Annotated in this window: 103 protein-coding genes, 1 tRNA gene and 2 pseudogenes (2 of these 106 cut by a window edge); 73 read left to right on the forward strand and 33 right to left on the reverse strand. The window is 60.7% G+C overall.

Annotated features, from left to right (window positions below; translation table 11 throughout):
• The 8 genes from Q0936_RS13445 to Q0936_RS13480 all read left to right on the forward strand — a co-directional run.
• Positions 1-212, forward strand: partial view of a molybdopterin-dependent oxidoreductase gene (locus Q0936_RS13445; RefSeq protein WP_299294479.1) — the final stretch only. It extends 298 nt beyond the left edge of the window; only the last 212 of its 510 coding nucleotides appear in the window; its start codon lies off the left edge, out of view; the stop codon is at positions 210-212.
• A 7-nt stretch (positions 213-219) separates the two neighbouring features.
• Positions 220-2,037 carry an ATP-binding protein gene (locus tag Q0936_RS13450; RefSeq protein ID WP_299294481.1) on the forward strand — a complete coding sequence of 606 codons (1,818 nt, stop codon included), beginning with the start codon at positions 220-222 and terminating at the stop codon, positions 2,035-2,037.
• A 308-nt stretch (positions 2,038-2,345) separates the two neighbouring features.
• Positions 2,346-2,858 carry a 50S ribosomal protein L10 gene (gene rplJ / locus Q0936_RS13455; RefSeq protein WP_299142494.1) on the forward strand — a complete coding sequence of 171 codons (513 nt, stop codon included), beginning with the start codon at positions 2,346-2,348 and terminating at the stop codon, positions 2,856-2,858.
• 69 nt (positions 2,859-2,927) lie between these two features.
• Positions 2,928-3,302: a 50S ribosomal protein L7/L12 gene (gene rplL / locus Q0936_RS13460; protein WP_299142491.1), complete on the forward strand. Its 375-nt coding sequence runs from the start codon at positions 2,928-2,930 to the stop codon at positions 3,300-3,302.
• A gap of 290 nt (positions 3,303-3,592) precedes the next feature.
• Positions 3,593-7,729, forward strand: a complete 4,137-nt coding sequence (gene rpoB / locus Q0936_RS13465) for a DNA-directed RNA polymerase subunit beta (protein ID WP_299142489.1) — start codon at positions 3,593-3,595, stop codon at positions 7,727-7,729.
• A gap of 77 nt (positions 7,730-7,806) precedes the next feature.
• Positions 7,807-12,051, forward strand: a complete 4,245-nt coding sequence (rpoC, locus tag Q0936_RS13470; protein ID WP_299378188.1) for a DNA-directed RNA polymerase subunit beta' — start codon at positions 7,807-7,809, stop codon at positions 12,049-12,051.
• Positions 12,052-12,347: 296 nt separating this feature from the next.
• On the forward strand, positions 12,348-13,118 hold the full coding sequence (locus Q0936_RS13475) for a hypothetical protein (RefSeq protein ID WP_299297549.1): 771 nt from the start codon (positions 12,348-12,350) through the stop codon (positions 13,116-13,118).
• Between the two features lie 38 nt (positions 13,119-13,156).
• The gene (locus tag Q0936_RS13480) at positions 13,157-14,029 is read left to right on the forward strand and encodes a DMT family transporter (RefSeq protein ID WP_299297550.1); all 873 of its coding nucleotides are present in this window, start codon (positions 13,157-13,159) and stop codon (positions 14,027-14,029) included.
• Here Q0936_RS13480 and Q0936_RS13485 read toward each other — a convergent pair.
• The gene (locus Q0936_RS13485) at positions 14,018-14,923 is read right to left on the reverse strand and encodes a putative rhamnosyl transferase (RefSeq protein WP_363323312.1); all 906 of its coding nucleotides are present in this window, start codon (positions 14,921-14,923) and stop codon (positions 14,018-14,020) included. The two genes, Q0936_RS13480 and Q0936_RS13485, sit on opposite strands and share 12 nt — an antisense overlap.
• A gap of 243 nt (positions 14,924-15,166) precedes the next feature.
• Here Q0936_RS13485 and rpsL point away from each other — a divergent pair, with 243 nt between their 5' ends.
• The 17 genes from rpsL to Q0936_RS13570 all read left to right on the forward strand — a co-directional run bounded on the left by rpsL (position 15,167) and on the right by Q0936_RS13570 (position 27,008).
• Positions 15,167-15,538, forward strand: coding sequence for a 30S ribosomal protein S12 (rpsL, locus tag Q0936_RS13490; protein ID WP_024809820.1), 372 nt, complete (start codon positions 15,167-15,169; stop codon positions 15,536-15,538).
• 12 nt (positions 15,539-15,550) lie between these two features.
• On the forward strand, positions 15,551-16,021 hold the full coding sequence (gene rpsG, locus Q0936_RS13495; RefSeq protein ID WP_299142475.1) for a 30S ribosomal protein S7: 471 nt from the start codon (positions 15,551-15,553) through the stop codon (positions 16,019-16,021).
• Between the two features lie 26 nt (positions 16,022-16,047).
• Positions 16,048-18,165 (forward strand): elongation factor G, encoded by a 2,118-nt coding sequence (gene fusA, locus Q0936_RS13500; RefSeq protein WP_299142472.1) that lies wholly within the window; start codon positions 16,048-16,050, stop codon positions 18,163-18,165.
• An 86-nt stretch (positions 18,166-18,251) separates the two neighbouring features.
• The gene (tuf, locus tag Q0936_RS13505) at positions 18,252-19,427 is read left to right on the forward strand and encodes an elongation factor Tu (RefSeq protein ID WP_299378182.1); all 1,176 of its coding nucleotides are present in this window, start codon (positions 18,252-18,254) and stop codon (positions 19,425-19,427) included.
• A 127-nt stretch (positions 19,428-19,554) separates the two neighbouring features.
• Positions 19,555-19,875 (forward strand): 30S ribosomal protein S10, encoded by a 321-nt coding sequence (gene rpsJ / locus Q0936_RS13510; protein ID WP_195819727.1) that lies wholly within the window; start codon positions 19,555-19,557, stop codon positions 19,873-19,875.
• A 13-nt stretch (positions 19,876-19,888) separates the two neighbouring features.
• Positions 19,889-20,614: a 50S ribosomal protein L3 gene (rplC, locus tag Q0936_RS13515; RefSeq protein WP_299142466.1), complete on the forward strand. Its 726-nt coding sequence runs from the start codon at positions 19,889-19,891 to the stop codon at positions 20,612-20,614.
• Positions 20,611-21,228 carry a 50S ribosomal protein L4 gene (gene rplD, locus Q0936_RS13520; RefSeq protein WP_299142463.1) on the forward strand — a complete coding sequence of 206 codons (618 nt, stop codon included), beginning with the start codon at positions 20,611-20,613 and terminating at the stop codon, positions 21,226-21,228. The genes rplC and rplD overlap by 4 nt, the downstream gene beginning before the upstream one ends.
• Entirely contained in the window at positions 21,225-21,521 is a 297-nt protein-coding gene (locus Q0936_RS13525; protein ID WP_299142461.1) for a 50S ribosomal protein L23, read from the forward strand. Before rplD ends, Q0936_RS13525 begins: the two co-directional genes overlap by 4 nt.
• Before the next feature lie 98 nt (positions 21,522-21,619).
• Complete coding sequence (locus Q0936_RS13530; RefSeq protein ID WP_299298546.1) at positions 21,620-22,303, forward strand: hypothetical protein; 684 nt, start codon at positions 21,620-21,622, stop codon at positions 22,301-22,303.
• Entirely contained in the window at positions 22,296-22,706 is a 411-nt protein-coding gene (locus tag Q0936_RS13535; RefSeq protein ID WP_299298549.1) for a hypothetical protein, read from the forward strand. Before Q0936_RS13530 ends, Q0936_RS13535 begins: the two co-directional genes overlap by 8 nt.
• Positions 22,707-23,116: 410 nt before the next feature.
• Positions 23,117-23,959, forward strand: a complete 843-nt coding sequence (rplB, locus tag Q0936_RS13540) for a 50S ribosomal protein L2 (RefSeq protein ID WP_299298552.1) — start codon at positions 23,117-23,119, stop codon at positions 23,957-23,959.
• A gap of 3 nt (positions 23,960-23,962) precedes the next feature.
• Complete coding sequence (gene rpsS / locus Q0936_RS13545) at positions 23,963-24,241, forward strand: 30S ribosomal protein S19 (RefSeq protein WP_299142453.1); 279 nt, start codon at positions 23,963-23,965, stop codon at positions 24,239-24,241.
• Complete coding sequence (rplV, locus tag Q0936_RS13550) at positions 24,238-24,618, forward strand: 50S ribosomal protein L22 (RefSeq protein WP_299210808.1); 381 nt, start codon at positions 24,238-24,240, stop codon at positions 24,616-24,618. The genes rpsS and rplV overlap by 4 nt, the downstream gene beginning before the upstream one ends.
• On the forward strand, positions 24,618-25,325 hold the full coding sequence (gene rpsC / locus Q0936_RS13555) for a 30S ribosomal protein S3 (protein WP_299142445.1): 708 nt from the start codon (positions 24,618-24,620) through the stop codon (positions 25,323-25,325). Before rplV ends, rpsC begins: the two co-directional genes overlap by 1 nt.
• A 14-nt stretch (positions 25,326-25,339) precedes the next feature.
• Entirely contained in the window at positions 25,340-25,753 is a 414-nt protein-coding gene (rplP, locus tag Q0936_RS13560; RefSeq protein ID WP_189371464.1) for a 50S ribosomal protein L16, read from the forward strand.
• Positions 25,754-25,912: 159 nt separating this feature from the next.
• Positions 25,913-26,338, forward strand: a complete 426-nt coding sequence (locus Q0936_RS13565) for a hypothetical protein (protein WP_299298555.1) — start codon at positions 25,913-25,915, stop codon at positions 26,336-26,338.
• Between the two features lie 463 nt (positions 26,339-26,801).
• Entirely contained in the window at positions 26,802-27,008 is a 207-nt protein-coding gene (locus Q0936_RS13570) for a hypothetical protein (RefSeq protein WP_299142437.1), read from the forward strand.
• 77 nt (positions 27,009-27,085) lie between these two features.
• Here Q0936_RS13570 and Q0936_RS13575 read toward each other — a convergent pair whose 3' ends face one another.
• Positions 27,086-27,943, reverse strand: coding sequence for a delta-class carbonic anhydrase (locus tag Q0936_RS13575; RefSeq protein ID WP_299298559.1), 858 nt, complete (start codon positions 27,941-27,943; stop codon positions 27,086-27,088).
• A gap of 113 nt (positions 27,944-28,056) precedes the next feature.
• Positions 28,057-28,677 (reverse strand): TIGR02466 family protein, encoded by a 621-nt coding sequence (locus Q0936_RS13580; RefSeq protein ID WP_299298562.1) that lies wholly within the window; start codon positions 28,675-28,677, stop codon positions 28,057-28,059.
• A 414-nt stretch (positions 28,678-29,091) separates the two neighbouring features.
• On the opposite strand from Q0936_RS13580, the gene rpmC reads away from it, so the two are divergent.
• The 11 genes from rpmC (at position 29,092) to rpmD (ending at position 33,371) form a co-directional block, all read left to right on the forward strand.
• Positions 29,092-29,292: a 50S ribosomal protein L29 gene (gene rpmC / locus Q0936_RS13585; RefSeq protein WP_076630311.1), complete on the forward strand. Its 201-nt coding sequence runs from the start codon at positions 29,092-29,094 to the stop codon at positions 29,290-29,292.
• 12 nt (positions 29,293-29,304) lie between these two features.
• Positions 29,305-29,535, forward strand: a complete 231-nt coding sequence (rpsQ, locus tag Q0936_RS13590) for a 30S ribosomal protein S17 (RefSeq protein ID WP_299142429.1) — start codon at positions 29,305-29,307, stop codon at positions 29,533-29,535.
• Positions 29,536-29,613: 78 nt separating this feature from the next.
• Positions 29,614-29,982 (forward strand): 50S ribosomal protein L14, encoded by a 369-nt coding sequence (gene rplN, locus Q0936_RS13595; RefSeq protein WP_025045929.1) that lies wholly within the window; start codon positions 29,614-29,616, stop codon positions 29,980-29,982.
• A gap of 1 nt (position 29,983) precedes the next feature.
• Positions 29,984-30,289 carry a 50S ribosomal protein L24 gene (rplX, locus tag Q0936_RS13600; RefSeq protein ID WP_299142427.1) on the forward strand — a complete coding sequence of 102 codons (306 nt, stop codon included), beginning with the start codon at positions 29,984-29,986 and terminating at the stop codon, positions 30,287-30,289.
• Positions 30,289-30,852 (forward strand): 50S ribosomal protein L5, encoded by a 564-nt coding sequence (rplE, locus tag Q0936_RS13605; protein ID WP_299142424.1) that lies wholly within the window; start codon positions 30,289-30,291, stop codon positions 30,850-30,852. Before rplX ends, rplE begins: the two co-directional genes overlap by 1 nt.
• A gap of 17 nt (positions 30,853-30,869) precedes the next feature.
• A complete protein-coding gene (rpsN, locus tag Q0936_RS13610) occupies positions 30,870-31,175 on the forward strand; it encodes a 30S ribosomal protein S14 (RefSeq protein WP_299142421.1) in 306 nt (101 codons plus the stop codon).
• A gap of 13 nt (positions 31,176-31,188) precedes the next feature.
• On the forward strand, positions 31,189-31,581 hold the full coding sequence (gene rpsH, locus Q0936_RS13615; protein ID WP_299142418.1) for a 30S ribosomal protein S8: 393 nt from the start codon (positions 31,189-31,191) through the stop codon (positions 31,579-31,581).
• A gap of 12 nt (positions 31,582-31,593) precedes the next feature.
• Entirely contained in the window at positions 31,594-32,127 is a 534-nt protein-coding gene (gene rplF, locus Q0936_RS13620) for a 50S ribosomal protein L6 (RefSeq protein WP_299142415.1), read from the forward strand.
• Positions 32,128-32,138: 11 nt separating this feature from the next.
• Positions 32,139-32,498: a 50S ribosomal protein L18 gene (rplR, locus tag Q0936_RS13625; protein ID WP_299298565.1), complete on the forward strand. Its 360-nt coding sequence runs from the start codon at positions 32,139-32,141 to the stop codon at positions 32,496-32,498.
• 100 nt (positions 32,499-32,598) lie between these two features.
• Entirely contained in the window at positions 32,599-33,177 is a 579-nt protein-coding gene (gene rpsE / locus Q0936_RS13630; RefSeq protein ID WP_299142410.1) for a 30S ribosomal protein S5, read from the forward strand.
• 5 nt (positions 33,178-33,182) lie between these two features.
• Complete coding sequence (gene rpmD, locus Q0936_RS13635; RefSeq protein WP_298844911.1) at positions 33,183-33,371, forward strand: 50S ribosomal protein L30; 189 nt, start codon at positions 33,183-33,185, stop codon at positions 33,369-33,371.
• A 408-nt stretch (positions 33,372-33,779) separates the two neighbouring features.
• Here the strand turns inward: rpmD and Q0936_RS13640 are convergent, their stop codons facing one another.
• Entirely contained in the window at positions 33,780-34,535 is a 756-nt protein-coding gene (locus tag Q0936_RS13640; RefSeq protein WP_299165103.1) for a VWA domain-containing protein, read from the reverse strand.
• An 83-nt stretch (positions 34,536-34,618) separates the two neighbouring features.
• Here Q0936_RS13640 and Q0936_RS13645 point away from each other — a divergent pair, with 83 nt between their 5' ends.
• Positions 34,619-35,263, forward strand: coding sequence for a 2-hydroxychromene-2-carboxylate isomerase (locus Q0936_RS13645; RefSeq protein ID WP_299298571.1), 645 nt, complete (start codon positions 34,619-34,621; stop codon positions 35,261-35,263).
• On the opposite strand, the gene Q0936_RS13650 is transcribed toward Q0936_RS13645, so the two are convergent.
• Both Q0936_RS13650 and Q0936_RS13655 read right to left on the reverse strand, forming a co-directional pair.
• Entirely contained in the window at positions 35,208-35,915 is a 708-nt protein-coding gene (locus Q0936_RS13650; RefSeq protein WP_299298574.1) for a hypothetical protein, read from the reverse strand. The genes Q0936_RS13645 and Q0936_RS13650 overlap by 56 nt on opposite strands.
• Positions 35,916-36,070: 155 nt before the next feature.
• Entirely contained in the window at positions 36,071-36,712 is a 642-nt protein-coding gene (locus tag Q0936_RS13655) for a hypothetical protein (protein WP_299298577.1), read from the reverse strand.
• A gap of 282 nt (positions 36,713-36,994) precedes the next feature.
• Here Q0936_RS13655 and rplO point away from each other — a divergent pair, with 282 nt between their 5' ends.
• The 17 genes from rplO (at position 36,995) to Q0936_RS13740 (ending at position 52,542) form a co-directional block, all read left to right on the forward strand.
• Complete coding sequence (gene rplO / locus Q0936_RS13660) at positions 36,995-37,465, forward strand: 50S ribosomal protein L15 (protein WP_299298580.1); 471 nt, start codon at positions 36,995-36,997, stop codon at positions 37,463-37,465.
• Between the two features lie 113 nt (positions 37,466-37,578).
• A complete protein-coding gene (gene secY / locus Q0936_RS13665; RefSeq protein WP_299142389.1) occupies positions 37,579-38,943 on the forward strand; it encodes a preprotein translocase subunit SecY in 1,365 nt (454 codons plus the stop codon).
• Positions 38,944-38,966: 23 nt separating this feature from the next.
• Positions 38,967-39,545, forward strand: a complete 579-nt coding sequence (locus Q0936_RS13670; protein ID WP_299142385.1) for an adenylate kinase — start codon at positions 38,967-38,969, stop codon at positions 39,543-39,545.
• Between the two features lie 183 nt (positions 39,546-39,728).
• Positions 39,729-40,097, forward strand: coding sequence for a 30S ribosomal protein S13 (gene rpsM, locus Q0936_RS13675; protein ID WP_299142381.1), 369 nt, complete (start codon positions 39,729-39,731; stop codon positions 40,095-40,097).
• Positions 40,098-40,109: 12 nt separating this feature from the next.
• Positions 40,110-40,502, forward strand: coding sequence for a 30S ribosomal protein S11 (gene rpsK, locus Q0936_RS13680; RefSeq protein WP_039688573.1), 393 nt, complete (start codon positions 40,110-40,112; stop codon positions 40,500-40,502).
• Between the two features lie 116 nt (positions 40,503-40,618).
• Entirely contained in the window at positions 40,619-41,635 is a 1,017-nt protein-coding gene (locus tag Q0936_RS13685; protein ID WP_299142373.1) for a DNA-directed RNA polymerase subunit alpha, read from the forward strand.
• A gap of 132 nt (positions 41,636-41,767) precedes the next feature.
• Entirely contained in the window at positions 41,768-42,187 is a 420-nt protein-coding gene (gene rplQ / locus Q0936_RS13690; RefSeq protein ID WP_299142368.1) for a 50S ribosomal protein L17, read from the forward strand.
• A gap of 115 nt (positions 42,188-42,302) precedes the next feature.
• Complete coding sequence (locus Q0936_RS13695) at positions 42,303-43,679, forward strand: trypsin-like peptidase domain-containing protein (RefSeq protein ID WP_299298583.1); 1,377 nt, start codon at positions 42,303-42,305, stop codon at positions 43,677-43,679.
• Between the two features lies 1 nt (position 43,680).
• Positions 43,681-44,988 (forward strand): replication-associated recombination protein A, encoded by a 1,308-nt coding sequence (locus Q0936_RS13700; RefSeq protein ID WP_299298586.1) that lies wholly within the window; start codon positions 43,681-43,683, stop codon positions 44,986-44,988.
• A gap of 54 nt (positions 44,989-45,042) precedes the next feature.
• Positions 45,043-45,423 (forward strand): fluoride efflux transporter CrcB, encoded by a 381-nt coding sequence (crcB, locus tag Q0936_RS13705; RefSeq protein WP_299298589.1) that lies wholly within the window; start codon positions 45,043-45,045, stop codon positions 45,421-45,423.
• Entirely contained in the window at positions 45,420-46,457 is a 1,038-nt protein-coding gene (locus Q0936_RS13710) for an RluA family pseudouridine synthase (protein WP_299142353.1), read from the forward strand. Before crcB ends, Q0936_RS13710 begins: the two co-directional genes overlap by 4 nt.
• Positions 46,457-47,110: an HAD-IA family hydrolase gene (locus Q0936_RS13715; protein WP_299298592.1), complete on the forward strand. Its 654-nt coding sequence runs from the start codon at positions 46,457-46,459 to the stop codon at positions 47,108-47,110. Before Q0936_RS13710 ends, Q0936_RS13715 begins: the two co-directional genes overlap by 1 nt.
• Before the next feature lie 4 nt (positions 47,111-47,114).
• Positions 47,115-47,828 (forward strand): ATP12 family protein, encoded by a 714-nt coding sequence (locus tag Q0936_RS13720; protein WP_299298595.1) that lies wholly within the window; start codon positions 47,115-47,117, stop codon positions 47,826-47,828.
• Positions 47,829-48,023: 195 nt separating this feature from the next.
• Positions 48,024-49,040: an amino acid ABC transporter substrate-binding protein gene (locus Q0936_RS13725; protein WP_299298598.1), complete on the forward strand. Its 1,017-nt coding sequence runs from the start codon at positions 48,024-48,026 to the stop codon at positions 49,038-49,040.
• Between the two features lie 168 nt (positions 49,041-49,208).
• The gene (locus Q0936_RS13730) at positions 49,209-50,423 is read left to right on the forward strand and encodes an ABC transporter permease subunit (protein ID WP_299142334.1); all 1,215 of its coding nucleotides are present in this window, start codon (positions 49,209-49,211) and stop codon (positions 50,421-50,423) included.
• A gap of 1 nt (position 50,424) precedes the next feature.
• Positions 50,425-51,759 carry an amino acid ABC transporter permease gene (locus Q0936_RS13735; RefSeq protein WP_299298601.1) on the forward strand — a complete coding sequence of 445 codons (1,335 nt, stop codon included), beginning with the start codon at positions 50,425-50,427 and terminating at the stop codon, positions 51,757-51,759.
• A 15-nt stretch (positions 51,760-51,774) separates the two neighbouring features.
• The gene (locus tag Q0936_RS13740) at positions 51,775-52,542 is read left to right on the forward strand and encodes an amino acid ABC transporter ATP-binding protein (protein ID WP_299142329.1); all 768 of its coding nucleotides are present in this window, start codon (positions 51,775-51,777) and stop codon (positions 52,540-52,542) included.
• A gap of 24 nt (positions 52,543-52,566) precedes the next feature.
• Here the strand turns inward: Q0936_RS13740 and Q0936_RS13745 are convergent, their stop codons facing one another.
• The 9 genes from Q0936_RS13745 to ttcA form a co-directional block, all read right to left on the reverse strand.
• Positions 52,567-53,061 carry a histidine phosphatase family protein gene (locus Q0936_RS13745; protein ID WP_299297368.1) on the reverse strand — a complete coding sequence of 165 codons (495 nt, stop codon included), beginning with the start codon at positions 53,059-53,061 and terminating at the stop codon, positions 52,567-52,569.
• The gene (locus Q0936_RS13750; protein ID WP_299297370.1) at positions 53,058-53,678 is read right to left on the reverse strand and encodes a ferredoxin; all 621 of its coding nucleotides are present in this window, start codon (positions 53,676-53,678) and stop codon (positions 53,058-53,060) included. Before Q0936_RS13750 ends, Q0936_RS13745 begins: the two co-directional genes overlap by 4 nt.
• Positions 53,675-54,469 (reverse strand): sterol desaturase family protein, encoded by a 795-nt coding sequence (locus Q0936_RS13755; protein ID WP_299297372.1) that lies wholly within the window; start codon positions 54,467-54,469, stop codon positions 53,675-53,677. The genes Q0936_RS13750 and Q0936_RS13755 overlap by 4 nt, the downstream gene beginning before the upstream one ends.
• A gap of 57 nt (positions 54,470-54,526) precedes the next feature.
• Positions 54,527-55,390 carry an acetylglutamate kinase gene (gene argB, locus Q0936_RS13760; protein ID WP_299378192.1) on the reverse strand — a complete coding sequence of 288 codons (864 nt, stop codon included), beginning with the start codon at positions 55,388-55,390 and terminating at the stop codon, positions 54,527-54,529.
• 124 nt (positions 55,391-55,514) lie between these two features.
• On the reverse strand, positions 55,515-56,168 hold the full coding sequence (gene yihA / locus Q0936_RS13765; RefSeq protein WP_299142317.1) for a ribosome biogenesis GTP-binding protein YihA/YsxC: 654 nt from the start codon (positions 56,166-56,168) through the stop codon (positions 55,515-55,517).
• Complete coding sequence (locus Q0936_RS13770) at positions 56,165-56,902, reverse strand: MOSC N-terminal beta barrel domain-containing protein (protein ID WP_299295115.1); 738 nt, start codon at positions 56,900-56,902, stop codon at positions 56,165-56,167. The genes yihA and Q0936_RS13770 overlap by 4 nt, the downstream gene beginning before the upstream one ends.
• Positions 56,902-58,704 (reverse strand): membrane protein insertase YidC, encoded by a 1,803-nt coding sequence (gene yidC, locus Q0936_RS13775; RefSeq protein WP_299295117.1) that lies wholly within the window; start codon positions 58,702-58,704, stop codon positions 56,902-56,904. Before yidC ends, Q0936_RS13770 begins: the two co-directional genes overlap by 1 nt.
• Before the next feature lie 167 nt (positions 58,705-58,871).
• Entirely contained in the window at positions 58,872-60,425 is a 1,554-nt protein-coding gene (locus Q0936_RS13780; RefSeq protein ID WP_299295119.1) for a bifunctional diguanylate cyclase/phosphodiesterase, read from the reverse strand.
• Positions 60,426-60,501: 76 nt separating this feature from the next.
• Positions 60,502-61,380 carry a tRNA 2-thiocytidine(32) synthetase TtcA gene (gene ttcA / locus Q0936_RS13785; RefSeq protein WP_299295121.1) on the reverse strand — a complete coding sequence of 293 codons (879 nt, stop codon included), beginning with the start codon at positions 61,378-61,380 and terminating at the stop codon, positions 60,502-60,504.
• Positions 61,381-61,521: 141 nt separating this feature from the next.
• On the opposite strand from ttcA, the gene Q0936_RS13790 reads away from it, so the two are divergent.
• Entirely contained in the window at positions 61,522-62,049 is a 528-nt protein-coding gene (locus Q0936_RS13790) for a DUF3833 domain-containing protein (RefSeq protein WP_299295124.1), read from the forward strand.
• Positions 62,050-62,059: 10 nt separating this feature from the next.
• Here the strand turns inward: Q0936_RS13790 and yidD are convergent, their stop codons facing one another.
• Genes yidD through rpmH form a run of 3 tightly spaced genes read right to left on the reverse strand, consistent with a single transcriptional unit; the run spans position 62,060 to position 62,849 of the window.
• A complete protein-coding gene (gene yidD / locus Q0936_RS13795) occupies positions 62,060-62,296 on the reverse strand; it encodes a membrane protein insertion efficiency factor YidD (RefSeq protein ID WP_299295126.1) in 237 nt (78 codons plus the stop codon).
• Positions 62,296-62,670, reverse strand: a complete 375-nt coding sequence (rnpA, locus tag Q0936_RS13800) for a ribonuclease P protein component (protein WP_299295128.1) — start codon at positions 62,668-62,670, stop codon at positions 62,296-62,298. The genes yidD and rnpA overlap by 1 nt, the downstream gene beginning before the upstream one ends.
• Positions 62,671-62,714: 44 nt before the next feature.
• Complete coding sequence (rpmH, locus tag Q0936_RS13805) at positions 62,715-62,849, reverse strand: 50S ribosomal protein L34 (protein ID WP_005980833.1); 135 nt, start codon at positions 62,847-62,849, stop codon at positions 62,715-62,717.
• A 320-nt stretch (positions 62,850-63,169) separates the two neighbouring features.
• On the opposite strand from rpmH, the gene Q0936_RS13810 reads away from it, so the two are divergent.
• The 4 genes from Q0936_RS13810 to Q0936_RS13825 all read left to right on the forward strand — a co-directional run bounded on the left by Q0936_RS13810 (position 63,170) and on the right by Q0936_RS13825 (position 66,882).
• Positions 63,170-63,916, forward strand: a complete 747-nt coding sequence (locus tag Q0936_RS13810; RefSeq protein WP_299295130.1) for a TVP38/TMEM64 family protein — start codon at positions 63,170-63,172, stop codon at positions 63,914-63,916.
• 6 nt (positions 63,917-63,922) lie between these two features.
• Entirely contained in the window at positions 63,923-65,341 is a 1,419-nt protein-coding gene (locus tag Q0936_RS13815) for an FAD-dependent oxidoreductase (RefSeq protein ID WP_299295133.1), read from the forward strand.
• Between the two features lie 12 nt (positions 65,342-65,353).
• Positions 65,354-66,736: a HAMP domain-containing sensor histidine kinase gene (locus Q0936_RS13820; RefSeq protein ID WP_299142293.1), complete on the forward strand. Its 1,383-nt coding sequence runs from the start codon at positions 65,354-65,356 to the stop codon at positions 66,734-66,736.
• Positions 66,737-66,805: 69 nt separating this feature from the next.
• Positions 66,806-66,882: transfer RNA gene (locus Q0936_RS13825), tRNA-Arg, on the forward strand.
• 1,179 nt (positions 66,883-68,061) lie between these two features.
• Here Q0936_RS13825 and Q0936_RS13830 read toward each other — a convergent pair.
• From Q0936_RS13830 to Q0936_RS13880, 12 genes and pseudogenes are all read right to left on the reverse strand, one after another.
• Positions 68,062-68,436: a hypothetical protein gene (locus tag Q0936_RS13830; RefSeq protein WP_299298808.1), complete on the reverse strand. Its 375-nt coding sequence runs from the start codon at positions 68,434-68,436 to the stop codon at positions 68,062-68,064.
• Positions 68,420-71,458: a hypothetical protein gene (locus Q0936_RS13835; RefSeq protein ID WP_366865027.1), complete on the reverse strand. Its 3,039-nt coding sequence runs from the start codon at positions 71,456-71,458 to the stop codon at positions 68,420-68,422. The genes Q0936_RS13830 and Q0936_RS13835 overlap by 17 nt, the downstream gene beginning before the upstream one ends.
• 39 nt (positions 71,459-71,497) lie before the next feature.
• Positions 71,498-72,328: pseudogene (locus Q0936_RS20380) on the reverse strand (hypothetical protein); the annotation flags it as partial.
• 269 nt (positions 72,329-72,597) lie between these two features.
• The gene (locus Q0936_RS13840; RefSeq protein WP_299295572.1) at positions 72,598-74,523 is read right to left on the reverse strand and encodes a hypothetical protein; all 1,926 of its coding nucleotides are present in this window, start codon (positions 74,521-74,523) and stop codon (positions 72,598-72,600) included.
• Positions 74,520-75,632, reverse strand: a complete 1,113-nt coding sequence (locus tag Q0936_RS13845; protein ID WP_299295570.1) for a VWA domain-containing protein — start codon at positions 75,630-75,632, stop codon at positions 74,520-74,522. Before Q0936_RS13845 ends, Q0936_RS13840 begins: the two co-directional genes overlap by 4 nt.
• The gene (locus tag Q0936_RS13850) at positions 75,629-78,016 is read right to left on the reverse strand and encodes a DUF5682 family protein (protein ID WP_299295568.1); all 2,388 of its coding nucleotides are present in this window, start codon (positions 78,014-78,016) and stop codon (positions 75,629-75,631) included. Before Q0936_RS13850 ends, Q0936_RS13845 begins: the two co-directional genes overlap by 4 nt.
• A complete protein-coding gene (locus tag Q0936_RS13855) occupies positions 78,009-79,100 on the reverse strand; it encodes an AAA family ATPase (RefSeq protein ID WP_299146425.1) in 1,092 nt (363 codons plus the stop codon). Before Q0936_RS13855 ends, Q0936_RS13850 begins: the two co-directional genes overlap by 8 nt.
• Positions 79,094-82,807 (reverse strand): DUF4132 domain-containing protein, encoded by a 3,714-nt coding sequence (locus Q0936_RS13860; RefSeq protein ID WP_299295566.1) that lies wholly within the window; start codon positions 82,805-82,807, stop codon positions 79,094-79,096. Before Q0936_RS13860 ends, Q0936_RS13855 begins: the two co-directional genes overlap by 7 nt.
• A gap of 33 nt (positions 82,808-82,840) precedes the next feature.
• A complete protein-coding gene (locus tag Q0936_RS13865; RefSeq protein ID WP_299295564.1) occupies positions 82,841-86,311 on the reverse strand; it encodes a DUF4132 domain-containing protein in 3,471 nt (1,156 codons plus the stop codon).
• Positions 86,312-86,853: 542 nt separating this feature from the next.
• Positions 86,854-87,987 (reverse strand): aldo/keto reductase, encoded by a 1,134-nt coding sequence (locus Q0936_RS13870; protein ID WP_299295562.1) that lies wholly within the window; start codon positions 87,985-87,987, stop codon positions 86,854-86,856.
• Positions 87,988-88,268: 281 nt separating this feature from the next.
• On the reverse strand, positions 88,269-89,171 hold the full coding sequence (locus Q0936_RS13875) for a LysR family transcriptional regulator (protein ID WP_299295560.1): 903 nt from the start codon (positions 89,169-89,171) through the stop codon (positions 88,269-88,271).
• A 197-nt stretch (positions 89,172-89,368) separates the two neighbouring features.
• Positions 89,369-89,788 (reverse strand): Rrf2 family transcriptional regulator, encoded by a 420-nt coding sequence (locus Q0936_RS13880; protein ID WP_299295558.1) that lies wholly within the window; start codon positions 89,786-89,788, stop codon positions 89,369-89,371.
• A gap of 80 nt (positions 89,789-89,868) precedes the next feature.
• Between Q0936_RS13880 and Q0936_RS13885 the strand changes: the two genes are divergently transcribed.
• From Q0936_RS13885 to Q0936_RS20385, 3 genes and pseudogenes are all read left to right on the forward strand, one after another.
• Positions 89,869-91,329 carry an MFS transporter gene (locus Q0936_RS13885; RefSeq protein ID WP_299295555.1) on the forward strand — a complete coding sequence of 487 codons (1,461 nt, stop codon included), beginning with the start codon at positions 89,869-89,871 and terminating at the stop codon, positions 91,327-91,329.
• A 386-nt stretch (positions 91,330-91,715) separates the two neighbouring features.
• Positions 91,716-92,216, forward strand: coding sequence for a DUF4432 family protein (locus Q0936_RS13890; protein ID WP_299295552.1), 501 nt, complete (start codon positions 91,716-91,718; stop codon positions 92,214-92,216).
• Positions 92,213-92,806 (forward strand): annotated as a pseudogene (locus Q0936_RS20385) (FAD-dependent oxidoreductase); the annotation flags it as partial. The gene Q0936_RS13890 and the pseudogene Q0936_RS20385, both read left to right, overlap by 4 nt.
• 114 nt (positions 92,807-92,920) lie before the next feature.
• Here Q0936_RS20385 and Q0936_RS20390 read toward each other — a convergent pair.
• Complete coding sequence (locus Q0936_RS20390) at positions 92,921-93,307, reverse strand: nuclear transport factor 2 family protein (protein ID WP_366524877.1); 387 nt, start codon at positions 93,305-93,307, stop codon at positions 92,921-92,923.
• 43 nt (positions 93,308-93,350) lie between these two features.
• The gene (locus tag Q0936_RS13900; protein WP_299295547.1) at positions 93,351-93,737 is read right to left on the reverse strand and encodes a DUF4440 domain-containing protein; all 387 of its coding nucleotides are present in this window, start codon (positions 93,735-93,737) and stop codon (positions 93,351-93,353) included.
• Between the two features lie 103 nt (positions 93,738-93,840).
• Between Q0936_RS13900 and Q0936_RS13905 the strand changes: the two genes are divergently transcribed.
• From Q0936_RS13905 to egtD, 3 genes are all read left to right on the forward strand, one after another.
• Entirely contained in the window at positions 93,841-94,737 is an 897-nt protein-coding gene (locus Q0936_RS13905; protein WP_299295544.1) for a LysR family transcriptional regulator, read from the forward strand.
• 356 nt (positions 94,738-95,093) lie between these two features.
• On the forward strand, positions 95,094-96,344 hold the full coding sequence (gene egtB / locus Q0936_RS13910) for an ergothioneine biosynthesis protein EgtB (protein ID WP_299295542.1): 1,251 nt from the start codon (positions 95,094-95,096) through the stop codon (positions 96,342-96,344).
• Position 96,345: 1 nt separating this feature from the next.
• Positions 96,346-97,290 (forward strand): L-histidine N(alpha)-methyltransferase, encoded by a 945-nt coding sequence (gene egtD, locus Q0936_RS13915; RefSeq protein WP_299295540.1) that lies wholly within the window; start codon positions 96,346-96,348, stop codon positions 97,288-97,290.
• A 63-nt stretch (positions 97,291-97,353) separates the two neighbouring features.
• Here egtD and Q0936_RS13920 read toward each other — a convergent pair whose 3' ends face one another.
• Positions 97,354-98,301 (reverse strand): formylglycine-generating enzyme family protein, encoded by a 948-nt coding sequence (locus Q0936_RS13920; RefSeq protein ID WP_299295538.1) that lies wholly within the window; start codon positions 98,299-98,301, stop codon positions 97,354-97,356.
• 172 nt (positions 98,302-98,473) lie between these two features.
• Between Q0936_RS13920 and Q0936_RS13925 the strand changes: the two genes are divergently transcribed.
• The 8 genes from Q0936_RS13925 to Q0936_RS13960 all read left to right on the forward strand — a co-directional run.
• Positions 98,474-99,157, forward strand: coding sequence for a 4'-phosphopantetheinyl transferase superfamily protein (locus Q0936_RS13925; RefSeq protein ID WP_299295535.1), 684 nt, complete (start codon positions 98,474-98,476; stop codon positions 99,155-99,157).
• A 267-nt stretch (positions 99,158-99,424) separates the two neighbouring features.
• Complete coding sequence (locus tag Q0936_RS13930; RefSeq protein ID WP_299146408.1) at positions 99,425-99,901, forward strand: DUF697 domain-containing protein; 477 nt, start codon at positions 99,425-99,427, stop codon at positions 99,899-99,901.
• Between the two features lie 18 nt (positions 99,902-99,919).
• Complete coding sequence (locus Q0936_RS13935; protein ID WP_299295533.1) at positions 99,920-100,090, forward strand: hypothetical protein; 171 nt, start codon at positions 99,920-99,922, stop codon at positions 100,088-100,090.
• Between the two features lie 39 nt (positions 100,091-100,129).
• On the forward strand, positions 100,130-101,815 hold the full coding sequence (locus Q0936_RS13940) for a cyclic peptide export ABC transporter (RefSeq protein WP_299295531.1): 1,686 nt from the start codon (positions 100,130-100,132) through the stop codon (positions 101,813-101,815).
• Positions 101,812-102,807: a prohibitin family protein gene (locus Q0936_RS13945; protein ID WP_299146406.1), complete on the forward strand. Its 996-nt coding sequence runs from the start codon at positions 101,812-101,814 to the stop codon at positions 102,805-102,807. Before Q0936_RS13940 ends, Q0936_RS13945 begins: the two co-directional genes overlap by 4 nt.
• 18 nt (positions 102,808-102,825) lie before the next feature.
• The gene (locus tag Q0936_RS13950) at positions 102,826-106,692 is read left to right on the forward strand and encodes an AMP-binding protein (RefSeq protein WP_299295529.1); all 3,867 of its coding nucleotides are present in this window, start codon (positions 102,826-102,828) and stop codon (positions 106,690-106,692) included.
• The gene (locus tag Q0936_RS13955) at positions 106,689-112,949 is read left to right on the forward strand and encodes an AMP-binding protein (protein ID WP_299295527.1); all 6,261 of its coding nucleotides are present in this window, start codon (positions 106,689-106,691) and stop codon (positions 112,947-112,949) included. The genes Q0936_RS13950 and Q0936_RS13955 overlap by 4 nt, the downstream gene beginning before the upstream one ends.
• Positions 112,950-112,963: 14 nt before the next feature.
• Positions 112,964-115,343, forward strand: partial view of a non-ribosomal peptide synthetase/type I polyketide synthase gene (locus Q0936_RS13960; RefSeq protein ID WP_299295525.1) — the beginning only. It continues 9,524 nt past the right edge of the window; only the first 2,380 of its 11,904 coding nucleotides appear in the window; the start codon lies at positions 112,964-112,966; the stop codon falls past the right edge of the window.

Below are 115,343 nucleotides of genomic sequence, written 5' to 3' on the forward strand. Positions count from 1 at the left end.
CCACCGCGATCAATGACTACTCTGTCGAAATTCCGGCGCAGCATGCACAGGCACACCGGGTCATTCTGGCGGTTGAACGCAACGGCGAACCGATGCGCATCCGGGACAAGGGGCCGATCTGGGTCATCTATCCAATGACCGAGGACGAGGCCAAGAAACGTTCCTTTGATCGCGAGATGATCTGGCAACTCGCCCGCATCCGGGTCGAGTGACAGGCGTATGTATTCCGCCTCCCCGATCAAGCGGAGCCTGATTGCCATTGGGCTGTGCATCGGCCTGCTTATTGTCTTTTTTGAGCACCGCAAGGCGGTGCAAGAGGCCGAGCGCCAGATGGTCTATTCGGCCTCCAATGCCTCATGGAAGATCAGCGAGCTGGTCTACGAGGCGCAGCGTTTCTTTACCACGCTGGCCAACCATGGTCAGGGCGAGGCAAGCCTATACGAAGTCCAAGTGCAATTCGAGGTCTTCTGGAGCCGCACGCAGCTGGTTGCAGAGACGGAATTTCCCGAACGCATTGCGCTGGACGAGGGGCTAAACCGCATCCTCGATTGGTTGGAACAACACGAAGGCGTCATATTCTCCGAAAACGAAGCCGTTGCTGGTCAACTGGCAGGCTTGCGCAGTTCGCTGGAACCCTTGGTCATCTCCATACGTCAAAACTGGGTGCGTGAGTTTAACGCCTCGCGCAACCGGGCCGTGACGGCCCGCAGCGGATCGGAAAGCCGCCAGAACGCCCGCCAGGAGTTTCTGATCGCCGTTCTGATCGCCTGCATCGTTCTGTACCTCGTGGTCGAGGTGTATCTCGGCACTTTGGCGCACCGGCGCGAGCAGGTGTTGCGGGCGGCTGCGGACGCGGCCAACCGCACCAAGTCCGATTTCATCGCCAGTGTCAGCCACGAGATACGCACACCCCTGAATGGGATCATCAGCATGGCGTCTCATCTGGGCGATCACCCGCTCAGTCCCGAGTTGCGCGAATGTGTGTCGATCATTGAAGATTCGGGTGGGTTGCTTCTGTCGACGATCAATGACGTTCTGGACCTTTCCAAGATTGAGGCAGGCGAGATGCCCATCGAATTTCGCCCCTTCGATCCCGGCCGCAGCCTGTCCCTTGCCCGCGATCTTTACCGCGACCAAGCGGGCGACAAGGGCCTGTCGCTTGATCTCGTCATTCAGGGCGATCCCTTGCCCCTGCTGATTGGCGATGAACGCCGCACGCGGCAGGTGTTGCACAACCTCGTTTCGAACGCCGTGAAATTCACCGAGCACGGTCATGTGCGGATCACTGCATCCCATGGTGTGTCCGCCGATGGCGCGGACCAGTTCGAAGTCTGCGTGTCCGACACCGGCCCCGGTATCGCAGCCACGGCCCAGGCGACCATTTTTGAACCATTTGGACAGGCGGATGCGTCAATCTCCCGCGACTTTGGCGGCACCGGTCTTGGGTTGGCGATCTCGCGTACCCTGTGCCGGGCCATGGGCGGTGAGCTGCGCGTGATGAGCACGCCGGGGCAGGGCGCTGAATTCACCGTCACCCTGCCATTTGTCCGCGCCTCCGCGGATGCTGTCCGCGAATGGACCGGATCAACGGCACAGCCCGCCGAGGAAACGCCGTTGCACGGGCGTGTGCTGATCGTTGACGACAACGCAACCAACCGCCTGATCCTGCGAAAACTGCTTGGCGGTCAGCGGCTCGATTTCTTTGAGGCGGCCAGCGGCCCGGAGGCGCTGGATTTCCTCAGCACCGAGGCTGTCGATCTGGTGCTGATGGACGTGCAAATGCCGGGTATGAATGGCATCGAAACCACCGCGCGCCTTGTCGAAGCGGCCGAGCTTGCCGGCAAAGCACCGCCACCCGTCATTGCCGTGACGGCAAACGTCATGCCCGAGCAGGTGGATGCCTATCACCGGGCCGGCATGACAAACGTCCTTCCCAAACCAGTGTCCAAGAACGCGTTGATCGCCAAGATGCGCGAAAGCCTGCCCGCCGCAAACGTCGGAGCCATTGCGCTCAAGCCACCTCAGGACGTGGCCTGAACCGACGGGGGACGCCCGCGCACAGGTGGCGTGGGGCCAATTCGGACTTGGCAATCAAGGGTTCACACACTAGTACACCGTCACGAGGGCTTTCGCGCGATTCGCGGCGGCCCTCAATTTCGTCCGAGACGGTGGGTGGTTGGGATATGCCAATCATAATTCCTGCCTGAGACGGGAAGAGACATTCCAGCCTGGCTCATGTGTTCCAGGCATTGGGCTGCGACGACCCGTTCGGACCCGATTGCCGCGCAACCGCGCGGTGAAAACGAGCCGGGGGGGTCCGCCCCTCCAAGTACTGGAGTAAAACTGTGGATAGAGCCCAGAAAGAGAAAGTGGTCGACGAACTCGGCCAGATCTTTGAAAGCTCTGGCGTCGTTGTGGTTGCCCACTACGCCGGTCTGACAGTTGCCGAAATGCAGGATCTGCGCGCGAAAGCGCGGGATGCGGATGCTGCCGTTCGTGTTGCCAAAAACAGGCTCGCCAAAATCGCCCTGGATGGGAAGCCCTGCGAAAGCATCGCCGACTATCTGACGGGTATGACCGTTCTGACCTTCTCCGAAGATCCTGTGGCTGCGGCCAAGGTCGCGGAAGACTTTGCCAAGGGCAACGACAAGTTCGTGATCCTTGGTGGGGCCATGGGTGAGAACGCTCTGGACCGGGCCGGTGTGACGGCTGTGTCGAAAATGCCTTCGCGCGAGGAGCTTATCAGCACCATCGCGGGCATGCTTGGCGCACCTGCATCGAACATCGCCGGGGCCATTGGCGCACCTGCAAGCAACATCGCATCCATTCTCTCGACCATCGAGGAAAAGGCGGCGTAAGGCACTGTCAAAGCGGCGTGGGGATACCTCGCGCGTTGGAACACACTTAAAACGGAAAGAGCTGATAAAATGGCTGATCTGAAAGCACTCGCGGAAAGCATCGTGGGCCTGACCCTGCTGGAAGCACAAGAACTGAAAACAATCCTCAAAGACGAGTACGGCATCGAGCCTGCAGCCGGTGGCGCAGTCATGATGGCGGGCCCTGCTGACGCCGGTGGCGCAGCCGAGGAAGAGAAAACAGAATTCGACGTCGTCCTGAAAAACGCAGGCGCATCGAAAATCAACGTGATCAAAGAAGTTCGCGGCATCACCGGTCTGGGCCTCAAAGAAGCCAAGGACCTGGTCGAAGCTGGCGGCAAGATCAAAGAAGGCGTCGACAAAGCCGAAGCCGAAGACATCAAGGGCAAGCTGGAAGCAGCTGGCGCCGAAGTCGAACTGGCCTAACTTGGCCTATACGGGGCGCTTTTTGTCATATGACAAAGCGGCTGGGGCACGCCACGTGCCTCAAACCCCTTGAAACCATTGGGCTGGATGCGCATATCGCGTGTCCAGCCCGACCCGTCTTGGCAAGGGCTTTCCTGAAAGTCTTTTCCAAGATGCGGTTTGCAAGGTCGGGAGGCCACCGGTGGGACGGTGGCCATGAATTGACCTGAAACCCATCGTCTCACGGGTGCAGCGTGCCGGGGCCCGACGGTACTGCAGTGTCCAGAGAAACGCTGAAAGGTGACACCAGTATGGCGCAAACGTTCCTTGGCCAGAAACGTCTTCGTAAATATTATGGCAAAATCCGCGAAGTTTTGGATATGCCAAACCTCATCGAGGTTCAAAAGTCTTCCTACGACCTGTTCCTGAATTCCGGCGACGCCGAGACCCCCACCGACGGTGAGGGGATCATGGGCGTGTTCCAATCGGTCTTCCCGATCAAGGATTTCAACGAAACGTCCATCCTCGAATACGTCAAATACGAGCTCGAGCGCCCGAAATATGACGTTGAGGAATGTCAGCAACGCGACATGACCTACAGCGCGCCGCTCAAGGTGACGCTGCGCCTGATCGTGTTCGATATCGACGAAGACACCGGCGCCAAGTCCGTGAAGGACATCAAAGAACAGGACGTGTTCATGGGCGACATGCCCCTGATGACACCGAACGGCACGTTCATCGTGAACGGCACCGAGCGTGTGATTGTGTCCCAGATGCACCGCTCGCCCGGTGTGTTCTTTGACCACGACAAGGGCAAGACCCACTCGTCCGGTAAACTGCTGTTCGCCTGCCGCATCATTCCCTACCGCGGCAGCTGGCTCGACTTTGAATTCGACGCCAAGGACATCGTCTTTGCCCGCATCGACCGTCGCCGCAAATTGCCTGTGACGACGCTGCTCTATGCGCTTGGTCTCGACCAAGAGGCGATCATGGACGCCTACTACAACACCGTGAATTTCACGCTGAAGAAGAACAAAGGCTGGGTCACGCCGTTCTTCCCCGAGCGTGTGCGCGGCACCCGTCCGACCTACGATCTGGTTGACGCCAAAACCGGCGAAGTCATAGCTGAGGCGGGCAAGAAAGTCACGCCCCGCGCGGTCAAGAAACTGATCGACGAGGGTGCGGTGACAGAGCTGTTGGTGCCCTTCGAGCACATCGTCGGCAAGTTCGTCGCCAAGGACATCATCAACGAAGAAAACGGCGCGATTTATGTCGAAGCCGGTGATGAACTGACGCTGGAATACGACAAGGACGGCGATCTGATCGGCGGCACAGCCAAAGAGCTGATCGACGCAGGCATCACCGAGATCCCCGTGCTCGACATCGACAACGTCAATGTCGGCCCGTACATGCGCAACACCATGGCGAACGACAAGAACATGAACCGCGAAACCGCGCTCATGGACATCTATCGCGTCATGCGTCCGGGCGAGCCGCCCACCGTTGATGCGGCGTCTGCCTTGTTCGACACGCTGTTCTTTGACAGCGAGCGTTATGACCTGTCCGCTGTTGGCCGTGTGAAAATGAACATGCGTTTGGCGCTCGACGCCGAAGACACCCAGCGCACCCTGCGCCGCGAAGACATCGTGGCCTGCATCAAGGCACTGGTGGAGCTGCGCGACGGCAAGGGCGACATCGACGACATCGACCACTTGGGCAACCGTCGTGTGCGCTCGGTCGGTGAGCTGATGGAAAACCAGTACCGCGTTGGCCTGCTCCGCATGGAGCGCGCGATCAAGGAGCGCATGTCGTCCGTCGAAATCGACACCGTCATGCCCCAGGATCTGATCAACGCGAAACCTGCCGCTGCAGCCGTGCGCGAGTTCTTTGGCTCGTCCCAGCTGTCGCAGTTCATGGACCAAACCAACCCGCTCTCCGAAGTGACGCACAAACGTCGTCTTTCGGCGCTTGGGCCGGGCGGTCTGACCCGCGAACGTGCCGGTTTTGAGGTGCGCGACGTGCACCCGACCCACTATGGCCGGATGTGTCCGATTGAAACGCCCGAAGGGCCGAACATTGGTCTGATCAACTCGCTCGCCACCTTTGCGCGCGTGAACAAATACGGCTTTATCGAAACACCCTACCGCGTTGTGAACGACGGTCAGGTGACCGACGAAGTGCACTACATGTCTGCGACCGAGGAAATGCGTCACACCGTGGCGCAGGCCAACGCCTCGCTGGATGTGGACGGTCGTTTCAACAACGAGATGGTCAACACCCGGAAATCCGGGGACTACACCCTGTCGCCGGTCGACTCGGTGGACCTGATCGACGTCAGCCCGAAACAGTTGGTGTCGGTTGCTGCCTCCCTGATCCCGTTCCTCGAAAACGACGACGCCAACCGCGCTCTGATGGGTTCGAACATGCAACGTCAGGCGGTTCCGCTTCTGCAAGCCGAGGCGCCGCTGGTCGGCACTGGCATCGAAGAAGTTGTGGCGCGCGACTCTGGTGCGGCCATCATGGCGAAACGTGCCGGTATCATCGACCAGGTGGACGCAACCCGGATCGTGATCCGTGCCACCCATGACCTCGAACTGGGCGACGCGGGCGTGGACATCTACCGCATGCGCAAATTCCAGCGTTCGAACCAGAACACCTGCATCAACCAGCGTCCGCTGGTGAAGGTGGGTGACACGGTTCAAAAGGGCGAAGTGATTGCCGACGGTCCGTCCACCGATATGGGTGAACTGGCCTTGGGCAAGAACGTGGTCGTCGCGTTCATGCCGTGGAATGGCTATAACTACGAAGACTCGATCCTGATCTCCGAGCGTGTGTCGCGCGATGACGTCTTTACCTCGATCCACATCGAGGAATTCGAAGTCGCCGCCCGTGACACCAAGCTGGGGCCAGAAGAGATCACCCGCGACATCCCCAACGTCGGTGAGGAAGCCCTGCGCAACCTCGACGAAGCGGGCATCGTTTACATCGGTGCGGACGTTGAGCCGGGCGATATCCTTGTGGGCAAGATCACACCGAAGGGCGAAAGCCCGATGACGCCGGAGGAAAAACTCTTGCGCGCCATCTTTGGTGAGAAAGCCTCGGACGTGCGCGATACTTCGCTGCGCGTCAAACCGGGTGACTTTGGCACGGTTGTTGAGGTGCGCGTCTTCAACCGCCACGGTGTGGAAAAAGATGAACGTGCCCTGCAGATCGAACGCGAGGAAGTTGAACGCCTCGCCCGTGACCGCGACGACGAGCTGACCATTCTGGACCGCAACATCTATGCCCGTCTGGGCGACATGCTGCTGGGCAAGGAAATCGCCAAAGGGCCGAAAGGCATCAAGGCGGGCGCAAATGTCGACGCTGACATGCTCGAAGCCTACCCGCGCTCCGCGTGGTGGCAGATTGCTCTGAAAGACGAGCAGTCCGCTCAGGTGGTCGAGGCCCTGAACGAGCAATACGAGGCGCAAAAGCGTGCCTTGGATGCCCGTTTCGAGGACAAGGTCGAAAAGGTCCGTCGTGGCGACGATCTGCCTCCGGGCGTGATGAAAATGGTCAAGGTGTTCGTCGCAGTGAAGCGCAAGCTGCAACCGGGCGACAAGATGGCCGGTCGTCACGGCAACAAGGGTGTGATTTCCAAAGTGGTGCCGATGGAGGACATGCCGTTCCTCGCGGATGGCACACCGGTCGATTTCTGTCTGAACCCGCTGGGTGTTCCGTCGCGTATGAACGTCGGTCAGATCCTCGAGACACACATGGGCTGGGCCGCGCGCGGTCTGGGCGTGAATGTCGACGAGGCGCTGCAAGAGTACAAACGCTCTGGCGATCTGACACCGGTGCGCGAAGCGATGAGCCTGGCCTACGGCGACGATGTCTATGCCGAGGGTCTGTCGCCCATGGACGAGGACCAGTTGATCGAGGCCGCAGGCAACGTCACACGCGGTGTTCCCATCGCCACGCCCGTCTTTGACGGTGCGAAAGAGGCGGATGTGAACAACGCGCTGGAACGTGCCGGTTTCTCGACCTCGGGTCAGTCGGTGCTGTTTGACGGCCGCACGGGTGAGCAGTTCAGCCGCCCCGTGACCGTGGGCATCAAGTACCTGCTCAAACTGCACCACCTTGTGGACGACAAAATCCACGCCCGTTCGACCGGTCCGTACTCGCTTGTTACGCAGCAGCCGCTGGGTGGTAAGGCACAGTTCGGTGGTCAGCGCTTTGGTGAGATGGAAGTCTGGGCTCTGGAAGCCTACGGCGCCGCCTACACCTTGCAAGAGATGCTGACAGTGAAGTCGGATGACGTGGCGGGCCGGACCAAGGTCTATGAGAGCATCGTCAAGGGCGAGGACAATTTCGAGGCCGGCGTGCCGGAATCGTTCAATGTTCTGGTCAAAGAGGTCCGCGGACTGGGCCTCAACATGGAACTCCTGGATGCGGAGGAAGATGAATAGCGGCGCATTGGTAAGGCGGGGTTAACCCCGCCCTACGGCTCCAATCTTCCCTCTGCTCCCCTTTCAAGGATTTGAAAATGAACCAGGAACTGACAAACAACCCGTTCAACCCGCTGACGCCGCCCAAGGTCTTTGACGAGATCAAGGTGTCGCTGGCGTCGCCTGAACGCATCCTCTCGTGGTCGTTTGGCGAGATCAAGAAGCCCGAGACCATCAACTACCGGACGTTCAAGCCTGAGCGTGATGGCCTGTTCTGCGCGCGTATCTTTGGCCCGATCAAGGATTACGAATGCCTGTGCGGCAAGTACAAGCGCATGAAATATCGCGGCGTTGTCTGCGAGAAATGCGGTGTCGAAGTCACACTGCAAAAGGTGCGCCGCGAGCGGATGGGCCACATCGAACTGGCGGCCCCCGTCGCGCACATCTGGTTCCTGAAATCGCTGCCGTCCCGCATCGGTCTGATGCTGGACATGACGCTGCGCGATCTGGAACGTGTGCTGTATTTCGAAAACTACGTCGTGACTGAGCCGGGTCTGACGGACCTCAGCTATGGCCAGATGCTGAGCGAAGAAGAGTACATGGACGCGCAGGACGCGTTCGGCATGGACGCCTTCACCGCCAACATCGGTGCCGAAGCCATCCGCGAGATGCTGTCCCAGATCGATCTCGAAGCCGAGGCCGAAACCCTGCGCGCGGACCTCAAGGAAGCGACGGGCGAGCTGAAGCCCAAGAAGATCATCAAGCGCCTCAAGGTCGTAGAATCCTTCCTGGAATCCGGCAACCGGCCTGAGTGGATGGTTCTGACCGTGATCCCCGTGATCCCGCCAGAACTGCGCCCGCTGGTGCCTCTGGATGGTGGCCGTTTCGCGACGTCCGACCTGAACGACCTGTACCGCCGCGTGATCAACCGGAACAACCGTCTCAAGCGTCTGATCGAACTGCGCGCACCTGACATCATCGTCCGCAACGAAAAGCGGATGTTGCAGGAATCCGTCGACGCATTGTTCGACAACGGCCGCCGTGGCCGCGTGATCACGGGTGCCAACAAGCGTCCGCTGAAATCGCTGTCGGACATGCTGAAAGGCAAGCAGGGTCGCTTCCGTCAGAACCTTTTGGGCAAACGCGTCGACTTCTCGGGCCGTTCGGTCATCGTGACCGGGCCGGAACTGAAGCTGCACCAATGCGGTCTGCCGAAAAAGATGGCGCTCGAACTGTTCAAGCCGTTCATCTACTCGCGGCTCGAGGCCAAAGGGCTGTCGAGCACCGTCAAGCAAGCCAAGAAGCTGGTGGAAAAAGAACGTCCTGAAGTTTGGGATATTCTGGATGAGGTCATCCGCGAACACCCCGTCATGCTGAACCGTGCGCCGACGCTGCACCGTTTGGGCATTCAGGCGTTTGAACCCGTCCTGATCGAAGGCAAGGCGATCCAGCTGCACCCGCTGGTCTGCTCGGCCTTTAACGCTGACTTTGACGGCGACCAGATGGCTGTGCACGTCCCGCTGAGCCTTGAGGCCCAGCTGGAAGCACGTGTTCTGATGATGTCCACGAACAACGTTCTGTCGCCCGCCAACGGCGCGCCGATCATCGTTCCGTCGCAGGATATGATCCTGGGTCTCTACTATGTGACCCTGGAACGCGAAGGCCTGAAGGGCGAAGGCATGGTCTTTGGCTCGATCGAGGAAGTGCAGCACGCGCTGGACGCCGACGTCGTGCACCTGCACACCAAGATCAAGGCGCGGATCCCGCAGATCAACGCCGAAGGCCTCGAAGTCATGGAACGCTTTGACACGACCCCCGGTCGTGTGCTGCTGGGCGCGCTCTTGCCGCTCAACAACAAGGCACCGTTTGAACTGGTGAACCGTCTTCTGCGGAAGAAGGAAGTGCAGCAGGTCATCGACACCGTCTACCGGTATTGCGGTCAGAAAGAGTCGGTTATCTTCTGTGACCAGATCATGACCATGGGTTTCCGTCACGCGTTCAAGGCGGGCATTTCGTTCGGCAAGGACGACATGCTGATCCCCGACTCCAAATGGCCAATCGTCGAAGAGACTCGCGACCAGGTGAAGGACTTCGAACAGCAGTACATGGACGGTCTGATCACCCAGGGTGAGAAGTACAACAAGGTGGTCGATGCCTGGTCGAAGTGTAACGACAAGGTCACCGACGCCATGATGGGCTCGATCTCGGCTGAAAAGCGGGATGCCGATGGCGCTGAGATGGAACCGAACTCGGTTTACATGATGGCGCACTCCGGTGCCCGTGGCTCCGTGACGCAGATGAAGCAGCTGGGCGGGATGCGCGGCCTGATGGCGAAGCCGAATGGCGACATCATCGAGACACCGATCATCTCGAACTTCAAGGAAGGTCTGACCGTTCTTGAATACTTCAACTCGACTCACGGCGCGCGGAAAGGTCTGTCGGACACCGCTCTGAAAACGGCGAACTCGGGTTATCTGACCCGTCGTCTGGTGGACGTCGCACAGGACTGCATCGTGCGTGACAACGACTGCGGCACCGAAAACGCCATCACTGCCGAAGCGGCGGTGAATGACGGTGAGGTGGTTGCATCGCTGGCCGAGCGTGTGCTGGGCCGTGTGGCGGCGGATGACGTTCTGCGCCCCGGCACGGACGAGGTGATCCTGGCGGCTGGCACGCTCATTGACGAGCGTATGTCGGATGCCATCGACGAGGCGGGCGTGCAGTCCATGCGCATCCGTTCGCCGCTGACCTGCGAAGCCGAAGAGGGTGTGTGCGCGACTTGCTATGGTCGTGACCTTGCCCGCGGGACCAAGGTGAACACCGGCGAAGCCGTCGGCATCATCGCGGCCCAGTCCATCGGTGAACCCGGCACACAGCTGACGATGCGGACATTCCACATCGGCGGCGTTGCGCAGGGTGGTCAGCAGTCCTTCCTCGAGGCGAGCCAAGAGGGCAAGATCGTCTTTGAAAACGCACAGACGTTGAAGAACGCTGTGGGTCAGGTTCTGGTCATGGGCCGGAACATGAAGATGATCATCCAGGACGAGAATGGCGACGAACGCGCGAGCCACAAACTGGGCTACGGCACGGCATTGTTCGTGACCGACGGTCAGGATGTGAAGCGTGGCGACAAGCTGTTCGAGTGGGACCCCTACACGCTGCCGATCATCGCGGAGAAGGCCGGTACGGCGAAATACGTCGACCTCGTGAGCGGCCTGGCCGTGCGCGACGAGACGGACGATGCCACCGGCATGACCCAGAAAATCGTGATCGACTGGCGGACCGCACCCAAGGGCAACGAGCTGAAGCCGGAAATCATCCTTGTGGGTGACAATGGTGAGCCCGTGCGCAACGATGCGGGCAACCCGATCACCTATGCGATGTCCGTGGATGCCGTTCTGTCGGTGGAAGATGGTCAAGAGGTCGCCGCAGGTGACGTTGTGGCCCGTATTCCGCGCGAAGGTGCCAAGACCAAGGACATCACCGGTGGTCTGCCCCGTGTGGCCGAGCTGTTCGAAGCGCGCCGTCCCAAGGATCACGCGATCATCGCGGAAATCGACGGGTATGTGCGCTTTGGCAAGGACTACAAAAACAAGCGCCGTATCGCGATTGAGCCCAGCGACGAGTCGATGAACAAGGTCGAGTACATGGTGCCCAAGGGCAAGCACATCCCGGTGGCCGAAGGCGACTTTGTCCAGAAGGGTGACTACATCATGGATGGCAACCCGGCCCCCCATGACATCCTTGCCATCATGGGCGTCGAGGCGCTTGCTGACTACATGATCAACGAGGTGCAGGAGGTCTACCGACTGCAGGGCGTGAAGATCAACGACAAGCACATCGAGGTCATCGTGCGTCAGATGCTCCAGAAATGGGAGATCGAGGACTCGGGCGACACCACGCTGCTCAAAGGCGAGCACGTGGACAAGCAAGAGTTCGACGCGGCCAACGAGAAGGCACTGTCGAAAGGTGGACGTCCCGCACAGGGTGGTCCGATCCTCTTGGGCATCACCAAGGCGTCGTTGCAGACGCGGTCGTTTATCTCGGCGGCGTCCTTCCAGGAAACCACCCGCGTTCTCACCGAGGCATCGGTGCAGGGCAAGAAAGACAAGCTGGTGGGTCTCAAGGAAAACGTCATCGTGGGCCGTCTGATCCCCGCCGGGACCGGTGGTGCGACGCAAGCTGTCCGCAAGATCGCGTCCGATCGCGACAACGTGGTCATCGAAGCGCGCCGCGAAGAGGCCGAAGCGGCGGCTGCACTGGCGGCGCCAACTGCGGACGACGTAGTGGGTGGCGACGTGTTCGACACCGTGATCGACCATTCCGAAGAGAGCCGCGACTGACGTCAGAGCTTTTGATCAAATCGAACAGAACCCCGCCGGAAACGGCGGGGTTTTTTCGTTTGCGCCGAAGTGTCCCCGCGGGGACAGCGCGTGCGCCGGGTTTACCGAAAAACAGGGCGTTCGCTTTTGTCCATCCCAATCAGTTGCTTGACCCAGCGGGCGCAGGGGCAACCGAACGGTAACGAAATCTGGCCACACTGACGCGCGATGGGGCGCGGTTTTCAGGAACGGTCATCGCCCTTGCGCCCACCCGGCCCATGCGGAACAGTGACGCAACACATCGCGAGGGGGCGGGAATGCGTGGTTTCTTGATTTTGCTTGTGGCGCTTGGGGTGACACTGGCCGGCGCGGCACAGGCACAGAGCGTTCCGGTCTATGACCCCTCCGCCCTGCCGATGCGGATGGTGCAGACGCGCGTGGATGCCTGCGGTGTCGCCTTGGGCGCTGATCCGGTGTGGCCGGCGAGCCCGGTGCGGGAAACGGCATCCGACGGCCAACCCGTGCGCGGCACGTCCTTTGAGCTTGGCCGAACGTACTGGAACGCGCAGGGCAATCCGGCGTCTGCCTTTGTGGTGCATCCCTATTTTTCCATGCACGTGACCTGCAAACCGACGACGCTGAGCGCATCGTCCGACGGCCTGTCCTTTTTCGCGGACCAGATGCACACCTCTTCGAAAAAGCGCGGATTGAAACCAAAGCGTTTAAAAAAGCTGACGGTGCAGGGGCTTGGCACTGTGTATGCCTTGCAGGAGGTGACGCGGGTGACCCGCGGTGAGGTGGCGCGCATCGGGTCGTCACTGGACATCGTCAGCTATTTTGCGCTGCATCGCGGCCAGTTGGTGACCATCCGGGTCACGGTGCAACGCGAGGTGCCGGACCTCTATGTGCGCAGTGTGCGCAAGGGCAAGGTCGTGTCGTTCACCCGTGACGATGGTCAAACGGTTGCGTTCAAGTTGGGCGCGAACGCCAAGGCCCATCTGAGCAGCGGTGCCATTGGGGTGAACCGCAAGCCCAGCGAGAACAACGCCCTGTTCAAGCGGATCGAGGGGTCGCTGGTCGGCTACTGACCTTGCGCGCCGTGCGAGGCCGGTGATACGGGCGGGACATGACCAAATCTGCGAACAGTGTCGGTGCGCTTTTGATGATGGCGTCGATGGCGTGTTTCACGCTGAACGACACGTTGATCAAGCTGACAGACGGGGCGGTGCCGCTGGCGCAGTTGCTGGTGATCCGGGGCGTGCTGTCATCGGTGTTGATCCTGATCCTGGCCCGTTGGCTGGGTGCGTTGCATTTTCGGATCGGGCGCGCCGATTGGGGGCTGATTGCCCTGCGGTCCGTGGCAGAGATCGGCGCGGCCTATTTCTTTATCACTGCATTGCTGAACATGCCGCTGGCGAATGTGACCGCCGTGTTGCAGGTGCTGCCGCTGACCGTGGCGGTGGGAGCGGCGCTGTTTTTCCGCGAGCCTTTGGGGTGGCGGCGGATGTCGGCCATTTTGCTGGGTTTTCTGGGCATGTTGCTGATTGTGCGACCGGGGGCAGAGGGGTTCAGCCTGTGGTCGGTCTATGCGCTGGCGGCGGTGGGCTGTGTCACCGTGCGTGATCTGGCGACGCGGCGGTTGGGGCCGGATGTGCCGTCGATGACGGTCACGCTGGTGGCATCGCTGGCGGTGACTGCGGCGGCGGGCCTTGGTGCCACTGCGACCGAGTGGGTGCCGGTGACGCCGCGCCTTGCCGCGCTGATCGGGGGCGCGTCCGTGTTCATCATTGGTGGCTATTTCTTTTCGGTGCGGGTGATGCGTGTAGGCGAGATCAGCTTTATCGCGCCGTTCCGGTACACGGGATTGGTTTGGGCGCTGGTGCTGGGGTTTGTGGTCTTTGGCGATTGGCCCAGCCCGCTGACGCTGGTTGGGGCAGGGATTGTGGTCGCGACGGGTCTGTTCACGCTCTACCGCGAGCGGCGTGTCTCACAGTGCTGAAAAGGCCGCGCGCACCGTATCTGTGTCGATGTTGAACCGGTCGCGCAGCGTTGCCTCGCCTGCGGCGTCCAGTGGCGTCAGCTTGTGCGGGCGGGCGGACGGGCCCTGGCGGGAGTCGTTATAGTCGTTGTGCCCGCGCAGCAGCATCGGCGGCGTGTCGGTGAGGGTCACACAGGTCATGCGTTCGCCCAGTTTGTGATGGGCAAAGTTCATAATGGTCTGGCGCATCCCCGGCTGGATCATCATGCCAAGGCCCGCCGTCTGGAACGGTGCGGCGGTTTCGGCGGCAGCGATCCCGTCCGCGCCGGGGCGCATGATAAAGCCACGGTTGAAGTCGATGGCCACCAGTTTTTCCCGTTTGGCCAATGGCGTGATGTCGCCCGCGACCCGGCGCAGGCGTTCCACGAAATCCACCGCCACGGCGTCGTCGTCATCCATGCGGAATTGCAGGCAGGGCAGGCCGTCGTCGAACCGGACGGAGTTGATCACCTGTTTCATGATGGGGCGGTGTTGCGCGGGCGGGTGCACTTGGACGATGGCTTGCGGCACATCGGCCAACAGCGCCTCGAGGCGGTCGCGGTAGACCTCGGGCAAGCTGTCCCCGATCACCACCGCAAGGGTAAAGAGCGGGTCGGTCTGGGCCTTGAGCGGCGGCAGCATGATGGTTTCGAAGGTGGCAAACCTTTCCTCCATCCGGGCAGGGGCGTAGAGGTAGTCGCACTTTTTCTGGAAGTCGTCGAAATCGACCTGAAAACCGCCGATGGCCGGGTAGGAAAAGCGGCACAGCCCGATGACCTGCATGGTGAAAAAGCCTTTGGATTTGCTGGCGGTGGTTGTGGTGACCATGCCCCAGCCGTGGGGGGCTGCGCAAGCGACGCGTGCTGTTGACAGCACCCCCGACTCCCCCTATACGCCCGCTATCTCGGGACCGGGTTTTGTACCGGAGACCGAAATCAGAACCGAAGTGGACACGATCCGGCCTTTGCATTGGCCCGATCCTCTGGAAACCCACCGCGTCGCCCCTGCCGGGAGCGATTGCGGTTTTTGCGCTTTCGTGGACGCACGGGAGTGAGGAATTGAAACCGCGGGGCCGCCCCGCATGACACATGTGTTGATGAGACGGGGAAAGAACCTGCAATGCCAACGATCCAACAGCTGATCCGCAAACCGCGGCAGCCCAAAGTAAAACGCTCCAAGTCGCTGCACCTTGAGGGGAACCCCCAAAAGCGCGGCGTGTGCACACGCGTATATACAACGACACCGAAGAAGCCGAACTCGGCCATGCGGAAGGTTGCCAAAGTGCGCCTGACCAATGGTTTCGAGGTCATCAGCTACATTCCGGGTGAGAGCCACAACCTGCAGGAACACTCGGTTGTTCTGATCCGTGGCGGCCGTGTCAAAGACCTTCCCGGTGTGCGTTACCACATCCTGCGCGGTGTTCTGGATACCCAGGGCGTCAAAGATCGTAAGCAACGCCGTTCGAAATACGGCGCCAAGCGCCCCAAATAAGGAGAGCAGCAGATGTCACGTCGTCACGCCGCCGAGAAACGCGAAGTCCTGCCCGACGCCAAGTATGGCGATAAGGTTCTGACCAAGTTCATGAACAACCTGATGGTCGATGGCAAGAAATCGACCGCCGAGCGCATCGTCTACAACGCGTTCGACCGGGTCGAAGCCAAGATCAAACGCGCGCCCGTGGAAGTGTTCCACGAAGCGCTGGACAACATCAAACCGTCCGTCGAAGTGCGTTCGCGCCGCGTCGGTGGTGCCACATACCAGGTGCCGGTTGAGGTGCGTCCCGAGCGCCGTGAGGCGCTGGCCATCCGCTGGTTGATCACTGCCAGCCGCGGCCGCAACGAAAACACGATGGAAGAACGCCTCGCAGGCGAGCTGCTCGACGCAGTTCAGTCCCGTGGCACCGCCGTGAAAAAGCGCGAAGACACACACAAGATGGCCGACGCCAACAAAGCGTTCAGCCATTACCGTTGGTAATCCAGACACCCTGAGGAAGCAGCCCCATGGCACGCGAATATCCGCTCGACCGCTACCGCAACTTTGGCATCATGGCGCACATTGATGCCGGCAAGACCACATGTTCGGAACGCATCCTGTACTACACAGGCAAGTCCCACAACATCGGTGAGGTGCACGATGGTGCGGCCACCATGGACTGGATGGAGCAAGAGCAGGAGCGTGGCATCACGATCACGTCGGCTGCGACCACCACGTTCTGGGAGCGCACCGAAGACGGCACCACTGCCGACACGCCCAAGCACCGGATGAACATCATCGACACGCCCGGCCACGTGGACTTCACCATTGAAGTCGAGCGTTCGCTGGCCGTTCTCGACGGTGCCGTTGCCGTTCTGGACGCCAACGCCGGTGTTGAGCCGCAGACTGAAACCGTGTGGCGTCAGGCTGACCGCTACAAGGTGCCGCGCATCGTCTTCGTCAACAAGATGGACAAGATCGGCGCCGACTTCTTCAACTGCGTGCACATGATCAAGGACCGCACAGGCGCCACGCCTGCGCCGATCCAGATCCCGATCGGTGCTGAGACCGAGCTGGAAGGCATGATCGACCTGGTCACCATGGAAGAGTGGGTCTGGGCCGGTGAAGACCTCGGTGCGACATGGGAAAAACGTCCCATCCGCGACAGCCTGAAGGACACCGCCGACGAGTGGCGTGCCAAGCTGGTCGAGACCGCCGTCGAAATGGACGACGACGCGATGATGGAATACCTCGAAGGCAACGAGCCCGACGAGGAAACCCTGCGCAAACTGATCCGTGCCGGCACTCTGGCGATTAAATTCATCCCCGTTCTGTGTGGCTCTGCCTTCAAGAACAAGGGTGTGCAGCCGCTGCTGAACGCCGTGATCGACTATCTGCCCAGCCCGCTGGACGTTGTCGACTACATGGGCTTCAAACCCGGTGACGAGACAGAGACACGCGACATCGCGCGCCGTGCTGACGACGACATGGCCTTTGCCGGTCTGGCGTTCAAAATCATGAACGACCCCTTCGTTGGCTCGCTGACCTTTACCCGCATCTACTCGGGCACGCTTGAAAAGGGTTCGACCCTGCTGAACGCGACCAAGGGCCGCAAAGAGCGTGTGGGCCGGATGATGATGATGCACTCGAACGACCGTGAGGAAATCACGGAAGCGTTCGCGGGCGACATCATTGCGCTGGCGGGTCTGAAAGACACCACCACGGGTGACACATTGTCCGCCGTGAACGACCCTGTTGTTCTGGAAACGATGAACTTCCCCGATCCGGTGATCGAGATCGCTGTTGAGCCCAAGACAAAAGCCGACCAAGAGAAAATGTCTCAGGGTCTGGCCCGTCTGGCCGCCGAAGATCCGTCCTTCCGCGTGGAAACTGACCTGGAATCCGGTCAGACCATCATGAAGGGCATGGGCGAACTGCACCTCGACATCCTGGTTGATCGCCTCAAGCGTGAGTTCAAGGTCGAAGCGAACATTGGTGCGCCGCAGGTGGCTTACCGCGAGACCATCGGTCACGAAGTCGAGCACACCTACACCCACAAGAAACAGTCGGGTGGTTCGGGTCAGTTCGCCGAGGTCAAGATGATCATCACGCCGACAGAGCCAGGCGAAGGCTATTCCTTCGAGAGCCGCATCGTTGGTGGTGCCGTTCCCAAGGAATATATCCCTGGCGTCGAAAAGGGCATTCAGTCGGTTATGGACTCCGGTCCGCTGGCGGGCTTCCCCGTGATCGACTTCAAGGTTGCCCTGATCGACGGTAAATTCCACGACGTTGACTCCAGCGTTCTGGCCTTTGAAATCGCGGCCCGCATGGGCATGCGCGAAGGCATGAAGAAAGCTGGCGCCAAGATGCTGGAACCGATCATGAAGGTCGAAGTTGTGACGCCCGAAGAGTACACCGGTGGCATCATCGGCGACCTCACATCGCGTCGCGGTCAGGTGCAGGGTCAGGACACGCGCGGCAACGCCATCGCGATCGACGCCTTTGTGCCGCTGGCCAACATGTTCGGCTACATCAACACCTTGCGTTCGATGTCGTCGGGTCGTGCGAACTTTACCATGCAGTTCGACCACTACGAGGCCGTGCCGCAGAACATCAGCGACGAAATCCAAGCGAAATTCGCCTAACCGGGATGGCGGGGTGAACCCCGCCCTACCCACCACCCGTAGGGCGGGGTTCACCCCGCCGCCCAAGTCAAAAGAGGAGCCATCACATGGCAAAGGAAAAGTTTGAGCGTAACAAGCCGCACGTTAACATTGGCACGATTGGCCACGTTGACCACGGCAAGACGACACTGACAGCGGCGATCACGAAGTACTTTGGCGACTTCCAGGCCTATGACCAGATTGACGGCGCGCCCGAAGAGAAAGCGCGTGGGATCACGATCTCGACGGCGCACGTGGAATACGAGACCGACGCGCGTCACTACGCCCACGTCGACTGCCCCGGCCACGCGGACTACGTCAAGAACATGATCACCGGTGCCGCCCAGATGGACGGCGCGATCCTGGTTGTGAACGCCGCCGACGGCCCGATGCCGCAAACGCGCGAGCACATCCTGCTGGGCCGCCAGGTTGGCATCCCGAAGATCGTCGTGTTCATGAACAAAGTGGACCAGGTCGACGACGAAGAGCTGCTGGAGCTGGTCGAAATGGAAGTGCGCGAGCTGCTGGACAGCTACGAGTACCCCGGCGACGACACGCCCATCATCGCGGGTTCCGCGCTGGCGGCGATGGAAGGTCGTGACGAAGCGATCGGCGAAGAGAAGATCAAAGAGCTGATGGCGGCTGTGGACGACTACATCCCGACGCCTGAGCGTGCTGTGGACCAGCCGTTCCTGATGCCGGTCGAGGACGTGTTCTCGATCTCCGGTCGTGGTACGGTTGTGACCGGTCGTGTCGAGCGTGGCGTGATCAACGTGGGCGACGAGATCGAAATCGTCGGCATCAAGGACACCCAGAAAACGACCTGCACGGGCGTTGAAATGTTCCGCAAGCTGCTGGACCGCGGTGAAGCGGGCGACAACATCGGCGCGCTGCTGCGTGGTATCGACCGTGAAGCGGTTGAGCGCGGCCAGGTGCTGTGCAAGCCCGGCTCCGTGAACCCACACACCAAGTTCGAAGCCGAAGCCTACATCCTGACCAAGGAAGAGGGTGGCCGTCACACGCCGTTCTTCGCCAACTACCGTCCGCAGTTCTACTTCCGTACGACGGACGTGACAGGCACGGTTGTTCTGGCCGAGGGCACGGAGATGGTGATGCCGGGTGACAACGTGTCGTTTGGCGTTGAGCTGATCGCCCCGATTGCGATGGAAAACGGTCTGCGCTTTGCGATCCGCGAAGGCGGCCGCACCGTCGGCGCCGGCGTCGTGTCGAAGATCACAGACTAAGTCTGGAACTCGCCGAAACGCTCTGGGTGCCCTGTTGGGGCACCCGCCAAAAAACAAGACGCGACGAGGGGTGTCGATGAGCGACGCTCCTCCTCTCCGTTCAAAGCCCGAATAAGGGAATACGAAAATGGCAGTCCAAAGCCAAAATATTCGCATTCGTCTGAAGGCGTTTGACTACCGTGTGCTGGATGCGTCCACGCAGGAAATCGTCAACACCGCCAAGCGGACAGGTGCCTCCGTGCGCGGTCCGATCCCGCTGCCGAACAAGATCGAAAAGTTCACCGTTCTGCGCGGCCCGCACGTCGACAAGAAATCCCGTGACCAGTTCGAGATCCGCACGCACAAGCGTCTGCTCGACATCGTTGATCCGACCCCCCAGACCGTGGACGCGCTGATGAAGCTCGACCTGGCCGCTGGTGTGGACGTCGAGATCAAGCTGCAATCGTAAGGAGGGTATGATTATGCGCTCTGGAATTCTCGCAAAGAAAGTCGGCATGACCCGGCTGTTCATGGAAGACGGCAAGCAGATCCCTGTGACCGTCCTTCAGTTGGACGGCCTGCAGGTTGTCGGCAACCGGACATCGGACAAAGACGGATACACCGCCGTCACTTTGGGCGCAGGCAGCCCCAAGGTGAAGCGCGTGAGCCAAGCCATGCGCGGCCACTTCGCCGCTCAAAAGGTTGAGCCCAAGCGCAAGCTGGTCGAATTCCGCGTGACCGAAGACAACCTGATCAGCGTGGGCGAGGAAATCTCGGCCGAGCACTTCCTGGAAGGTCAGAAAGTCGACGTCAGCGGCACCTCGATCGGTAAAGGTTTTGCCGGTGCCATGAAACGCCACAACTTTGGCGGTTTGCGTGCCTCGCACGGTGTTTCGATCTCCCACCGTTCGCATGGCTCGACCGGCCAGTGTCAGGACCCCGGCAAAGTCTTCAAAGGCAAGAAGATGGCTGGCCACATGGGTGCGGCCCGTGTGACCACACAGAACCTCGAAGTTGTGAAAACGGACGCAGATCGCGGCCTGATCATGATCAAAGGCGCGGTACCCGGCTCCAAAGGTGGCTGGGTGACTGTCAAAGACGCTGTGAAAAAGAAACTGCCCGATGGCGTGCCGTTCCCGGCCGCTCTGAAATCGGCGGCTGCTGCGGCTCCGGCTGAAGAAGCCCCCGCGGAAGGTGGTGAAGAATGAAACTTGACGTGATCAAACTGGACGGCGGCACTGCCGGTTCTGTCGAGCTGGACGAGGCGCTGTTTGGCCTCGAGCCGCGCGCCGACATCCTGCACCGTGTGGTCCGCTGGCAGCGTAACAACGCCCAGGCCGGCACCCACAAGGTCAAGACACGGTCCGAAGTGAAATACTCGACCAAGAAGATCTATCGCCAGAAAGGCACCGGCGGCGCACGCCACGGCGCGCGTTCTGCTCCGATCTTCCGCGGTGGTGGTATCTACAAAGGCCCGGTTGTCCGTTCGCACGGCCACGACCTGCCCAAGAAGTTCCGCAAGCTCGGTCTGCGCCACGCGTTGTCGGCCAAGATGGCCGCTGGTGAACTGGTGATCATCGAAGATGCGACAACTTCGGGAAAAACCGCCGCTCTGGCCAAGCAGGTCAAAGACCTGGGTTGGAAGCGTGCGCTGGTGATCGACGGGGCTTCGGTGAACGAAGACTTCCTGAAAGCATCGCGCAACATCGAAGGTCTGGATATCCTGCCGACGATGGGTGCAAACGTATATGACATCCTCAAGCGTGACACTCTGGTGATCACGAAGGCGGGTGTCGAAGCACTGGAGGCCCGTTTGAAATGAGCGCCAAGGCAGAACATTACGACGTGATCCGCAAGCCGATCATCACAGAGAAAGCTACCATGACGTCCGAGAACGGCGCGGTGGTGTTCGAAGTGGCGATGGACAGCAACAAGCCCATGATCAAAGAGGCCGTTGAGGCGCTCTTTGGTGTCAAGGTGAAGGCCGTGAACACGACCATCACCAAGGGCAAGGTCAAGCGCTTCCGCGGTCAGTTGGGCAAGCGCAAGGACGTCAAGAAGGCGTATGTGACGCTTGAAGAAGGCAACACGATCGACGTGAGCACTGGTCTTTAAGAGACTGAGATGACGTTAGAGAGTTAGGAGGCCCCGCAGTGTGAACTGTGGGGCTTTTTGTTTGGTATTGAGGGCTGCCGTCCGATATGAACGATTGCATGGCAATACAACCAAAAGATGCAAAGCTACTTTGGGGACGTGCAGCAGGACTATGTTCGAGGCCGGATTGTCGCCGCAAGTTAACCGCAGTTGGCGCAGAGGGCGTCACATTTCTCGTTGGCGAAATGGCGCATCAAATTGCTCAGAAGCCGGGTGGGCCGAGGGGCGTTCCTGGTGGTGGTAGTGATACATATGAGAACCTAATTTTGCTTTGTCCAACCCATCATACAGAGATTGACAAAGCACCCATCGAAACCTTCCCACATGAAATGCTAGCCAAATGGAAGACCGAACATGAATCTTGGGTGGATAGCTGGGGTAATGCGCCTTCGTTCGATGGAGTCGGGGAAATGGCGATCGCAATACATGAGAAGTTATTGGAGAACCGTGTGCATTGGGAAGCGTACGGTCCGCGTTCTGAAGGCGCGCAGAATAACCCGGCCTCAAATATATTTGTGATTTGGACAGCTAGAAAGCTAGACAGTATTATTCCCAACAACTCTGCGATTTCTCGAATACTTAAAAGTAACTGGAAGCTTCTCCCAAAGGAAGCACAGGACGCCGCGATACGTTTTCAGGTTCATGCCACGGCTTTTGAGCAACACCAGTATGAAAGGCTAGAGGAATACCCACTGTTCCCTCGGGACTTTTCAACAGTAATTGAAGGATTGCTAGATGAGTAACGGTTCAAATGATTTTGACGTGACATTTTCTCAGATCGTCTGGATTGAGAAGGTTTTAAGGAATCACAAAAACACTCTTGAGTTGCAACGTACAAATGACATACAGTTTGACCTTGAAAGATTAACCGGGGGCGTTTGCCAGCTAATTTGTATCAACGAGTATACATGTGGAGTGGGGCATGTTCTCGAAGTTCTGGATACCTTTCCAAACGCTAATATTATCTATATTGGTGGGAATTGGAACGGCTACACACTAGAAGCCAAAGAATATTGCCTTGAGGCAAAATTGGGCCTCTATAATTCCTCGGAGATTAACGGTGCACTATACCGAACAGATTTCTGGAATTACCATCGAAAAGATAAAAAAGGAAATCCAAGCTATCAGCTTAAGGCTGCCGAGTAAAAGCTCGGTCTATGGGTTTGGTTCATTCTTCCGTCTAGAGCCGTTTCGTGATATTGATCTATTGTTTGTCGTAGACGTTCCAGTTGACGATTTGCTGGCAACCAAAAGGCTCGTTGAACACTCGTGCGAACAGATACAGCAGACTTTGGGTGTTCAAATTGACCCATTGGTTCTTACGGTTCGAGAATATGGGGAGGAGCCGCTTCGTGATTTCCACCAACTCGTTGCGTTAAGCGTGGCTCCCCCTTGACCGCCCACCCCATCCTCCGTATCAGCACCCATCGGCACTGCCCCGGATTCGTCCGGGGCTTTGTCTTTGCACGTAAGAACACTTCAAGTCGGGCACCTACGGGGGCCTATAACCACGGCGGGGAAACCCGCCACATATAGCAAAACGGAAGACAGCAATCATGGCACTCAAGTCGTATAAGCCGACGACGCCGGGCCAGCGTGGGCTGGTACTGATCGACCGTTCGGAGCTTTGGAAAGGCCGCCCGGTCAAGTCCCTCACAGAGGGTCTGACCAAGAATGGCGGACGGAACAACACCGGACGGATCACGATGCGCCGCAAAGGCGGGGGCGCAAAGCGTCTCTATCGGATCGTCGATTTCAAGCGGAACAAGATGGATGTGACGGCCACGGTCGAACGCATCGAATATGACCCCAACCGGACCGCGTTCATCGCACTGGTCAAGTACGAAGACGGTGAGCAGGCCTATGTGCTGGCGCCGCAGCGTCTGGCCGTTGGCGACAGCATCGTGTCGTCCGCCAAGGCAGACATCAAGCCCGGCAACACCATGCCGTTCTCGGGCATGCCCATCGGGACAATCGTACACAACATCGAACTGAAGCCCGGCAAGGGTGGTCAGATCGCGCGTGCCGCCGGCACCTATGCCCAGTTCGTGGGCCGCGATGGTGGCTATGCCCAGATCCGCCTCAGCTCGGGCGAACTGCGCCTGGTGCGTCAGGAATGCAAGGCCACCGTCGGTGCCGTGTCGAACCCTGACAACTCCAACCAGAACTACGGTAAAGCGGGCCGCATGCGCCACAAGGGCATCCGCCCAAGCGTCCGTGGTGTCGTGATGAACCCGATCGATCACCCCCATGGTGGTGGTGAAGGCCGGACCTCTGGTGGTCGTCACCCGGTTTCCCCATGGGGCAAGCCAACCAAGGGTGCGCGCACACGCAACAAGAACAAAGCGTCGCAAAAGCTGATCATCCGCTCGCGTCACGCCAAGAAGAAGGGGCGCTAAGATATGTCTCGCTCTGTCTGGAAAGGCCCGTTTGTCGACAGCTATGTGCTGAAGAAAGCGGAAGCGTCGCGCGAAAGCGGTCGCAACGAAGTCATCAAGATCTGGTCCCGTCGGTCCACCATTCTGCCCCAGTTCGTGGGTCTGACCTTTGGTGTGTACAACGGCCAGAAGCATATTCCCGTGAACGTGTCCGAAGAGATGATCGGCCAGAAGTTCGGTGAATATTCGCCCACGCGGACCTACTATGGTCACGCCGCTGACAAGAAGGCGAAACGCAAATGAGCAAGGATAAGAATCCACGCCGCGTTGCGGACAATGAAGCGATGGCGAAGACACGCATGCTGCGCACGTCTCCGCAAAAGCTGAACCTGGTTGCCCAGATGATACGCGGCAAGAAAGTCGACAAGGCCCTCACGGACCTGACGTTCTCGAAAAAGCGCATCGCGCAGGACGTCAAGAAGTGCCTGCAATCGGCCATCGCCAATGCTGAAAACAACCACAACCTGGACGTTGACGAGCTGATCGTCGCCGAAGCCTGGGTTGGCAAGAACCTGACCATGAAGCGTGGGCGTCCTCGGGCGCGCGGCCGTTTCGGCAAGATCATGAAGCCGTTCGCTGAAATCACGATCAAAGTGCGTCAAGTCGAGGAGCAAGCCTGATGGGTAACAAAGTCAATCCGATTGGCATGCGCCTGCAGGTGAACCGCACCTGGGACAGCCGCTGGTATGCCGACACCAAGGATTACGGTGATCTTCTGCTCGAAGACATCAAGATCCGCGATTTCATCAAGGATGAGTGCAAGCAGGCCGGTGTGGCCCGCGTGATCATCGAACGTCCGCACAAAAAGTGCCGCGTCACGATCCACACAGCACGTCCCGGCGTCATCATCGGCAAGAAAGGTGCAGACATCGAAGGTCTGCGCAAGAAGCTGGCCAAGCTGACCGACAGTGAGCTGCACCTCAACATCGTTGAAGTGCGCAAGCCCGAGCTGGACGCAGCCCTGGTGGGTGAAAGCATTGCACAACAGCTGGAGCGCCGGGTGTCTTTCCGCCGCGCCATGAAACGTGCCGTGCAGAACGCCATGCGTATGGGTGCCCTGGGCATCCGCGTGAACGTCGCGGGCCGCCTTGGTGGTGCCGAGATCGCGCGGACCGAGTGGTATCGTGAGGGCCGCGTGCCCCTGCACACCCTGCGGGCCGACATCGATTACGCACACGTCGAGGCGACGACTGCCTATGGTATCATCGGGATCAAGACTTGGATCTTCAAAGGTGAAATCATGGAGCACGACCCCCAGGCGCGTGACCGTAAAGCACAAGAACTCCAGGATGGTCCTGCGCCCCGTGGCGCTGGTGGCCGTCGCTAAAGGAGGGCATTTAGATGCTTCAACCAAAGCGTACCAAGTTCCGTAAGCAGTTTAAGGGCTCGATCAAGGGCAAGGCAAAGGGCGGGTCTGACCTGAACTTTGGCACCTACGGCCTGAAGGCACTGCAGCCTGAGCGGGTCACCGCCCGTCAAATCGAAGCCGCGCGTCGTGCGATGACGCGTCACATGAAACGTCAGGGCCGGGTCTGGATCCGGATCTTCCCCGATGTGCCAGTGACCGCCAAGCCGATCGAAGTTCGGATGGGTAAAGGTAAGGGTTCGGTCGACCGTTGGGCGGCCAAAGTCAAACCCGGCCGCGTGATGTTCGAGATCGACGGTGTGAACGACGACATCGCGCGCGAAGCGCTGCGTCTGGCAGCGATGAAGCTGCCGATCAAGACACGCGTCGTCGTCAGGGAAGACTGGTAAACCGATTGCGCCCCATCGGGGCGCAATCCGTGCGCTGTGATTGTGCCTGAGGCACAATCGTAGCGGCACCCGGTAGACATTGAGAACCCCCGGCGCGAAAGCGTCGGGGGTTTTACTTTGCGTGACGGTTACTATCTGTTCTGAAACTTGGAGTGCAAATTGCTCAATTCGAATAAAAGCACACTGACAGTTCTGGGCTTAGTTGTTTTTGCCTTGGTTGCATTATTTGCCTTGGCTCCGAATTTAAAACTGTTGCGAATATCTAAAGACTTCGAAACGGGGGATGTTTCTCAAAACCTTCATCATTTTTTGGCGAAACACGGCTTCCGAAAATCGGTTCGCGACGAAGGAAATTGGATTTCTCTAGGTGAGCACACGCAATGGCCTTGGCTGGGGATGAGATTTCATGGGTATCTTGAGAGTTTTGAATGCAAAAATGACGATTGCCTTGTCTTTGGTGCCGACGGCTCAAAAGACAAATTGGGCGGTATGCTTTCCTATAGACATTACGTCCTTTGGTCTGAACGAGATGGAAAGCTCGTTGACCTAGTGGCGGAGCATGGCCAAGTGATCTTTCCGAAATGAATAGTGTTTTGTGAGGGCCAGCCGGGCTCCCAGCCCGGCCAGCGCCCGACCGCCTGGGCTCCGCCCGTTCAGGCCTGAAACCGTCCACTGGACGGTTTCCAAGACGGCCTTCACTCTCCCCCCCCGAAGGGCGAGCGCTATGTCGACATTTGCATTGAGTGGTTACGCGGGGCGTAACGGTAAGGGAGCTCTTAGTTCAGAGGCCCTCCAGGTCGGTCGGGCGCTGACCTGCTTCAGAGGTTTGTGCAAAGTGCATAGGCGCGGAATCAAGGCCGCAGGCCGCCGCGCTATCCATTGCCCGGAAGGTGATTTGGCTGCGCCAAAGCTGCCGAGAAGGGACAGGCCACCCCCGGGCCTGTCGATGGCGCGGCTCGGTGCTTTGAGGTTGGGGTGCCTTCAAAACGGTGGCTATTGCGTGCGGTATGTCTAAGCTGGTCCCGAACCCCCACAGCGAGGCCACCCCATGAAGCACGTCCCCAAGCCCACCACCGACGAAGACCTGATCAAGGCGTTCCTCGACAAGGGCGGGGAGGTCAAAAAGGGCAAGACCAAGCCGATGCCTGAAGGGTTGGGCCTGTCCAACAACCAGTGGGGCAACACGCTCACCCGCGAGGAAAAAGCCGCCAAGAAGGCGCTTGAAGAGGCGCGCAAGGGCGAGGTCAAAAAATAGACCCCACCTGCAATCGCTTCAAAAGGAAAAGCCAGCGACGCATCGCTGGCTTTGTTGCGTTTTGAGCCGGTGAACCCTTAGCTGTCGATGTTGGAAATCAGGTCCGGGTTGACCACCAGATTGCGGACGCCGTGCGCCTTGCGTTCGTCAAAGATGTTGGCCTTCATCCACTCCGCGACGGAGCCGATGTGGACCTTCTTGACCTCGGGCCGCACGGACCAGCTGACCTGGATCGGCGAGGCCTTTTCGTTGTAGTCGGGGCCGGTGGTCGAGCCGTCGTAGGTGATCGGCGCGCCGGTGTCCGACGGCAGGTTCACGGCCTGATGGTAGCCACCCACCACGTCCACTCGCGTCAGGTCCACGAAATCGGCGGCGGCGGCGTCATTGACCAGCACAAAGACCTGGGTTTCGACGCGTAGCTGCGGGTTGATGATCTGATCGGTCAGGCAGGCACCCAGGGTTGGACCGGGCGTGATCTGCGCCGAGGTGTGGACATAGTGCACCTCGATCGTGTCGCCGGGTTCCAGCGCACCTTTCTTGCCGGTGGGGCCAACAGGATAGTCGACGGGGGCCAGTTCTGCGTCCGTCAGCGTGCCGTCATAGGCAAAGCCGCTGTTGTACCCGGTGCCGTCGCCATTGCCGTTGTAGGTCGTAAAGTTGCCGCCCGAATGTTCGGCCCCTTCGTGGAAATGGATGTTGCACAGGTTCATCTCGGTATAGGCCGGTGCGGCGGCAAAGGCGCGGGCATTGTTCCCCGTCAGTGTGTTCAGGTCACGCGGCGATTGCGGACCATATCCCTTGCCAGCGGTTTCGGCGGCCAATGCGGCGCGTTGTGCGGCGATGACGTCGTCACCGACCGCGTGCCCGTCCGCAAGGACAAGCGCGCCAGAGCAGAAGAATGTTGCAACGCCGAGAGTGAGGCGGGAAATGGTCATGAAAGGGATCCTCCGATGGTATCACTGAATGGGCTGTTGCGTCTTGAAACCGTGCGCCCACGCTTTCCACTATAGCGAGTTTCAGATCAGTTCAAAGGCGGGGTCGATCACGTTCACTCCCATCCGTAGTTGAAGCTGACGGTGACGCGTTCGTCCTCGGCCATGTTCATCGGCACCTCGTGGCGCAGCCAGCTTTCCCACAGCAGCACGTCCCCCACAGAAGGGCGGGCATAATGGAATTGGCGCAAATCCTCGGGCGCGTCCTTGGTCCGGCCGGGGGCGGCCATCATCATCGGCAGGCGGGGGTCTTCGAGTTTCAGCGCGCTGGTGCCTTCGGGCATCGCCACATAGGTGGTGCCAGAGATCACCGAATGTGGGTGGATGTGGCCGGTGTGGATACCGCCTTCGGGCAGGATGTTGATCCAGATGCTGTCGAGCTTGAGCGCCTTGTCGCCCAGATCAAAGGCCAGATCGCGCGCGAATGCGGCGACATGGGCATCCAGAGCCTTGACCAGATCCGCAAAGATCGGAAAGCGCCAGGGCAGGTCGTCGAGGGACGCATAGGATGTATAGCCGGGATAGCCCTCGCGCTCGCACCAGTCGTGGCCTGCCTCGTCATCCTCTGCGATGGCATAGCAGTGCTGTTCCAGCTCGTCCGGATCGACCTTGGGGTCATGTTCGGAGAGGGGGGCGTGGTAAAGGCGGGTGGCGAAGAGGGATGTGATTTTGGTCATGTCGGTTCAATATCGCGGAACGCGATATTGAACCAGTGCGCGGCAGGGTATTTGCACAGCAAATGCCCGAGAGCGGCACCCGGTCGGGCGATACGCTGACGCGGAACGCGATATTGAACCAGTGCGCGGCAGGGTATTTGCACAGCAAATGCCCGAGAGCGGCACCCGGTCGGGCGGTACGCTGACGCGGAACGCGATATTGAACCAGTGCGCAGGTGGGATGGTATTGTGCAGCCGGACACGACATACATGTTGTGTATCAATCGGCGGCCCCAAACAGCCCTGTTTTTCTTTGCTGCAAGGGGGTTGCCATAGACCCATCCCCCCCATATACGGCCCCTCTATTCACCCACTCCACGGGAATCGGTGTCACGTCTTTGGCGGCACCCTCGTGATGTTGAAAGGAAAAAGGCGATGAACGCCCAGGAACTTCGGGATAAAACCCCGGACCAGCTGCGTGATGAGCTGGCAAATCTGAAGAAAGAAGCCTTCAACCTGCGTTTCCAGCAGGCCACAGGCCAACTTGAGAACCCGGCGCGTCTGCGCTCGGTCCGTCGTGATGCTGCACGTGTCAAGACGATCCTCAACGAACAAGCCGCCAAAGCGGCCGAATAAGGAGAGCACGAAATGCCCAAGCGTATCCTGTCTGGCGTCGTGACCTCCGACGCAAACGCACAAACAGTCACCGTGTCCGTCGAGCGCCGCTTTACGCACCCGGTTCTGAAAAAGACCATTCGTAAGTCCAAGAAATACCGGGCGCACGATGAAAAGAATGCCTTCAAGGTTGGTGACGCCGTTCGCATCATTGAATGCGCACCAAAATCGAAGACAAAACGCTGGGAAGTGCTGGAGGCGTAAGCCGCCGGCGCTTTCGCGCATTAATCGAAACCCTGGGGATCTGGCACGCATCGCCCCCCAAAGGTCGGGAGAAACCAAATGATCCAGATGCAAACCAACCTGGATGTTGCTGACAACAGCGGCGCGCGCCGTGTGCAGTGCATCAAGGTTCTGGGTGGTTCCAAGCGTAAATACGCATCCGTCGGCGACATCATTGTCGTCTCGGTCAAGGAAGCCATCCCACGTGGTCGCGTAAAGAAAGGTGACGTCCGCAAGGCCGTCGTCGTACGCACCGCCAAAGAAGTTCGTCGTGACGATGGCACCGCCATCCGCTTCGACCGCAACGCCGCAGTGATCCTGAACAACAACAACGAGCCCGTGGGTACACGTATCTTTGGCCCGGTTGTGCGCGAACTGCGTGGCAAGAACTTCATGAAAATCATCTCGCTGGCGCCGGAGGTGCTCTAAGATGGCTGCGAAACTGAAAAAAGGCGACAAGGTCGTCGTGCTGACCGGCAAGGACAAGGGCAAAGAGGGTACAATCTCTTCCGTTGATCCCAAGTCGAACAAGGCCGTGGTCGATGGCATCAACATCGCCATCCGCGCCACCCGTCAGACCCAACAAAGCCAGGGCGGCCGCATCCCCAAAGCGATGCCGGTTGATCTGAGCAACATCGCGCTGCTGGATGCCAATGGCAAACCCACACGCGTTGGTTTCAAAATGGACGGCGACAAGAAAGTCCGCTTTGCCAAGACAACAGGGGACGTGATCTGATGCTCGACACTGCAAACTACACCCCCCGCCTGAAAACGCAGTACGTGGACACCATCCGCGCCGCGATGAAGGAAGAGTTCGGCTACAAGAACGACATGCAGATCCCGCGTCTGGACAAGATCGTTCTGAACATCGGCTGTGGCGCCGAAGCCGTACGGGACAGCAAGAAAGCCAAATCGGCTCAGGAAGATCTGACGGCCATCGCCGGTCAGAAGGCCCTGACCACCAAGGCCAAGAAATCCATCGCCGGTTTCCGCGTTCGCGAAGACATGCCGCTGGGTGCCAAGGTGACGCTGCGCGGCGACCGCATGTACGAATTCCTGGACCGTCTGATCACCATCGCTCTGCCCCGCGTCCGCGACTTCCGCGGCGTTCCCGGCACATCGTTTGATGGCCGTGGCAACTATGCCATGGGCATGAAAGAGCACATCGTCTTCCCCGAGATTGACTTTGATAAAGTCGATGAGAACTGGGGGATGGACATCGTGATCACCACGACCGCCGACAATGATGCCGAAGCAAAAGCCTTGCTGAAGCATTTCAACATGCCCTTCAACTCGTAAGCGCAGAGGAAAAAGATATGGCTAAAAAATCCATGATCGCGCGCGAAGTGAAGCGCGAAAAGCTGGTGAAGAAGTACGCCGCCAAGCGTGCGGAGCTCAAAGCAATCATCAGCGACGAAACCAAACCGATGGAAGAGCGCTTTCGCGCCTCGCTGAAGCTGGCAAAACTGCCCCGCAACAGCAGCGCCGTGCGTCTTCACAACCGGTGCCAGCTGACGGGTCGCCCACACGCGTATTACCGCAAGCTGAAAATCAGCCGGATCGCCCTGCGCGAGCTTGGCAGCCAGGGTCAGATCCCCGGCATGGTCAAGTCGAGCTGGTAAGGGAGAGAGAGATATGAACGATCCTATCGCAGATATGCTCACCCGCATCCGCAACAGCCAGATGCGCGGCAAGTCCGTGGTCTCGACCCCTGCGTCGAAACTGCGTGTGCGCGTGCTCGAAGTGCTGGCGGACGAAGGTTACATCCGTGGTTTCGAAGAAATCACCGGTGAAAATGGCCACCCGGCCATCGAGATCAGCCTGAAATACTACGAAGGCGAACCTGTTATTCGTGAACTGAAGCGGGTCTCCAAGCCCGGTCGTCGCGTGTACATGGGCGTCAATGACATCCCGTCGGTCCGTCAGGGCCTGGGTGTGTCGATTGTCTCCACCTCCAAGGGTGTGATGTCGGATGCAAACGCACGTGCGGCCAATGTTGGCGGCGAAGTGCTCTGCACGATCTTCTAAGGAGAACAGCAGATGTCTCGTATTGGTAAAAAACCGGTCGATCTGCCCTCGGGTGTGTCCGCAGCCGTCTCCGGTCAGACGATCGAAGTGAAAGGCCCCAAAGGGGTCCGCAGCTTTACCGCCACGGATGACGTGACCCTCAAGGTCGAAGACAACGTCGTCACCATCGAGCCCCGCGGCAAGTCCAAGCGCGCGCGCCAGCAGTGGGGCATGTCCCGCACGCAGGTGCAGAACTGCGTGACCGGCGTGACCGAAGGCTTCAAGAAAGAGCTGGAAATCCAGGGTGTGGGTTACCGGGCCACGATGCAGGGCAATACGCTCAAGCTGAACCTCGGCTTGTCCCACGATGTGGATTTCACAGCGCCCGAAGGTGTGACCGTAACGGCGCCCAAGCAGACCGAGATTGTTGTCGAAGGCATCGACCAACAGCAGGTCGGCGAAGTGGCTGCAAAAATCCGCGAGTGGCGCAAGCCCGAGCCCTACAAGGGTAAAGGCATTCGTTACAAAGGTGAATTTATCTTCCGCAAGGAAGGTAAGAAGAAGTAAGGACCAGACAGATGGCAAACAGCAAACGGACCCTGTTCCTCAAGCGCCGCCTGCGCGTCCGGAACAAACTGCGCAAGGTCAACGCCGGGCGTCCACGCCTGAGCGTGCACCGTTCGAACAAGAACATCAGCGTTCAGCTGATCGACGATGTGAACGGCGTGACTTTGGCGGCAGCCTCGACCCTCGAAAAAGACCTGGGTGTGGTTGGCAAGAACAACATCGAAGCAGCCACCAAAGTGGGTGCAGCGATCGCAGAACGTGCCAAGAAGGCCGGCGTGGTCGAGGCATACTTCGACCGCGGTGGTTTCCTCTTTCATGGCAAGGTGAAGGCAGTTGCCGACGCCGCGCGTGAAGGCGGTCTCAAGATCTAAGACCCTGAGGGTGGCGTCCGCGCCACCCCGATGATCCGGGGGCATGTGCCCACCAGGATTGAGCAAACTGGCGCAAGCCACCTATTCAAAGGATGTTCTCATGGCAGAACGTGACAATAACCGCCGGGGCAACCGCCGCGACCGCGACGAGGCCCCCGAATTCGCAGACCGCCTGGTCGCGATCAACCGCGTCTCCAAGACCGTCAAGGGTGGTAAGCGCTTTGGCTTTGCCGCTCTGGTTGTCGTTGGCGACCAGAAGGGCCGCGTTGGTTTCGGCAAAGGTAAAGCGAAAGAGGTCCCCGAGGCCATTCGCAAAGCCACCGAGCAGGCCAAGCGCCAGATGATCCGCGTGCAACTGCGCGAAGGTCGGACCCTGCACCACGACATGGAAGGTCGCCACGGCGCCGGCAAAGTCGTCATGCGCACCGCCCCTGAGGGTACTGGTATCATCGCCGGTGGTCCGATGCGTGCCGTGTTCGAAATGCTGGGTGTGAAGGACGTTGTGTCCAAGTCCATCGGCTCGCAGAACCCCTACAACATGATCCGCGCCACAATCGACGGCCTCAAGAAAGAGCAGTCGCCCCGTGGTGTTGCGCAGCGTCGCGGCAAGAAAGTCGCCGACATCCTGCCCAAGCGTGACGAAGCGCCCGCCGCCGAAGCGGCCACCGAGGAGGCCTGAGACCCATGGCAAAAACGATCGTCATCAAGCAAATCGGCTCCCCCATCCGTCGCCCTGCAAAACAGCGCGCGACACTGATCGGTCTGGGCCTGAACAAGATGCACAAAACCCGTGAGTTGGAAGACACACCTTCCGTCCGCGGCATGATCAACTCGATCCCCCACATGGTCGAGATCATCGAAGAAAAGGGCTAAACGCCCCGGCTGTTGGGATTTTTGCCTGACACAGACTTTGACGCCCCGCCTTTTGGTGGGGCGTTTTTCGTTCTATTGTGTCCGATGATGAAAACCGTTCACGACCAAAGACTTTCCAAGTGTGGGTATTGCTGTGTCCTCCGCAGGATCTCAATAGGAGGTGCCGCGGTTTTTGGGATCTGGATGCTGATCAATATCACTCTCTTTGGTGGTCTGAGTGCGATCAATGGTCAAAGTGGAAGCGAGAATGGTATCTATTTGATTGGCGGCCATGGTCAATTTGCAGAGGTTTCGAAACTGCAATACTCGCGAATGCTCACCTCTGAAGTGTTTGCGATCTTCTGTTTCCTTACAGCGTTTGTTTGCGCCGGAATTCGCATCTTCTCTCCAAGCTGCAGAGCAGAGTAATCAAATCTGAATTCTGGCGTGTCGATCAGCCCCTCTATCGGCAGGCGTAGACGGCAATCCAATCAACGCACAGCCCAACGTCGTCCTCAACGCATCCGCCAACTCGTCCACCGTCTCGGTCGAAACATAAAGGCCACCGGTCCGGTCCGCCAAACACTTGGCCACCGTGTTGCCCGCGCCCACGTCGACCTGTTCGGGGTTGTCCCAGCTAAAGAAATCCACGACCACCTGAAACCCGATCACATGTACGGTCAGGTCGCGCGCCTCTTCCCTCAATGCCGATCCCAATGCGCAAGGCCGCCCGCCACAGGTCTCGTTGCCGTCCGTGACCAGCACCACAATCCCGGAGCGGTTCCGAAAATCCAGGGCATCGGCGGCCGATTGCACCGATGCGGCCAGCGCCGTCAGCCCCTTGGGTTGCAGGCCGTCGATCTCGGTGATGATGTCCACGGCTGCATCCGCGCGCGGACCAAACCGCAGGTCGATATTGGCGCATGTGTCCACGCTTTGACCCGGCCCATAAGTCAACAGGCCCACGCGTCGAAACGGCGTGATGTCGGGCAGGGCGTCCCGCAGGGCTTCACGGGCATCCACAAGGCGGGTCTTGCGCGAGATGTCGAAACTCAGCTCGCCCATCGACGATGACCCGTCAAAGACCAGCATCGCATCCCGCGCACAGCCGGTCGCGGCAAGGGTCGTTGGCACAAGGCTGGCGATCATCGCAGCGGCGGCAAGGGTTCGGGCGGCAGGTGTCATGGGCACAGACTGGCACCGACCGGCCAGCAAAAGCAACGGCGCATCGGTTGCCCACAACGGCAATGCGCCATAGCCTCGGGTGTATGACAGAGCTGATCTATTACTATTCCGCCCATTCGGCCTTTGCCTATCTGGGCTCTGCCCGGCTGATGGACCTGTGCGTGGCGCATGACCTCACTCTTGTCCACCGTCCCATTCCGCTATCCCCGGTGGTCGAGGCCCAAGGCAGCCTGCCATTTGCGGCGCGCACCCAGGGCCACGTGGACTACTTCTTTGGGCGCGAGATCGAACGCTGGGCAGAGTGGCGGGGCGTGCCTGTGGTGCCGTTTCGCCCGACCCATCACGACGCGGATTATGCTCTGGCCAGCCACCTGATCCTCGCCCTCGGTGATCGTGGTGCGGCGGTGGATGCGCTGGCCCACGCCGTGCTCGAGGCGCATTGGCGCGACGATGCGGATCTGTCGGATGCAGACACGCTGTCTGCGTTGGTGGCGCAGTTGGGTCACGACCCTGCCACGCTCTTTGCGCGCGCGGCACAGCCTGACATCGCGGCGCGCTATGCGCAGAATGCCAATGATGCGCTGGCGGCACAGGTCATGGGGTCGCCCACCTATGTCATGGGGTCCGAGATGTTTTACGGTCAGGACCGGCTCGAGATGCTGGAGCGGGCGGTTACGACCCCCTTTGAGCCGTCTCGCTGGGTGAACCCGCCCGTTCAAGCGACATGACCGACAGGGTCAGGTGGCGCCGCTCCGCGGTGTCAACTTCGGGGGTGTGGGCAGGCTGGCGCAGACGACCCAGCAGGATCGCCGCGATGATGCTGCCCGACATGCCCATCACATAGAGCGGATAGGCCAGCAGGACCCAGTCCAGCCGCCCCACCGCGAGGCTGGCCAACAGGGCAGACACGAAAAACGCGACCCACGTCGCCATGGTTTCAGAGGCGGGGTCCAGAAACGCCTTTTTGATCGTGAAGGCCGCACCCAGGCACGACATGCCGATGGTCACCATCAGTGAATAGGCGGCGGTTTCCATCTCGGCCCACAGCCAGATGCCCACGGCGGTGGCGGTCAGGACCTGACTGTCCTCGGTGCGAAACCGCATCCCGTCGCTCTTCCAGAATGTCAGCAAACAGATGACAACCGTGCCGCCCGCCTGGATCGCGGCAAAGCCCAGCGATCCGTCCGCACCCTCATAGGCCTGGCTTAGCAGGGACACGACGCTCAGCAGTGCCCAGATCAACCAGGAGGCCCGTTCAGGCCGCGTGCGGTTCAGCACGATGTCGCGGATATAGGGCCAGAACGCATAGACGCTCAGCCCCGCCGCCGCGAGGCCCGCACGTTCCAGCACGGCCGAGTTCTGAACGAGGTCCTGGATCAACGGGGGTCTCCGAAATGCCTGTGTCCAACTGCGCGAGTGCCCGGTTTTTGGGCGACTTATGACTTTGCCTTATACGCGATTTTTGCCGCCGCCCAGCAGTCTATTGTCATTTCGAGGCGGAAAATCACCATATTTTGTCCCCGCACATAGGGATTTCAACCAGAGCGGGGCACCTGCACCGTGCCATAGGCGGTGTGGGTGCGCGCGCCACGGCCCAGGATCATCGCAATCACGATGCCTCCGTTCAGGACCAGCAGGTACAGCGGATAGGCCAGCAGGACCCAATCGAGCCGCCCGACGGACACCACGGCTAGAGTCGCTGCCACCAGCGAACACATCCACATCGCCATGGTTTCGGATTGCGGATCGGCATAGGCCTTGCGGATGGTGACTGCGCCACCCAGCAGGGAAATCGTGATGGTGATCGCCAGCGCGTAAATGGCAGTGTCGGTAACCATCCACAGCGCCATGCCCACGGCCGCCGCCATCAGCACCCAGCCGTCGCCCGGCTTCAGGAACCGGCCCGACCCGCGTGCAATCGACAGCAGAAAGATCAGGATCGTGCCGCCCACCTGAATGCTGGCAAACCACAGCGACGTCGTCGCCCCTTCATAGACCTGCGAGCCAAGCGCGATGCTGCCCAGCACCGACCAGATCAGCCATGATGCGCGCTGCGGCTGCGTGCGCCCCGTAAGGGTATCCCGCGCATAGGGCAAAAAGGCCAGACAGCTCAGCAGGGCCGAGGCGATGCCCGCAAGGCGCAAGGCATCGCCCTCTTGAAAAAAGGCTTCAAGCAATTCGAAACTCCGAAAATGCGTGCCACCTCGGGGTGGCGGTATGGAATAGGTTGGCAGGTTGAAAATGCAGCACCTGCGCTGGTCTCTTGTATGACACCAATATGGAGGTTTTTGCGCCAAAGCGGAGTCCGGTTTTCCTTACCCCGTTGCGGGGGGTTGATCGGGCCATCGCCCCCGTCTATACGCCCCCGGTGGCGCAGTCCCTGCGTCAGAATCAAAATCAAGAAACGCCGTGGTTGGCCCATCACGCTTCGGGGGCCACATCCGGCAAGGAGAAGCGACATGAAACTGAATGAACTGCGCGACAATCCTGGCGCAACCAAACCCCGCAAACGCGTTGGCCGTGGTCCGGGCTCCGGCACCGGTAAAATGGGTGGCCGTGGTATCAAGGGTCAGAAATCCCGTTCGGGTGTGGCTATCAATGGCTACGAAGGCGGGCAAATGCCCCTCTACCAACGCCTGCCCAAGCGCGGGTTCAACAAACCCAACCGCAAATCCTATGCCGTTGTGAACCTGGGCCTGATCCAGAAATTCATCGACCTGGGCAAACTGGACGCCAAGGCGGCGATCACCGAGGATGCGCTGATTGCCTCCGGTCTGGTGCGTCGCAAGCTGGATGGCGTGCGTGTTCTGGCCAAGGGCGAGATCACAAGCAAAGTTGATCTGCAGGTGACGGGCGCGTCGAAATCCGCTGTGGAAGCAGTGGAAAAAGCCGGCGGTTCGCTGGCCGTTGCCACGGCGGCCGCCGAGTAAGCCTGTTTGACGCCTTGTGAGCGGCGCACATGCCGCTTACATAGGTCAGAGTTTTCCCCACGCCGCCCGCCGGAAAACGGCCAGGGCGGCGTTTTGCCAAAGGACACCACCCAATGGTATCAGCCGTCGAGAACATGGCCGCCAACACGAGCTGGAGCGCTCTGGGCAAGGCCACCGACCTGCGCAATCGCATCCTGTTCACGCTTGGTCTGCTGATCGTCTACCGTCTGGGGACATTCATCCCCGTGCCCGGTATCGACGGCGCCGCCCTGCGCGAGTTCATGGAAAGCGCGGGCCAGGGCATCGGCGGCATGGTGTCGATGTTCACCGGTGGCGCACTGGGCCGCATGGGCATCTTTGCCCTCGGCATCATGCCTTACATCTCGGCATCGATCATCGTGCAGCTTTTGACCTCGATGGTGCCCAAACTTGAGCAACTCAAGAAAGAGGGCGAACAGGGCCGCAAAAAGATCAACCAATACACCCGCTACGGCACCGTGGCGCTGGCGACCTTGCAGGCCTACGGGCTGGCGGTATCGCTTGAATCGGGTGATCTGGTGACGGATCCGGGCATGTTCTTCCGGATGTCCTGCCTGATCACGCTGGTCGGTGGCACCATGTTCCTGATGTGGCTGGGTGAGCAGATCACCGCACGCGGCATCGGCAACGGTATCTCGCTGATCATCTTTGTCGGCATCATCGCCGAAGTCCCCGCCGCCATCGCCCAGTTCTTTGCCTCTGGCCGGTCGGGCGCAATCAGCCCCGCGGTGATCATCGGCGTGCTGGTCATGGTGATCGCGACCATCATGTTTGTGGTGTTCATGGAACGCGCCCTGCGCAAGATCCACATCCAGTACCCCCGCCGTCAGGTGGGCATGAAGGTCTATGACGGTGGTTCCAGCCACTTGCCGGTCAAGGTCAACCCCGCAGGCGTGATCCCCGCGATCTTTGCCTCGTCGCTGCTCCTGTTGCCGGTCACAATCTCGACCTTCTCGGGCAACTCGACCAACCCGATCATGTCGTGGCTGCTGGCCAACTTTGGCCCCGGTCAGCCGCTTTACCTGCTGTTCTTCGTCGCGATGATCGTGTTCTTTGCCTATTTCTACACGTTCAACGTCAGCTTCAAACCCGATGACGTGGCCGACAACCTCAAGAACCAGAACGGCTTTGTTCCCGGTATCCGTCCGGGCAAGAAAACGTCCGAGTACCTCGAATATGTGGTCAACCGCGTGCTGGTGCTAGGCTCGGCCTATCTGGCGGCTGTGTGTCTGCTGCCGGAAATCCTGCGCGGCCAGTTTGCCATCCCGTTTTATTTTGGCGGTACGTCCGTTCTGATTGTGGTATCGGTGACCATGGACACGATCCAGCAAGTGCAAAGCCACCTGCTTGCCCACCAGTACGAGGGTCTGATCGAGAAATCGCAACTGCGCGGTAAAGGGTCAAAAGGCCGCCGCAAACGGAGCCCCGTACGCCGCTAAGGCCATCGGGGAGGGGACAGCTGATGAACATTATCCTCTTGGGCCCGCCGGGTGCGGGCAAGGGAACGCAGGCGCGTTTCCTCGTGGAAGAACGCGGCATGGTGCAACTGTCGACCGGCGACATGCTGCGGGCGGCCAAAGACAGCGGCACCGAGATGGGCCTGATCGTGGCTGACGTCATGGCCCGTGGTGCGCTGGTCACCGACGAGATCGTCATCGGCCTGATCCGCGAACAGCTTGAGACGGTCAAGGCCAACGGCTTCATCTTTGACGGCTTCCCCCGCACGCTGGCCCAGGCCGACGCGCTGAACGATCTGCTGGCCGAAAAAGGCGAAAGCCTGGACGGCGTGATCGAGTTGGAAGTCGACGACGAAGTGCTGGTTGAGCGGATCGTCGGTCGCGCCGCCGAAGCCGCCGCAGCAGGGCAGCCCGTGCGCGCGGACGACAACGCGGACGCGATGAAAATACGCCTGATGGAGTACTACAAAAAGACATCTCCGCTGATCGGCTATTACTACGCCAAGGGCCAGTTGACCAAGATCGACGGCCTGGGCGAGATCGCAGATGTGAAGGCAGCGATTTCGAAAACGCTGGGCGGTTGAGGGCAGGGGTTGACGCCCTTGTGATCAACGCCTATCTCACGCCATCTCTAACGAGAATCAAAGGCCGGAACGCGTCCGGCCGGATCACCTGATCAGCGGCAGGCCCGGGGGCAAAATCCTTGGGCCTTATGTTGTGAAAAAAGGGCCCGGAACTACGGGCTCGCAACGAAAAGGAAGCCTTACGTGGCACGTATTGCAGGGGTCAACATCCCCACAGCCAAGCGCGTTCCGATTGCTCTGACCTACATCACAGGCATCGGCACCACATCCGCTCAGAAAATCTGCGAAGCCGTCGGCATCGACGCGACACGCCGTGTGAACGAACTCAGCGACGCCGAAGTCCTGAAAATCCGCGAGCACATCGACGAGAACTTTACCGTCGAAGGTGACCTGCGTCGTGAGACACAGATGAACATCAAGCGTCTGATGGATCTGGGCTGCTACCGTGGCCTGCGCCACCGTCGTAACCTGCCCGTCCGCGGTCAGCGCACACACACCAACGCTCGCACCCGCAAAGGCCCCGCAAAGGCCATTGCCGGCAAGAAGAAATAAGGAGACGCACCAATGGCACGTGATACCCGCCGTGGGGGCAAGAAAAAGGTCTCCAAGAACATCGCTGCAGGCGTGGCGCATGTGAACTCTTCGTTCAACAACACCAAGATCCTGATCTCGGATGTGCAAGGCAACGCGATCAGCTGGTCGTCTGCTGGCACCATGGGCTTCAAAGGCTCGCGTAAATCGACACCCTATGCCGCCCAGATGGCTGCAGAGGATGCCGGTCGCAAGGCGCAGGATCACGGCGTGAAAACGCTGGAAGTCGAAGTGCAGGGCCCCGGTTCGGGCCGTGAATCGGCACTGCGCGCGCTGGCCGCTGTTGGGTTCAACATCACGTCGATCCGCGACGTGACACCGATCGCCCACAACGGCTGCCGTCCGCCCAAGCGCCGCCGCGTCTAAGCGACATCTAACCTACTTTGGGGCCGCGTTTCATCGCACGGCCCCAATCCGCTTTTTTGAAACCTCGGGCGCTTGCTCCTTTAGGACATGGGGAACAAGCAGGAATGGAGGGACGCATGATCCACAAGAACTGGGCAGAACTGATCAAGCCACAGCAGCTTGACGTCAAGCCGGGCAACGAACCCGCGCGCCAGGCCACTGTTGTGGCGGAACCGCTTGAGCGTGGCTTTGGCCTCACCATGGGCAACGCGCTGCGCCGCGTGCTGATGTCGTCGCTGCAAGGTGCCGCGATCACATCCGTACAGATCGACAACGTGCTGCACGAGTTTTCGTCCATCGCCGGTGTCCGTGAGGACGTGACCGACGTGATCCTGAACCTCAAGCAGGTGTCGCTGCGCATGGAGGTCGAAGGCCCCAAGCGTCTGTCGATTTCCGCCAAGGGTCCGGGCGTTGTGACGGCGGGTGACATCTCTGAGTCCGCTGGTATCGAGATTCTGAACCGCGATCTGGTCATCTGCCACCTCGACGACGGTGCAGACGTCTACATGGAACTGACGGTCAACACCGGCAAAGGCTATGTGTCCGCGGACAAGAACAAGCCCGAAGACGCGCCCATCGGCCTGATCCCGATCGACGCGATCTATTCGCCCGTCAAAAAAGTCAGCTATGACGTCCAACCCACCCGCGAGGGCCAGGTGCTGGACTATGACAAGCTGACCATGAAGGTCGAAACCGATGGCTCCATCACGCCGGACGACGCCGTGGCCTTTGCCGCGCGTATCCTGCAGGACCAGTTGGGCATCTTCGTCAACTTCGACGAGCCGGAGTCCGCTTCGCGTCAGGACGACGACGATGGTCTCGAGTTCAACCCGCTTCTGCTGAAGAAAGTGGACGAGCTGGAACTGTCCGTACGTTCGGCCAACTGCCTGAAGAACGACAACATCGTGTACATCGGCGATCTGATCCAGAAAACCGAAGCCGAAATGCTGCGCACGCCGAACTTTGGCCGCAAGTCCTTGAACGAGATCAAGGAAGTGCTGTCGGGCATGGGTCTGCACCTTGGCATGGACGTCGAAGACTGGCCGCCGGACAACATCGAAGATCTGGCCAAGAAGTTCGAAGACAACTTTTGAGCCCTAGGGTGGGCAGTATTGCCCACCTTACATCACGACCGGGTGGCGACACCCCAAGGAGAGCCTGAGACACGCATCAAAGGCCGGACAAAGCAAAACCGCCCGTAGAGGGCACGATTAGGAGATAGAAATATGCGTCACGCACGTGGTTACCGCCGCCTGAACCGGACACACGAACACCGCAAAGCGCTGTTCTCGAACATGGCAGGCTCGCTCATCGAACATGAGCAGATCAAGACAACCTTGCCCAAAGCCAAGGAACTGCGCCCCATCGTGGAAAAGCTGATCACGCTCGCCAAGCGCGGTGATCTGCACGCCCGCCGTCAGGCCGCGTCCAAGCTGAAGGAAGAGCAGTACGTTGCCAAACTCTTTGACATCCTCGGCCCCCGCTATGCCGAGCGTCAGGGTGGGTATGTGCGCGTGCTCAAGGCCGGTTTCCGTTATGGCGACATGGCGCCCATGGCGATCATCGAATTTGTGGACCGTGACCGCGACGCCAAAGGCGCTGCTGACAAGGCCCGCGTCGCTGCCGAGGACGCAGCCGAAGAATAAACCGACCCATCCTGTGGTTGGATCGAAAACCCTCGCCCATGTGGCGGGGGTTTTTGCGTTATAGCGGGTGGATGCGCTTGTATTGCGGGCGTGGGATTTGCATATTTTTGGAACAATGAAACACCTCTTTGCCTTTCTGATCTGTCTGTTGCCCTTGGGGGTGGTGGCCGAGACCCGCGTGCCGACAAGCGCGTCCGAGATTACCCTGAGTTTTGCGCCGCTTGTGCGCGAAACGGCCCCTGCGGTCGTCAACATCTATGTGAAGTTCGTCACCCAAGCGCGCAGTCGGACGCCGTTTTCGGACGATCCGTTTTTCGAGCGTTTCTTTGAAGGGTTCGGCACGCCGCAGCCACGGGTTCAGAACTCGCTTGGGTCGGGCGTGATCCTCAGTGCGGATGGCATTGTGGTGTCGAACTACCACGTGGTCGGTCAGGCCACGGACATTCGCATCGTGTTGAACGATGGGCGCGAGTATGAGGCGCGCGTGTTGCTCGGTGATCAAGAGAGCGATCTGGCCATTCTTCAGATTGAGGGCGCGGAGAGCCTGCCGTTCCTGCCCCTGCGCGACAGTGAGACGGTCGAGGTGGGGGAATTGACGCTCGCCATCGGCAACCCTTTTGGTGTGGGTCAGACCGTGTCGTCGGGCATTGTGTCGGGGCTCGCGCGGTCGGGTGGGTCCGGCGGGCGCGGCGCGGGCTATTTCATTCAGACTGATGCGCCGATCAACCCCGGCAATTCCGGCGGCGCGCTTGTGGATATGGGTGGCCGGCTCTTGGGTATCAACACGCGTATTCTCAGCCGGTCGGGTGGATCGAACGGAATTGGCTTTGCCATTCCCGCCGATCTGGTCGCGGCCTTTGTGCGGCAAGCGCGTGAAGGCAACGACCGTTTTGTGCGCCCCTGGGCCGGGGCTACGGGGCAAGCGGTGGACGCCGATCTGGCCGAGACGCTGGGCCGTGACCGTCCCGGTGGCATCATGCTGGCGGGTTTGCATCCGGCCAGTCCGTTGGTTGATGCGGGGTTCCAGGTTGGGGACGTTGTGCTGGATGTCGATGGTGCGACCGTGGGCAGTCCGGGCGAGATGCTCTACCGGATGAGCGTGGCCAGCAACGCGGACACCGCAGAGATGACGCGCCTGCGTGGCGGCACAGAAGAGACGGTGACCGTGCGGCTGATCCCGCCGCCAGAGGACCCGCCGCGCGGGGCCATCACATTGCCGGAGACGGCGAACCTGCCGGGGCTTTCGGTGTCGCGCATCAACCCGGCTGTGATTGCCGAGATGGGCCTGCCGCTGGGCGCGCAAGGGGTCGTTGTGACCGATCTAGGGTCGGTGGGACGGCGCGTGGGCCTGCGGGTGGGCGACATCCTGCAACGCATCGACCGGCGCGACATCGTCACACCGCAGGATGCCGCTGATGCGCTGCGCGAGGCGCGGCGCGGCACCACGGTGCGGGCGTTGCGCGGTGGTGGCCGCGTTGTGTTGCGGTTCTGAGGTGGCGGACCTTTTTGCCTCCGACGCGGCTGCGGTAGACACGGGCCCGCGCCCTCTGGCCGACCGCTTGCGCCCGAAAAAACTGTCTGAGGTCATTGGACAGCGTCAGGTGCTAGGGCCGGATGCGCCGCTGTCGGTGATGCTGTCGTCGGGTGCGCTGAGCAGCCTTGTGTTCTGGGGGCCGCCCGGTGTGGGCAAGACGACCATCGCGCGCCTGCTGGCCCATGAAACCGATCTGCACTTTGTCCAAATCAGCGCGATCTTTACCGGCGTGCCGGACCTGAAAAAGGTGTTCGAGGGGGCCAGGATCCGGCGCCAGAACGGGCAGGGCACGCTGCTGTTTGTGGACGAGATCCACCGTTTCAACAAGGCGCAACAGGACGGGTTCCTGCCGCATATGGAGGACGGCACGATACTGCTGGTCGGGGCCACGACCGAAAACCCCAGCTTTGAGCTGAACGCCGCTGTGCTCAGCCGGGCGCAGGTGCTGGTGCTCGAACGGCTCGATCTCGATGACCTCGAATTGCTGGCGCAACGGGCGGAACAGGAACTGGACAAACCCCTGCCCCTTGATCCCGGCGCGCGGGCCGCGCTGCTCGAGATGGCGGATGGCGACGGGCGCGCGCTGCTCAACCTGATCGAACAGGTGACTGCGTGGACGGTGGACAGTGCGCTGGATCGGGACGCTCTGGCCACACGGTTGATGCGCCGCGCCGCGCAATACGACAAATCGGGGGACGCGCATTACAACCTGATCTCGGCGCTGCACAAATCCGTGCGCGGGTCGGACCCTGACGCGTCGCTCTACTGGTTTGCACGGATGCTTGAGGGGGGCGAGGACCCGCGCTACCTCGCCCGTCGCATCACCCGTATGGCGGTCGAGGACATCGGCCTTGCCGATCCGCAGGCGCAGGCGGTGTGCCTGCAATCCTGGGCAACCTACGAACGCCTCGGCAGCCCAGAGGGCGAACTGGCGCTGGCGCAGGCGCTGGTCTACCTCGCCCTCGCGCCCAAATCGAACGCGGCCTACAACGCCTACAAGGGCGCGCGCCGCGCGGCCAAACAGACCGGATCGCACCCGCCGCCCAAACACATCCTGAACGCGCCCACTGCGTTGATGAAGGATCAGGGATACGGCAAGGACTACGCCTATGACCACGATGCCGAGGACGGGTTTTCCGGTGCCAACTACTTTCCCGACGGGATGGATCGGCCTGACCTCTACCAACCTGTCGAACGCGGTTTTGAGCGGGACCTGAAAAAGCGGCTCGACTATTTTGCGCGCCTGCGGACCAAGCGGAACAGCTAGGTACGCCACGGGCGCGACCTTGACTCTTTGCGCCCAACCGACGACAGACCGCGCATGATCTCAACCCTTTCCCTTGTGGCCCTCGGCGGGGCAATCGGCGCGTCTTTGCGCTGGCTGACGGGCGTCGCGGTGCTGCGCGCGCTGGGGTCGTCGGATTTCCCGCTGGCCATCATCACCGTCAACGTCATCGGGTCGTTCCTGATGGGGGTGTTCGTGGTGGCCGCCGCACAGCGCGGGCTGACCCACATGTCGCCCTTCGTGATGACGGGGCTCTTGGGCGGGTTCACCACGTTCAGCGCCTTCAGCCTCGAAACCATGACCCTGATCGAACGCGGCCACATGGGCCAGGCGGGCCTCTATATTCTGCTGTCGGTCGGGCTGTCGGTGGGCGCATTGGCGTTGGGTCTCATCCTTGCACGCGGAGTATTCGCATGAGCGGCGTTCAAACTGTCACCGTCGAAGAGGGCGAGGGCGACCAGCGTCTCGACCGCTGGATGAAGCGGCGGTTTCCGCAGGTCAGCCAGGGCATGATCGAAAAGATGTGCCGCAAGGGCGAATGCCGCGTCGATGGTGGCCGCGTCAAATCCTCGACCCGCGTCGAAGAGGGGCAACAGGTGCGCATCCCGCCACTGCCGGACCGCCCCGCGCCGGTGATCCAGAAAACGCGCGTGTCCGACAAGGACGCGCAGATGATCCGCGACTGCGTGATCTACAAGGACGATCAGGTCATCGCGATCAACAAACCCTCCGGCTTGCCGACGCAGGGTGGCTCGGGCCAGACCAAGCATGTCGACGGTCTGGCCGAGGCGTTGATGTTCGATCTGGACGAAAAACCGCGCCTCGTGCACCGGCTGGACAAGGATACGTCCGGTGTCCTGCTGCTGGCGCGGACGCGGCTTGCGGCGAAATCTCTGACGGCGGCCATGCGCCACCACGACACGCGCAAGATCTACTGGGCGCTCGTCGCCGGTGTGCCCACGCCATACTTGGGCGAGATTAAATACGGGCTGGTCAAGGCACCGGGCCGGGGCCGTGGTGGTGAAGGCGAAAAGATGATCGCCGTGCACCCGCGTGATGTCGACGGCACACCGGGGGCCAAACGGGCGCAGACGCTCTATGCCACGCTCTACCGTGTGGCCAGCCGCGCCGCATGGGTCGCGATGGAGCCGATCACGGGCCGCACCCACCAGTTGCGCGCGCATATGGCCGAGATCGGGCATCCCATCGCGGGCGACGGCAAATATGGCGGCTCTGGTCAGGAAAACCTCGGGGACGGGTGGGGCGCCAAGGTGGGCGGCATCATCTCGAACAAGTTGCACCTGCACGCCCGCATGATGCGCTTTGAACAGCCCGAAACCCGCCGCGTCATCACCGTGACCGCCCCTCTGCCGGATCACATGGCGTCCACATGGGACACCCTCGGCTGGACCGAGGATCTGGCCTCCGAAGACCCGTTCGAGAACATCTGATGCGTCTGATCGTGTTTGACGTCGACGGCACGCTGGTCGACAGCCAGGCCGACATCGTCGGCAGCATGGGCGACGCCTTTGCCGCGGCGGGCCTTGATGCCCCCGCCCGGACGGAGGTGCTGGGTATCGTCGGGCTGTCCCTGCCACAGGCGATGCACGTCCTGGCCCCGGACGCTGACAATGACCTGCTGGTCACACGTTACAAGCAGGCCTATGCCGACCGCCGCCAGCGTGACGGGGCAGGCCAAGGCTCACCGCTTTATCCCGGCGCGCGCGCGGCGATTGAACGGCTGCACGACCTGCCGGATGTGCTGCTTGGCCTCGCCACAGGCAAATCGAAACGCGGCCTTGATGCGCTGCTGGCCGCGCATGACCTCGAACGGTTCTTTGTCACGCGCCAGGTCGCCGATTTCCACCCGTCCAAACCGCACCCTGCCATGTTGCACACCGCCATGGCCGAGGCGGGCGTCGAGGCGGCGGATACGGTGATGGTAGGCGACACCACCTTTGACATGCAGATGGCAGAGGCGGCGGGCGTGGCCTTTTTCGGGGTGGACTGGGGTTATCACCCGGCCGCCAGGCTGACCTACGCCCACACCGTCCTGACCGATTTTTCCGACATTGATGCGGCACTGACCGCGCTGTGGGGCTGATGACATGACCGAATGGAAACAAAAACGCTTCTGGACCACCGCAACGGCGGCGGAAATCGACGGTGGCTGGCAGGTGCAACTGGATGGCCGCGCGGTGAAAACCCCGGCCAAGGCGCCGCTGATGCTACCGACCGCCGCATTGGCCCAGGCCGTGGCCGCCGAATGGGACGCGCAGGACGAGGTGGTGAACCCGCTCACAATGCCCTTCACCCGCAGCGCCAATGCCGCCATCGACAAGGTCGCGATCCAGCACGCAGAGGTGGCGGATATGCTGGCGGCTTACGGCGATGCCGACCTGCTGTGCTACCGCGCCGACAGCCCCGAAGGCCTCGTGGCCCGGCAATCGGCCACCTGGGATCCCTATCTCGACTGGGCGGCGGACACGCTGGGCGCCCGCTTGGCCCCGCGCACAGGCGTGATGCACGAATCACAGGACGCGGACGCGCTCGCAACTTTGGCAAAACAGGTCCACAGTTTCACCGAATTCGAATTGGCGGCCTTCCACGACCTCGTCAGCCTCTCTGGATCGCTGATCCTCGGTTTCGCCGCCGCCCAAGACCTGAACCCTGCGCCCACGATTTGGGCGGCATCGCGCGTCGATGAGGCATGGCAAATCGAACAATGGGGCGAGGATGAAGAGGCGCAAGAGGTGGAACAGATCAAGAAAGCCTCGTTTTTGCACGCAAAAGCCTTTTTTGATGCATCCAAACCGTTGTGAGAACAACCATCCGAACTGCATAATTATGCATCGTTTTTGGTGAGGTCACCCTTGACGTTTTGCGATGAATCCGGCCAGACTACGGCCCACTGGTTGGGGACAAACCCCACCGGGATCGCCTTCGGCGTGGCAGGTACACTCAGGCCACGCTGATCGAACCGCCAAAACATGGCGGAAAATCAGGAAGAGGTAACAATGAAAAAATCCGTATTCTTTGGCGCGCTGACCGTCGCCGGCCTGGCGGCCGGTGCTGCGGCTGCTGGCACGCTTGATGACGTGAAAGCACGCGGCAAACTGAACTGCGGCGTGACCACCGGTCTGGTCGGCTTTGCCGCACCCGACGCCAACGGTGAATGGAATGGCTTCGACGTTTCGGTCTGCCGCGCTGTTGCAGCGGCTGTACTGGGCGACGCATCGGCTGTTGAATTTGTCCCCACAACAGGCAAAACACGCTTCACCGCGCTGGCCTCGGGCGAAATCGACATGCTGGCCCGTAACACCACATGGACCTTCTCGCGCGATGTGGACCTCAAGTTCACCTTCGTTGGCGTGAACTACTATGACGGTCAGGGCTTCATGGTCCCCAAAGAGCTGGGCGTGTCCTCGGCCAAAGATCTGGACGGCGCGACCGTCTGCATCCAGACCGGCACCACAACCGAGCTGAACCTGGCGGACTTCTTCCGCTCGAACAACATCAGCTACGAGCCCGTGCCGATCGAAACAAACGCCGAAGCACAACAGCAGTACCTGGCTGGCGCATGCGACGTGTACACAACGGACGCCTCGGGTCTGGCCGCAACACGCGCCACATTCGAAGCACCCGGCGATCACACGCTGCTGCCCGAAATCATCTCCAAAGAGCCTCTGGGCCCGCTTGTCCGCCACGGCGACAACGAATGGGGTGACGTGGTTCGCTGGACTTTGAACGCGCTGATCACAGCCGAAGAGCTGGGTGTCACATCCGCGAACATCTCCGAGATGGCCGCAGGCACCAACAACCCAGAGATCAACCGTCTCCTGGGCACCGAAGGCACGCTGGGCGAGATGCTCGGCCTGGACGCTGACTGGGCGATGAAAGCCATCGCAGCCGGCGGCAACTACGGTGAGGTCTTCGAGAAGAACATCGGCGAATCCACTCCGATCGGTCTGGCCCGTGGCCTGAACGCTCAGTGGACCGAAGGCGGCCTGATCTACTCGCCGCCCTTCCGCTAAGATACCAAGCCGAGGGGCGCAGGTTCATCCCTGCGCCCCTTGCGCATTTAGGGGCACAAAGATCGCTGAAAACAGCGGCGCAGTTGCCCAAAGTGCAGCCAGCTTATGAAACCCGGCCCCGCGCAGTGACGCGAAAAAAACCAAGGCCGGCACACGGGGAACACCTCCATGACAATCATGACCGACCCTCCACAGGAGTCGTTCCGCCTGTCGATGCTTTTGAACGACACGCGCTACCGATCATATACATTTCAATTCATTGCACTGATTGTGCTGATCGCATCCGCCGCCTTCTTGATGAGCAACCTGTTCAGCAACTTGGCAGCCGCCGGTCTGAACATTTCCTATCAATTCTTGGGCTCGCCTGCGGGCTACGACATCAACCAGACGCTGATCGCGTACGACAGCCAGTCGACCAACGCGCGGGCCGCCCTCGTGGGCATCCTGAACACGCTGCTGGTCGCCTTTCTGGCCTGTGTGACGGCCACCATCTTTGGTGTGATCGCCGGGGTGCTGCGCCTGTCGAACAACTGGCTCGTGTCCAAGCTGATGTCGTTTTATGTCGAGATCTTCCGCAACATCCCGGTTCTGATCTGGATCATCATCATCTTCACCATCATGATCGCGGTGCTGCCGGGGCCAAGGGCCTTCCGGGGTGATGAACCGTCGGCCAGCATGGTGCTGAACGCCGTCGCCTTTACCAACCGTGGTGTCTATATCCCCGCGCCCGTGTGGGGGCCTGGATCGCTGGTGGTTGTGGCGACATTCATCCTGTCGGTGTTCGGCGTCTTTGCCTACCGCCGCTACGCAACCAAACTGCTCTATGACACGGGCCGCCTGCTGCCGATGGGCTGGCCCAGCCTCGCCATCCTGTTTGTGCCGACCCTGCTGATCTACTTCATCATGGGCATGCCCATTGGCCTCGACTATCCCGAACTCAAGGGCTTCAACTTTTCCGGCGGGATCAAGGTCGGTGGACCGCTGATCGCCCTGTGGTTCGCCCTGTCGATCTATACCGGTGCCTTCATCGCGGAAAACGTGCGTGCGGGCATTCAGGCGATCTCCAAGGGTCAGTCCGAAGCCGCCGGTGCGCTGGGTCTGCGTCAGGGCCGGATCATGAACCTCGTGGTGCTGCCGCAGGCGCTGCGGGTCATCATCCCGCCGCTCATCTCGCAATACCTCAACATCACCAAGAACTCATCGCTCGCCATTGCTGTGGGCTACGCGGACGTAACCGCAACACTGGGCGGGATCACCCTGAACCAGACGGGCCGCGCCATCGAATGTGTCCTGCTGTTGATGCTGTTCTATCTGACGATCTCGTTGTCCATCTCGGCCATCATGAACGTCTACAACAACTCCGTTAAGCTGAAGGAGCGCTGAGATGTCAGATACATCCGCTGCCTTTGTCCGCACCGAACAGGTGCCGCCATCACCCCCGCCCTCGTCGGCGACAGGGCCATACAAATGGGCCAAGGACAACCTGTTCTCGACGTGGCTCTATGGTCTTCTGACATTCGTGTCGTGCTATGTGATCTACGTGATCCTGGGCAACACGCTGCCATGGATCTTTGCCGGGGTTTGGAACACCTCCAGCCTGGCGGAATGCCGCGAGGTACTGGACGGCGTGTCGGGGGGCTGTTTCTCGGTCCTGACGGAACGCTGGAACCAGCTCTTGTTCGGGTTCAAGTACCCACAAGCGACAGAAGACACACCTCGTACGGTGCTTGGTCTGTTGCCAACCGTCGGGTACTGGCGCCCATCGCTGACGTTCCTGCTGTTCTTTGCAGCCGCCGCACCGGTCCTGTTCTATAAACTGCCGCGCAAGCTGCTGTTGTTCACAGCGATCTTCCCCTTTTTGGCCTACTACCTGATCTGGGGCGGCACCATCATGACGCCGATCCTGGCTCTGGTCGGGACCGTCGTGGGTTATTTCGTGTACCAACGCCTGGTCACGGGCAGCTTTGCCGCCGGTTTCTTTGGCGGGATCGCCGCAGCCTTTGTGGTCTGGATCATCGGGGGCATGCTGATCCCCGAAAACGCCAACGAAGGCGCAATGCTGCAAGCCGTGCCAAGCCGGGATCTGGGGGGCTTCATGCTCAACATGATGCTGGGCGTGGCCTGTGTGTCGCTGTCGGTGCCGCTGGGCATCGCGCTGGCGCTGGGTCGCCAGTCGGACATGCCGCTGATCAAGTGGATCTGTGTGATCTTCATTGAATTCATCCGTGGCGTGCCGCTCATCACCTTGCTGTTCGTGGCGTCGGTGATGCTGGCCTACTTCTTCCCGCCCGGCACAACGACTGACCTGTTCCTGCGCGTGGTGATCATGATCACGATGTTCTCGGCGGCCTATATCGCCGAAGTGATCCGGGGTGGCCTCGCCGCTCTGCCACGTGGCCAATACGAAGCCGCAGACAGCCTCGGCCTCGACTACCCGCAAGCGATGCGTCTGATCATCCTGCCCCAAGCGTTGAAAATCTCCATTCCGGGGATCGTGAACGTGGCGGTGGGCCTGTTCAAGGACACAACGCTGGTGTCGGTCATCTCGATGTTCGACCTTGTGGGTATGATCCGCGGTCCCATCCTCGCCTCGACCGAATGGAACGGGGTGTACTGGGAACTGCTGGGCTTTGCCGCGCTTCTCTTCTTTGTCGTCTGCTACGGCATCTCACAATACTCGCAGTGGCTGGAACGCCAGCTCGCGACCGATCACCGCTGATAAGGAGTGGCTGATATGACTACACAAACTGCAATGAACGTCTCATCCGAAGTCGCGATTTCCATCGACAAGATGAATAAGTGGTACGGCTCCTTTCACGTGCTGCGCGACATCGATCTGACCGTCTATCAGGGCGAGCGGATCGTGATCGCCGGGCCGTCTGGCTCTGGCAAATCCACGCTGATCCGCTGCATCAATGCTCTGGAAGAGCATCAGCAGGGATCGATCACCGTGGATGGCACGTTGCTGTCCTCGGACGTCAAGAACATCGACAAGATCCGGTCAGAGGTTGGCATGTGCTTTCAGCACTTCAACCTCTTCCCGCACCTGTCGATCCTCGAGAACTGCACGCTGGCCCCGATCTGGGTGCGCAAGACGCCCAAGAAAGAAGCCGAAGAGATCGCGATGCACTTCCTCGAAAAGGTGAAGATCCCCGATCAGGCCGACAAATATCCCGGCCAGTTGTCCGGTGGTCAGCAGCAACGTGTGGCGATTGCCCGCTCGCTCTGCATGCGCCCGCGCATCATGCTGTTTGACGAACCCACATCGGCGCTGGACCCCGAGATGATCAAAGAGGTTCTGGATACGATGGTCGAGCTGGCCGAAGAGGGCATGACCATGCTCTGCGTCACGCACGAGATGGGCTTTGCCCGTCAGGTGGCGAACCGCGTGATCTTTATGGACGAGGGCCAGATCGTCGAACAGAACGAGCCCGAAGAGTTCTTTAACAACCCGCAGAGCCCGCGGACGCAGTTGTTCCTGAGCCAGATCCTGGGGCATTGACGGACGGCGGGGTGAAACCCCGCCCTACCGTATCAGTTCTCGCGGTATCGCGAAATCCATCGGCTGGCCCTCGTGCCAGCCGATGTCGTTCCAGGTGTCTGTATCAAAACGGATGACACAGGTCGCACAGGTTGGATAGTCGGCAAAGCGTGGATGCGCTGGCGGTCTGGTGACCAGACGGTCTGCAAACTCCGCAATGCCGGGATTGTGGCCCAGCATGAGAACGCTCGCCGCCTCTTGGCCGCGCAGCACGGTCATCATGGCGTCAGGCCCCGCATGGTAGAGCGTCTTCGTGAACGTCACCGAGCAATCCAGCCCCAGCGCCTCGAACGTCTCGGCAGTGCGTGTGCTGTTGGAACTGACCGCGGCATCAGGCACGTGCCCTCGCGCGCGCAACCATGCGCCCATGGCGGCGGCCGAGGCCTGACCACGGCGGTTCAGCGGGCGGGCAATATCCGCCAGATGCGGATCATCCCAACTGGATTTCGCATGCCGCATCAGGATCAGGGTGCGGGTCATTTGTGAAAAGCGGCCATATGAAACGCAGATTGCTCCGCGGGCCGGTCAAAGGTCTGGCTGACCGGACAGACGCGCCGCACGACGCACCCCGCGCCCATGCAATCCGCGCCAGCGTCCGTGTCGAGATAGGATTTGCAGGCGGGCACGTCATATGGCGCGTCGGCGCTGAGTGCTCTGACGGGGCAGGCGGTGACGCAAGGGCGGTCCGCGCAGGTCACGCAAGGGGACGCACCGTTGTGCAGGTCGGCGGCAAAGGGCGTGTCGAACACCAGCGCCCCCCGGATCGAGATCATCAATCCGGCAGTGTCGTGGATCATCATGCCCGTGGGACTTTGCCAGAACCGGCCTGTGGCCAGCGCCCAGGCGATGAACGGCGCATAGGGTGGGCCGTCAGAGGGAAAGCTGGCCTGCGCACCCATCTCGGTGGCGAAGGTGCCGAGCACCCGTTTCGACCATCTGTCCACCGGATCGGCGGCACCATCGCCATGCTCGGCGCTGGCGGCAAACACGTCCCACCACCCGGCATCGGTGCCAATCAGCACGCGCGCGCCGTCCACTCCCATGATGAACAGACCGTGAGGCTTTAATCCGCTGCGCAGGTGCGCCAGAACGGTCATTTCCTGGCAAAGGGCAGGCCAAGCGACCAGCCCAGACGCGCGGGGCGGTCGTCTTGCCACTCCAGACCGATCTGCATGTCGTCATGCCCCTCGGCGGGCTGCGCGATATAGGTGCCAAACATGCGGTCCCAGATCGACAGCGAAAATCCGTAATTGCTGTCATGCTCGTGGCGGTGGACCGAATGGTGGACGCGGTGCATGTCAGGTGTCACCAGCACCCGCCGCACAATCGCGTCGAGCCACAGGGGCAGGCGGATGTTGGCGTGGTTGAACATCGCGGTGCCGTTCAGGATGATCTCGAACAGGATCACGGCCACGGCGGCGGGGCCAAGCAGATAGACCGCGCCAATCTTGATCAACATGGACAGCCCAATCTCGATCGGGTGAAAACGGATGGCGGTGGTCACGTCAATGTCCACATCCGCGTGGTGCACCTGGTGCAAACGCCACAACAGCGGCACCTTGTGGGTGATCAGATGCTGCGCCCAGATGATGAAATCGAGGATCAGGATGGCCAGCGCAACCTCGAGCCAGAGGGGCAGCGTCAGCGCGTTCAACAGGCCCCAGCCCTGATTGGAGGCATCCACGGCGGCACCCACGGCCAGCACAGGCAGGACAAAGGCCATGGCGCGCACAAAGAGCGTGTTGGCAACCGTCATGCCCCAATTGGTCAGCCAGCGTTTGGCGCGGCTTTGACTGCGGGTGCGGCGGGGCAACAGCGTCTCGGCCAGCGCAAACAGCGCAAACAGGCCCAGAAAGACGCCAAAGCGGATCAGAGTTTCGTTTTCCATGCCCCATACCTACCCTCCGCGACGGCTGGTGCAATGCGGTGGATAGACACGTTTGTGTCAGCGTGGGCGGATGATGGACCCGGCCCCGTGATCGGTGAACAGTTCGAGCAGGCAGGCGTTGGGCGCGCGCCCATCGAGGATGACAACCGCGCGCACGCCGCTGGCGATGGCATCGAGCGCGGTCTCGGTCTTGGGGATCATGCCACCGGCGATGGTGCCATCGGCGGTCATGTCGCGGATCTGGTCGGCGGTGATCTCGGTGACAACCTCGCCTTGCGCGTTCTTGACCCCGGACACATCCGTCAGCAACAGCAGGCGGTCGGCCTTGAGGGCGGCGGCAATGGCACCGGCGGCGGTGTCACCGTTGATGTTGAATGTTTCGCCTTGCTGGCCCGCGCCCAGCGGTGCAATCACCGGGATCATGGCGGTGTCAAAGAGGGTGTGCAGGATCTTGGGGTCCATCTGGGCCGGGGTGCCGACCAGGCCAAGTGCCGGGTCGGTCTGATCGCAGGTCATCAGGTTGGCGTCTTTGCCCGACAGCCCCACGGCCCGGCCACCGGCGCGGTTGATGGCCTGAACGATCCGCTTGTTGACGATGCCCGACAGCACCATTTCGACCACGTCCATGGTGGCCGCGTCGGTCACGCGCTTGCCGTTGACGAACTCGGACTGGATGTCGAGCCGACCCAGCATATCGTTGATCATCGGCCCGCCGCCATGCACCACAACCGGGTTCACGCCGACCTGACGCATCAGCACCACGTCATTGGCAAAGCTGGCCATGGCCTCGTCGGACCCCATGGCATGGCCGCCCAGCTTGATGACGACAGTCGCACCAGCGTAGCGCTGCATATAGGGCAGGGCCTGGGACAGGGTACGGGCGGTGGCGATCCAATCGCGGTTCATGTCTCTGGTCTGCATCTTTCTGAGGAGCCTTGAAGGGTTTCGCCGCTTATCCAGAATTGCGCGCTGTCGCGCAAGCCATGTCCGGCCCCCACCCTGGCCCTCCCCCCTGGGGAGGGGACGCACCTGCGCGGCTGATCTGCTATTCCAGCGTTGCGATGGTGGCACGCAGTGTGGCGATGCCGTCGCCCTTTTCGCTCGAGGTGAGGATCAGTTCGGGGAAGGCGGCGGGGTGTTTGGCAAGGGCCGCACGTGTTTGCGCCAAGACGGCGTCGCGGTCGCGGGCTTTGACTTTGTCGGTTTTGGTCAACACGCATTGGAATGTGACGGCGGCGCTGTCGAGTAGGCTGAGGATTTCCTCGTCGACCTTTTTGACGCCGTGGCGCGCGTCGATCAGCACAAAGGCGCGGCGTAGCGTCTGGCGGCCCGACAAGTATTGCTTCAACAGCTTTTGCCATTTGGCCACGATCGGCAGTGGCGCGTTGGCATAGCCATAGCCCGGCAAGTCGACGAGATAGTGGCTTTCCCCGGCGGTGAAATAGTTGATCTCTTGCGTGCGCCCCGGTGTGTTCGAGGCCCGCGCCAGTCCTTTGCGACCCGTGAGGGCGTTGATCAGCGACGATTTGCCGACATTCGAGCGCCCGGCAAAGCAGACTTCCATCCGGTCGGCGGGGGGCAAGCCGGACATGGCCACGACCCCTTTGACGAACTCGGTTTCGCCGGCAAAGAGCAGGCGGCCACGTTCGGCGGTCTGGGCGTCCGGGTCCTCGGCGATGGGAAAGGGCAGTTGGGTCATAGGGGCATCACCATATCGTCGGTTCGGACGGTGCCGCCGCGGATCACCTCGCAACGGACAGAGAAATACTGGTGGCCAAAGCTGTCCAGGGCGGCAAGCAGGTCGATGTCGCGTTGGCCCGTGTCGGGGTTGGCGGCGGTGGCCACGCAGCGGTCCGTGCGCTCGCGTGGGCGCAGGATGGCGTCGCCCACCTGAATGTCGCGGCCGATCCAGTCGAATTCGACCCATGGGGCCGCGCTGTCGAACCAGATGTTGCCACGCCAGCGGTGCAGCGACAGGGCCTGTTCCATCCGCTCTTCGACGGCGCGGTGCGAGGCGTGGTTGCACAGTGTGACCGAGGCAAAGTCGCTGTCGGTGTAGCCGCGTTCGGGCAGGCGGAACACCGTGGCGGGCAGGGCTCTGTTCTGGGGCACCAGTGGCATCGTCCAGTCCACCAGCGCCTGCGGGTCGGCATCAGGCTTTACGGTCAGGTCGGGCCGGTCGGGGTGCGACAGGGTCAAAAGGCCCGCATCCTCATCGAGGTGTGCGGTGATCGCCATCAGCGACGGCGCTTTGTTGGCGCGGCTGAAATTGGCGCAAGGCGCCCACGCGCCGGGTGCCGCACGGGCCGCGTCATGGGCGATGGCCCACACGCGGTCCCATGGCATGCTCTGGCCCGCAACAAGGTCCACCTGTGCGACACGTTCGCGCCCGTGGCTCTTGATCGGGTGACGCCAGAGCTGCGTGACTTGCATCACTTGCTGTCCGACGCAGACCGCTTCTTGAAGCTGCCCTTGATGTTGCCCAGCAGGTCCGGCTTGTAGCCCTGGCTGCGCATGATCAGGTACTGCTGCGTGAAGGTGATCACGTTGTTGGCAATCCAGTAGACCACGAGACCGCTGGCAAAGCTGCCCAGCATGAACATGAACACCCATGGCATCCAGGCAAAGATCATCTGTTGCGTGGGGTCAGTGGGGGCCGGGTTCAATTTCTGTTGCAGCCACATGGAAATACCCAGCAGCAGCGGCAGAATACCGATAAAGATCAGCGCAACAATCGAACCGGGTGTCGGCCCGTCAAAGGGCAGCAGCCCAAAGAGGTTCATGATCGACGTGGGGTCCGGCGCGCTGAGGTCGGCAAAGGGGCCGAACCAGGGCGCGTGGCGCAGTTCGATGGTGACAAAGATCACCTTGTAGAGCGAGAAGAAGATCGGGATCTGCAGCAGGATCGGCAAACAGCCCGCGGCGGGGTTCACCTTTTCCTTCTTGTACAGCTCCATCATGCCCTGTTGCAGCTTTTGCTTGTCGTCGCCCGCGCTCTCCTTGAGCTTTTCCATCTGCGGCTGAAGCTCTTTCATCTTGGCCATGGAGACGTAGGATTTGTAGGCCAGCGGGAACAGGACCGCCTTGATGATCAGCGTCAGGCCAATGATCGCCCAGCCCATGTTGCCGACCAGCGCGTTCAACTCGTGCAGCAGCCAGAAAATCGGCTTGGTCAGGAAAAAGAACCAACCCCAGTCGATGCTGTCGATGAATTTCTCGACCCCGTCGGACTGGTAGTTGCGGATGGTTTCCCACTCCTTTGCGCCGGCAAACACCTGGCTGGTGACTGTCGCGCTCTCGCCCGCTGCCAGTGTCTTGGTCTGTTGCTTGGCCGTCGTCTGGTAGATGTCGCGGTTCGCGTCATAGAATGTTTCGACCCGTGTGGCGCCTTCCTTGGGCGCGATCAGGACGGTCTGCCAGTAGTGGTCGCTGAACCCGGCCCAGCGCGCGTCCTGCCCGGCGTCGGTGTCGCGCTCGGCATAGCTGTCGAAATCGTTCCAGTCGGTTTCGAGGTACTCGCCCCCTGCGAATTGCACCGCACCTTCGTGCACAACCCAGATGCCAGTCACGTCTTGCGGCAGGCCGTGACGGGCCAGCACGCTGTAGGGGGCAAGGGCCACCTGCGCGCTGCCGGAGTTGGTGACGGTCTGGGTGACGGTGAACATATAGTCTTCGTCGATGGCGACCGTGCGTTCAAAGGCCAGGCCGGAACCGTTGTCCCAGCGCAGGGTCAGGGGTGTTTCCGGGGTCAGGGTCGCGCCTTCGGGGGCTTGCCAGATCGTGTTGGGGCCCGGCACGTCCTCGGGCGACAGGCCAGAACCCGCGGCCCAGCCATAGAGTGCGTAGTAGGCGTCTGCCTCGCCCACAGGGGACAGCATCCGCACGATGTCGCTGCCGGCCTCAAGCGAGACTTTGTAGTCGCGCAGGGACAGGTCGTCGATGCGGCCACCCAACAGAGACACCGAACCGGTCAGGCGGGGTGTTTCGAGCGGGATGCGCGCGGCCTCGGTTGTGGGGGCCGTTTCGTCTGTTGCGGTGGCGGTTGCGGTGGCCGCGTCCGCCGTGGATGGCACAGTTGCCTCACCGCCGGCGGTGGGGGCTGTCAGTTCGGATTGGGTGATGTCCGCACCGGGCTGTGTCTCGGGCTCCGGCGGGGGAAAGAGGACAAACCACACAAGGATCACGAGGAAACTGAGTGCCGTTGCAAGAATGAGGTTCTTGTTCTGATCGTCCATCTGGGACTGCCACCTGCTGTCTGAAACGTTCGCACGGGTTCAACAGAGTGCGGGGCCAAAGGTCAAGCGGATTCGCCTGAATTCAAGGGCACTGCGATGGATTGAGGTGGCAGGTGGCTGTTGAGCGTGGCCCGGCTGGTGAGCCGACGGTGCGCTGCCTGTGCTGGTCAGCCGCGTTTGGCCTTGCGGGTTGGGATTGTGGGCGCCTCTTGCAGCTTGGCCTCGTGGGTTCGGACCCAATCCAGTGTTTTCTCAAAGGGCATCGGACGTGCGATGCCGAACCCTTGCACGAAATCACATCCCAACTGCGCCAGCAAAGCGTGTTCGCCCACGGTTTCTACCCCTTCGGCGAGGGTTTCGACATCCAGCCGTTCGGCCATTGTAAGGACGGCACTGATCATCCGTTGTTGATCGGGGTCGCGGTCCGCCTTCATGACGAAAGACCGGTCAATCTTGATCCGCCCCACACCGAACCTACGGATCGACGAGATCGAGGCGTTGCCGGTGCCAAAGTCATCCAGATCGATGCGGCAGCCCAATTCGGACAGCGCGTTGATGTTGCGCGTGATCGTGTCGTCCGAAGTGTCGGTGACCACGGTTTCCAGTATTTCGACGGCTAGCCGATCGGGCGTCAGGTCGAAACGGTCAAGCTCCCAACGGATCTTGTCGACGAGGCGGGGATTGTTCAATTCGGACCCGCTGAAGTTCACGCCGACATGGGGGATGTGCAGGCCCGCGGAATCCCAGGCCTTGAGCGCGGTGAATGCATGGTAAATCATGACTTCGGCCAGGCGTTCCAGCAATCCGGCATCTTCGATGGCGGGCAGAAATTCGGCGGGCGAGATCGCACCGCGATCCGAGTGAATCCATCTGGCCAGCGCCTCGAATCCCGTCACTTTTCCGGTGTCGGTCGAGATCTGGGGCTGGAACCACGGCTGGATCTGGCCGCGTTCGAGGGCGGCGGCGACCTCGTCGCGCAGGTTGGCGCGGGTTTTCAGGCGGGAATGCAGTTCGGTGGAATAGGCGCGGACGGATGTGGGTCCACGGCGCTGGGCCTCGTGCAGGGCTGCGATGCTGCCGTTGATCCAATCGCGCCCCGTGTCGCGCGGCGCGCGCGCCAGCAGGCAGAACCCGATGCTGGACGACATGTAGACCGAGGTGCCGTCGATGGCGATTGGCTCCTCGATAGCTTGCTGGATGCGGCCGCTGAGTTGGATACAGCTTTCGAGATCGAGGTGGCGCACCTGTTCGAGGCAGACGCCGAAACGGCAATCCCCAATGCGGCTGACAGTGTCCTGTTCGCGTGCGGCGGCCATGATACGGTCGCCCACGGCCTTGAGCACACGGTCCACGGCGCCGGGTTCAAACCGATCCTTGAGCAGAGAAAATTCATCCAGTTCGATGGCAAAGATGGCGCTGGTCATCGTCGCGCCGCGCAGCTCGTCCCGCAGGGCATCGGCATGGGCGGTAAACGCGTCAGAGCCGACCAAGCCACCGTTCTGTTGCCCGCGCGCGGCATTGGCAATCCACGCATCCATCCCACCCAGCAGCAGCCACGCCACAGGGGCCGCTACAGCGACGAGCATCAACGCCGCCTCACCCCCCAGCCAGAACCCGGCCAACGTCAGCGCCGGGACAAAGGCCAGCATCTGCGGACCGGACAATGCGGTTGCAAGCCGTTTTCGAAAAACGGCAAATGTCCGGGGCAAGCGAATGCGCATGTGACTTTCCTTCAGGTGACGCCCGCTTGGGTTCAGCAAGCAGCCCCTGTGGTAAAAGCCGTTGGTAAGCCGGTGTTTAACGCAGCGCCGGAATGTCGTCCGGATTTGCCTCAATTTTTTCCGATCTCAGGGCAAGTCCGGCGAAATCAAAGAGTTTCGGGTCCAAAAGGTGCGAGGGTCGCGCGTTCATCAAAGCGCGAAACATCACTTGCCTGCGTCCGGGGCTGTTCGCTTCCCAGCCGTCGAGAATCTGTTTGACCTGTTGGCGTTGCAAACCGTCCTGGCTGCCGCAGAGATCGCAGGGGATGATCGGATAGTTCATCGCGCGGGCGAATTTCTCGCAATCGGCTTCGGCCACATGCGCGAGGGGGCGATAGACAAAGAGGTCGCCCTCTTCGTTCACCAGCTTGGGGGGCATTGTTGCCAACCTGCCGCCGTGGAACAGGTTCATAAAGAACGTCTCGAGGATGTCGTCGCGGTGATGGCCCAGCACCACCGCAGAGCACCCTTCCTCGCGGGCGATGCGGTAGAGGTTGCCGCGGCGCAGGCGTGAACACAGCGCGCAGAACGTCCGCCCCTGGGGCACCTTGTCGACGACGATGGAGTATGTGTCCTGATATTCGATCCGGTGCGGCACCTGCATCCGTTCGAGAAAGGCGGGCAGCACGGTTGCGGGAAATCCGGGCTGGCCCTGATCGAGGTTGCAGGCCAGCAGGTCAACCGGCAAGAGGCCGCGCCATTGCAGCTCGTGCAGGACGGCGAGTAGGGTGTAGCTGTCCTTGCCGCCGGACAGGCAGACCAGCCATTTCTGGCGCGGACCATCGGGCGAAACCATGCCGTAGTGATCGACCGCCTCGCGGGTGGCGCGCACGATGCGTTTGCGCAACTTCTTGAATTCGGTGGTGCCGGGCGCGCCGGAAAAGAGCGGGTGGATGTCGTCGCTGTCGTCAAGCATGGCTGCGCCTCGCGGGGTGGTTTGAGCGCTGTATAGCACGGGGTCAGTGAACCAAAAGGGGGGCTGGTACGTAATCTTGACACCCGAGGCCCGACGGGCGTGGGTGCGAAAGCTGGACCTTTCGCATGCGAAAGGTTTGAAATGATTAACAAAATACTAATTGTGGTGATGATGTTGGCTCTGGCCGCCTGTACGGGCAAGCCGGGGGCGGATGATCCGTTGCTGTCCGAACAGCGCCTGAACCTCGAAGAATTCTTTGACGGGCAGGTCGTGGCCAAGGGCCAGTTTCAGGACGTGTTCGGCACAGTGCGCCGCCGGTTCGACGTGGAAATCAACGGCACGTGGGACGGAGAGACGCTGCGGCTGGTCGAGGATTTCGCCTATGCGGATGGCAGCACCGAGCAACGCATCTGGAGCCTGACCAAGACCGGGCCGGACAGTTGGACCGGCACCGCGCCGGGTGTGATCGGCGTGGCCACGGGAGAAGAGCGGGGCGACACGTTCAACTGGCGCTATACCATCGACCTGCCGGTGCCGGACGGCACGCTGCGGGTGACATTCGACGACTGGATGTGGCTGCTGTCTGAGGACCGCCTTCTGAACCGGGCCTATATGAAACGGGGCGGCGTGGACATCGGAGACGTCATCATCACCTTTGAAAAGCAGTGACGCGCGGCGGTCAGGGGTCGTCGCGTTCCGGCGGCACCGGGTCATAGCCGTGGCCCCCGAGGGGATGGCAACGCCCGATGCGGCGCGCGGCAAGCCATGATCCACGGATCGCGCCATGCTTTTCCAACGCTTCCATCGCGTAGGCGCTGCAGGTGGGCTGATAGCGGCAGTTGAAGCCAACCCAGGGCGAGAACACGAGGCGGTAGGCGCGCACCGGCAGGGACACGATCATGGCCAGCGGGCTCATCACGTCATCCGCCCCAGCGCGTCGCGCAGATCAGACACCAAAAGGTCAAAGGGGCGCGTGGCCGTCACATTCGCCCGTCCCACCAGCACATAGTCGGTCCCGACCGTTCCGTCATGGGGCAGGACAAGGCGGGCGATTTCGCGCAGGCGCCGCTTGGCGCGGTTGCGGGCCACGGCGTTGCCGACCTTTTTCGAGCAGGTATAGCCGATGCGCACATGGTCCGTGCCATTGCCCGCGCGGGCCTGAAGGATAAAGCCGGGCATCGCCACCCGCCGGGCACGGGACGCCCGCAGGAAATCGGCGCGTTTGGTCAGGACCTGCAAACGCAAAAGCCCCGCCGGTGGCGCATCAGGAGCAGCGGGTGTGCTGGTCACTGGAGCCTCCGGCGGGGTCAATCTTGCAAACCGTTTAGGCGCGCTTATGCGCTCAACGACTTCCGGCCGCGGGCGCGACGGGCGTTGAGGATCTTGCGGCCGGCCTTGGTCGCCATGCGGGCACGGAAACCGTGACGCCGTTTGCGCACGAGGTTCGAAGGTTGGTAAGTGCGTTTCATCGCAGTGGCTCCGGTATCTTTTGGCCTGTTGCCCGCGGATTCGGGACAAGGCAGTATTCGAAGCCCGTCCTCTAAAGGGGCAGGGGGGGCAAGTCAAACCCCAGAAGCCCGAAAAAGCCGCCGCCCTGCAACAAATCGCGTTCATGCCCTGTAGATATGTTTCAGTCAGGGTGCCGACAGGCTGTGGTTCTCACGAAATCGGCCAATTGTGTTCAAGGGACCGTGAGCGGGCCTGTTTCATAGCCCCTTTGGCGTGCATTTAGGGCACAACGCACCCAGAACCGGGTGACAAGATGGCAGATGACAACAAAGGAACAGGCATGTCCGATACCAGCCAATCCCAAAAGTGCGGCCCCCAGAAGTCTGGGTTCGTGCGGCACGTGCCGTTGCTGAGCATTGCTGTTGTCGCGGGCATCGGTGCCTTTGCGCTGCGCGACTATTTCAGTTTCCAGACACTGGCCGACAACCGCGAGGCGCTGCTGGCGTTCCGGGACAGCAACTATGTGGCGACGGCGGTGGTGTTCATGCTGGCCTATATGGTTGTGGTCGCCTTTTCCCTGCCGGGGGCGTCGATCATGACGCTGACAGGCGGGTTCCTGTTTGCCACGTTCCCCGGTGCGCTGTTCAACGTGGTCGGTGCGACCATGGGGGCGGTGGGCATCTTTATGGCGGCCCGTTGGGGGCTGGGCGCACGGCTGTCGGCCAAGATGGACACAAGCCAGGGCGCCATCAAGAAGATCAAGGAAGGCATCGACGAAAACCAGTGGTCCATGCTGTTCCTGATGCGGCTGGTGCCTGCGGTGCCGTTTTTCGTGGCCAATCTGGTGCCTGCGCTGGTGGGTGTGCCGCTGAGCCGTTATGCGATTTCGACCTTTCTGGGCATCATTCCAGGGGCCGTTGTCTATACCTCTGTGGGCGCGGGTCTGGGCGAGGTGTTTGACCGGGGCGAGACGCCTGATCTGGGCATCATCTTTGAACCTGCGATCCTGTTGCCTATTTTGGGTCTGTGTGCCCTCGCGGCACTGCCCATTGTACTCAAGGCCGTGCGCGGCAAAAAAGGTCTCTGAACCCCTATGAAACGTATCAAGACTGACATCCTGGTCATTGGCGCCGGGTCTGGTGGGCTGTCTGTGGCGGCTGGTGCTGTGCAGATGGGCGCACGTGTGACCCTGTTGGAAGGGCACAAGATGGGCGGCGATTGCCTGAACTATGGATGTGTGCCGTCCAAGGCGCTGATTGCCAGTGGCAAGGCGGCCCATGGTCAGGCGCACAGTTCCGTTTACGGTGTGGCCGATGCGGTGCCGCAGATCGACTATGCCGGGGCCAAGGATCACGTGCGCAGCGTCATTGCGCAGATCGAGCCGGTGGATAGCGTGGAGCGGTTCGAGGGCTTGGGCGTCGAGGTCATTCAGGCGTTCGGGCAGTTTATCTCGGACACCGAGGTGCAGGCGGGTGACACGGTCATCACTGCGCGCCGGATTGTCATCGCGACCGGGTCCAGCCCGCTGGTGCCACCCATCGCGGGCATCGACACGGTGCCGTACCTGACCAACGAGACGCTGTGGGACCTGCGCGAGCGGCCCGAGCATCTGGTGGTCATCGGCGGCGGCCCCATCGGCATGGAGATGGCGCAGGCCCATGTGCGGCTGGGGTCCAAGGTGACGGTGATCGAGGGCGACAAAGCGCTGGGCAAGGACGACCCGGAGGCGGCAGCGGTTGTGCTGGAGAACCTGCGCGCCGAGGGCATCGAGATCCTGGAGCAGGCCAAGGCCGCCCGGATCGAAGGCAAGGCGGGGGCCATCACGGTCCACACCGAAGACGGGCGGGTGGTGCATGGCACGCATTTGCTGGTCGCGGTGGGGCGCACGTCGAACACAGACAAGCTGAACCTTGAGGCGGCGGGGATCGAAACCACCCGCACGGGCATCAAGGTCGATGACAGCCTCAAGACGACCAACCGCCGGGTCTATGCCATCGGCGATGTGGCGGGCGGGCTGCAATTCACCCATGTGGCGGGCTATCATGCGGGTGTGATCATCCGCTCGATGCTCTTTGCGCTGCCGTCCAAGGCCAAGACGTCACACATCCCGTGGGCGACATACACCGACCCGGAACTGGCGCAGGTGGGCCTGACCGAGGCGCAGGCGCGCGATGCCCATGGGGACAAGCTGGAGGTCGTGCGGTTCCATTTCGAGCACAACGACCGGGCCATCGCCGAACGCAAGACCAAGGGCCTGATCAAGGTTATGGTGATCAAGGGCCGCCCTGTGGGGGCCACCATCGCGGGCCATCAGGCGGGCGAGTTGATCAACCTGTGGGCGCTGGTGTTGGCCAACAACATGAAGATGAGCCAGGTCGCCGCCATGGTGTCGCCTTACCCAACCATCGGTGAGGTCAACAAACGCGCCGCCGGGGCCTATTTCACCCCCAGATTGTTCGAAAGTGATCTGGTCAAGCGGGTGGTTGGGCTTGTGCAGCGCCTCATTCCCTGACCACATAGTACGATGTTGAACTCACTTTCCGGCCGCTTTCTGATCCTGACCACGATCTTTGTGATGTTGGCCGAGATCCTGATTTTTGTCCCCTCCATCGCGCGGTACCGCGAGGAATACCTGCTGACCCGTCTGGAACGGTCGCAAATCGCGTCGCTGGCCCTGTTGGCCGATGACATGATCGACAGCGCGCTCGAAGAAGAGCTGCTTGAAAATGCGGGCGTGTTCAACGTGGTGCTGCGCCGTGACGAGGTGCGGCAACTGATGCTGGCCACACCCATGCCGCAACCCATCGATGCGACGTTCGACCTGCGCGAGGGGACGGCGATGGTGCTGATCCGCGACGCGATGATGCGGTTGATTGAGCCCGAGAACAAGGTGATCCGCGTGATTGGCGCGCCGGTCCGCGAGGCCGGGTTGCTGATCGAAGTCACGATGGAGACCGCGCCCATGCGCGCGGCGATGATCGACTACGGTGTGCGTATTCTGGTGCTATCGGCGGTGATTTCGGTGTTCACCGCGATGCTGCTGTTCTTTGTTGTTCGGGCGATCATCGTCAAGCCGATCCGCGGCGTTGTGGGTCACATGCAGCACTACGCCGCCGCCCCCGAAGACGTGCGCCGCGTGATCACGCCCAGTGCCGGTGTGACCGAGCTGCGGGAGGCCGAAGAGGCGTTGCGCAGCCTGCAGACAGAGCTGATTTCGGCGCTGCGCCAAAAGGACCGGCTGGCGCAGCTTGGCTCTGCGGTGTCCAAGATCAGCCACGACTTGCGCAATATCCTGACCTCGGCCCAACTGTTCACGGACCGGATCGAGATGTCCGAAGACCCGCTGGTGCGACGCATGGCGCCCAAGCTGGTGGGGTCGATCACCCGCGCGGTGCATCTGTGCGAAAGCACGCTGGCCTTTGGCAAGGCCGAAGAGCCCAGCCCGACGCTGACCATGCTGACGCTCGACGATCTGGTGGCGGATGTGCTGGACAGCGAACGGCTGGCGGTCGGGGATCACGACCTGTCGCTGAGCGAGAGCATTCCGCCCCTGTTCACCCTGCGTGCCGACAGCGAGCAGCTGTTTCGCGTGATTTCAAACCTGGTGCGCAACGCGCGTCAGGCGATTGTTGCGAACGGCCAGCCCGGCGAGATCAGCGTGTCCGCCTATGAGGACGACGACACCTGGTGGATCGAGATCGCGGACACCGGGCCGGGCCTGCCGCCAAAAGCGCAAGAGCACCTGTTTACGCCGTTTCAGGGGGGCGTGAGCAAGGGCGGCACGGGTCTGGGCCTTGCCATTGCCCAAGAGCTGATCCGCGGCCATGGCGGCGCGCTGGAGCTGGACCGGACAGGGCCGGGTGGCACGGTTTTTTCGATCCGTCTGCCGAAAGGTGACGGTATTTGAGGATGGACCCGGTTTTCCCGGATTACCCCCTTGCATTGCCCCGAACACAGGACTAAACCGCCCGCCAGTGGACCGATAGCTCAGCTGGATAGAGTACCTGACTACGAATCAGGGGGTCGGGGGTTCGAATCCTCCTCGGTCCGCCACTACCTAAATTGCGAAGCGAGACGTAGATCTTCCTATCGCGCCAAGCTCTTACCCGTTTTGACACTCTGCGCCTCCACCCTGGCGGCGCATGGCGTTTGGCTTGTCCAAATCTCCTGAGCCTGCGGCTTGTATTTGAGATCGGCCTGACAGAATGTGTTGGGACGGCGGGAAACGGACCTTCGCTGCAATTGCATCGATTGTTGAAAGTTGCGGTAAAGCCGGCGTTCTTCTTGAGTTGTTCGACTGTAACCCAGTCTTCAGGCTCTATGTCAGTTCCGGAGTCGAACGTTCTTTGAAACTGCAAAATCGAAATTGATACATCAAGGCACTTGGATTGGAGAGTGAGCTCCCGGAGAGGTAATGGCCCGCGACTGAACAACCAGATCCCTTTTTTGGTGCTCCAACGCTTCTTCGGAAAGAAACCCCTTGCTTGAACCGTTGATCTCGGATGCCGCCAATTCAGGCGAGGCCATACCGGACTGGACAAAGATACCACATTCGGGCTGCACTATGCGTCTCATTCCGCGACGCAGTGACAATGCATGAGTGTCAGTCGTGAAACAGAGACAGTCGCTCAACTTGATGTCGGGCGCGCTGTTGTATGGTGGACGTTTCCGGGTGCCGATCGTGATCGACGACTTCAGCCGGGAAGGTTGCTGCATCACGGACCCTATCCACTGGTGTGGATTTTGTTGGGCTAAGTCCTGTAACCCCAAGAAGGAGATCGACTTTTGAGTTCGGCTCCGTTGAGTGGTCAAAGTGGTGATCAAGGACACCAAGTTCAGCACGGGCATTGCAGCCGTGAGCCGTAGGTACGGCAATTGTGACCGCTTGCAGCTTGGAGTAACGCGCATGCATTTGCTTTCAGGTTATTTGCGCCAAAGAACCATTGAGCCCGTTAGGTGTCTTGATGGTAGTAAATGCAATTTAGGGCTGAATTCGACACAATATGAAAGCGCTCAACGAACAGAAATTCAAAGCGCAAACCGCAAGGGTTGCTCACGAACTGGTATTGGTAATACCAGTGAACCTCGGGGAATAGATCTTCATAGTGTCGCGACAAGTTTTGCGTGTGGCGCAAACAACCAAGTTAAATCAAAGATAAGAACGAATGGCGCCGACGTGTATAGGCGTGGCTTCAGTTGAGATGGAATAGGCTCAGAACATATCAGGGTGTTCTATTTCACTCCGCCGAGTTCCCGGATCATCAAGTCGACAGCGGCGTCTGTTGACGTGTGAGCCAAGTCTACCGACGCGCCTGAGGGAAACGTAAGGTGTGCGGAACCGTCGGCCTCTGCCAACTTTTCCTTTAGGGCTTCGAGCGTACGTTTGATTTCGCGCCTTTCGAGACGGTCTTTGATCTCAAGTGTTGCCAATATTGCACCGGGGACGGTCAGAACCAAAGTTGCGGCGACCAATATCGTTGCCGGGTCACGGGTCTGGATGGTCGGCGGGGTATTGCGTGTGGCGGTCGGCGCGACCGTGGCCAATGCCCCCATCAGCGCGCGGGCCTCTGGATCTACAGACTGCGCGCATTCAAGCGTCAGGGTCATCGTGGTCTCCGAACAACTCGCGTAGTTGGTCAACGTGCGCGAGGCCTTGTTTGTAGTTCAGGGTCTCAAAGGACTGCGCTGTGACGTCCAGGACTCTATGGGCAAGTGATTTTGCTCCGCCTGCCGCCAGGATTTGCGCAAGTAGCACGCCTATCGCACCGATGGCATCACTGCGTTGCAACTGCATGGCGCCGCGAAAGGCCTCATCCAGTTCTTCAACAATGGTTTGGAACTCGCTAGATTCGTGATCACTACGTTCAAGCCGTATCTTGGCGCAAGAGAATTTGATGTGCACTATGCTGTCCAGATCGCCCATTGCCTCAACGGCTGCCAAGCGCGATAGATGTAGGGCGAGAGCACCATCTAGATCGCCGCGCCTCTGCAGGATATTTGCGACTTTACCCTTTGTGATGCCTATTTCGCGTTTGTCGCTAAGGTCTTCAAAGACCGGGAGCAGTTCAGTCTGGAGAATATGTAACGCACCGTCGAGATCGCCGCGTGTCAGCAGGATGTCCGCGATTTTGCCCTTTGTGATTGCTTCCTCTCTTTTGTTGCCAAGGTCTTCAAAGACCGGGAGTTGTTCCTTTTTTCGAATGTGCAACGCAGCGTCGAGATCGCCGCGCGTCTGCAGGATGTCTGCGATTTTGCCCTTTGTGATGGCTATCGATCGTTTGTCACCGAGTGCCTCATAGACCGGGAGCTGTTCCGTTTGTCGAATGTGCAACGCAGCGTCCAGATCGCCGCGCGTCTGCAGGATGTCTGCGATTTGGCCTTTTGTGATAGCGATCGATCGTTTGTCGTCGAGTGCCTCATAGACCGGGAGTTCTTCTGTTCCACGGATGTGCAACGCAGCGTCCAGATCGCCGCGCGTCTGCAGGATGTCTGCGATTTGGCCTTTTGTGATAGCGATCAAGCGTTTGTCGTCGAGTGCCTCATAGACCGGGAGTTCTTCTGTTTCACGGATGTGCAATGCGCCATCAAGATCGCCGTGGCGCATAAGTCGATCTGCATAAAGCCCTTTGATCTGCGCCATCGGACCGTCTTCGATATCTTGTCGCCCCAGCGCTGCATCGAGCAGTTGATCCTGAAACGTCACAGCAGCAACCTGATCGGCCGCATTGATGCTGTGGCCCAGAAACTGTGCAGAAGGGGGATGATCAAGCCTTGTGAGTTTGGCAAACACCGGTTCGGCCAGAGCAACTGCTGCGGGTGGTTTTTGGGATAAAATAAAAAGAAAGATAATCGCGGCGGTGGCCGCTGCATCAAGGACAGCACTGTTTGGGACCGGTGCTTTGAGCGCATGAACGGTTGTCTCTACCGCGCGCATGTCAAATGGGAAGTCGCCGTCGCTGTCTTGCCAGGCGGAGGTCAGCGCGGGGAGTGCTGCCTCTGCAATGGCGGCCTCTGTCGCGGTATCTGGAGTTTCTGCAAGCGGCCGTGCCAGCGGGTTGATCGCGATATGTTGGACCTTTGGCATGCTTGCCCATCCCGCTTGCTGACCATGGTCGTCCAGCAGCCCTAGCGCGAGAAGCGTGTCGATCGGGGTTTCGGGATCTGCGATATGGGCCGCTGCCATAGCGTCCGACAAGGCGGCGCGCGGAATGGGAACGCCGGGTGAGAAGGCGCTGGCGACAGACAGCGCAAGCCGTGTGGTCCCGTCGAGCACTTCTTCGTAGACCCCGAATGTCATCCGCGTGAAAAAGTCGCCCACGTCTTCGCCCTCGGGCGGTGTGTTCCCACTGGCAAGGAAAGCCTCGACCGTGGCGAGCGCGGTTTCAGCCTGGCTTGCTGCCCCCTTCAACAAAGGTTGCGTCAATACATCCTGCAAACCGGGGTTCCCGCCTGAAGCTGCCAAGATGCGGTGCACGAGGGCGTTGTCGATGTCTTGCGTTTGGGCCGTTTCGTTTTGCTCTGAGATGCGCGCCCGTTCGCGGGCTTGCCATTGCTTCATTCGTTCCCGGTCATTCATCGGCGTGAGCGGTAGGCGTTCGACAAAGGGGGTCGTCAGGTCCTGGCCCTGGGCATCGGGTATGGAGAAGTCATAGCGGCAGGTGACCATCAACCGCGAGGTCACGTCCGGTTGGGCAAAGGCCCGGAACACGGCTTGCAGGTCTGCAAGCAGATATGGCTTGGGCTCGACGACCGGTTTCTGCGCGGTTGGCGTTTCCAGCGAGTTCTCAAAGTCGTCCAGCACAAGGAATATCGGCTCTTTTTTGAAGGGTCCGGCCAGCAAGGATCGCAAAATTTCCTCGAATGTCTCTGGCGAGGTGTCCAGCGCGGTCTGCATTTCAGCGAGTTGGCTCTTGAGGCTCTTGGCCTCTGTGCTGCCAAAGGGCAGTGCATCCGCCATTTTGTCGGCGGTTTCCTTGAGCTGAGCAAAGATCACCTGTGAATTCGCGCTGCCCAGTTCCGGTTTGGGGCTGACCACCACAACAGTCCGGAAAGTCGTAAGGCGGCCGGCAATTCGTGCAGCGAGGCTGGATTTGCCCAGATTGCCAATTCCGTGCGCCAGCAGCGCTTGCCGTCCTTGGCGCAGTGTTGAAATGGCGCGTTGTATCATGCGCCGCCGCCCGACAAAGGTTTCGGGCCCGGCCACCTTGATCTTGTTTCTACTGTCGAGGAAGGCCGGTTCGGCCACGGGTGCCTCGCGTTGGTCAGATCCGGGGCTGCAGATGGGACCACCGCCCTCTGCACCGAGATACACTCTCGCCAGATGCCAGTGGCTTCCGTTTTCCGGATCCTGGCTCTGCGACTGCAGCAATTCCCTGCGCGCCATCGCAGCCGCAGTTGGGACTTCGCGGCCCTTGGACAAGGCACCGTAGAAACACGTCGCAAAGGCCGAGGCATCATGATCATAGACAGAGCCATCCCAGCCCAGAACGTTTGCCACACCGCGGACCAATTCGCGCACATAGGGCTCGGCTGTTTCAGCAATTGGCTCAAGCTGGTCGCCGCCCGCATCCCGCAGTTTTGCACTGCCGGTAAATCTCGTGGAACTGGCGCCGAACCCCTCGCGGCGCATACCTGTCGCGCCCCGCAGCAAATCTGATCCGCCACGTTGCGCGGTCCGGCAGGCAGACACAAACATCAAAGGTGGTAGCGTGCCGTGACATGCGCTGATCAAATCTGGGGCGGTGACTTCATGTCCCTCACCTGTTGCTGTTTCCAGCAACAAAACGGGTCGTTCAGCCCCCTCGCGCGTTCCGTTTGCGCCGATCGGTGCAATGATGTCTCCGTGGCAAGACAAGTGCAGCGCCTCGAAATCTCCGTCCCGGCCAGTCAACCTTGGTGCCAGAAACTCGAGCGCGCCACTTTCCTCGACCACCAGATGCGCGAGCGGCGGTTCGTCACGGTTGGGCTTGGTGGCGTTGATAATGGCCACCTCTTCGGCCTCATAGTCCAGCTCGGATTGGCCCTCAGGGGCTGCCGCCATGAACATCATGCGCAAATCGCCATATTTGGGCGTCCATTGAACGGTTGCTGGCATGACACGGCGTGACACGACAAACAGCTGCGTTGGATGCTGGGCCAAAAAGTTCTGGTCGTACAGAAGCTCCCATGGGGCCTCTAGCAATGCGCTGGCAAGGTCGGGGGCGCTGCCGTCGTCGGGAATGATTTGCAGGTGGCGTTCCGGGCTCTTCAACCAGTCGTTCAGTACATTGCCCGTGTTGAGCCAACCAAACATTTCGGCGCCGACCATCTGCAGGGTTCTTTGGTCATTTCTGACCGACGCGCTCGCATAGCGGTCTTTCCAGAGTTTCAACGCCTCAAGTGCAGAGAAATTCTTGGCCCCATTCGATGTTGCCAAAACCGGTTCGCCAAGTTGTGACAGTGTCTTGCCTTCGACCCGTCGACAAACGAGGCCACCATTCACTTGTACCAGCAAGTGCATTTCGCAAAAAATCCAATTTGAATTTCAACAACTCATTTAATCATCCAGCAAAAGTCCTGAATTCGTCAATGTTAACTTCTGTTTCGTCAAGCAAATGTCTGGCAAAGATATGGATCCACCAAATCTATCAGGGGGTTGGCGCGCCAATCGAGTATTGGAAAACTGTTCGCCAGCGTTGGCTGTTAACCTTTCGGGCGCAGTGAGAAGCCATGCTTGCCGTGTGTATGGGGCACCTGCGTCGCGGGTACATGCGCGGCGGGGGCCGATTTCTAGGCCGTCACCACGATCTGAGTTGTCAAATAGCTGACGCGCAATGCTTGTTCTGTCGTCGGCTGCTGTGTAAGGCCGCGCAGGGCGTCGGCCAAGAGTGCCAGTTGCAACGCATCGGCGCGCTCTGCCAAGCCATCCAGGGCGGGGGATTGACCAAAGCGGAGCACTTCGCCGGTGGCATCGAAAACCGCATGGCAAAGCTGTGTAACCGGAAGGGTAGGCCGCAGCGTCTGGTCTGTTGATCGGGATTTTACCTTGTCCTTGAGGAAAGACAGGGCGCGATCACCGAAGGCCGTCTTTTTCTCGGGTTGCTGATCCAGCGTGAGGTTGAGCGCGGCCAATGGATCACCGCGCGTCTTGTGCAGAACCGTCACCAAGGTCAGCTGTTGCGCGAGGTCGGCCACGGTCACTTCGCACAGCATGGCGTGAACGCTGGCCTTGTTGTGGTGCAGCCATTCGACGGTCTTGTGCTGATCGGCCGGGATGGTCAGCGCGATCGTGGCCTGGGTGTTGTCAGTGACGTGCAGCTCGTAACACTGATCAAGGTCGCGAAAATGCGCATCACCGATGCGGGCGGGCATCAACAACACTGGCACCGGCGCACCCGTGCCGCGCAACCCGGTGGGGGAGCGTTTGGCGATGTCGGCGCGCGCTGCGGCCCAGTTGTCAAACGCAGCACCGGTGGCGGCCATGTCCGGCATGGGGGCTTGCGTGACCTCGCCGTCATCCCAGGCAATCTGGTGGTCGTCGGATGCCCGGATGTGCCGCAAATGCAGCCGCTTGCCGATCAACTCGCGGGCAATACCGCCGCCCCACAACGGTGCATCATAGGCATTGCGCGGCGAAAAGCCGGGGTCCATACCGGCGGCGCGGGCCTGTCCGGTGGTGAACCAGGTCTCTTGTTCCGGGGCGTACCCGTAGATCCGCAAACCGCGCGCGCCGCTGGCCGCCGTCCATTGCACGGCGCTCAACAGGGTCAGATCAAGGTCGGGATGGGTCTGGTAACTGCGTCGCAGCGTTCCCGTGAGCTGCGTGTCCTCGGGGTGTTTTTCCAGTGCCTTGGTCAATGCAAAGGCACGGGATGCGTCGGCCAGAAACCGGTCTTCGCGGAAATGGATGTGGTGGGCGCGCTGTTGGCGTGATTGCTGTACCAAACCCCGCAAAAGGGCGGTCAGACGTGGGGCGGATTGCGCGCGGGCGGAAATCGACAGGTCGAACACAGTGTCCTCGGCCACCACAGCACCGCCATCAAAGACGCCGGTGACCAAGCCCACAATCGCGGTCTGGACCTTGTGCAGAAACGCGGGCGAAATCTGCGCCGCCTTGTCTGCGTCCTGCGTCACTTGATCAAGCTGCTGTGCGCCCGATTGATCGCGCACAACCAGCACTGCGGCTGCGGTGATCCGCCGTTTCGCCGTCTTGGCCCCTTTGAACACCGCCTCTGCCAAGCCCTGTCCGGCCAGAAAGACCACCGGAAATTCTACGTCAGGCAGTTGAACCGTCAGGTTTGCGCCGTCTTGGGTTACCGTCGCGCGCCCACTGATCCGCGCCAGATTGATCGCCTTGTCCCAATCGGCGCCTGCAAATTTTCGGACATCCGCCTCGTCCAGTGCCTGCAACGCGTCTGCAACGGATACCTCTGGGGCTGCATCCTCTGACGTCTCGGCGCGCAGTGCAAAGACAGCCAGCAGGATATGGCGGCAAATTCCAGTTGCGGGGCAGGTGCAGGTTGCTGCCGTCAAACCGCTGGCGGTGAGCGTGACGGCTTTGCCGTCCGCGGTGACGGTGGCGCTTGCGTCATCGCGGGTGGTCACGGTGGCCTTGCCCGCCTCAAAGTCGCGTTTCGCGCGGCGGACCACGCCCACAGATGCGAGAGCTGCAAGGGCCGTTTCGTCATGCACGGCGATCATCTCTGACAGGGTCATGTCATGATCTCGGCCAGCCAGGCGGCGAATTTGTCGGGGGTCATCGCCCCGACCTGCATGCCGATGTCAGCGGCCTTGCCCGCGACCATTGGATCGAAGTAGGGGGCCGCTTGTTCGTCCAGAGCAACCAGACCGATCATGCGCACGCGCGCCTCTGCCATGCGCGCAAGGGCGGCGTATAGCGCGCGCGGCGATGCGCCTTCGGCGAAATCGCTGATCAGGGCAAAGACCGTCCGGTCCGGGTCCGAGATGAAATCCTCGCAATAGCTAACGGCGCGCCCAATGTTCGTGCCGCCGCCCAATTGGACCGACAGCAACGTATCCAACGGGTCCGTCAGTCGGTCAGATACGTCAATGATCGAGGTATCAAACAAGACCATTTTCACGGTAACGCCCGGCAGACCGCAGAGGATTGCGGCCATGACGGCGGAGTGGATCACGCTGTCTGTCATCGACCCCGATTGGTCGACGCAAAGCACAACAGTCCATGGCAGGCGCCGCTTTTCGCGGCTGTTGAAGCGCAGGGTCTGGGCGATGATGCGGCGGGTGTCGGGATCGTAGGTCTTGAGGTTTTCGCGCAGCGTGTTGCGCCAGTCGAAATTTGCCGCTGACGGAATGTTGGAACGCCGGAACCTGTTGCGGCGTCCCGAAAACGCGCGCATCACGTCGTGCCGCAGCCGTTCGGTGATGTCGCGAATGATCCGGTCGGCCACGTCGCGCAGCTTGGCCTTGATTGCGGGGTCTGCGCGGTCATGGAAGCTGAGCAGGACCTTGAGCAGGTCCTGGTTCGGCTCAAGGCTGTCCAGCGTTTTGGGATCTTTGAGCAGATCGGTCAGCCCGTAGCGGTCGAGCGCGTGGCCTTGCAGGGTTTCAAACACCGATTGCGGAAAGAGCCCCTTGGCCTTGCCCAACCAGTTCAGCGCGTGCAACTGCGTGGGGTCCAGCGATCCGGCCCCGCGATCACGTTCCAGACCGCGCCCTTCGTATTCGCGCCCGTACAGAAAATCGAGCGACTGATCCATGGCGTTGTCCTGGCCCGCAAGGCCGCCCAGTTGTTGATTGGCATAGCGTCCAAGGGCCAGCCGCCAGCGTCGCGCGCCCTCGCTCATTGTGAGACCTCTCCGGTGATCCAGTTGGACAAGGCGTCCGTTTCCAGAGACGCGCGCAGTGCCTTTTCGATGCGCAGCCCATCGGCCAGATCGGCGTCTGACACCTGAGTGTTGTGGCGTATCAGACCGCTGGCCTGGACCCCCAGCAACCCGGCGAGTTCATGGGCGACACGGTCCGTTTCGCGTGGGTTCAGCCGGGTGAAGGCCAGACGCAGGTGTGGCAGCAGTTCGAGGAACATGTCCTCGTCGATGCCGCGAATGAACCTGTCCACAACTTCGAGCAGACCATCCGCGTGCCACAAGAGCGGCGGGCTGGTGTGCAAGATGCCGCGCAAGACGCCGATCCGATTGGAGGTATCAAGGCTGACCCCTGTCAGCCGGCCTTCCATGATCTGGGCCAGTTCTGCGGCAGGTCGTGTGCCCGCTTGCACACAGACCGCGAGAATTGCGCCCAGAATGACCGGGTTGGTGGTGGCCAGTGCGACCCGGTCCATCGCCGTGTCCAGCAGGCTGCGGTCAAGGCCAATCCCGTCGCAGTCGCGCAGGACTTCATTCATCATCCGCAGGGCGTCGAGGCGATCCTCGGTGTCTTCTTCGGATGTGTTGGGCAGGTCGTCGCAAAGATAGATCAGCCGCCCGTAGGCCGCCCCGACGACGCCGCGCAGGTCAAGCGTTTCGGGCGCGCCGAGAGGGCCGGAGGATTGCACAACAAACAGCAGGCGGCGCAGTGCCACGGTCACACTGGAAAATGTGCCATAGTTCTGGATGTCGCTGCCCAATTGCACCAGAAATCCATCAAGCTGCGCACCCAGACCCGCCAACAGGCTACGCACCAGCAGATCAACGAGCTGGGGCAGGTCACGCCCCTGTCCATTGGCGATCAGTGCGACGCGTTCGCGGTGCATGAAGGCCAGGCAGGCCGTCGGCAGTTCGTCCCCCAGAACCGCCTGATCGATCAGGTGCCCTTCGGTTTGCGGCGACCATGCATAGTGCCAGTGTTCAAACAGCAGCGCCGTTTGGGCGCCGCTCAGGTAATCCGGGCCGCCGGTGCATTGCGCAAAGGGTGATCCGATCAACCCCATCGCATGAAAGAAGCGGGAGGCCGCCAGATGGCTGTCTTTGCGCCGGATATCGAGCTTGCGGACCCGTTGTGCGCTGTCGCTCAGGTCCAGACGGTGGGCGCGGGCGCGGCGGCGCACATCCTCGACCAGCGGCGGCGACCCGGCCGAGGGTGGAACATCCCCCAGCCGGTCCCCGCACAGGAACGCCTGAAACCGGGTGGTCCAGATGTCTTGTGTGGCTGTTTCGCCTTTGATCAGGGCGGCGCGCACGCCGTCGATCAGGTCATGGCGCATCGCATGACTGCGCCCGCGCAGGGCCGCCAGGCCTTGGGCCATGCGCATCGCCTCGATCTGGGCGGGAACGGACAGGGCGTGGCCTTCGCCGCGCATTCTTGTTGCGAAACCGGTCAGCAGATCAATGCCAAGATCATGGTCACTGTCCGTATTGGCCCGGTCCCAAAGCGCATGATAGTAGCCAGGTTGCGGCAACCCGGCGGCATAGCCGTTCAGCGCATCCATGGCCTGAAACCCGTAGCGGATCAGATAGCTTTCGCAGGTGCCGTCGGGTTTGCGCGGGGCGGGCATGTTGTCCAGATCGCCGACGAGGGCAGGGGCGTGAAAACCGCCCACGACCACGACGACGGGGCCAGCGGCGGCCAGCGCCATTTTGACGGCACGCGCCATATGCGCCTCGCGCATCGTGTCGCCGGTGCTGTCGATCTGGGCGGCAGGCGTTGCGGCGCGGATGCCCGCGCAATAGACCCCCACATCCCCAAAAAAGCTGCGCCAGTCCGGCTGTGCGAGGCGGGTTTCAAACAGATGGTCCCAAAGCTCAAAGCCATCACGGCACCCGGTCGCTCGGGTCAGTGCATCCACGTAGTCGTTGGCGTTGAACCGCTCTTCGTTCAGCAGCGATTTGGGTTCGGTGCCATCCAACTGGCCCCACATGGCCTTGGTGGCTGCGGGGGCGTCGATGAATTTCAGGGATGCGCCGATTTCAGTCCCGGCCTGCATCGCCACGTATTCGGGGGAATGGGCGCAAAACGGATAATACCCGGCGACACGCCCCCGGTCGCCCGCGTCATCCAGCAAGGCCACAAGCGCCACAGGCGGTTTCGTGTCCGGGTCCAGCAGCAGTGGAATCTGTTCGGAAAAATCAGCGGGCGCCTCGATCAAAACCTGGCTTGGTTTGACCTCGGAAATCAGAGCACTCAGCGCCCAGGCACAGGCGGGCGAATGGTGCCGGATGGGCACCACGTAGAGGCCGCGATCCGCTTGAAACAGATCGCCGCGCAGTTGCGCAAGTGTTGCGCGATCAGTCACGCAGGCTTTCTTTGGCGGATTTGTAAAAGGCAGACCATGCGCGCGACCCGCGTGCGCGGGGGTGGGCGATTTGATCGACGTAGGCGCGCAGTTTGCGGGCGTCTTCGGGATCGTCCTTGAAGACCGTCCCGCCCAGTTGCCGGGCCACATGCCCCGCGGTGAGCGCACCGCCATCCAGATAGGCCGCCTCCAACACGGCGGCATGGGTGACATTCACCGCCTCGGCGGTCGACATCACACTGTTGGGGATCGCGACGCTGGCGCCATCGGCGGTTGTCCCGGTGCGCAGATCGCGAAAGACATCTACCACTAGATCAAGTACATCGGCAGGCACAGAGGGTGCTATCGGGCTGTCCGCCATCCGTTGCGCGACCTGCCGGTTGATCAGCTCTTTTTCAAACTGCGCATCCGCAATCGGCTTGACGGTTTCAAAGTTGAACCGGCGTTTGAGGGCGCTCGACATATCGTGCACACCGCGGTCGCGCAGGTTGGCCGTGCCGATCAGGTTGAAGCCGGGAATGGCGCGGCTTTCCACTTCTGGCCCCAATTCGGGGATGGCGATCGTCTTTTCGGACATCAGCGAAATGATCGCATCCTGCACCTCGGGTGCGCAGCGGGTCAGTTCTTCGATCCGGGCAATCTGGCCGTGGCGCATCGCGCTGAGGATGGGGGAGGCAACGAGGGCACGTTCGCTGGGCCCTTCGGCCAGCAGCAACGCATAGTTCCAGCCATACCGCAGGTGATCCTCGATGATGCCGGCAGAGCCCTGAACGACCAGTTTCGAGGTGCCGCTGATTGCGGCGGCCAGCAATTCCGACAACAGTGACTTTGCCGTGCCCGGCTCTCCGACCAGCATCAATCCCTGATGGCCCATCAGAGACACGATGCAGCGGGCGACCAAAGGATCGTCGCCAAAGAACTTTTGCTGCACATCCAGTGAGGCATCGCCCAGAATGAACCGGCGCACTGCGCGGGGCGACAGCCGCCAACCCTTGGGCTTGGGATCGGTGTCAGCGGCCAAAAGCCGTTCGATTTCATCACTGTAGCGGACCTCTGCGGGTGCGCGTTGTATGTCATCTACCATAGTACGTTCTTTTCCCAATCAGGATCAAAGCTGGCATTGGCCGCCATTGCGTGAAAGTCATTCCAGCATTCCGACAGCAAAACCGGGGGCACTTCGGACAGCTTTACCTTTTGTCCCGAACGCGTGCCGATTTTTTCGAATGCGAGTGACATCAGCGCTGCATTGCGGTTTTCCTCTGGCAGGTAGTTGCCCGAAAACGCAACGGTCGCCGTCAGTCCGGCGCCTTTGAAGGCCTTTTGATAGTCATAGAACCATCCACCATCCTCGGCCTGACCGCGCTCGTAACCCAGTTTGGTGGCCGTGCCGCGAAGGGCAAAGGTTTCGGTGACCCAGCCCTTGCGGTCCACGATCTCGACTGCGTCCTTTTGATCATCGGGCAAACGGATCAGGCTGCGGCCAAACTGGGTGAACAGCGGTTTGACTTCGTAGTCCTGCAAATGGGTCGCCCAATCCGTGGCCTCTTGGGCAGGCAGGGTGGCACCGTGGGCCAACTGGAGACCTGCAAAGCTGGTAATATCCACTTCTGTGTCCTGAGCGTCCGTGAATTCGCCCTCAATCGTTGGTCGGAACGTCGTCACGACGTTGCCGTCAGCATCGACCCCGTGCCAGACGACGCGGGCCAACAGGCGGCGCATGATCGGGTGATCCAACAGGTCGCGCCGCCAGTCGGCCTGCGCCCACACCCGCTGACCACACAGCGCCTCGTACAGGCGCGCGGTCTGCATGGTGACAACTTGCTTGAGCTCTTTCTTGGACGCGCTCAACTGCTTTTTCGCGGCCTTGGTGGCGTCATCGGTGCCGGAGGACAGCGCCTTGACCACCTTGCCCTCGGGATTGGTCAGCACAAAGGTCAGGTCATCGCCCAGTGTCGCGCGGTAGAGTTTTCCGTCAACGCCGCAGGGCAGGTCGACAAAACCGTCGTCATTCATGCCAGCGGTGGGGATGGTCCGATCTGCGAGTTCATCCAGGGACCAATTCATCGTGTCCGCCACGCGTTGCACCAGATCGCTTGCAAAGCTCTGCACGCCCTTTTGTTTCAGCCGGGTGGCTGCGGCGATCAGGACCTGTAGTGACACAGCATCACCTTTGTGGGCCAGCAGTTCGAGCAGTGAAGAGGCCTGAGAGGTGCGCGATCCGTGCTTGCGCAGATAGGCCCGCACACGGTCAGCGGCGATTTGCGGCGGCACGCGCGACGCCAGTGCCAGAATGCCCTTGGTTGCGGTGCCAGAGTTGAGATGTTGAGACTTTGCCTCGCTTTTCAGCATGGCGTAGATCTGGTCGCGCGTCATTTCGGGCGCCCATTGTTTGTAGGATTGGACCATGTGCGCGATGTTTTTGTCCGCATAGGCAATCGCGTCTGCATCCGAAGGCATCGCTGTGTCGTAGGTGATCCAGCTGTCAAAAACCCAACTGGAGAAACCCGCCGCACTGTCCGGGGACAGTTGATCAAGGTAGATCTCGAACAGGGCGTTGCCGCCGGGTTGTTTCAGCTTGAACGCGAGGTAGAGCCACCATCGCAACACGTCGGCGGGCGCTGTGTCACCGGATTTGAATTTGACCGGCGGCATGTGGTCGGTGGCGAGCCAGTCCAGTTTGTCAAACCTGGCCTTTTTCAGACCTGCCTCGGCCTCTTGGATCAGTGCGGTTGGGCCGACGTAGGTGTCCAGAGGTTCGCCCAAAGCCTCGAGCGCAGTCAGGATCGCGGCCTTGGCCAGCTCGCTCTTGTCTTTCTTCAATTGCGCCTTGAGGGGGTTGATCGCCTCTGTGTTTCCGCGTGCGCCAAGCCATTCGGCAGCGCCTTTGCGGATGACCTGACGGCTGTCTTTCAACAGGGTGATCAGGCGGTCTGTGACCTCTGGGACATCGGCCAACAACGCGCGCGCCTCTGCCTTGCCGGACTTGCGCTCGCCTGTGGCGATTTCCAGCAGGGGCACAAAGTACCGCATCGGCGTTTTCGGGAAAGAGCCCAGAAACCGGATCGCCATGATCTGGCTCAGTTTTTCCTCGGTGCTGGCGGACACGCCCATGGCAATGTCCATCACATCGAAATTGTCCGCGATGTAGGGCCATAGGCCCGCATCGGGCAGCGTTTCAGGCGCATCATAGGCGAGGCTGGCATATTCGGGCATCAATGCGCGCAGCAGATCGCCCTTGGCTGCGGGCCGCGTGCTGCGATTGCGCCATCCGCCGCCCGTGATCGGCACGCCCATCTCGGTCAACAGCGCGTCAAGGGCGCGCAGATCGGCATGACCGGAGCCGAGGTAGGTCTGAAAATACGTGCCGTACGGGCCATGAACGTGCATACTGAAAAATATGGGCAGATAAGGGTTTGACCGGAACAACAGACGCAACGCCTGTTTCTCGGCCAATTGCTTTAGCGTCTTGCTGGTCCAGCCGCCCGGATCCTCGAACAGGAACTGCGACGCGATTTGATCTGCGGTCTCGTCGGCGAGTGTTTCGACCAGGTGCGCCTCGAGCGTGTTGATGAAATTCGATTTGAGGACCAGCGATTGATGCAATTGCGGGTACTTTGCATTTTGGGCCCTGATCTTTTCATTCCGCTCGGCAATTGCGGCTTTGAGTGTTTTGCGATCCTCGGCTGTCAATGTTGGCGCTGGGCCATCTTGCAATGGCTGCAAGGGTGGGATGGTCACGCGGCTGCCGTCGATTGCAGTATAGCCGGTGGCATCATCGCCTGACTGGCCGTTGTTGCCTGCCATGTCGCCCGCAGAAAAGGTGTTTTCGATTGCGGCGATGATCCGAGCGGTTTTTTCGGTTTTCAGGTGGTCACGCAGGGCTTGTGTCGCAGCCGGGGTATCGAGGTTGGCCAAAACCTCGACCATGCCTGCGCGTACACCGACGGTGCCTTTGGCCAGTTGCTCGATGGCGTGTGGCACAACGGTATCGGCGGGCAGGTTGCGCAGGACAGACACGGCCGCTGCGCGGACGGATTTTGACGTATCACCGGCAGATGCGAGGACAATTTCGAGGAAGGGGGATTGCCCGGCAAGCGCCCATTTATGGAGCCCTTTGACAAAAGCCTCGCGACCTTGGGCAGGCGCCTTCGCCACACCTTTCAGAGCATCATCGGGGTGGGCGGCAACCAATGCGGCCATGTCTATGAGATCGCGGTATGCTTTGATGGTCGGGGTGCCGTATTCTGAGTTTTCCCAGAATAGCATTTCGAACAGGTGCGCCACCGTGCCGCCCAAGACGTGCACCAGTGGCACCAACCGGTCCTGCGTCAGGCCCTGCGGGGGCATTTCTCGTGCCTTGCCTTGCCACCGGACGTTCGGATCACAGGCTGCGACGGCCACTTCGGACAGGAGGACGCGCAGTGCGGCGGGTGTTTTGGGTGATCCCAGCAACGCAGGTGTCTGTCCCGTCGTTGCCGCGGCCAGAACCTGTGCATAGCGGGTCAAGAGATCCGCATCGAAGGGAGACAGATCGAGGAACAAGATCTGCCGCCGCAGATGAAAATCGGCCTTGGTGTCAAAATTGGCATAGCAGTCAGCGACCTGCAGCAACACACCGCCGCCCGTTTGTGTCAGTGTCGACAGGACAGTTTCGGGTGCGCCAGTCCATACATATTGCGCCGCCGCATCACCCATTCCGGGTTTCACAGAGTTGAGGCGGCGCAGGTCGTCGTTGATCAGTTTTTTGGTCGCGTCACCGAACGGGTTCAGCTTGCCAAGCAATGCTTTCATGTCTCTCCCGACCTGTTTGCTGCGCAAAACAAATTAGTACAGTCCCTTGCTGGCCCAATCTTCATCGAAGGCACCGGATTTCGCAATCTCGTGCAGGTCATTCCAGACCTCGGACAGCAGAAGCGGGGGCACTTTGGAGAGCGGTAGCGTGCGCCCGCCGCCCTGATCATTGATCTGCGTGAATTGCATGTATTTGATCGCCGCCGGAATGTCCTCTTCGCCGACATGGCTGCCGGTGAAATAGAGGTCGGCCCAAATCTCGCTGCTGCGGAATTCCTTGCGGTAAGCGTCAAAGCCGCCGCCGTCGCCCACGGGTGCGCGGTCAAAGCCCGCCTTTTTGGCTGCGGCGCGCAGTTTGAACGTCGTCATCATCCAGCCTTCGCGGTCCAGCAGGCGCGTGTCGTTCTTTTGCGCATCCGTCAGTGTGCGGACCGGTCGCGAGACTTGGGCAAAGAGCGGTTTGACCTCAAAGTCCCTGAGGTGATCCAGCCATGCCTGTCGCTCATCCTCGGACAGGTTGGCGGTATGGGCTACGTCGATCTTGCTGATGGCGGCCATGTCGACGTCATCGCCCGCCGCGTTCAGCACCTCGCCCTCTGGGGTGAGGCGCAGGCCACAGATCATATCACCCTTGGTGTCCAGACCGCGCCAGATCACGCGTTCGATCAACCGCTGCATGATCGGGTGGTGCGTCAGGTCGTCTTGCCACGTCTGGCGATCCCATATGCGGCCGCTGACCATCGCGTCATAGAGACGGGCCTGTTGTTGCGCCTGCGCGGTCTTGATCGTTTTTTTCGCGGCACTGAGCAGGGACTTGGCCTCTTTGGTGTTGGCGTCTGTCCCGGCGGGGATGGATTTGACCTCTTTGCCTTGGGGGTTGAACAATTTGACGGTCAGGTCGCTCGTCAACCGGGCAAGATAGGGTTTGGCGTCCTCGCCCACCTCGAGCAGCAGTGTGCCGTCATCCTCGAACCCGCCCGTGGGCACCGACCGATCCGCCAGTTCGTCGCGTGACCAGCCGCGGGCCTCTGCCAATTCGGCCACCAATTGCTCTGCCAATTCGCGCACCGAGCGTTGTTTGAAACGGGTGGCTGTTGCGACCAGGACCTGAACCGCATCCTGGCTGCCCATGCCATAGAGGGTCTCGACCATCGCCTTGGCCTGCGACACCCGTTTGCCGTGTTGTTTCAGATAGCGGGCGATCAGTGGCCCTGCGGTGGCGGGGGTTGCGCGGTGGGTCAGCGCAAGGATGCCCTTACTGTCCGCGCCGGAATTGGGGTAACCCGAGCTCATGTCGCGCAAAATCTGTTCTGTCATCTCTTCGAGCGAATAACCGGCCATCGCCATCCAGCTGCTTTTTGATGCCATGGTGCGCTTTGCGATTTCCTCGGCCTTGGCGCGGGCGGCAGCGCCGACGGGGCGGTCTGTGTCATAGGACATCCAGCAATTGAGAACCCAATCCGCCACTGCCGTGACGCTGTCAGGGGTCATTTGATCGAAATACAAACCGAAAAGCGGCGATCCCAGCGGGGATTTGAGTTTGAGCGCCAGACGCAGCCAGGCATCCAGCAGCACCGGATCAGCCGCCGAACCGTCCGCCCAACACAGCTGTGGCGCGGTCGACAGTGGCAACCAGTCCAGTTTCGCATTGGGCAGCTTGCCCACCAGGCCTTGGGCCTCTTTGATCAATGCGTCGCGGCCAAGATAGGGCGTCGTGTCACCCCCGAGGCGCGTCACGGCAGAGATCATGTCAGCGCGCGCCAGCTCCGATTTCTCGGTTTTCAGGCGCTTGATCAAGGCGAGCAGGGCCGTCTTGGCCCCCCGATCCGCGAGGAAACGCGCGGTGTTGGCGCGTACCGCCTGACGTTTGTCGGTCAGGTTCTTGATCAGTTGGTCATCAATACCAGGGACATCCGCCAATAGCTTTTGAGCCGGGATGCGCAGGCTGGCGCGATCATCGATGGCGACAAATACAAGCGGTTGAACCAGTTCAGCGGGCACGCTGGGGAAATCCGCAATCACGCCAAGCGCGCGCTGTGCGGCGTTTACGTCCGTGCCGCGCGGCGGGAGGGCCGCAATCAGGACCGGCAGATGATCTGCTGCGACTTGCCAAATGCCGGGCGTTATCGCACGACCGCCGTAGAGCCGCCGCGCCGAAATCACATGTGTCAGATAAGCGGACTTGAAGTTGGTTGGACGGCGGTCTTCGGCGGGTGTCGAGTTCTCAAAACCTACATTGTTTTGCTTTGCGATATTGACGAGTTGGGCAAAGGTCACGCGGCCATCTGACAGCGCGGCGTGGACGTGTTGCGACAACGGTTCGTTCCGTTGATCAAGGATGCTCGACAGGCTGTAGGCATTGCGGCACACCAGATCGATCACACGGCGCAACGGGATCTGGTCCAACACCGGTTCCACGATCGGATTGATCTGGTCCAAATATTTGTAAGAGACATAGGGCGTGTACCGGCGACCCAACGCGTTGTCCGGTGACACCGGGGTGTTCAGCGCCTTGAGCCATGCGTCACCGATGGGCGCCACAATGTCTTTCTTGGGTGGGTTGCTGTTGTTCCCTTTTTCTTTCCGATAGGCCAGTAGACGGTTGTATTTGTCCTCGGCGTCTTGGCGCATCTTCTCTTCCACGGGGTGAAATTTCGCGGCAAAGCTTGCGTCAAGAGGGCCGCTGCCATCGTCGACAACGTCCATTTCGGGCGGCAATGGGACATGCGTGCCGCTGGCATCCACATAGCCACCACCGGTGGCCGGGCTGTTGGTCACGGCGTCTGCCTGCGCTGTTGGCGCAGCGAGGAACAGATCCAGAGTTGTCAAAACAGATTGCGACTTTTCGGCCTTTTTGTGCGCGGCAAGGGCCTCTTGGGCGGCGGGGCTTGCGATTGCGCCAAGGGCCTCAACCGCAAAGAGCCGGGCGGTGGCCTTTTTCGCGGTCAGCATATCCATCGCGCGTGCGGTGACGTCGGCCTCGTCGTGTTGGGGCAACAAGGCGGCTGCATTCTTGCGCAAGGTGGCGGCGGTCTCGTGCCCTTGTTGAAAGAGGTAGGGCAGAAACGCAGGTTCTGCCGTGAACGGCATTGTCGCCCAACGCGAGAGCACGGTTGCACGGTCCTTTGCCCCGAGCCTGTCGAGGGCTGCGACAAAGATCTTGGTATCAAAGCTGTTGCGCAAACCATCAGGTTTGTCGCGATCCAGTTTTATGAGCCGCTGCGAATAGCGTTCGGTGGGAAGGCAAAACAGAATGATATCAATGTCATGCCCGCCCAGAATTTTCACTGCCTTGCGCAGATCGTCCCAGGAGGTTGGCGTTTGCTGTGCACTGTTATGGTTCACGCAGCACGCGGACAGCAAAACGCGGACAACATCGGGAATGGCGCTCATGTGTTCGCTGCCCTTGGGGATTTGCAGGCTAAAGCCCCATCCCATCACCAACCGCAGCTCTGCAAAGCGGGCCAGGACCTCTGGCTGGCCGCCAAGATCGAAGCAAAACACGTTCGTTGCGGTGACGGACGTCGGGTGCGTGCGTCCGGGGTGGAAGTTTCGGTTCGATATGCTTGCCTTTAAGTCGGCCAGAACCTGACGGTCATCGCCTGTTGCCAGGAAAACCTGGGCACGACGGGCAAATCCGCGTCCCAACGTGTTTAGAAAGGCATAGGGCTTTGCGTCGGTCGCGTCGGGTGGGTTTGCCCCCGCTGGGGATATGGCGTTTCCAAGGACCTTTTTAAGAATACGACTTAGCAAATTCTTCACTCCAAACAACTGTATGTAACACACGCACTTTCACGCAAAATTGGGCAGAAGTAGGGAGACTGCAAGCAATGATGGCCCTTTTCAGCAATTTGCTGCGAATTCGGCGTGGTCGTTGTGTGGTGTTTGGAGGGGCGTTAGAATTGAAACACTCATGTTTCCCGAACCGAGTGGCGCGGGCGATATTGCAAAGCGGATAGCAAAAGGCGCGCGCCTTTTGCCCCTTTGATCACCTGTGACAGGGGTTTGGCCCGCATGGCACCTTGCGATGTCATGCGGGTTTTCGGTCAGGCGTCCGGTGCTTCGACGTCAGACCAATTGGCGACGAGTTCGGGCGCGCGGCCGCCTTGCACTTGGATGCCGTCCAATGCGGTTCTGATGTCTGCCAGTTCATCGGCCGAAAAGCGCAGATTTGCGGCGGCGATGTTGTCGCGCAGATGGGGCATCTGTGTTGTACCGGGGATCGGAACGATGTTGTCGCCCTGCGCCAGCAACCATGCGAGCGCGATCTGGCCGGGCTTGGCGCTCTTTTGCGCGGCCCAGTCGCGGGCCAGGTCCACCACTGCCATGTTGGCTGCGCGGTTTTCGGGGTCCATGCGTGTGGTCATTGCGCGAAAATCGCCGGGTGCAAGGCTGGTTTCCATATCGATGGCACCCGTCAGGAACCCGTATCCCAGCGGGGAAAATGGCACAAAACCGATGCCCAGTTCAGCGCACAGGGGCAGGATGTCCGCCTCGCGTCCGCGCCACAGCATCGAATATTCGCTCTGCACAGCGCTGACTGGCAGGATGTCGTGCGCGCGGCGCAATGTTGCGGGGCCCATTTCGGACAGACCCCAGTGCAGCACTTTGCCCTCGTCCATCAGGTCCTGAACGACGCCCGCAACCTCTTCGATCGGGACGGTCGGGTCGACGCGGTGCTGGTACAGCAGGTCAATGCGATCCGTGCCAAGACGCTGCAGCGACCCTTCGACGGCGCGGCGAATGCGCTCTGGCTGGCTGGTGACGGTAAAGTCCCACACCCCGGTTTCGGGATCGACGCCAAAGCCGAATTTGGTGGTGACCTGAACGTCGTTGCGGAATGGTGCCATCGCCTCGCCGAGGATGCGTTCGCATGTGAAGGGTCCATAGACCTCGGCGCAGTCAAAGAACGTCACACCCTGTTCATAGGCGGATCGGATCAGGCGGATCATCTCGTCGCGGTCGGGCACAACTGTGTGGAACGTGCGGTGCATGTTCTGGACGCCAAGGCCAAGCTCGGACACCTCGAGATTGCCCAGCAGCCTGCGTCCGGACGCAACAGGACGCGGCGTTTGGGCGGCAACCTGAGATGCGCCGAGGGCGACAGTGGCAGCAGCGGCAGGGATACCGGCAAGAAAGGCACGGCGGTTGGGGTTGACGTCTCCCTTTGCGTTCGTCATGGGATAACTCCTTGGATTTTATGAATTAGGGTGATTTTTGAGTCAGTTGCCGGGCGTATAGCGGACAAAGTCGTTGCCGCGTTTCGCGGTGGCAAAGGAACTCATGCCGCCCGCGGCGGCATCGATGGTGTCGCGACAGCGGGCTGAGTGGCCCCGCACCCCGGTGCGGTGGCTGCAAAGGCGGTTTTGAAGGGGCGTTCCATTCTGTGTCTCCATCGGCGTGTGTTTCGATGGGCTCAACATGGCGATTGCTTGAGATAACTAAAAAGTCTTCTTAGGCATTAAAATAATGCTGTTTGGGTATCTGCTTTGAGTACCGTATCTGTCAGTAACAGGGTCAGACTGCCGGGCGATTTTTGCGTGAGAAACAGGAATTCGATTGGCACGGACAGACCTTTGACCGGGCGGAATTGAACGCGGCGGGGCGGGCGCTGCATGTTGGTGGTGTTCACAAAGGCGCAGCCCACGCCTGCGGACACAAGGCTGAGCATGGTTGTCTCGTCGACGGCCTCTTGCACGATCTGCGGGTCAAGGCCGATCCCTTTCAGCGCGCCGAACAGTTGGTCATGGTAGGCGGGTGCGACGGACCGAGGAAAGGCCACGATGGGCAGGCCGTCTATGTCCTCAAAGGACAATGGCCCGTCGTGGTCAAAGACAAGGTCCGTGGACGCGGCCAAAACGACGTTGTCGGTGCGCAGCGGATGCACGGCCAGCGCCTCGTTCGAGATGTTGTCCTGACGGTAGACAAAGGCCGCGTCGATCTCGCCCGCGATAAGGGCATTGATCTGATCCACCGAGCTCATCGGGCGGATGTCCAGCCGGATGGCGTCGTGTGCGCGTTTGAAATGGTTGAGGGTCAGCGGTACATGCCCCGACCATGATGCGGTTTCGAGCAGGCCGACTTTGAGGGTGCCTGCCTCTCCCTTCGAGATGCGCCGCGCGGTTTCGGCTGCGTCCTCAGTGTCCTGCAGTATGGCGCGCGCCCGCTCGGCAAAGACGCGCCCGGCATCGGTCAACACGACGCGGCGCCCTTGGCGCGAAAGCAGGTCAAAGCCCAATTCCGCCTCCAGATCCCTGATCTGACGCGAGACGGCGGGTTGGGCGATATTGAGCCGTTCGGCTGCATGGCTGATGCCGCCGTGATCAGCGACGGCCACGAAATAGCGCAGGTGACGCAGTTCCATACATGCCTCCGAAGTATCGGTTGAAAGGTAAGCTAGCACGGGAGGGTATGGCTGCAAGCGACGGCGTTCGGCGGCGCCGATGGGTCGGTATAGGGTACGGCGGTGGTTCGGTCGGAACCTATGTCATAGTGGGAATGCGGTTCCGGATCGAGGCGGTGCTGCGCCCGCGTCGACCCCGTACGCCTCGATTTGCAGGGTCACGCGTCCTTGTCCCACCCTTCGGCCAGTTGCTTGACCGTGATGGCATCCAGCGAGGCCCGAAACTGCAATTGAGCGGCGTGCAGGGCGTTGTCGGTGGCGGCATATGCCGCTCGGGCCAGCAGGCAGCTTGGGTTGTCGTCATCATTGCCGATGGCAAAGAGCTTGGGTGACCCGAGTGCCTCGTAAATGGCCAACAGCGTCACATCTGTCAGCGGTTTGGCCAGCGCCCAGCCGCCCCCATGCCCCTTTGTCGACGTCACGATCCCTGCCTCGCGCAGCCCCGACATCGTGCGCCGCACCACGGCAGAGTTCGTTTGCAGCATCTGTGCGATCTGTTCGGACGTTGCCGGGCGATCCATTCCGTTAAGGTGGAGCAGCGCGTGAAGCACGCGGGATAGGCGATTGTCCTGTCTCATCGTTGAGTACTTCTTTCTCACGTAACTTTTGAGCGCACAAGGTATTGACCTTCGCGATCTCTTGATACATTTGGTGATACATGACTATCACGACGAACACCAGTTTGCATCAAGACACGGGCCATGCGCGGCGCTGGGCGGCGCTTGCCGTTCTGTTCTTTGCCAGTTTCATGAACCTGATCGACGTCAGCATTGTGAATGTGGCCCTGCCGCAGATACAGGCCGAGACGGGTGCAACCCCGACACAGATCGAATGGGTGGCGGCGATTTACGTTCTGGCCCTTGCCGTTGGTCTTTTGCCGTTTGGGCGGTTTGGTGATGTTTTTGGCCGACGGCGGTTGTTCATTGGTGGATTGACCGGCTTTACCCTGTCCTCGGCGGTTTGCGGTCTTGCGCCGGATGTCGAGACATTGATCGCCGCGCGCGCGGTCAAGGGCGTGGCGGCCGCCATGATGGTGCCGCAGGTGTTGGCCATCGCGCATGTGATCTTTCCCGCAGGGGAAAAGCCGCGCGTCTTCGGGTTGTTTGGCACTGTTTCGAGCCTTGCGGTTGTTGCAGGCCCGATCGCAGGCGGTGCGTTGATTTCGGCTGATATCGGGGGACTGGGGTGGCGGTTGGCATTCCTGATCAACATCCCGCTTGGCGTTTTGGCGTTGGTCGGCGCGCGCCTCTTTGTGCCTGCCATGCAGGCCGACAGCGACGCACGGCCCGATTGGATCGGGACGGTTCTGTTCACTCTGTCTGCGACGTTGTTGGTTGTGCCCTTGATCGAAGGGCGTGCGCTTGGCTGGCCCTGGTGGTGCTTTGCCGCGTTGGGCGCGTCCGTTCCGGCGGCCTGTGCGTTCATCGCGTTTGAACACCGACGCAGTGCGCGTGGTCGGTCGGCATTGATGCCACCGAGCCTCTTGTCAAACGGCCCGTACCTGCAGCGGCTTGGGTTGGTGACGCTGTTTTTCAGCGGTGTGCCGGGGCTATTTCTGGTCCTCGCGATCTTTCTGCAATCGGGGTTTGGGTTGAGTGCGCTGCAAAGCGGTCTGGTCACGACACCATTCCCTGTGGGGGTCATGCTCGCCTCGACGACCACGGCACGGTTTGGCGACCGCCACCATTCAGTACGGATTGCGGGCGGCGCAGTGTTGCTGATGATCGGGATGATCGCGCTGCAATCGGTGATCAAATCCGTTGGAGAGGACCTGAACCCCTATGCTTTTGCGCTACCGCTGCTCATCTGTGGCTTTGGCATGGGGGCGGCGATCATGTCGTTGTTCCAGGTCACCATGTCCAGCGTTGCGCGTCAGGACGCAGGGACAGGATCAGGGGCCATGCAAGCGTTTCAGCAGATAGGTGCGGCCCTCGGCATCGCGGTGGCGGGTCAGATATTCTTTGGCCGTTTGGGCGACGGCGGCATGACCGCAGGTGAAACCGCCAACGCGCGGTTTGTCGAAGCTGCCGCAATGGCCACAAACTATTCCATCGCTGTCTTTGCGATACTGGCGGGTCTTGTGGGCGTTCGGGCGTGGAAACAGAGAAGGGACAGGTGATGACAATGCCAGAAGACCACGAAGACGCCGCTACATTCTGTGAGGGTCGTTATGCAAAACTGGCGTAGCCGACATCGGGCCACCCCTCTGCGAGTCTTGTGAGATCTAGTTGGCGAAACGGTGGTGGACGGCCATAGGTGTCGATGTTGCCCCGATCAGTGATCGATGCGGCGCGGCGGTCCGCCGATAAGGCCGGGGTCGGAGCGCGCGCATTTTTTGCGTGCCATGATCTCAATGCGTCTGTGCCGGACGGAGAGTTCAATCTGGTCACCGCAATTTCTCTGGTTTTTTGATCACGTTTGAGTTGGACCATGTCCTTGGCGGATATGAGGCAGATGTGCCGGAATAAAACTACGCCGGCCGACCAATCGCAGCTCATGGCATACATGGCCACGTCAGCATATTGCTTGCGCCTGACCGGTTACGGCGAAGGCTGTTTCCTGTGGGCTGAGGGGGGTGTCCGTCAATCTTCAGTCTTTGCCGAAGACCTTGAACTGATCCGCCGCATCGAGGTCGAGGTTGGCACAAACGATGTTCACCTAGTGGACGAGGTGCGTAAGCGTGGCTTCAATCGCACCCTGCATATGCTGTGTTACCACATCAACGTCGGCTATCCGGTGCTGGCCAAAGGCACGCGGTGTCTGGTCCCGATCGAAGACGTAGTTTGGGCCGCGCACGCCGATACCTTTACCGATCAGTGCGTCGGTTATGCCCGCCCGTCAGGCCCTGAGGATACAGTTCGCGAGCAGGTCTGGCTGTACGAGATGAAGGGCGATGGGGATGGGAATGTGGCCATCGCACTGGTCAATACGGCCACGCAGCAACAGCCTGATGATCCATTTCCCGTCCCTTCAGGTCAATTTTGTCCACTTTCGGGCCAAAGATGACAGCCGGGACTGTCATTGTGGGTGCCGGGCACTGCGGCGTCAGCGCGGCCCAAGGTGCGCAGATGGCAGGTTTAGAGGGGCCGATCACACTGATCGGGGACGAGGCTGAACTGCCTTACGAACGCCTGCCGCTGTGCGCGATTTTCCCTGATGACTGGTGCCACACGCACGACACTTCCCTCATGCGGGCAACCCATGTCACCAAGATCGATTGTACTCGCCAGACCGTAAAGCTGAGCGGTGGCGACACCTGTTCCTACACCAAGCCGTTGCTTGCGACGGGCGCGTCCGCGCGCCAGATACCGCCCGATACGATGCCGGGCGTGTACCTCCGCTATGTGAACACATATGCCGACGCGCAAAAATTGGCGCAGGAGGTGTCTGCTGGGGCAGGTGTGTTGATTGTCGGGGGTGGTTTCATCGGGTTGGAACTGGCCGCGAGCCTGTCGGCGCGCAACGCCTTTTTGCATGTGATCGAAGCCCAGGATCGCATACTGGCCCGCGCCGTGGCACCCGCCATCGCCCAGAAAACCCTGCATTTGCATTCAGAGCACGGCGTGACGATCCATATCGGAAGTGCCGTTAACGCGGTGGAGGATCGCGTTGCGTTCTTGTCGTCTCGGCAAAGCGTGTGGGCCGAACAAGTGACTGCCCGCCGCAACATGTGCGGCGGACGTCTTGTCAGACACGTGCAAGGCGTGTGCCTACACTGCGGAGGGTGGGCCATTGGGGCAATCGATCAGATAGCCCCAGCCGCCATTGTCCAATCGTCTCGCGACCTCGGTGGACTGCCCCTCGGCGATGACGGTCCCGTCCGGCACCACGGCGCGCCAGTTGGCGCGGATCAGGGCGATGTCACCCACGATGACCTCGGTGATGACATCGCTCTGGATTTCCGGTCGCAGTTCCATAAAGCCATCGAAAACGGCGCGGACACCGGGGTGGCCGATGGAGGGCGGTTGGTCAGGTGGAAAATACACCTGACAGTCCGGGTGGAACATCGACGTGATGCCGTCGAGGTCGCCCTGTTGCAAAAACGCGCTGACGCAATGGGCGATGTCGCGCGGTCGGTGTGCAATGCGGTCGGTCATGTTGTGTGATCTCTTTTTGTTGGAAACAGGCAATTGTTGTTGGTCAGGCAGGGCCGTTGTTGTCCATGTCGAGGATCATCTTCCAAGCGCCGGTCGCATCGCGTTTGTAGACCAGAACCAGCCGGCCTTGGGGTGTGCGGGTCTCACCGGTGTCACGCATCGTCATGGTGCCGTAGAACCGTCCCGACACAACTGCGACGTCGCCAAAAAACTGCAAGTCTTCGATATCGTAGCCGGAGGTGATCTCGGCGGTTGCAATGCGGGGGATGTATTTGTCGCGAATGGCCTGCACGCCGATGGTGGCAGGCTGACCTTCGTTCACGGTGACGGCGTTTGGGTCGCATGTTGCGACCATGGCGTCGATGTCGCCTGAATCTAGGCCGGTGTTCCAGGCGTTGATCACGTTTTGGATGTCTGCGCGTTCGGTCATCTGTGTGGTCCTTTGGGTTTGTTTGGCTTGTCCAGAACCTAAGGGCACAGTATTGTAAGATTAACCTCATCTCTACCTAACAGACTGATCGGAAAAGCGAACAATGCAATACGGCAACCTTGGGGACATGCGGGTCTTTGTCGAAGTTGCACGACGCGGCGGCTTTCGCGCGGCGGCCACCCATCTGAAGCAAGCGCCCGCATCGGTGAGCGAGGCCGTGCAGCGGTTCGAGGACCGGTTGGGCGTACGGTTGTTCGAACGGTCAACACGGTCTGTGGTGTTGACCGCGATGGGCGAGCGCCTTTTCCAGCGCAGCTTGCCTGCGATCACGGAATTGGACAGCGCGGTCCGCGAGTTGGACGCGGAAAAGGACACCGTCGCAGGCACATTGCGGCTGTCAGCCCCCTACAGCGCGGGCCCATTTTTCCTCGACGCGCTGCTGGCGCAGTTTGCCGCCGCGCATCCGGGTGTGGGGGTTGAGGTCATATATGACGACCAAAAAGTCGACCTTGTGACGTCGGGCATAGACGCGGCGATCCGGTCCGACACACTGTTGGAGCCCGAGACACACGCCGTGCCTGTTGGGCCGCCGCTGGCGATGACGGTTGTGGCGAGCCAGAGTTACCTTGAGCGGGCAGGGGTGCCGATGGAGCCTCAGGACATCCTGAACTACGACACGATCGGATACGCATTCGGCGGCAGTGGTCAGCGCGCGCCCTGGCGGCTTGATGGGCCTGACGGTGGGTTTGTGATCCAACCTGACCCGCGGATTGTGGCAAATGACATGCGCGCACTCATGCATCATGCGGCGGCTGGTTTGGGGCTGACCTATGTGTATCGGGACATCGCTGCGCCGTGGATCGAAAGCGGGCAAGTGGTCGAAGTTCTCGCGGGGCGATGCCAGACGCTGCCCCGCTATTCCGTCAATTACCGGAGCAAGAAACACATGACCCGCCGATTGCGGGCGTTCATTGATCTGGCAAAACAGGTGCGCGCCTGATCGCGGTGCAAGACCCTCGGTTGGCCGAAGTCACACAGCCAAATACCTGTTTCTATATCGCCAAATAGCGTGTCGCTGCCCGGTTGGTGCCAGCCGGGGCAAAGAATGCCTGCCCGGAATCGGACAAGTCCCTGAGGCGACGCCTGTGCATTCTTGTTACCGACCAGCAGCAGTTTCACACAGACCTCACGTGAAGTTCATCGCCTGCTCAACGGAGTGTGCACGTAGAGCGTGAAAGATCATGCTAACCGTCAATTCATAGCTTGTGGCTATGAGGACCCGTTTCGCTTTGCTGACCCCATCTGCGGCCTGGTTGCGTTGAACGCACGCCGCTTCTCTGTTGAGGAATACCCCGAATGAGCACTCAACCCCTGACCACCGACGACCCTTCCACCGTCGCGTCGACATTTGCGCGGACACGCGCGCGGACGACGTCGTTGGCTGCGCCATTGCTACCTGAGGATATGATGCTGCAATCCATGGAGGATGCCTCACCACCCAAGTGGCACCTCGCGCATACCACATGGTTTTTCGAGGAATTCATTCTGCGCAAGCGCGTGCCGGGCTACGTGTCGCCCGACGACCGTTTCGCGTTTCTTTTCAACAGCTACTACGTCAAGGCCGGGCCGCGACATGCGCGGGACAAGCGGGGTCTGATCAGCCGTCCGGATTGTGCCGCGGTGCAATCCTATCGCGCGCATGTGGATGAGGCGGTGGCGGACCTGTTGGACGCTGGGCGGGATGACACACCGGAAATCGCGGACTTGGTCACGCTGGGTTGTCACCATGAGATGCAGCATCAGGAACTGTTGGTCACAGACCTGTTGCACGCACTCTCATTCAACCCGTTGATGCCCGCCTACCGCGACCCCGAACCCTTGGGTGTCTTGCCTGCCGGACCGGATGGGTGGACCCGTCACGACGGGGGGCTGGTCGAGATCGGCCACGATGGTCGCGCGTTTGCCTATGATTGCGAGGGGCCTCGGCATCAGGTGTTTCTTGCGCCCTACGAAATTGCAGACCGGGCTGTCACAAACCGCGACTGGATCGCGTTCATGGAGGATGGCGGTTACGACGCCCCGGACCATTGGTTGATGGAAGGGCACGCAGTGGCCAGCCGCGAAGCCTGGGCGCATCCGCTGTATTGGTGGAAGCAGGACGACGTGTGGTGGTCCTTTGGGTTGCGTGGCGCACAACCTGTCGCGCTGGATGCACCTGTGGTGCATGTGAGCTATTACGAGGCCGACGCCTTTGCGCGCTGGGCAGGTGCGCGTCTGCCCACCGAGGCGGAGCATGAGCATGCGTTTGCGGAACGGCCCATCCAGGGCAACTTTCTGGATGGCGGACAGTTGCGCCCGCTGCCCGGCACCGGCGTCTGGGGCGATGTCTGGGAATGGACGGCATCGCCGTTCACACCCTATCCGGGCTTTCGCGCGCCCGAAGGGGCTTTGGGCGAGTACAACGGCAAGTTCATGGTGAACCAGATGGTGTTGCGCGGCGGCTCTTGTGCCACGGCCAGCGAACAGATGCGCGCTAGCTACCGGACGTTCTTTTACCCGCATCAGCGGTGGCAGATGATGGGTCTGCGCCTCGCAAGGGATGTGTGACATGGCCAAGGATTCTGTCGAACCAATCAACAGCGCATTGCTGGCCGACGCCTTGGCCGGGCTGGCGCAACCCCAGAAACAGCTGTCGCCCAAGTGGTTTTACGACACGCGCGGTTCGGAGCTGTTCGAAGAGATCACGCAGTTGGACGAATACTATCCAACCCGGACCGAGGCCGCGATTTTGGTCGCGCATGCGGACCAGTTGGCGCGTCTGGTGCCGCCCGGTGGCGTGTTGGTCGAACTGGGATCCGGCGCTTCGGTCAAAACCCGCACATTGCTCGATGCAGGCGGGCATTTTGGCGCATATGTCCCGATCGACATCGCCGAAGAGTTCCTGATGCACACCGCCCAGGATCTGCGCCGCAGGTACCCCGATTTGAACGTCGCACCGGTGATGGCTGATTTCACAAGTGCAATCACCTTGCCATCGACATTCGACGGCGTGCCCAAGACGGCGTTTTTCCCCGGATCGACCATTGGCAATCTGGCCCCACAGGCCGCCATTGATCTGTTGTCGCGCATGCATGATCTGGACGGGGTCGACACCTTTGTACTGGGTGTGGATCTGGTCAAGGACCGGGAGGAGCTGATCCGCGCCTATGACGACCGCGCAGGTGTCACAGCAGCGTTCAACCTCAACATTCTGGAGCGGCTGAACCGCGAAGCGGGCGCAGATTTCGGTCTGGAGGGGTTCGCACACGAAGCGCGATGGATCGAGGACCGCATCGAGATGCACCTTGTGTCCCGGCGCGCGCAGTCGGTTGCTCTGGGTGGTACAGTCATTCACTTCCAGGCCGGAGAGAGCATCCATACCGAAAGCTGTCGGAAATATACGCAGGACAGCCTGCGCGCCCTTGCAGATGCCGCAGGTTGGGTGGTGGATGACATGTTCGCCGACAGCGATTGGCGGTTCATGGTGGCCGTTTTGAAACGGAAGCCGGACTAGGCGCTGTCGCAAGACTGTTCCGGGGGCCAATGCCACGTCAAAGGCGGCGCATACATAGGCTTGTCATGCGTCGTCATAGACGAGCCTAAAGCCCTGATGTGACATGGTGCTGTCGGGGGATGTGCCGCTGCGGGCGGCGATGCGGTAACGGTAGCAATAGCTCGGGTGGCACAGAAAGGATCCGCCCTTGGTGATCTTGAACCCGGCCTTGCCGGCATGCGCCTGCTTGACCTGCCGCTTCAGTGATTTGACGCGAAACGTTTGCGACGTCCATTCCCAGACATTGCCGACCATGTTGTACAATCCGTAGCCATTGGGTGCGAATGACCTTGCCGGTGCAGTGCCGGTGTACCCGTCGCGCCCAAGGTCGTGGTCCGGGAACCGTCCCTGCCAGATGTTGCAGGGGAAGCTGTCGGTGTCGTTGGGTTCTGCGTCGCCCCATGGGAACCGGACATCGCCTTGACCACCGCGTGCGGCGTGTTCCCATTCTGCTTCGGTCGGCAGGCGGCCCCCGGCCCAAGTGGCAAAGGCATTTGCGTCATGCCAACTGATGTGGACGGCAGGGTGGTCCGGCGGTGCTGCGCCTTCAGAACCGGGTCCGTAAACAGCGCGCCAATTGGCCCCCGGTACCATACGCCACCATGGCGCGCCGGGGACTGGCGGCGCGTTGCGCGCGGCACCTGACAGAAAACCCTGAAACACGAATGAGTCGCCCAATCGTTCGGCTTCGGTCACGTGACCTGTTGCCTCGACAAACGCCGCGAAACGCGCGTTGGTCACGGTGGTGGTGTCGATGCGGAACGGTTTGATCCGTGTTTTGCGCAACGGGCTTTCCCCATCAAGCGCAAGCTCTGGACGGTTTGTACCGACCAGCCCTGTGCCGCCCGGAATTGGAACGGTGTCGGGATGTGCGGTTTCGCGACACGCACCGGTCTGTTTCGGTGAATGGGCGTCCACCCCCTTGCGGGCGGGCATACAGCACGATTTAGCTCCGGTTTGCTCTTCACTCATGCCCTTGCCCACAGTCATTTGCAGCAAACGGTATGGCACAAAATCGCGGGTGGGAAGGGTAGGCGGTGCGGCTTGAACGGAACGAGGGTTGAAAAGTCGCGCGTTGTTTTTGACGCTACAGGCTTGGTCCGTCGCCTTGTCAGGTATTGAGGGCCACTATAGGCATCAAACGATGTTCATCTCTGACGATTTCAATTTGGAACCGCCCCATGGTGCGGAGGTCTTTGCCGGGTGCCGTTTTGATGTCTCGGCGTTCGAGCCCGAGCTGTTTGATCAGATGAACATCATACGCCCGCCAGAGATTGCAGGCGCAGTCGGCAAAAGGCAGGCGGAATTCTTGGCAGGGCGCTATCTGGTGCAACGTGGGTTGGCGCAATTGGGTGTGCCGGAACAATCGGTCGGCACCGGCGCGCATCGGCAGCCGTTGTGGCCACCAGATGTGTCCGGGGCGATCACGCATGCGGACGGGGTTGCGGTGGTGCTGATGTCGTCGCAGCCAACAGCTTTGGTCGGTGTGGATGTCGAGACGGTTCTGGACGCGGACATGGCAGCAACAGTTGCGCCGCAAGTTCTCAGCAACAGCGAAAAAGAACTCCTACAGGCGGCAACCGGCAGCGCGCTTGAAACCCTGACAGCGGTATTCTCCGCCAAGGAAACGCTGTTCAAGGCCCTGTTTCCGTTGGTGGGCCGTTACTTTGGTTTCGAGGCAGCAGAATTAAACGCCCCGCCCGAGCAGCGCCGGATTTCACTGGCCCTGACGCAGGACCTGTCGCCCGGCGCCCCGCGTGGACGGGTGTTCGATATTGCTTGGCGGTTGCACGATGGCCAGGTGCTGACCTGGCTGGTTGAGTCCTAGCAAAAATCACTGACTCGGACCGGCGGCTGCATCAAAATCGGGCGTTGCTGCGCGGTGTTGTGCAAGCTCAACAGAACAAGGCGCGAAAGATCGTTGCCAGAACGTGCGGCATCGCGTACAACTTGTGTTAGATATTTAGAAGACCGCCAAGTTTTATTTGACCTGATCGCATTGTTTTAAATGCATTTTAACGAACCGGGTACCGTTTTTCAGCCCACCCAAGTTCTTGCCAGTATCCTGAAACCTGACTCAATGCATGAGGACGACATGACAGCCGCGACTGCCACTGACACCGTCAGCGAAACTTCCAAAAATTCCGCCGCCGCCAATGAAATTGTAACCAAGGCCGTCAAATGGTCTGCCGCCGCCGCCGTTGTGCCGCTGCCTTACGTTGACCTTGTGTCGCTTGGCGCAGTGCAGTTGAGCATGGTGCGCGATCTGGGCAAGCTCTATGGCGTCGACGCCAAAGATGACGCGATCAAATGCGCGATCTCTGCACTGCTTGGCACGCTTGGCCCCGCCGCACTGAGCGGCAGCCTGTTGGGTTCGTCCCTCAAACTGATCCCAGGTGGGGGTACGCTTTTGGGCAGTGCCGGTCTTGCTGCCGCGGGCAGTGCGGCGACCTACGCCATCGGTCAGGTGTTCATCTCGCATTTCGAAGAGGGCGGCACCGTCGAGAACCTCGATGCTGAATCCAAAGCGGATGACGTCAAAAGCGCGGTTGCCGCTGCCAAATCCAAATAAGCTCAGGGGGATAAAGGCATGATTACCTTGCCTCCGGTTCTGGCTTATGTCGCTTTGTGTGCTGTGGTTGGGTATTGGGGACGGAATTGGAACATCGGGTTCGCCGGGTGTTTCGTTCTATCCTTGCTGCTGACCCCGCTGCTCGTGGGCGTTTTCGTTCTGATTTCCGCGCCGCGCACTGAAACCTAGGTTTCATTCGCGCAGCACACGGGGAACAAGGCCAGACCAATGACCGGACAATTGACGGGCAATGTCATGCTGCGATTTTTATCGCGGCGTGGTGCCGATCACACGCGCAAGCCGCGGCTCAAATGGCCGCGCCTGCCGGACGAGGTTTCGTTCGGCACGTGGATGGCGATTGTCGTCCTGTCGGCCATGTGTGGCACGGGTGTTTTGTTCCTGTTGAACACCGAGGCGCGGTTGATCGAATATCATGGCTATTCGACGCTGGTCGCGGTGTTGTTCATTGTGCTGTTGGTGGTCTACCGCACCGCCCAAAGGCTGTTGATCAGCCGGGCAGGGCGCGGGATCGAGACGGCGTTGCACGAACGTCGGACAGAGATCACGGACAAGGTTTTGCACCTGTCATTGCGCGATATCGAGGATCTCGAAGCCGAGCAGGTGATGGACGGATTGTCCGTCCACTACGCCGCTCTCAGTCAGGCCGCAGTTCCCTTGATTGCGGGCGTCGAGGGGCTGGTTCTGCTGGTTTTCATGTACGGCTACCTTCTGTTCCTGTCCCCGGCTGCAGGCATCCTGACGCTGGTGATCGCGGTGGTCACGGCCTTTGGGTACTTTGCGCTGAACAAGGAGCTGGACAAGGCGCTCGAACAGGGTGCCGCATCGGACAGCATGCACCGCCGGTTTTCCGAGGCCGTTGTGCACGGCGCCAAAGAGCTGCGCCTGCACGCAGGCAAACGGGCAGCGCTCGAAGCGGACATGCAGGCCACATCACAGGAATTGTCGGATCGGCGTACCACGTCTGCCGTGCTGTTTTCTCAGGTGATTTCAACCGGGACCAGCGTGTCTTACCTGCTGGCTGGCGGTGTTGTCTTTGCCTTGCCGGTGCTGAACGGGGCCGGGCAGGATGACATTTCCCGCGTGGTCATGGCGGTTCTGTTTCTTCTTGGTCCCATCGGATCGGTGATCAACAGCGTGCATCACTATTCCATCGCCAAGTTTCGCCTTGGCGCGATTGATAGATTTGAGCAGGCGGTGGATGCCTGTCTGGAACATCAGCAAGACGAAGTTGATCTCGGGGACGCGCCGTTTGACAGCCTGTCGTTGCAAGGCGTGTCCTATGCGCACCGGCCGGATGCCAATGACACGGCCTTTGCTGTCCAAGATCTCGACTTTGCAGTCGGGCGGGGCGAGATCGTTTTCATCACAGGTGGCAATGGGTCGGGCAAGACAACGGCATTGCGGGTGCTGACCGGGCTGTACCCACGTGCGGATGGTGCCATGACGCTGAACGGCACAAACATCCCTCAAAGGCCGCCGCAGGCCTACCGGGATATCTTTTCCACCGTTTTTGCGGACTTCCATTTGTTTCCAAAGCCTTACGCGCTGGATGCCGATCAACAGGACGTTTTCCGCAAATGGCTGAGCGTTCTGGGCATGGATGGCAAGGTGTCCGAAGGGGCGGATATGCTGCCCGGCCACCTGTCCACCGGCCAACGCAAACGTCTCGCACTGGCACTGGCGCTGGCCGAAGACCGCCCCGTGCTGGTGTTGGACGAGTGGGCCGCCGATCAGGACCCTGCAACGCGTGAGATGTTCTACAAAACCCTGCTGCCAGACCTGAAAGCACAGGGCATGACAATCATCGCGGTTACACATGATGACCGCTATTTTGACTGCGCCGACCGTCGTTACCACATGACCGAAGGCCGCCTGGAAGCGTTGGCACCATGACCAAGAAACAGCACTCTCCCTTTGTCAGAGCGGTTCGAAGGCTCAGCCTGTCGCTGAGTTTCGTCATACTTGTCGTGCTCTTTTTGCTGGTCGTTCTATGGCAGTCCATCGTCTACACCACGCCGGTTGGTCATCAGAGTGTCCTTTGGCATCGACTGGCCACGTCCGATGGCAGCAATTCGGTTGGCCCTCTGGGCGAGGGGCTGCACCTGATCTGGCCATGGGACGAATTCTATACCTATGACCTGCGGCTACAGACGCATCACAACAATTATCAGGTGGTGTCCAATGACGGGCTGCACTTCGATATTTCGCTGACATTCCGGTGGCGCCTGATCGGCGAAAACATCGTGTCACTGAACGACAACATCGGTCCCGAATACGTTGAAAAGGTTCTGGTGCCTGAAATCGGATCGGTCACACGCGCCGTGATCGCACAATTCAATGCTGAAGCCTTGGTCACCGAGGGGCGGTCCGATGTGCAGTCCAAGATCTACGCGGGCGTCACGTCACCTGATCTGCCCAACGGTATTCTGGGGCGTCGGACGCCAGAGCCCGATGAACTGGGTCTGATCCTGTTGACGGATGTTCTGATCCGCCGCGTGGCGCTGCCGACGCAGATCAAGCAGGCCATCGAGAACAAGCTGGAGCAGGCACAAGTTGTCGAGGAATACGCATTCCGGGTCCAGCGCGAAGGGTTGGAAAAACAGCGCAAGGAGATTGAAGCCGAGGGCATCAGGAATTTCCAGAACACGATCGCGCCTGCAATTTCAGAGAGTTATCTGAAGTGGCGCGGCATCGAAGCAACGCTGCGACTGGCCGAATCCGAGAACGCCAAGATTGTCATTTTCGGCAACAGCGATGATGGGCTGCCCGTCATTCTCGACATGGAAACCCCGGATGATCCGCGGATGTTTGCACCGATTGAACCTCGTCCCGAACAGCCTGTGGATGAGGCCGCAACTGAGACGGAACCGAGCGACAAACCATAGAACCAGATTGGACGTGTGATGGGTGGGCACAAATCGTCAATTGCGAACGGATCAACGGATGCCGTGGTGTCGCGCGTGTTTGGCATTGCGGGCATTGTCGACTGTGATGTGACGGATGTGCCTGTGTCTGCGGGGGCGCTGCGCGTTCTGCGCGTTATGGGGCCAGGCGCGGTTGCGTTGGCCAAGTCGCCGCCTGAGGGTTTGTTGCGCCGGGATGGCGGAGAGGTTGACCTTATCTTGCCAGTCACGGATGTGCGCGATCCTTTGCCCGAGGATATGGCTCTGTGGACGGATGCGGCGCAAAATGATGCTCTGCGCGATTTGCAAACGGCGACAGGTGCGCGGGATGTCGCGCTGACGCTGGACTGGGATGCGGCACCTGTTGCGCGCATGCGCGTTGGGGTGGCTTCTAAACCCGATGCGCCACAACCGCCGTCGGACCGCGCCGCATTCGGGCGTAAGTTGTCTGATGTGCCTGCGCTCATCGAAGGTGCGCCTTACATCGCGCCAGATGATCATCCTCGGACTTTGGCGGATGCTGTGCATCGCCTTACCGCGTCGACCAAAGAGATTGTCGCATACCGGCCTGACGGTCGGGTCCATCGGGTCACCTACGCCACGCTTGTGGATCAGGCGCGCCGGGTTCAGGCGGGATTGGCGGCTGCGGGGCTGGGCAAGGGCGACATCGTTCTGTGTGACGTCACGGACGCCATTCAAAGCACGGCAATCGTCTGGGGCGCGACCCTCGGCGGCGTTGTGCCTGCGCTGATTTCAGTCCCTGAGGATCATGGTGACGGGCAGGCAGAAGCCTTTGGACGTATCGAAGCGGCCGCGCAGGTTTTGGGGCATCCGCCGATCATCCTTGACCAGGCGCAGATGTGCGATGAGCTGCGCGGGTTTAAGGTGCTCGATGCCACAGGCTTGGTGCAACATCCTACCGCCGCTGACCAACCCGTCGAAATTGACCCGGAAGACGACGCCGTCGTGTTGTTGACGTCGGGCAGCACGGGCGTGCCCAAAGGCGTGGTGCAATCCCATCGCGCCACCTTGGCAATGGTCGGGGCCGCCTTGCACCGTGGCGCGGGGATCGAAGCATCGCATACCGTGTTCAACTGGATGCCACGCGACCACGTGGGATCATATATGATTGCCACCATGGGTGCCTGCGTCCTGGGCGCTTCGCAGGTGCACGCCGATACCGGTTGGATCCTCGCCGATCCGACCCGTTGGCTTGATGCAATGTCTGAACACCACGCCGGGCTGACGTGGTCGCCGAATTTCTCCTTTGCCTTGATCACGCGTGCGGCGCTGGAACACCCCAAAGGCTGGGATCTTTCGGGATTGAAGGCCATTTTCAATGGCGGGGAAACCGTCACTGAGGACGTGCTGGACGCGTTCATAGACGCCATGAAACCCTTTGGTGTGTCAGGCTCCGGGGTCATGATCCCGTCGCTCGGCATGTCCGAGACGTGCTCTGCCGTGACACTGGGACGACTGGGGCGGGCCCATGGCCCATTCACGAGCCTTGGTGGTGCTGTGCCTGGCACGCAGTTGCGCGCGGTTGATCCTGAGGATGGCGTTTTGCGCGAGGGCGAGATTGGGCGCGTCCAAGTCGCAGGCCCCCAACTGATGAGCCGTTATCACGGGCTGGATACGGCCGCGATTTCGCCGGACGGGTGGTATGACACGGGCGATCTGGGCTTTATCGCCGACGGTGGGCTGTATCTCACCGGACGTCTCAAGGACACGGTCAACGTCAACGGAGCGACGTATTTCGCGCATGAAATAGAACAGGCTTTGGGTGATATTCCCGGTGTCGACGATGCGGCAACCGTTGTAACAGCGGTGGACCGGGCGAATGACGGCGAAGCATTGGCTGTGTTCTTTGCCCCTGCGGATGCCAGTGGGCGAGACAATGCAACAGTTCTGGCGCAATTGGCGGCCGTGCTGCGCGACAGGCTGGCGGCACGGTTGGCCCTGACCCCAGATCTTTTGATCCCCATAGACCCGGTGGACATCCCACGCACCAGCATCGGCAAGGTGGTGCGCCGTACCCTTCAGGACCGGGTCCGCGCCGGTGACTTTGATCGCCGTATCGCGCTGTTGGAACACGCGGCAGGCGCTACAGGCGTTGTGCCTTGCGCCGTCCACCGCAAAGTCTGGGTGCCATTCGCTTCTACTCCGTCATGCACCGCACCAAACTACCCAGCCTTAGTGTTCTGCGATGACCCGGCCGAAGCGGGTTTTCTGAGTGACATGCCAACGTCTTACATCGCGCCGCCGGACGGCGTGTGGCCCCAGCAAGATGTGCGCGGGGGTATGGTCATGTTCATTGCGCCGCGGCGCAATGCCCACGCTGCGTTAGTGCGGATTGCTGACCAGATTGCGAACCTGTCGCCAAATCATCGGCCCGCGCATGTTTTGGTCGTGACGCAGGGCGCGGTTTGTGTGGACCCGTCGGATGCCACCCAGCCGGAACACGCTCTATTACCGGGTCTTGTGCAATCGCTCGGCGTTCTTGCGCCCGACGTGCATTGGTCCTTGGCAGACATAAACAGGACGGACCGCGCTGGTCAGTCGACCGCCATTTCTGCGTCACGCGTGTGTCTGTCTGCCTTTCGGAACGGCTCTTGGGTCACGCCAAAATGGCAACGCGAGAGCCTAGGCACACAACCACCGAAACCGGGCCCGTGGTTGGTCACGGGTGGTTTGGGCGGTATTGGCCGTCAGGTCTGCGCAGACCTACAAAGCTGCGGTGCCGAACTGATCATCGTCGGACGTACGCCGGAAATCGGGCTGGACGAGACGCGATCGCAAGCATTGGCGAATTTCCGGGCATCAGGCCGGGTGCAATACGTGTCCTGCGATCTGGCAAAGGGGACCTTGGCCGACGTCTTGCCAAAGATCGAAGCCATTTTGGACCGCACTATCGCGGGTGTCATCCACTTGGCGGCATGTGTGCCGGATGAACAGGCGCCTCACGCCGTGGCTGGTGACTGGGACGCAGCCCAAGCCGCCTTGTCGGCTGTGTTTGCGTTGGGCATAGATCGACCAGACCTTCGGGTCGTGACGGTTGGGTCGATTGTCGGCCAGGTGGGCGGTCGGCTGCAGGCCTATGCGGCCCTGAATGCTGCGCTTGCAGAGGCATCCTTGGCCGCAGGCGGCGTGCACCACGTCCGGCTGGACCTTTCGTGTTGGGAAAATCGCGGCATGAGTGCGGGTCGGACCAGCGCGTCGTTGCTTCACGCGGATGGTTTGCTGCCGTTGCGTGATGCGACTGGCGTTGCGCTGATGCGGCATGCCATGTGCGCGCCCAGTGGCCATTTGATCGGCGGAATGGATGTGCGCCACCCTCGGCACGGTTGGCTGGAAGAAGCGGAAACCGCGCGGCCCGTTCTGGCACCGACCGCGTGGGTCGGCGGCAATACGTCCGCAGGTGCCGTGTCTTTGCGTGATGCACGCGGGGCGGATCATCTTGTTCCCCTGCATGTCCGCGAGACGCTGCCAAAAACCGCAAGCGGCGCGGTTGATCAGGCACAGCTGTTAGCCGGGTCGGCTGAACTGGACGACGCGGCGGATGACCCCGTGGCGCAGGTGGTGGCACTGGCCATGGCCGACACGCTCGACTTGGATCAAGCCTCTGTTTCGGCGGACTTCTTTGCCCTTGGTGGCACATCATTGTTGGCCGCACGTCTTGCGCAACAGTTGGCCGAACTGTTCTTTGTTGATCTGAGCATCGCGCATGTGTTCCGCGCGCCGCGCCCAGCACAACTGGCCAAAACCTTGCGCCGTCGTGAGGCAGAGCCGGGGCTCGTTGACGCCGCTGCCGGTGAAATTCTCAATGCCGTAAGCGCACCGGAAACCCAGACCGAGCCCGCGGAATGAGCAAGCTGGGGATCATAGACCGCACCGCATTGGCAAAGCGTTTGACACAACGCGGCTTTGGTTCAGCCCAAGACGAACCGCGTGAGCCGAGCGTTCCGCAAGACGCCACACCAACTGCCAACATGGCAGAGAAACGGTTCTGGACGCAGGAGCAGATGGACCCGACCCCGGGCTTGAACGCCTTGGGTGTTTGGCTGGATTTGAAGGTCCCGGTGACCCGGGCGGCGTTTGTTGCGGCATTGACCAAGGTGGTGCAGCGTCACGACGCCTTGCGTACCAAGTACACGGACCGCGATGGCGCGTTGCACCTTGATGTGGTGGACGATCTGCCACTGCCGCTCGGTGCGCCTTTGGGCGACACCGCGCCTGATGCCGTCCGTCAGGCTCTGTTCGACATGGGTTTGATCATGGCCCAGGACACGCCGTGGCAGGTTCGGCTGGCGGTGACGGGCCGGAATGGCACAGATGAAGTCGTCAATGGCGTCTTGATCGGCGTGCATCACGCCATCATGGACTGGGGCGGTTTGGCCGTCTTTGTGCAAGAACTCGATCAGGCGCTGGATGGTGCGGAAACACCGGCGTCGCCTGTGCATCCTCAGGGATTTGAACATAAATTTCAAAGGTCTCGAGCCGCCCATCGTGCCGAAGCCGAGGCCTACTGGCAGGCGCGCCTAGATGGGTGCCCCGCCGTTTTGTCCATCCCCGCAGCGCAAAGCGGGTCCGAACCGGCCCCCGGCTATCACACAAGAACCTTAACACTGGGCGCCGAACAGTCGCAGCGTCTGCGTGCACGGGCTGCGGCACTTGGTGCGACACCGTTTTCTCTTTTGCTGTCCGCCTATGGCTTGGTGCTGACCGGACTGTCCAGCACGCCAGAGGTGGTTTTCGGCACTGCCGTGTCGCATCGTGACCAACAAGGCGGAGAGTGCATCATCGCATGCCTGTCAGACCTCGTGCCGTTGCGGCTGGCCCTGGACAGTTCCGACACGGTGGACAGCACACTGCGCGGCGTTCACGGCCAGATGGCGCAGGATATCGAGCACGCGCATCTAGGCTTTGCCGACATTGTTGCCGCATCGGGTGTGGCGCGTCACCGGGACAAGGCCCCGCTGGTACAGGCGATATTCAATCTCTTGGAGCCTATGCCCGAGGGCCAGCACCTGACGGCGCAACCGGTTTACAGTCAGGTTGCCCGCGCGGACATCGCTTTGGACGCCCAAGATCACGGTGACCTTTCGCTGCGCCTTGAGTTGCGCGCCGCAATGTTCACGCCTGCGCTGGCGGACCAAATTGCGCGGTGTTTGGACAGTGCGGTTGCGCATGTTCTGGCGGATGGGTCGCAGCCGCTTGGTGCCGTTGCTTGGCCTGTGGCCCCACCTGACATACAGCCATCTCTGGCCCCGCCAAAGACCCATTTGGGGGAATGGTTGTTTGACCGCATGGCGGCGCAGCCGGGGCAAACCGTAAAGGACGGTGACCAAGTCACAACATTTGCGGAGATCTGCAAAAGTGCGGAGGCTTTGGCGGCGGCGCTGATCGATGCAGGCGTCGCACCGGGCGACGCAGTTGCCGTGCATCTGCCGCGCGGGATTGCCCAAGTGACAGCCACGCTTGCCTGTTTGCGTGCGGGTGGGGTCTTGGTGCTGATTGACCCCGATCACCCGGTTCAACGACGTGCAGATGTTGTCGCTCAGTCGCAGGCCCGTGTGATGATTGGCGAAGGCATCGATGCTGATCTGACATCGCTGGTCGATGTGATGGTTGCGCCCACTGCCAAGGGGGCAGGCGCATGTCCAACTGTGTGGCCGCACCGGGACCCGCAAGACATCGCGTACATCGTGTTCACCTCCGGTTCGACCGGGCGACCCAAGGGGGCATGCGGGACCCATCAGGGCCTGTTGAACCGTCTGATCTGGATGGAGGGCGCGTATCCCTGGGCATCGGACGACGTGGCGTGCCTCAAAACCTCTGCGGCTTTTGTCGATGCGCTGACCGAGATGCTCGGACCGTTGGCGGCGGGTGTCGCCAGTGTTGTTGCGGGGGCGGATGTGGCAAAGGATCCGCATGCCCTGGCGCAGTTCATTGGCACAAATCACGTGACGCGGATTGTTGCAGTGCCAAGCCTGATTTCGGTTTGGACAGATCATGTGCCGGGTATTGCGACCTTTTTGTCCCCATTGCGGTTGTGTGTGTCGAGCGGAGAGCCGTTGACCGCGCGGGTTCTGCGCAAAATGGCAGAGATCGCGCCGAAATGCCGGGTGCTGAACCTCTATGGCGCATCCGAGATGTCGGGGGATGTGACGCATCACTTGCCCACAGGGACAAGTGACGTGATCCCCATTGGACGCGCGATGCCGGGCAATCGTCTGGCTGTTGTCGACCCGAATGGACATACTTTGCCCACTGGGTTCCCCGGCGAATTGGTCGTGTCGGGCGTTGCTTTGGCGGACGGGTATCGTGGCGCGACCGCGGCGGACCAGGCACGGTTTGCTCCCATGGCCGTCTTTGATGGCGCTGTGGGCTATTCCACTGGGGACCGCGCTTATCTGGATGGGTCGGGTGACGTGGTCTTGCTGGGCCGCAAGGATGATCAGGTCAAGATTGACGGCGTCCGGGTTGAATTGGCAGAGGTGGCACGGGTGATCGAACATGCGCCCGGTGTGGCGCAATGCGTGGTGCTGGCCGCTGGAGCCGAGGGCGGCTCACCCCACTTGACCGCCTTTGTGACTTTGGCGGATGCAGCAACAGACACGCCTAACGAGGGTGCGCTGCGTCAGTTTGCACGGGCACGTTTGCTTGGGTCGGTTGTTCCTGGGCGTATCCTTGTCCTCGAAACGATGCCGACGGGTCCTACGGGCAAAATCGACCGCCGGGCACTTGAGGCCAATGCAGCGCAGCGCGGTGCAGAAATTGCGTCAGAACCGTCCGAGCATACCGCGCAATCACAGCAGATTGCTGAGATATGGGCGGATGTTCTGGATGTCGCTTTGCCCACACCTGAGGCGGATTTTTTCGCATTGGGTGGCACGTCCTTGCGCGCGGTTGTCGTCATGTCGCGCCTGAGTGCGGCCATTGGTCGATATCTTGAGCCGGGCTTGATCTTTGATCACCCGACCCCTGCGGCGCTGGCCGATGCCGTGATACAGGGCGAGACGGCGCAAGGTGACGGACCGCCTTTGCCGGCGGTGACAGTCCGCGCCCCTGCGGAACGCAGTCCTATGACGGCCAATCAGGCGTGGTTGTGGCGCCTGCATCGGGATGCACCGCAAAGCACAGCTTACAATCTGGCTGCCGGATATCGGCTGGGTGCTCATGTGGATTTGGACGCATTGGCTGATGCTGTGGCCGCTGTGTTTGAGCGGCACACCAGCCTGCGCACCCGTGTCCACACAGAAGGAGCGGAGGCCTGGACGCAGTGCGCATCTTCCCCCGAACCCGACTGCGCTTTGATCCGCGAAAGCGATGACGAGACGCCGGATGAGGCGCTGATACAGCGCGCGGCCACACGGCCCTTTGACCTGCAACAAGAGAACCCGGCCCGGTTTGCGATCTATCCACGGAAGGCGGGGTATCTGCTGGTCATCTCGGTGCATCACATGGCAAGCGATGGGTGGTCCGCACAGGTGATCGTGGATGATCTGTCCCGATGCTACGCACAAAAGGTCGCGGGCCGCGACATCGCAGACGCGCCGGTCCCGCAGTCGTCGGATGTCGCGCATTGGCAAAACGAAGCACGCCCCGCCCTGCGCGACACACTTGATGCGTATGTTGCAGGCTTGGCAGAGGCCGCGGGACCGACGCTGGCCCCGGCGAACCCAATGGCACCACGCGGAGGACTCGCCGAACGCGTGACCGTGAAACTGGATGCCGCAACGCTTGGCGATTTGGTGGCACAAGGTCCAATTGGAACAACCACCCTTGGCGTTTTGTGTGCAGCGTGGGCGCTCGTCTTACGTGGCTTTGGTACGGATACCCCTTTGCTGATGGGCATTCCACGGGCCGGGCGCAGCGCACCTGGGCTGGAAAAGGCCGTGGGCTTTTTCGCAAACACGGTTCTGATGCCGCTTGACCCTGATCCGGCTGAGCCTTGGTCATCTGTATTGCAACAAACTCAGGACAAGCTGCGGGCGACCGCCCCCTGCGACATGATCCCCTTGGCGTGGGTGCAGGATGCCGGTGCAGGCTGGCGTGCTGATACGTCTGAGATCCGCACATTGGTGGTGCCCGAAGACGGATTTGATTGGAAATTGGATCTGCCTGGTGCCGACGTGCAATGGGCCGGACAGTCGCGCCCGACAGAAGCACGAGCAGACGTCGCGGTGGTGCTGACCCGTGCGGGTGCTGGACTGAGCGTCGAAATCGAATATGACACCGGACGCATTTCGGCGATGTTTGGGCAGAGCTTGGCGAATGCGCTGGCCTGCATTCTGAAGGGTGCGGCGCGCAATCCGCGAGCCGGTGGCGCACCTTTGACCGAGGACGAGACCACACCCGCGACGCTCCAGAATGACACTGAAAGTTCCGCTTTCACGGGGCAACGCATAGATGCACAGCTGGCGGATTGGGCGCATGCCGCACCTGATGCAGTGGCTGCCGTGGGTCCAGAGGGAGCCATCACCGCCGCTGAATTGGAAGCGCGTGTTGCGACTTATGCGACACGGCTGTCTGCGGCGGGTCTCAGTTGTGACATGGCCGCCGCAGTTGATTGCCAACGCGGGCTGTCGTGGTTGGTCGCCATTCTGTCGATCTGGCGCGTTGGCGCACGGGTCGTCATTCTGGACCCCGCATGGCCGCATGCGCAACGCGCAGACATTTGCGACGATGCCAACGTCGCCATGGTTCTGGACGCAGGCACAGTGTCCTTCACAGCCCCATTTCCAACTGCAAAGGGCCAAGCCCTGCGAGGATTGGCGGACATCGCGGCGCTGACGTACACGTCTGGCACAACCGGGCGACCCAAGGGCGTTGCCTTGGCCCATGACGCATTATTGCGCTTGGGTGATGCACTGCGAACTGCGCTGGATGTACGACCGGGCGACCGTATCTTGCAGGCCGCAGCCCCTGCATTTGACGTCGCATTGTCGGATATCGCGATGGCGTTGACAGCCCGCGCGGCTTTGGTTGTTTTGCCGCAGGACGATGTATTGGCCGGACGAAACCTGACCAATGCGCTCGAACGCGAGCAGATCACGCATATGCAGGTGGCAGCCACTGTGCTGAGCAACACCGCTGCACAACCCTTGCCGCACCTCCGGGCGGTTGCCGTCGGGGGAGAGCCTTGTCCACCTGCCACACTCGATGCGTGGTCCAAAGGGCGGGCGCTCTTTGTTGCCTATGGACCCGCCGAAGCAACGGTAACGGCGACGGTTATCCGGTATGATGCACAGATGCCTCAGGCTGCCTTGGGTTTCCCCATTGCGGGCAACAACCTCGCCGTTCTGGACCGCTTTGATCAACCGCTGCCGCCCGGTGCGGTTGGTGATATTGTGATCGGCGGGCGCCAGATCGCGCGCTATCTGGGCCATGCTGCAGCTGGCGCGAATGGGTTCGGCACCACGGATGTATTTGGAGAAACGCAGCCCGCGCTGCGCACGGGTGATCGCGGGTGGATGACGGCGGACGGTTGCCTGGTGTTTGCAGGCCGCACCGACCGTCAGCTCAAGATACGGGGCACGCGCGTAGAACCACGCGCTATCGAAGTTGCGCTGGATGCCCACCCGGAAGTGCAACGCGCTTTGGTCGGCCATACCGGCGATGGGCCAGAGCGGATGTTGGTCGCTTGGGTTACGCTGCGCAGCGGGATCATTGACGCCAAATCCGAGGCGGTGCTGCGCGACTGGCTGTCTGCGCGTTTGCCCAAGGCGTCGGTGCCGTCGCGGATTGCCGTGTTGGAGGCCTGGCCGCTGACGCCAAACGGCAAGGTTGATATGGCGGCGCTGCCTGCACCTTGGGACGCTCCGGTTGACGCGGCCGTCGACGCAACCGCCATAGCGCCCGAAACCTTGGCCGAGGTCGAACGCCTCGTTGCCGCCCTTTGGCGCGACATCCTCAAGCGTCAGGACATCCCATCCGGGCGCAGTTTCTATGACTGCGGCGGGGACTCGTTGTCCATCGTGGCGTTGCAGGCCCGGCTTGAGGCCGCACTGGGCGTCGACATTCCGGTGGGTGAAATGTTTGCGCATCCAACCCTGTCCGACATGTCCGAAATGATTTTTTCCAAACGATTTCAAAAGAAACTTGTGGAGTTCGAAATATGAGACCCTTGTCAGACATGCTCCACGAACTTGCCGGTCTGGGTATCGAACTCGAGGCCAACGCGGACAAGCTGCGCATTCGTGGACCGGCCAGCGCGCTTGGCCCCGCTTTGCGGGAGGAGCTAAAAGCGCGCAAGGCGGAACTTCTTGCACATCTGACGGCACCTGCCAGTCCGGTGTCTGTCCCACTTTTGCCAAACCAGCGGCGGTTGTGGTTCATCGACAAACTGACGGATGCGGCCACGGGTTTTGCGTTGCAAGCGGCATTTGTTTTGCCGCGCCAATACACAGTAGCGGAGTGGCAAGACGCGCTGGACCAACTGTGCGCGCATCACCCCGTTCTTGACACACAGCTGATCGAAGAGGGCGACGCGCCGTTTTTGCAGGTCAGGCCACAAGGTCCGCGCGCAGAGGTCCACGTTGATCGATTGCCGGACGATGCTCCGGACTTCGATGCACTCCGCCCGACGAATGCCGGACTGTTCCGATGCGCGGTCTGGCCAAGAGAAACGGGTCAAAGCCTAGTTGTTCTGTCCTTGCATCACATGATCTCGGATCGGCAATCCATGTCGACGGTCATGCAGGATTTGTTGCACCTGCTGGATGGACAACCCCTGACTAAGGCCGGGCGCGACTTTCTTGACATAATGGCACAGGACGGGAGCGCAGCCAGGCCGCACGCGGCAGAGGGTCTGGCGTACTGGACCCAGACACTGTCCGATGCGCCTGCGGACCTGACTTTGCCCTACGATCACGCCCGACCGGACCGCCGGGGTGTCCAAGGTGCCGTGCACCGCTTTGTCCTGTCTGACGCCGCCAATCTGGGGCCGCTTGCCCAGCGCAACAACGCGACAGCTTTTGCAACATATCTGGCCGTTTATGCACAGTTATTGTCCCAATGGAGCGGCCAGACCGATCTGGTCATCGGATGCCCTGTGTCCGGTCGGTATATGCCGGGCACCGAGACCTCTGTTGGGTATTTTGTGAACACCGTTGCGTTGCGTCTGAACCTCGATGCGACGGATATCGCTTCGGTCATCGAACGTGCGCGAACAGTGGTCATGGGAGCCATGGAACATCAGGACGTGCCATTTGACCATGTGGTCAGCGCGCTGTCCCCCGACCGTCATTTGAACCGGAACCCGTTGTTTCAGGCGATGTTCGTGTTGCAGCCTCCGAGCGGCAATGCGCCGGTGTTTGCAGGTGAGCCAGTCGATATTTTGCCGGCACCTCCGCTGGCCCCAGATGTCGACATCAGCCTGATGCTGGAAGAAACCGCGCAGGGCTATGCTGGATACTTGGAATACGACCCGGACCTGTTCGACCCTGAAACCATCGCCCTGTTCGCCCAGCAGTTCGAGGCGTTGTGCCAGACCTATGCAGGCAACAGCCAGACCGCCGAACAAAGGCTGGCGCATTGGCAAGGGCCAGATGCGCCGCGTCCCCGCGGGGACATGTGGTCCGTTCTCGGTTCTGCGTTGAAGGAATTGCCCGCTGATCATTTGGTTTTGGAAGACCCCGACGGTGCCGTCACGAAAAGCGAGGTTTTGGCACAGGCCAATGCTGTGGCGGCGGGCTTGATGGCGCAAGGGGTCGGGTCTGCGGCTCCCGTGGGCATCAGCCTGGCGCGGACGCGCGATCGGGCTGCCGCCATGTTGGGTGTTTGGAAGGCGGGCGCGACGGTCGTGTTCCTGCCTGTGATCGGTCAGGACAAGAGCGCGCAACAGGTGTTTGCGGACCGCGTTTCCAAAGGTGCCATTGGTCATGTGATCTGTGACACCGCGAGTTCGGATGACGCGGGCACCACGGCGACCCTCTTGCCGTTCTCCTCGTTTTCCTCTGTTGAGGAAATATCCCGCGAGGGGCTCGCAGATGGCCCTGCCTATCTGTGTTTCACATCCGGCACGACCGGAACGGCCAAGGCGGTTGCGGTTGGGCATGACAGTCTGATCAACCACATGATGGGTATTGCCGAGCAGTTCGCTCTGACACCCGCAGACCGGGTGTTGCAGTTCGCGCCAACCTCTTTCGACATGGTGTTCGAGGACATGTTGCCTGCGCTCATGTTGGGCGCGTCGCTGATCGTGCCCGAAGCAGATGCGTTGGCGGATATGGACCGGTTTCAAGCCATGATCTCGGACGCGGGTATCACGGTGGCCAACCTGCCTGCGCCTTTCTGGCATGCGTGGGTGCATGAGCTGGACGCGACGCAGACGACTGCCCCAGCTGCACTCCGGCTGGTCATCACAGGCAGCGATGTTGTCCATGGAGAGGCCGCGTGGGTGTGGCGTTCGCGCTGCCCGGAAACGAGCCTGATGAGCGGGTACGGCCTGACGGAATCCACGATTACGGCAATGCTGCACACACCAGCGGCGGATCCATCAGACATCGGTCTTG

This window comes from uncultured Tateyamaria sp. (genome assembly GCF_947488715.1).
Classification (GTDB): Bacteria; Pseudomonadota; Alphaproteobacteria; order Rhodobacterales; family Rhodobacteraceae; genus Tateyamaria.

What these genes read in the sequence shown, in the direction of transcription:
- rpsH (WP_299142418.1), top strand. Translation starts at nt 31,189, where the DNA reads ATGAACGATCCTATCGCAGATATGCTCACCCGCATCCGCAACAGCCAG.
- yidC (WP_299295117.1), bottom strand. Translation starts at nt 58,704, where the DNA reads ATGGACGATCAGAACAAGAACCTCATTCTTGCAACGGCACTCAGTTTC.
- Q0936_RS13890 (WP_299295552.1), top strand. Translation starts at nt 91,716, where the DNA reads ATGGCCACGTCAGCATATTGCTTGCGCCTGACCGGTTACGGCGAAGGC.
- rpsK (WP_039688573.1), top strand. Translation starts at nt 40,110, where the DNA reads ATGGCACGTGATACCCGCCGTGGGGGCAAGAAAAAGGTCTCCAAGAAC.
- rplB (WP_299298552.1), top strand. Translation starts at nt 23,117, where the DNA reads ATGGCACTCAAGTCGTATAAGCCGACGACGCCGGGCCAGCGTGGGCTG.
- Q0936_RS13940 (WP_299295531.1), top strand. Translation starts at nt 100,130, where the DNA reads ATGACCGGACAATTGACGGGCAATGTCATGCTGCGATTTTTATCGCGG.
- Q0936_RS13780 (WP_299295119.1), bottom strand. Translation starts at nt 60,425, where the DNA reads ATGCGCATTCGCTTGCCCCGGACATTTGCCGTTTTTCGAAAACGGCTT.
- Q0936_RS13860 (WP_299295566.1), bottom strand. Translation starts at nt 82,807, where the DNA reads ATGAAAGCATTGCTTGGCAAGCTGAACCCGTTCGGTGACGCGACCAAA.
- rpmH (WP_005980833.1), bottom strand. Translation starts at nt 62,849, where the DNA reads ATGAAACGCACTTACCAACCTTCGAACCTCGTGCGCAAACGGCGTCAC.
- Q0936_RS13855 (WP_299146425.1), bottom strand. Translation starts at nt 79,100, where the DNA reads ATGGTAGATGACATACAACGCGCACCCGCAGAGGTCCGCTACAGTGAT.
- Q0936_RS13710 (WP_299142353.1), top strand. Translation starts at nt 45,420, where the DNA reads ATGAGCGGCGTTCAAACTGTCACCGTCGAAGAGGGCGAGGGCGACCAG.
- Q0936_RS13835 (WP_366865027.1), bottom strand. Translation starts at nt 71,458, where the DNA reads ATGCGCCGCGAGGGGTTCGGCGCCAGTTCCACGAGATTTACCGGCAGT.
- Q0936_RS13715 (WP_299298592.1), top strand. Translation starts at nt 46,457, where the DNA reads ATGCGTCTGATCGTGTTTGACGTCGACGGCACGCTGGTCGACAGCCAG.
- rpsC (WP_299142445.1), top strand. Translation starts at nt 24,618, where the DNA reads ATGGGTAACAAAGTCAATCCGATTGGCATGCGCCTGCAGGTGAACCGC.
- Q0936_RS13950 (WP_299295529.1), top strand. Translation starts at nt 102,826, where the DNA reads ATGGGTGGGCACAAATCGTCAATTGCGAACGGATCAACGGATGCCGTG.
- rpsN (WP_299142421.1), top strand. Translation starts at nt 30,870, where the DNA reads ATGGCTAAAAAATCCATGATCGCGCGCGAAGTGAAGCGCGAAAAGCTG.
- rpsG (WP_299142475.1), top strand. Translation starts at nt 15,551, where the DNA reads ATGTCACGTCGTCACGCCGCCGAGAAACGCGAAGTCCTGCCCGACGCC.
- Q0936_RS13730 (WP_299142334.1), top strand. Translation starts at nt 49,209, where the DNA reads ATGACAATCATGACCGACCCTCCACAGGAGTCGTTCCGCCTGTCGATG.
- Q0936_RS13720 (WP_299298595.1), top strand. Translation starts at nt 47,115, where the DNA reads ATGACCGAATGGAAACAAAAACGCTTCTGGACCACCGCAACGGCGGCG.
- rplR (WP_299298565.1), top strand. Translation starts at nt 32,139, where the DNA reads ATGGCAAACAGCAAACGGACCCTGTTCCTCAAGCGCCGCCTGCGCGTC.
- yihA (WP_299142317.1), bottom strand. Translation starts at nt 56,168, where the DNA reads ATGACCCAACTGCCCTTTCCCATCGCCGAGGACCCGGACGCCCAGACC.
- Q0936_RS13640 (WP_299165103.1), bottom strand. Translation starts at nt 34,535, where the DNA reads ATGACACCTGCCGCCCGAACCCTTGCCGCCGCTGCGATGATCGCCAGC.
- Q0936_RS13450 (WP_299294481.1), top strand. Translation starts at nt 220, where the DNA reads ATGTATTCCGCCTCCCCGATCAAGCGGAGCCTGATTGCCATTGGGCTG.
- Q0936_RS13580 (WP_299298562.1), bottom strand. Translation starts at nt 28,677, where the DNA reads ATGACCAAAATCACATCCCTCTTCGCCACCCGCCTTTACCACGCCCCC.
- Q0936_RS13725 (WP_299298598.1), top strand. Translation starts at nt 48,024, where the DNA reads ATGAAAAAATCCGTATTCTTTGGCGCGCTGACCGTCGCCGGCCTGGCG.
- Q0936_RS13735 (WP_299298601.1), top strand. Translation starts at nt 50,425, where the DNA reads ATGTCAGATACATCCGCTGCCTTTGTCCGCACCGAACAGGTGCCGCCA.
- rpsS (WP_299142453.1), top strand. Translation starts at nt 23,963, where the DNA reads ATGTCTCGCTCTGTCTGGAAAGGCCCGTTTGTCGACAGCTATGTGCTG.
- rplP (WP_189371464.1), top strand. Translation starts at nt 25,340, where the DNA reads ATGCTTCAACCAAAGCGTACCAAGTTCCGTAAGCAGTTTAAGGGCTCG.
- rpoB (WP_299142489.1), top strand. Translation starts at nt 3,593, where the DNA reads ATGGCGCAAACGTTCCTTGGCCAGAAACGTCTTCGTAAATATTATGGC.
- rpsJ (WP_195819727.1), top strand. Translation starts at nt 19,555, where the DNA reads ATGGCAGTCCAAAGCCAAAATATTCGCATTCGTCTGAAGGCGTTTGAC.
- Q0936_RS13935 (WP_299295533.1), top strand. Translation starts at nt 99,920, where the DNA reads ATGATTACCTTGCCTCCGGTTCTGGCTTATGTCGCTTTGTGTGCTGTG.
- Q0936_RS13575 (WP_299298559.1), bottom strand. Translation starts at nt 27,943, where the DNA reads ATGACCATTTCCCGCCTCACTCTCGGCGTTGCAACATTCTTCTGCTCT.
- secY (WP_299142389.1), top strand. Translation starts at nt 37,579, where the DNA reads ATGGTATCAGCCGTCGAGAACATGGCCGCCAACACGAGCTGGAGCGCT.
- Q0936_RS13745 (WP_299297368.1), bottom strand. Translation starts at nt 53,061, where the DNA reads ATGACCCGCACCCTGATCCTGATGCGGCATGCGAAATCCAGTTGGGAT.
- argB (WP_299378192.1), bottom strand. Translation starts at nt 55,390, where the DNA reads ATGCAGACCAGAGACATGAACCGCGATTGGATCGCCACCGCCCGTACC.
- Q0936_RS13525 (WP_299142461.1), top strand. Translation starts at nt 21,225, where the DNA reads ATGAGCGCCAAGGCAGAACATTACGACGTGATCCGCAAGCCGATCATC.
- rplC (WP_299142466.1), top strand. Translation starts at nt 19,889, where the DNA reads ATGCGCTCTGGAATTCTCGCAAAGAAAGTCGGCATGACCCGGCTGTTC.
- rplL (WP_299142491.1), top strand. Translation starts at nt 2,928, where the DNA reads ATGGCTGATCTGAAAGCACTCGCGGAAAGCATCGTGGGCCTGACCCTG.
- rplV (WP_299210808.1), top strand. Translation starts at nt 24,238, where the DNA reads ATGAGCAAGGATAAGAATCCACGCCGCGTTGCGGACAATGAAGCGATG.
- rplE (WP_299142424.1), top strand. Translation starts at nt 30,289, where the DNA reads ATGCTCGACACTGCAAACTACACCCCCCGCCTGAAAACGCAGTACGTG.
- rplX (WP_299142427.1), top strand. Translation starts at nt 29,984, where the DNA reads ATGGCTGCGAAACTGAAAAAAGGCGACAAGGTCGTCGTGCTGACCGGC.
- Q0936_RS13845 (WP_299295570.1), bottom strand. Translation starts at nt 75,632, where the DNA reads ATGAGCGAGGGCGCGCGACGCTGGCGGCTGGCCCTTGGACGCTATGCC.
- Q0936_RS13920 (WP_299295538.1), bottom strand. Translation starts at nt 98,301, where the DNA reads ATGAGTGAAGAGCAAACCGGAGCTAAATCGTGCTGTATGCCCGCCCGC.
- Q0936_RS13820 (WP_299142293.1), top strand. Translation starts at nt 65,354, where the DNA reads ATGTTGAACTCACTTTCCGGCCGCTTTCTGATCCTGACCACGATCTTT.
- Q0936_RS13810 (WP_299295130.1), top strand. Translation starts at nt 63,170, where the DNA reads ATGTCCGATACCAGCCAATCCCAAAAGTGCGGCCCCCAGAAGTCTGGG.
- Q0936_RS13685 (WP_299142373.1), top strand. Translation starts at nt 40,619, where the DNA reads ATGATCCACAAGAACTGGGCAGAACTGATCAAGCCACAGCAGCTTGAC.
- Q0936_RS13830 (WP_299298808.1), bottom strand. Translation starts at nt 68,436, where the DNA reads ATGACCCTGACGCTTGAATGCGCGCAGTCTGTAGATCCAGAGGCCCGC.
- fusA (WP_299142472.1), top strand. Translation starts at nt 16,048, where the DNA reads ATGGCACGCGAATATCCGCTCGACCGCTACCGCAACTTTGGCATCATG.
- crcB (WP_299298589.1), top strand. Translation starts at nt 45,043, where the DNA reads ATGATCTCAACCCTTTCCCTTGTGGCCCTCGGCGGGGCAATCGGCGCG.
- rpsL (WP_024809820.1), top strand. Translation starts at nt 15,167, where the DNA reads ATGCCAACGATCCAACAGCTGATCCGCAAACCGCGGCAGCCCAAAGTA.
- tuf (WP_299378182.1), top strand. Translation starts at nt 18,252, where the DNA reads ATGGCAAAGGAAAAGTTTGAGCGTAACAAGCCGCACGTTAACATTGGC.
- rplF (WP_299142415.1), top strand. Translation starts at nt 31,594, where the DNA reads ATGTCTCGTATTGGTAAAAAACCGGTCGATCTGCCCTCGGGTGTGTCC.
- Q0936_RS13475 (WP_299297549.1), top strand. Translation starts at nt 12,348, where the DNA reads ATGCGTGGTTTCTTGATTTTGCTTGTGGCGCTTGGGGTGACACTGGCC.
- rpoC (WP_299378188.1), top strand. Translation starts at nt 7,807, where the DNA reads ATGAACCAGGAACTGACAAACAACCCGTTCAACCCGCTGACGCCGCCC.
- Q0936_RS13570 (WP_299142437.1), top strand. Translation starts at nt 26,802, where the DNA reads ATGAAGCACGTCCCCAAGCCCACCACCGACGAAGACCTGATCAAGGCG.
- Q0936_RS13755 (WP_299297372.1), bottom strand. Translation starts at nt 54,469, where the DNA reads ATGGAAAACGAAACTCTGATCCGCTTTGGCGTCTTTCTGGGCCTGTTT.
- Q0936_RS13875 (WP_299295560.1), bottom strand. Translation starts at nt 89,171, where the DNA reads ATGGAACTGCGTCACCTGCGCTATTTCGTGGCCGTCGCTGATCACGGC.
- rpmC (WP_076630311.1), top strand. Translation starts at nt 29,092, where the DNA reads ATGAACGCCCAGGAACTTCGGGATAAAACCCCGGACCAGCTGCGTGAT.
- Q0936_RS13885 (WP_299295555.1), top strand. Translation starts at nt 89,869, where the DNA reads ATGACTATCACGACGAACACCAGTTTGCATCAAGACACGGGCCATGCG.
- rpsQ (WP_299142429.1), top strand. Translation starts at nt 29,305, where the DNA reads ATGCCCAAGCGTATCCTGTCTGGCGTCGTGACCTCCGACGCAAACGCA.
- rplD (WP_299142463.1), top strand. Translation starts at nt 20,611, where the DNA reads ATGAAACTTGACGTGATCAAACTGGACGGCGGCACTGCCGGTTCTGTC.
- Q0936_RS13945 (WP_299146406.1), top strand. Translation starts at nt 101,812, where the DNA reads ATGACCAAGAAACAGCACTCTCCCTTTGTCAGAGCGGTTCGAAGGCTC.
- rplQ (WP_299142368.1), top strand. Translation starts at nt 41,768, where the DNA reads ATGCGTCACGCACGTGGTTACCGCCGCCTGAACCGGACACACGAACAC.
- rplO (WP_299298580.1), top strand. Translation starts at nt 36,995, where the DNA reads ATGAAACTGAATGAACTGCGCGACAATCCTGGCGCAACCAAACCCCGC.
- Q0936_RS13930 (WP_299146408.1), top strand. Translation starts at nt 99,425, where the DNA reads ATGACAGCCGCGACTGCCACTGACACCGTCAGCGAAACTTCCAAAAAT.
- rpsE (WP_299142410.1), top strand. Translation starts at nt 32,599, where the DNA reads ATGGCAGAACGTGACAATAACCGCCGGGGCAACCGCCGCGACCGCGAC.
- Q0936_RS13870 (WP_299295562.1), bottom strand. Translation starts at nt 87,987, where the DNA reads ATGACGAACGCAAAGGGAGACGTCAACCCCAACCGCCGTGCCTTTCTT.
- Q0936_RS13670 (WP_299142385.1), top strand. Translation starts at nt 38,967, where the DNA reads ATGAACATTATCCTCTTGGGCCCGCCGGGTGCGGGCAAGGGAACGCAG.
- Q0936_RS13905 (WP_299295544.1), top strand. Translation starts at nt 93,841, where the DNA reads ATGCAATACGGCAACCTTGGGGACATGCGGGTCTTTGTCGAAGTTGCA.
- Q0936_RS13750 (WP_299297370.1), bottom strand. Translation starts at nt 53,678, where the DNA reads ATGACCGTTCTGGCGCACCTGCGCAGCGGATTAAAGCCTCACGGTCTG.
- egtD (WP_299295540.1), top strand. Translation starts at nt 96,346, where the DNA reads ATGGCCAAGGATTCTGTCGAACCAATCAACAGCGCATTGCTGGCCGAC.
- Q0936_RS13645 (WP_299298571.1), top strand. Translation starts at nt 34,619, where the DNA reads ATGACAGAGCTGATCTATTACTATTCCGCCCATTCGGCCTTTGCCTAT.
- yidD (WP_299295126.1), bottom strand. Translation starts at nt 62,296, where the DNA reads ATGAGCCCGCTGGCCATGATCGTGTCCCTGCCGGTGCGCGCCTACCGC.
- Q0936_RS13790 (WP_299295124.1), top strand. Translation starts at nt 61,522, where the DNA reads ATGATTAACAAAATACTAATTGTGGTGATGATGTTGGCTCTGGCCGCC.
- Q0936_RS13695 (WP_299298583.1), top strand. Translation starts at nt 42,303, where the DNA reads ATGAAACACCTCTTTGCCTTTCTGATCTGTCTGTTGCCCTTGGGGGTG.
- Q0936_RS20390 (WP_366524877.1), bottom strand. Translation starts at nt 93,307, where the DNA reads ATGACCGACCGCATTGCACACCGACCGCGCGACATCGCCCATTGCGTC.
- Q0936_RS13925 (WP_299295535.1), top strand. Translation starts at nt 98,474, where the DNA reads ATGTTCATCTCTGACGATTTCAATTTGGAACCGCCCCATGGTGCGGAG.
- Q0936_RS13840 (WP_299295572.1), bottom strand. Translation starts at nt 74,523, where the DNA reads ATGACCCTGTCAGAGATGATCGCCGTGCATGACGAAACGGCCCTTGCA.
- Q0936_RS13740 (WP_299142329.1), top strand. Translation starts at nt 51,775, where the DNA reads ATGACTACACAAACTGCAATGAACGTCTCATCCGAAGTCGCGATTTCC.
- rpmD (WP_298844911.1), top strand. Translation starts at nt 33,183, where the DNA reads ATGGCAAAAACGATCGTCATCAAGCAAATCGGCTCCCCCATCCGTCGC.
- Q0936_RS13880 (WP_299295558.1), bottom strand. Translation starts at nt 89,788, where the DNA reads ATGAGACAGGACAATCGCCTATCCCGCGTGCTTCACGCGCTGCTCCAC.
- Q0936_RS13480 (WP_299297550.1), top strand. Translation starts at nt 13,157, where the DNA reads ATGACCAAATCTGCGAACAGTGTCGGTGCGCTTTTGATGATGGCGTCG.
- egtB (WP_299295542.1), top strand. Translation starts at nt 95,094, where the DNA reads ATGAGCACTCAACCCCTGACCACCGACGACCCTTCCACCGTCGCGTCG.
- Q0936_RS13535 (WP_299298549.1), top strand. Translation starts at nt 22,296, where the DNA reads ATGAGTAACGGTTCAAATGATTTTGACGTGACATTTTCTCAGATCGTC.
- ttcA (WP_299295121.1), bottom strand. Translation starts at nt 61,380, where the DNA reads ATGCTTGACGACAGCGACGACATCCACCCGCTCTTTTCCGGCGCGCCC.
- Q0936_RS13815 (WP_299295133.1), top strand. Translation starts at nt 63,923, where the DNA reads ATGAAACGTATCAAGACTGACATCCTGGTCATTGGCGCCGGGTCTGGT.
- Q0936_RS13770 (WP_299295115.1), bottom strand. Translation starts at nt 56,902, where the DNA reads ATGCAAGTCACGCAGCTCTGGCGTCACCCGATCAAGAGCCACGGGCGC.
- Q0936_RS13900 (WP_299295547.1), bottom strand. Translation starts at nt 93,737, where the DNA reads ATGACCGAACGCGCAGACATCCAAAACGTGATCAACGCCTGGAACACC.
- rplN (WP_025045929.1), top strand. Translation starts at nt 29,614, where the DNA reads ATGATCCAGATGCAAACCAACCTGGATGTTGCTGACAACAGCGGCGCG.
- Q0936_RS13530 (WP_299298546.1), top strand. Translation starts at nt 21,620, where the DNA reads ATGGCAATACAACCAAAAGATGCAAAGCTACTTTGGGGACGTGCAGCA.
- Q0936_RS13955 (WP_299295527.1), top strand. Translation starts at nt 106,689, where the DNA reads ATGAGCAAGCTGGGGATCATAGACCGCACCGCATTGGCAAAGCGTTTG.